General features: G+C 59.2%; 122 protein-coding genes (2 of these 122 cut by a window edge). 55 read left to right on the top strand and 67 right to left on the bottom strand.

Annotated elements, in window-relative coordinates:
• Positions 1 to 194: the 3' end of a DUF1217 domain-containing protein gene (locus GAO09_RS16510; protein WP_153355102.1), read on the top strand. Its footprint begins 2,176 nt before the window's first position; the window shows 194 of its 2,370 coding nt (coding positions 2,177–2,370); its start codon lies beyond the left edge, outside the window; the stop codon is at positions 192 to 194.
• 31 nt (positions 195 to 225) lie between these two features.
• Here GAO09_RS16510 and GAO09_RS16505 read toward each other — a convergent pair whose 3' ends face one another.
• On the bottom strand, positions 226 to 1,671 hold the full coding sequence (locus GAO09_RS16505) for an FAD-binding oxidoreductase (RefSeq protein ID WP_235938223.1): 1,446 nt from the start codon (positions 1,669 to 1,671) through the stop codon (positions 226 to 228).
• Between the two features lie 33 nt (positions 1,672 to 1,704).
• Positions 1,705 to 2,685, bottom strand: coding sequence for an L-threonylcarbamoyladenylate synthase (locus tag GAO09_RS16500; RefSeq protein WP_153355101.1), 981 nt, complete (start codon positions 2,683 to 2,685; stop codon positions 1,705 to 1,707).
• Positions 2,686 to 2,800: 115 nt separating this feature from the next.
• Between GAO09_RS16500 and GAO09_RS16495 the strand changes: the two genes are divergently transcribed.
• The gene (locus GAO09_RS16495) at positions 2,801 to 3,175 is read left to right on the top strand and encodes a hypothetical protein (protein ID WP_153355100.1); all 375 of its coding nucleotides are present in this window, start codon (positions 2,801 to 2,803) and stop codon (positions 3,173 to 3,175) included.
• 37 nt (positions 3,176 to 3,212) lie between these two features.
• Here the strand turns inward: GAO09_RS16495 and GAO09_RS16490 are convergent, their stop codons facing one another.
• Positions 3,213 to 3,821: a DUF6656 family protein gene (locus GAO09_RS16490; protein ID WP_324185429.1), complete on the bottom strand. Its 609-nt coding sequence runs from the start codon at positions 3,819 to 3,821 to the stop codon at positions 3,213 to 3,215.
• A 330-nt stretch (positions 3,822 to 4,151) separates the two neighbouring features.
• Between GAO09_RS16490 and GAO09_RS16485 the strand changes: the two genes are divergently transcribed.
• Both GAO09_RS16485 and GAO09_RS16480 read left to right on the top strand, forming a co-directional pair.
• Positions 4,152 to 5,396, top strand: coding sequence for an aromatic ring-hydroxylating oxygenase subunit alpha (locus GAO09_RS16485; protein ID WP_153355099.1), 1,245 nt, complete (start codon positions 4,152 to 4,154; stop codon positions 5,394 to 5,396).
• A gap of 40 nt (positions 5,397 to 5,436) precedes the next feature.
• The gene (locus tag GAO09_RS16480) at positions 5,437 to 6,528 is read left to right on the top strand and encodes an FAD-binding oxidoreductase (protein WP_153355226.1); all 1,092 of its coding nucleotides are present in this window, start codon (positions 5,437 to 5,439) and stop codon (positions 6,526 to 6,528) included.
• Positions 6,529 to 6,616: 88 nt separating this feature from the next.
• Here GAO09_RS16480 and GAO09_RS16475 read toward each other — a convergent pair whose 3' ends face one another.
• On the bottom strand, positions 6,617 to 7,348 hold the full coding sequence (locus GAO09_RS16475; RefSeq protein WP_153355098.1) for a DUF695 domain-containing protein: 732 nt from the start codon (positions 7,346 to 7,348) through the stop codon (positions 6,617 to 6,619).
• 293 nt (positions 7,349 to 7,641) lie between these two features.
• Here GAO09_RS16475 and GAO09_RS16470 point away from each other — a divergent pair, with 293 nt between their 5' ends.
• Both GAO09_RS16470 and GAO09_RS16465 read left to right on the top strand, forming a co-directional pair.
• The gene (locus GAO09_RS16470; RefSeq protein ID WP_153355097.1) at positions 7,642 to 8,130 is read left to right on the top strand and encodes a BA14K family protein; all 489 of its coding nucleotides are present in this window, start codon (positions 7,642 to 7,644) and stop codon (positions 8,128 to 8,130) included.
• Positions 8,131 to 8,327: 197 nt separating this feature from the next.
• Positions 8,328 to 8,858, top strand: a complete 531-nt coding sequence (locus GAO09_RS16465; RefSeq protein WP_153355096.1) for a BA14K family protein — start codon at positions 8,328 to 8,330, stop codon at positions 8,856 to 8,858.
• Positions 8,859 to 8,918: 60 nt separating this feature from the next.
• On the opposite strand, the gene GAO09_RS16460 is transcribed toward GAO09_RS16465, so the two are convergent.
• The 3 genes from GAO09_RS16460 to GAO09_RS16450 form a co-directional block, all read right to left on the bottom strand.
• Positions 8,919 to 9,920, bottom strand: coding sequence for a transporter (locus GAO09_RS16460; protein WP_153355095.1), 1,002 nt, complete (start codon positions 9,918 to 9,920; stop codon positions 8,919 to 8,921).
• Between the two features lie 81 nt (positions 9,921 to 10,001).
• Entirely contained in the window at positions 10,002 to 10,940 is a 939-nt protein-coding gene (locus GAO09_RS16455; RefSeq protein WP_153355094.1) for a DMT family transporter, read from the bottom strand.
• Positions 10,937 to 11,527: a TetR/AcrR family transcriptional regulator gene (locus tag GAO09_RS16450; protein WP_153355093.1), complete on the bottom strand. Its 591-nt coding sequence runs from the start codon at positions 11,525 to 11,527 to the stop codon at positions 10,937 to 10,939. The genes GAO09_RS16455 and GAO09_RS16450 overlap by 4 nt, the downstream gene beginning before the upstream one ends.
• A 108-nt stretch (positions 11,528 to 11,635) precedes the next feature.
• Here GAO09_RS16450 and GAO09_RS16445 point away from each other — a divergent pair, with 108 nt between their 5' ends.
• Together GAO09_RS16445 and GAO09_RS16440 are read left to right on the top strand one after the other, a co-directional pair.
• A complete protein-coding gene (locus GAO09_RS16445) occupies positions 11,636 to 12,289 on the top strand; it encodes a DUF2161 domain-containing phosphodiesterase (protein ID WP_153355092.1) in 654 nt (217 codons plus the stop codon).
• Positions 12,290 to 12,441: 152 nt separating this feature from the next.
• The gene (locus tag GAO09_RS16440) at positions 12,442 to 13,011 is read left to right on the top strand and encodes a hypothetical protein (RefSeq protein ID WP_153355091.1); all 570 of its coding nucleotides are present in this window, start codon (positions 12,442 to 12,444) and stop codon (positions 13,009 to 13,011) included.
• A 62-nt stretch (positions 13,012 to 13,073) separates the two neighbouring features.
• On the opposite strand, the gene GAO09_RS16435 is transcribed toward GAO09_RS16440, so the two are convergent.
• Positions 13,074 to 13,466: a winged helix-turn-helix transcriptional regulator gene (locus tag GAO09_RS16435; RefSeq protein ID WP_235938221.1), complete on the bottom strand. Its 393-nt coding sequence runs from the start codon at positions 13,464 to 13,466 to the stop codon at positions 13,074 to 13,076.
• A gap of 141 nt (positions 13,467 to 13,607) precedes the next feature.
• Here GAO09_RS16435 and GAO09_RS16430 point away from each other — a divergent pair, with 141 nt between their 5' ends.
• From GAO09_RS16430 to GAO09_RS16410, 5 genes are all read left to right on the top strand, one after another.
• Positions 13,608 to 14,597: a zinc-dependent alcohol dehydrogenase family protein gene (locus GAO09_RS16430; RefSeq protein ID WP_153355090.1), complete on the top strand. Its 990-nt coding sequence runs from the start codon at positions 13,608 to 13,610 to the stop codon at positions 14,595 to 14,597.
• 242 nt (positions 14,598 to 14,839) lie between these two features.
• On the top strand, positions 14,840 to 16,318 hold the full coding sequence (locus tag GAO09_RS16425) for an MDR family MFS transporter (protein ID WP_153355089.1): 1,479 nt from the start codon (positions 14,840 to 14,842) through the stop codon (positions 16,316 to 16,318).
• Between the two features lie 71 nt (positions 16,319 to 16,389).
• A complete protein-coding gene (locus GAO09_RS16420; RefSeq protein WP_153355088.1) occupies positions 16,390 to 16,863 on the top strand; it encodes a tetratricopeptide repeat protein in 474 nt (157 codons plus the stop codon).
• Positions 16,864 to 16,908: 45 nt separating this feature from the next.
• The gene (locus GAO09_RS16415; RefSeq protein WP_153355087.1) at positions 16,909 to 17,730 is read left to right on the top strand and encodes a hypothetical protein; all 822 of its coding nucleotides are present in this window, start codon (positions 16,909 to 16,911) and stop codon (positions 17,728 to 17,730) included.
• Between the two features lie 108 nt (positions 17,731 to 17,838).
• Positions 17,839 to 18,474, top strand: coding sequence for a DUF4240 domain-containing protein (locus GAO09_RS16410; RefSeq protein ID WP_153355086.1), 636 nt, complete (start codon positions 17,839 to 17,841; stop codon positions 18,472 to 18,474).
• A gap of 69 nt (positions 18,475 to 18,543) precedes the next feature.
• On the opposite strand, the gene GAO09_RS16405 is transcribed toward GAO09_RS16410, so the two are convergent.
• From GAO09_RS16405 to GAO09_RS16395, 3 genes are all read right to left on the bottom strand, one after another.
• A complete protein-coding gene (locus tag GAO09_RS16405; RefSeq protein ID WP_153355085.1) occupies positions 18,544 to 18,837 on the bottom strand; it encodes a hypothetical protein in 294 nt (97 codons plus the stop codon).
• Between the two features lie 139 nt (positions 18,838 to 18,976).
• Positions 18,977 to 19,165: a helix-turn-helix transcriptional regulator gene (locus tag GAO09_RS16400; protein ID WP_153355084.1), complete on the bottom strand. Its 189-nt coding sequence runs from the start codon at positions 19,163 to 19,165 to the stop codon at positions 18,977 to 18,979.
• Positions 19,162 to 19,539 (bottom strand): hypothetical protein, encoded by a 378-nt coding sequence (locus tag GAO09_RS16395; protein WP_153355083.1) that lies wholly within the window; start codon positions 19,537 to 19,539, stop codon positions 19,162 to 19,164. The genes GAO09_RS16400 and GAO09_RS16395 overlap by 4 nt, the downstream gene beginning before the upstream one ends.
• 194 nt (positions 19,540 to 19,733) lie before the next feature.
• Here GAO09_RS16395 and GAO09_RS16390 point away from each other — a divergent pair, with 194 nt between their 5' ends.
• From GAO09_RS16390 to GAO09_RS16375, 4 genes are all read left to right on the top strand, one after another.
• Positions 19,734 to 20,564 carry a DUF4886 domain-containing protein gene (locus GAO09_RS16390; RefSeq protein WP_153355082.1) on the top strand — a complete coding sequence of 277 codons (831 nt, stop codon included), beginning with the start codon at positions 19,734 to 19,736 and terminating at the stop codon, positions 20,562 to 20,564.
• Positions 20,565 to 20,704: 140 nt separating this feature from the next.
• Positions 20,705 to 21,865, top strand: a complete 1,161-nt coding sequence (locus GAO09_RS16385; RefSeq protein WP_153355081.1) for an acyltransferase family protein — start codon at positions 20,705 to 20,707, stop codon at positions 21,863 to 21,865.
• 334 nt (positions 21,866 to 22,199) lie between these two features.
• Positions 22,200 to 23,981, top strand: a complete 1,782-nt coding sequence (locus tag GAO09_RS16380; RefSeq protein ID WP_153355080.1) for an acyl-CoA dehydrogenase — start codon at positions 22,200 to 22,202, stop codon at positions 23,979 to 23,981.
• 159 nt (positions 23,982 to 24,140) lie between these two features.
• On the top strand, positions 24,141 to 24,896 hold the full coding sequence (locus GAO09_RS16375) for a crotonase/enoyl-CoA hydratase family protein (RefSeq protein WP_153355079.1): 756 nt from the start codon (positions 24,141 to 24,143) through the stop codon (positions 24,894 to 24,896).
• Between the two features lie 16 nt (positions 24,897 to 24,912).
• On the opposite strand, the gene GAO09_RS16370 is transcribed toward GAO09_RS16375, so the two are convergent.
• From GAO09_RS16370 to GAO09_RS16360, 3 genes are all read right to left on the bottom strand, one after another.
• The gene (locus tag GAO09_RS16370; protein WP_153355078.1) at positions 24,913 to 26,499 is read right to left on the bottom strand and encodes a peroxidase family protein; all 1,587 of its coding nucleotides are present in this window, start codon (positions 26,497 to 26,499) and stop codon (positions 24,913 to 24,915) included.
• Positions 26,500 to 26,647: 148 nt separating this feature from the next.
• On the bottom strand, positions 26,648 to 27,892 hold the full coding sequence (locus GAO09_RS16365; protein WP_153355077.1) for a class I SAM-dependent RNA methyltransferase: 1,245 nt from the start codon (positions 27,890 to 27,892) through the stop codon (positions 26,648 to 26,650).
• The gene (locus GAO09_RS16360) at positions 27,889 to 28,728 is read right to left on the bottom strand and encodes a TlyA family RNA methyltransferase (protein WP_153355076.1); all 840 of its coding nucleotides are present in this window, start codon (positions 28,726 to 28,728) and stop codon (positions 27,889 to 27,891) included. Before GAO09_RS16360 ends, GAO09_RS16365 begins: the two co-directional genes overlap by 4 nt.
• A 174-nt stretch (positions 28,729 to 28,902) precedes the next feature.
• On the opposite strand from GAO09_RS16360, the gene GAO09_RS16355 reads away from it, so the two are divergent.
• The 3 genes from GAO09_RS16355 (at position 28,903) to GAO09_RS16345 (ending at position 32,787) form a co-directional block, all read left to right on the top strand.
• The gene (locus tag GAO09_RS16355) at positions 28,903 to 30,888 is read left to right on the top strand and encodes a methyl-accepting chemotaxis protein (RefSeq protein WP_153355075.1); all 1,986 of its coding nucleotides are present in this window, start codon (positions 28,903 to 28,905) and stop codon (positions 30,886 to 30,888) included.
• A gap of 304 nt (positions 30,889 to 31,192) precedes the next feature.
• On the top strand, positions 31,193 to 32,209 hold the full coding sequence (locus tag GAO09_RS16350) for a DUF4424 domain-containing protein (protein WP_410768873.1): 1,017 nt from the start codon (positions 31,193 to 31,195) through the stop codon (positions 32,207 to 32,209).
• A complete protein-coding gene (locus tag GAO09_RS16345) occupies positions 32,209 to 32,787 on the top strand; it encodes an SMI1/KNR4 family protein (RefSeq protein ID WP_153355074.1) in 579 nt (192 codons plus the stop codon). The genes GAO09_RS16350 and GAO09_RS16345 overlap by 1 nt, the downstream gene beginning before the upstream one ends.
• On the opposite strand, the gene GAO09_RS16340 is transcribed toward GAO09_RS16345, so the two are convergent.
• From GAO09_RS16340 to GAO09_RS16300, 9 genes are all read right to left on the bottom strand, one after another.
• On the bottom strand, positions 32,772 to 33,656 hold the full coding sequence (locus GAO09_RS16340; RefSeq protein WP_153355073.1) for a hypothetical protein: 885 nt from the start codon (positions 33,654 to 33,656) through the stop codon (positions 32,772 to 32,774). The two genes, GAO09_RS16345 and GAO09_RS16340, sit on opposite strands and share 16 nt — an antisense overlap.
• Before the next feature lie 66 nt (positions 33,657 to 33,722).
• Complete coding sequence (gene dxs, locus GAO09_RS16335; RefSeq protein WP_153355072.1) at positions 33,723 to 35,642, bottom strand: 1-deoxy-D-xylulose-5-phosphate synthase; 1,920 nt, start codon at positions 35,640 to 35,642, stop codon at positions 33,723 to 33,725.
• Positions 35,643 to 35,750: 108 nt separating this feature from the next.
• Positions 35,751 to 36,668, bottom strand: coding sequence for a pirin family protein (locus tag GAO09_RS16330; protein ID WP_153355071.1), 918 nt, complete (start codon positions 36,666 to 36,668; stop codon positions 35,751 to 35,753).
• Positions 36,669 to 36,773: 105 nt separating this feature from the next.
• On the bottom strand, positions 36,774 to 37,883 hold the full coding sequence (locus tag GAO09_RS16325; RefSeq protein WP_153355070.1) for a hypothetical protein: 1,110 nt from the start codon (positions 37,881 to 37,883) through the stop codon (positions 36,774 to 36,776).
• Between the two features lie 142 nt (positions 37,884 to 38,025).
• Entirely contained in the window at positions 38,026 to 38,280 is a 255-nt protein-coding gene (locus tag GAO09_RS16320) for an exodeoxyribonuclease VII small subunit (RefSeq protein ID WP_153355069.1), read from the bottom strand.
• A 1-nt stretch (position 38,281) separates the two neighbouring features.
• Positions 38,282 to 39,217, bottom strand: a complete 936-nt coding sequence (locus tag GAO09_RS16315) for a histone deacetylase family protein (protein WP_153355068.1) — start codon at positions 39,215 to 39,217, stop codon at positions 38,282 to 38,284.
• A gap of 176 nt (positions 39,218 to 39,393) precedes the next feature.
• On the bottom strand, positions 39,394 to 39,957 hold the full coding sequence (locus tag GAO09_RS16310; protein WP_153355067.1) for a biotin transporter BioY: 564 nt from the start codon (positions 39,955 to 39,957) through the stop codon (positions 39,394 to 39,396).
• A 36-nt stretch (positions 39,958 to 39,993) separates the two neighbouring features.
• A complete protein-coding gene (locus GAO09_RS16305; RefSeq protein ID WP_153355066.1) occupies positions 39,994 to 40,590 on the bottom strand; it encodes a CbiQ family ECF transporter T component in 597 nt (198 codons plus the stop codon).
• Complete coding sequence (locus tag GAO09_RS16300) at positions 40,587 to 41,267, bottom strand: energy-coupling factor ABC transporter ATP-binding protein (RefSeq protein ID WP_153355065.1); 681 nt, start codon at positions 41,265 to 41,267, stop codon at positions 40,587 to 40,589. Before GAO09_RS16300 ends, GAO09_RS16305 begins: the two co-directional genes overlap by 4 nt.
• A 109-nt stretch (positions 41,268 to 41,376) precedes the next feature.
• Between GAO09_RS16300 and GAO09_RS16295 the strand changes: the two genes are divergently transcribed.
• Positions 41,377 to 42,570, top strand: coding sequence for a winged helix-turn-helix domain-containing protein (locus tag GAO09_RS16295; RefSeq protein WP_153355064.1), 1,194 nt, complete (start codon positions 41,377 to 41,379; stop codon positions 42,568 to 42,570).
• Positions 42,571 to 42,582: 12 nt separating this feature from the next.
• On the opposite strand, the gene GAO09_RS16290 is transcribed toward GAO09_RS16295, so the two are convergent.
• The 5 genes from GAO09_RS16290 to GAO09_RS16270 form a co-directional block, all read right to left on the bottom strand.
• Positions 42,583 to 42,897, bottom strand: coding sequence for a BrnA antitoxin family protein (locus GAO09_RS16290; protein ID WP_153355063.1), 315 nt, complete (start codon positions 42,895 to 42,897; stop codon positions 42,583 to 42,585).
• Entirely contained in the window at positions 42,894 to 43,142 is a 249-nt protein-coding gene (locus GAO09_RS16285) for a BrnT family toxin (protein WP_153355062.1), read from the bottom strand. Before GAO09_RS16285 ends, GAO09_RS16290 begins: the two co-directional genes overlap by 4 nt.
• A gap of 83 nt (positions 43,143 to 43,225) precedes the next feature.
• Entirely contained in the window at positions 43,226 to 43,429 is a 204-nt protein-coding gene (locus tag GAO09_RS16280) for a hypothetical protein (RefSeq protein ID WP_153355061.1), read from the bottom strand.
• A gap of 123 nt (positions 43,430 to 43,552) precedes the next feature.
• The gene (gene aroC, locus GAO09_RS16275) at positions 43,553 to 44,650 is read right to left on the bottom strand and encodes a chorismate synthase (protein WP_153355060.1); all 1,098 of its coding nucleotides are present in this window, start codon (positions 44,648 to 44,650) and stop codon (positions 43,553 to 43,555) included.
• An 82-nt stretch (positions 44,651 to 44,732) separates the two neighbouring features.
• Positions 44,733 to 47,849, bottom strand: coding sequence for a bifunctional diguanylate cyclase/phosphodiesterase (locus GAO09_RS16270; protein ID WP_153355059.1), 3,117 nt, complete (start codon positions 47,847 to 47,849; stop codon positions 44,733 to 44,735).
• 326 nt (positions 47,850 to 48,175) lie between these two features.
• Here GAO09_RS16270 and GAO09_RS16265 point away from each other — a divergent pair, with 326 nt between their 5' ends.
• Positions 48,176 to 48,436 (top strand): DUF1344 domain-containing protein, encoded by a 261-nt coding sequence (locus GAO09_RS16265; protein ID WP_153355058.1) that lies wholly within the window; start codon positions 48,176 to 48,178, stop codon positions 48,434 to 48,436.
• Between the two features lie 87 nt (positions 48,437 to 48,523).
• On the opposite strand, the gene GAO09_RS16260 is transcribed toward GAO09_RS16265, so the two are convergent.
• A complete protein-coding gene (locus tag GAO09_RS16260) occupies positions 48,524 to 49,423 on the bottom strand; it encodes an NmrA/HSCARG family protein (RefSeq protein ID WP_153355057.1) in 900 nt (299 codons plus the stop codon).
• Positions 49,424 to 49,514: 91 nt separating this feature from the next.
• On the opposite strand from GAO09_RS16260, the gene GAO09_RS16255 reads away from it, so the two are divergent.
• Entirely contained in the window at positions 49,515 to 49,925 is a 411-nt protein-coding gene (locus tag GAO09_RS16255; protein WP_153355056.1) for a winged helix-turn-helix transcriptional regulator, read from the top strand.
• 134 nt (positions 49,926 to 50,059) lie between these two features.
• On the opposite strand, the gene GAO09_RS16250 is transcribed toward GAO09_RS16255, so the two are convergent.
• Together GAO09_RS16250 and GAO09_RS16245 are read right to left on the bottom strand one after the other, a co-directional pair.
• The gene (locus GAO09_RS16250) at positions 50,060 to 50,689 is read right to left on the bottom strand and encodes a hypothetical protein (RefSeq protein ID WP_153355223.1); all 630 of its coding nucleotides are present in this window, start codon (positions 50,687 to 50,689) and stop codon (positions 50,060 to 50,062) included.
• Between the two features lie 593 nt (positions 50,690 to 51,282).
• The gene (locus tag GAO09_RS16245) at positions 51,283 to 51,624 is read right to left on the bottom strand and encodes a hypothetical protein (protein ID WP_153355055.1); all 342 of its coding nucleotides are present in this window, start codon (positions 51,622 to 51,624) and stop codon (positions 51,283 to 51,285) included.
• 159 nt (positions 51,625 to 51,783) lie between these two features.
• Between GAO09_RS16245 and GAO09_RS30560 the strand changes: the two genes are divergently transcribed.
• The 3 genes from GAO09_RS30560 to GAO09_RS16235 all read left to right on the top strand — a co-directional run bounded on the left by GAO09_RS30560 (position 51,784) and on the right by GAO09_RS16235 (position 53,246).
• Positions 51,784 to 52,011, top strand: coding sequence for a PF20097 family protein (locus GAO09_RS30560; protein ID WP_420796165.1), 228 nt, complete (start codon positions 51,784 to 51,786; stop codon positions 52,009 to 52,011).
• Between the two features lie 180 nt (positions 52,012 to 52,191).
• Positions 52,192 to 52,608 (top strand): hypothetical protein, encoded by a 417-nt coding sequence (locus tag GAO09_RS16240; RefSeq protein WP_153355054.1) that lies wholly within the window; start codon positions 52,192 to 52,194, stop codon positions 52,606 to 52,608.
• 149 nt (positions 52,609 to 52,757) lie between these two features.
• Positions 52,758 to 53,246, top strand: a complete 489-nt coding sequence (locus GAO09_RS16235) for a hypothetical protein (protein WP_153355053.1) — start codon at positions 52,758 to 52,760, stop codon at positions 53,244 to 53,246.
• 84 nt (positions 53,247 to 53,330) lie between these two features.
• Here GAO09_RS16235 and GAO09_RS16230 read toward each other — a convergent pair whose 3' ends face one another.
• Both GAO09_RS16230 and GAO09_RS16225 read right to left on the bottom strand, forming a co-directional pair.
• Positions 53,331 to 53,729, bottom strand: coding sequence for a hypothetical protein (locus GAO09_RS16230; protein ID WP_209018736.1), 399 nt, complete (start codon positions 53,727 to 53,729; stop codon positions 53,331 to 53,333).
• A gap of 200 nt (positions 53,730 to 53,929) precedes the next feature.
• A complete protein-coding gene (locus GAO09_RS16225; RefSeq protein WP_153355051.1) occupies positions 53,930 to 54,466 on the bottom strand; it encodes a TetR/AcrR family transcriptional regulator in 537 nt (178 codons plus the stop codon).
• A 47-nt stretch (positions 54,467 to 54,513) separates the two neighbouring features.
• Here GAO09_RS16225 and GAO09_RS16220 point away from each other — a divergent pair, with 47 nt between their 5' ends.
• On the top strand, positions 54,514 to 54,978 hold the full coding sequence (locus GAO09_RS16220; RefSeq protein ID WP_209018735.1) for a PACE efflux transporter: 465 nt from the start codon (positions 54,514 to 54,516) through the stop codon (positions 54,976 to 54,978).
• Positions 54,979 to 55,139: 161 nt separating this feature from the next.
• Here the strand turns inward: GAO09_RS16220 and GAO09_RS16215 are convergent, their stop codons facing one another.
• Positions 55,140 to 56,534: a dipeptidase gene (locus tag GAO09_RS16215; protein ID WP_153355050.1), complete on the bottom strand. Its 1,395-nt coding sequence runs from the start codon at positions 56,532 to 56,534 to the stop codon at positions 55,140 to 55,142.
• A gap of 3 nt (positions 56,535 to 56,537) precedes the next feature.
• A complete protein-coding gene (yddG, locus tag GAO09_RS16210; RefSeq protein WP_153355049.1) occupies positions 56,538 to 57,458 on the bottom strand; it encodes an aromatic amino acid DMT transporter YddG in 921 nt (306 codons plus the stop codon).
• A gap of 366 nt (positions 57,459 to 57,824) precedes the next feature.
• Between yddG and GAO09_RS16205 the strand changes: the two genes are divergently transcribed.
• From GAO09_RS16205 to GAO09_RS16190, 4 genes are all read left to right on the top strand, one after another.
• Positions 57,825 to 58,064, top strand: coding sequence for a hypothetical protein (locus tag GAO09_RS16205; RefSeq protein WP_153355048.1), 240 nt, complete (start codon positions 57,825 to 57,827; stop codon positions 58,062 to 58,064).
• Positions 58,065 to 58,242: 178 nt separating this feature from the next.
• Positions 58,243 to 58,581 carry a hypothetical protein gene (locus tag GAO09_RS16200; RefSeq protein ID WP_153355047.1) on the top strand — a complete coding sequence of 113 codons (339 nt, stop codon included), beginning with the start codon at positions 58,243 to 58,245 and terminating at the stop codon, positions 58,579 to 58,581.
• Between the two features lie 262 nt (positions 58,582 to 58,843).
• Entirely contained in the window at positions 58,844 to 59,185 is a 342-nt protein-coding gene (locus tag GAO09_RS16195) for a MarR family winged helix-turn-helix transcriptional regulator (RefSeq protein ID WP_235938216.1), read from the top strand.
• Positions 59,186 to 59,239: 54 nt separating this feature from the next.
• Positions 59,240 to 59,986 carry an SDR family oxidoreductase gene (locus tag GAO09_RS16190; RefSeq protein WP_153355045.1) on the top strand — a complete coding sequence of 249 codons (747 nt, stop codon included), beginning with the start codon at positions 59,240 to 59,242 and terminating at the stop codon, positions 59,984 to 59,986.
• A gap of 141 nt (positions 59,987 to 60,127) precedes the next feature.
• Here GAO09_RS16190 and GAO09_RS16185 read toward each other — a convergent pair whose 3' ends face one another.
• The 4 genes from GAO09_RS16185 to GAO09_RS16170 all read right to left on the bottom strand — a co-directional run bounded on the left by GAO09_RS16185 (position 60,128) and on the right by GAO09_RS16170 (position 64,181).
• Complete coding sequence (locus tag GAO09_RS16185) at positions 60,128 to 61,375, bottom strand: GAF domain-containing sensor histidine kinase (RefSeq protein WP_153355044.1); 1,248 nt, start codon at positions 61,373 to 61,375, stop codon at positions 60,128 to 60,130.
• A 259-nt stretch (positions 61,376 to 61,634) separates the two neighbouring features.
• Positions 61,635 to 62,138 (bottom strand): DUF2199 domain-containing protein, encoded by a 504-nt coding sequence (locus GAO09_RS16180; RefSeq protein WP_153355043.1) that lies wholly within the window; start codon positions 62,136 to 62,138, stop codon positions 61,635 to 61,637.
• Positions 62,139 to 62,278: 140 nt separating this feature from the next.
• Positions 62,279 to 63,466 (bottom strand): PAS domain-containing sensor histidine kinase, encoded by a 1,188-nt coding sequence (locus GAO09_RS16175; protein WP_324185432.1) that lies wholly within the window; start codon positions 63,464 to 63,466, stop codon positions 62,279 to 62,281.
• A complete protein-coding gene (locus GAO09_RS16170) occupies positions 63,393 to 64,181 on the bottom strand; it encodes an alpha/beta fold hydrolase (protein WP_324185433.1) in 789 nt (262 codons plus the stop codon). Before GAO09_RS16170 ends, GAO09_RS16175 begins: the two co-directional genes overlap by 74 nt.
• A gap of 413 nt (positions 64,182 to 64,594) precedes the next feature.
• On the opposite strand from GAO09_RS16170, the gene GAO09_RS16165 reads away from it, so the two are divergent.
• From GAO09_RS16165 to GAO09_RS16155, 3 genes are all read left to right on the top strand, one after another.
• Complete coding sequence (locus GAO09_RS16165) at positions 64,595 to 65,536, top strand: hypothetical protein (RefSeq protein ID WP_153355042.1); 942 nt, start codon at positions 64,595 to 64,597, stop codon at positions 65,534 to 65,536.
• Between the two features lie 38 nt (positions 65,537 to 65,574).
• On the top strand, positions 65,575 to 66,063 hold the full coding sequence (gene comJ, locus GAO09_RS16160) for a competence protein ComJ (protein WP_209018734.1): 489 nt from the start codon (positions 65,575 to 65,577) through the stop codon (positions 66,061 to 66,063).
• Positions 66,064 to 67,105: 1,042 nt separating this feature from the next.
• Entirely contained in the window at positions 67,106 to 68,611 is a 1,506-nt protein-coding gene (locus tag GAO09_RS16155; protein ID WP_153355040.1) for a hypothetical protein, read from the top strand.
• Positions 68,612 to 68,824: 213 nt separating this feature from the next.
• On the opposite strand, the gene GAO09_RS16150 is transcribed toward GAO09_RS16155, so the two are convergent.
• From GAO09_RS16150 to GAO09_RS16135, 4 genes are all read right to left on the bottom strand, one after another.
• Positions 68,825 to 69,415, bottom strand: a complete 591-nt coding sequence (locus GAO09_RS16150; protein ID WP_153355039.1) for a histidine phosphatase family protein — start codon at positions 69,413 to 69,415, stop codon at positions 68,825 to 68,827.
• 23 nt (positions 69,416 to 69,438) lie between these two features.
• Positions 69,439 to 70,257, bottom strand: a complete 819-nt coding sequence (fabI, locus tag GAO09_RS16145; protein ID WP_153355038.1) for an enoyl-ACP reductase FabI — start codon at positions 70,255 to 70,257, stop codon at positions 69,439 to 69,441.
• Positions 70,258 to 70,408: 151 nt separating this feature from the next.
• Positions 70,409 to 71,659, bottom strand: a complete 1,251-nt coding sequence (locus tag GAO09_RS16140) for a DnaJ C-terminal domain-containing protein (RefSeq protein WP_153355219.1) — start codon at positions 71,657 to 71,659, stop codon at positions 70,409 to 70,411.
• A 236-nt stretch (positions 71,660 to 71,895) separates the two neighbouring features.
• Entirely contained in the window at positions 71,896 to 72,342 is a 447-nt protein-coding gene (locus GAO09_RS16135; RefSeq protein ID WP_235938214.1) for an RT0821/Lpp0805 family surface protein, read from the bottom strand.
• A 61-nt stretch (positions 72,343 to 72,403) separates the two neighbouring features.
• Here GAO09_RS16135 and pdxH point away from each other — a divergent pair, with 61 nt between their 5' ends.
• Positions 72,404 to 73,024, top strand: coding sequence for a pyridoxamine 5'-phosphate oxidase (gene pdxH / locus GAO09_RS16130; protein WP_153355036.1), 621 nt, complete (start codon positions 72,404 to 72,406; stop codon positions 73,022 to 73,024).
• Between the two features lie 216 nt (positions 73,025 to 73,240).
• On the opposite strand, the gene GAO09_RS16125 is transcribed toward pdxH, so the two are convergent.
• The 7 genes from GAO09_RS16125 to GAO09_RS30095 all read right to left on the bottom strand — a co-directional run bounded on the left by GAO09_RS16125 (position 73,241) and on the right by GAO09_RS30095 (position 77,749).
• Positions 73,241 to 74,356: a polysaccharide deacetylase family protein gene (locus GAO09_RS16125; RefSeq protein WP_153355035.1), complete on the bottom strand. Its 1,116-nt coding sequence runs from the start codon at positions 74,354 to 74,356 to the stop codon at positions 73,241 to 73,243.
• A 495-nt stretch (positions 74,357 to 74,851) separates the two neighbouring features.
• Positions 74,852 to 75,007, bottom strand: a complete 156-nt coding sequence (locus GAO09_RS29670; protein WP_209018733.1) for a hypothetical protein — start codon at positions 75,005 to 75,007, stop codon at positions 74,852 to 74,854.
• A 99-nt stretch (positions 75,008 to 75,106) separates the two neighbouring features.
• Positions 75,107 to 75,340 carry a hypothetical protein gene (locus GAO09_RS16115; RefSeq protein ID WP_153355034.1) on the bottom strand — a complete coding sequence of 78 codons (234 nt, stop codon included), beginning with the start codon at positions 75,338 to 75,340 and terminating at the stop codon, positions 75,107 to 75,109.
• A gap of 19 nt (positions 75,341 to 75,359) precedes the next feature.
• Positions 75,360 to 75,752 (bottom strand): DUF7674 family protein, encoded by a 393-nt coding sequence (locus tag GAO09_RS16110; RefSeq protein ID WP_153355033.1) that lies wholly within the window; start codon positions 75,750 to 75,752, stop codon positions 75,360 to 75,362.
• 45 nt (positions 75,753 to 75,797) lie between these two features.
• Positions 75,798 to 76,229, bottom strand: coding sequence for an ABZJ_00895 family protein (locus tag GAO09_RS16105; protein ID WP_153355032.1), 432 nt, complete (start codon positions 76,227 to 76,229; stop codon positions 75,798 to 75,800).
• A 141-nt stretch (positions 76,230 to 76,370) separates the two neighbouring features.
• Positions 76,371 to 77,117 (bottom strand): sulfite exporter TauE/SafE family protein, encoded by a 747-nt coding sequence (locus tag GAO09_RS16100; RefSeq protein WP_324185449.1) that lies wholly within the window; start codon positions 77,115 to 77,117, stop codon positions 76,371 to 76,373.
• Positions 77,021 to 77,749: a hypothetical protein gene (locus GAO09_RS30095; protein WP_235938206.1), complete on the bottom strand. Its 729-nt coding sequence runs from the start codon at positions 77,747 to 77,749 to the stop codon at positions 77,021 to 77,023. The genes GAO09_RS16100 and GAO09_RS30095 overlap by 97 nt, the downstream gene beginning before the upstream one ends.
• Positions 77,750 to 78,030: 281 nt before the next feature.
• Here GAO09_RS30095 and GAO09_RS16095 point away from each other — a divergent pair, with 281 nt between their 5' ends.
• Positions 78,031 to 78,954 carry a hypothetical protein gene (locus GAO09_RS16095; protein ID WP_153355030.1) on the top strand — a complete coding sequence of 308 codons (924 nt, stop codon included), beginning with the start codon at positions 78,031 to 78,033 and terminating at the stop codon, positions 78,952 to 78,954.
• A gap of 16 nt (positions 78,955 to 78,970) precedes the next feature.
• On the opposite strand, the gene GAO09_RS16090 is transcribed toward GAO09_RS16095, so the two are convergent.
• From GAO09_RS16090 to GAO09_RS16075, 4 genes are all read right to left on the bottom strand, one after another.
• Complete coding sequence (locus GAO09_RS16090) at positions 78,971 to 79,462, bottom strand: GNAT family N-acetyltransferase (RefSeq protein WP_153355029.1); 492 nt, start codon at positions 79,460 to 79,462, stop codon at positions 78,971 to 78,973.
• Between the two features lie 10 nt (positions 79,463 to 79,472).
• Positions 79,473 to 80,888, bottom strand: a complete 1,416-nt coding sequence (gene tldD / locus GAO09_RS16085; RefSeq protein ID WP_153355028.1) for a metalloprotease TldD — start codon at positions 80,886 to 80,888, stop codon at positions 79,473 to 79,475.
• Between the two features lie 528 nt (positions 80,889 to 81,416).
• Positions 81,417 to 81,917 carry a YcxB family protein gene (locus GAO09_RS16080; RefSeq protein WP_153355027.1) on the bottom strand — a complete coding sequence of 167 codons (501 nt, stop codon included), beginning with the start codon at positions 81,915 to 81,917 and terminating at the stop codon, positions 81,417 to 81,419.
• The gene (locus GAO09_RS16075; RefSeq protein ID WP_153355026.1) at positions 81,917 to 82,495 is read right to left on the bottom strand and encodes an invasion associated locus B family protein; all 579 of its coding nucleotides are present in this window, start codon (positions 82,493 to 82,495) and stop codon (positions 81,917 to 81,919) included. Before GAO09_RS16075 ends, GAO09_RS16080 begins: the two co-directional genes overlap by 1 nt.
• A 321-nt stretch (positions 82,496 to 82,816) precedes the next feature.
• Between GAO09_RS16075 and coxB the strand changes: the two genes are divergently transcribed.
• The 12 genes from coxB (at position 82,817) to rnhA (ending at position 93,650) form a co-directional block, all read left to right on the top strand.
• Positions 82,817 to 83,698 (top strand): cytochrome c oxidase subunit II, encoded by an 882-nt coding sequence (gene coxB / locus GAO09_RS16070; protein WP_153355218.1) that lies wholly within the window; start codon positions 82,817 to 82,819, stop codon positions 83,696 to 83,698.
• 14 nt (positions 83,699 to 83,712) lie between these two features.
• On the top strand, positions 83,713 to 85,428 hold the full coding sequence (gene ctaD, locus GAO09_RS16065) for a cytochrome c oxidase subunit I (RefSeq protein WP_153355025.1): 1,716 nt from the start codon (positions 83,713 to 83,715) through the stop codon (positions 85,426 to 85,428).
• Between the two features lie 78 nt (positions 85,429 to 85,506).
• Entirely contained in the window at positions 85,507 to 86,463 is a 957-nt protein-coding gene (gene cyoE / locus GAO09_RS16060) for a heme o synthase (protein ID WP_153355024.1), read from the top strand.
• Entirely contained in the window at positions 86,460 to 86,600 is a 141-nt protein-coding gene (locus GAO09_RS16055) for a hypothetical protein (protein WP_153355023.1), read from the top strand. Before cyoE ends, GAO09_RS16055 begins: the two co-directional genes overlap by 4 nt.
• A gap of 96 nt (positions 86,601 to 86,696) precedes the next feature.
• The gene (locus tag GAO09_RS16050; protein ID WP_153355217.1) at positions 86,697 to 87,272 is read left to right on the top strand and encodes a cytochrome c oxidase assembly protein; all 576 of its coding nucleotides are present in this window, start codon (positions 86,697 to 86,699) and stop codon (positions 87,270 to 87,272) included.
• 49 nt (positions 87,273 to 87,321) lie between these two features.
• Positions 87,322 to 88,197 (top strand): cytochrome c oxidase subunit 3, encoded by an 876-nt coding sequence (locus GAO09_RS16045; RefSeq protein WP_153355022.1) that lies wholly within the window; start codon positions 87,322 to 87,324, stop codon positions 88,195 to 88,197.
• A gap of 171 nt (positions 88,198 to 88,368) precedes the next feature.
• Entirely contained in the window at positions 88,369 to 89,403 is a 1,035-nt protein-coding gene (locus GAO09_RS16040; protein WP_153355021.1) for a glycosyltransferase family 4 protein, read from the top strand.
• Between the two features lie 154 nt (positions 89,404 to 89,557).
• Positions 89,558 to 90,052: a L,D-transpeptidase family protein gene (locus GAO09_RS16035; protein WP_153355020.1), complete on the top strand. Its 495-nt coding sequence runs from the start codon at positions 89,558 to 89,560 to the stop codon at positions 90,050 to 90,052.
• 29 nt (positions 90,053 to 90,081) lie between these two features.
• Positions 90,082 to 90,867: an SURF1 family protein gene (locus GAO09_RS16030; RefSeq protein ID WP_153355019.1), complete on the top strand. Its 786-nt coding sequence runs from the start codon at positions 90,082 to 90,084 to the stop codon at positions 90,865 to 90,867.
• A gap of 134 nt (positions 90,868 to 91,001) precedes the next feature.
• Positions 91,002 to 92,054, top strand: a complete 1,053-nt coding sequence (gene ispH / locus GAO09_RS16025; RefSeq protein WP_153355018.1) for a 4-hydroxy-3-methylbut-2-enyl diphosphate reductase — start codon at positions 91,002 to 91,004, stop codon at positions 92,052 to 92,054.
• Between the two features lie 157 nt (positions 92,055 to 92,211).
• Positions 92,212 to 93,186 carry a homoserine kinase gene (locus GAO09_RS16020; protein WP_153355017.1) on the top strand — a complete coding sequence of 325 codons (975 nt, stop codon included), beginning with the start codon at positions 92,212 to 92,214 and terminating at the stop codon, positions 93,184 to 93,186.
• Positions 93,183 to 93,650: a ribonuclease HI gene (gene rnhA / locus GAO09_RS16015; RefSeq protein WP_153355016.1), complete on the top strand. Its 468-nt coding sequence runs from the start codon at positions 93,183 to 93,185 to the stop codon at positions 93,648 to 93,650. Before GAO09_RS16020 ends, rnhA begins: the two co-directional genes overlap by 4 nt.
• Positions 93,651 to 93,959: 309 nt before the next feature.
• On the opposite strand, the gene GAO09_RS16010 is transcribed toward rnhA, so the two are convergent.
• The 3 genes from GAO09_RS16010 to GAO09_RS16000 form a co-directional block, all read right to left on the bottom strand.
• Positions 93,960 to 95,036 (bottom strand): NAD(P)-dependent alcohol dehydrogenase, encoded by a 1,077-nt coding sequence (locus GAO09_RS16010; protein WP_153355015.1) that lies wholly within the window; start codon positions 95,034 to 95,036, stop codon positions 93,960 to 93,962.
• A 191-nt stretch (positions 95,037 to 95,227) separates the two neighbouring features.
• Positions 95,228 to 96,223 (bottom strand): peptidoglycan-binding domain-containing protein, encoded by a 996-nt coding sequence (locus GAO09_RS16005; RefSeq protein WP_153355014.1) that lies wholly within the window; start codon positions 96,221 to 96,223, stop codon positions 95,228 to 95,230.
• 88 nt (positions 96,224 to 96,311) lie between these two features.
• Positions 96,312 to 96,674, bottom strand: coding sequence for a hypothetical protein (locus tag GAO09_RS16000; RefSeq protein ID WP_153355013.1), 363 nt, complete (start codon positions 96,672 to 96,674; stop codon positions 96,312 to 96,314).
• A gap of 203 nt (positions 96,675 to 96,877) precedes the next feature.
• On the opposite strand from GAO09_RS16000, the gene GAO09_RS15995 reads away from it, so the two are divergent.
• Complete coding sequence (locus GAO09_RS15995) at positions 96,878 to 97,186, top strand: Dabb family protein (protein WP_153355012.1); 309 nt, start codon at positions 96,878 to 96,880, stop codon at positions 97,184 to 97,186.
• A 46-nt stretch (positions 97,187 to 97,232) separates the two neighbouring features.
• On the opposite strand, the gene GAO09_RS15990 is transcribed toward GAO09_RS15995, so the two are convergent.
• Together GAO09_RS15990 and GAO09_RS15985 are read right to left on the bottom strand one after the other, a co-directional pair.
• On the bottom strand, positions 97,233 to 97,718 hold the full coding sequence (locus GAO09_RS15990; protein ID WP_153355011.1) for a peroxiredoxin: 486 nt from the start codon (positions 97,716 to 97,718) through the stop codon (positions 97,233 to 97,235).
• A 208-nt stretch (positions 97,719 to 97,926) separates the two neighbouring features.
• Positions 97,927 to 98,799 carry a protein-disulfide reductase DsbD domain-containing protein gene (locus GAO09_RS15985; RefSeq protein ID WP_153355010.1) on the bottom strand — a complete coding sequence of 291 codons (873 nt, stop codon included), beginning with the start codon at positions 98,797 to 98,799 and terminating at the stop codon, positions 97,927 to 97,929.
• A gap of 164 nt (positions 98,800 to 98,963) precedes the next feature.
• On the opposite strand from GAO09_RS15985, the gene GAO09_RS15980 reads away from it, so the two are divergent.
• The 3 genes from GAO09_RS15980 to GAO09_RS15970 all read left to right on the top strand — a co-directional run bounded on the left by GAO09_RS15980 (position 98,964) and on the right by GAO09_RS15970 (position 101,043).
• On the top strand, positions 98,964 to 99,569 hold the full coding sequence (locus tag GAO09_RS15980; RefSeq protein WP_153355009.1) for a YqgE/AlgH family protein: 606 nt from the start codon (positions 98,964 to 98,966) through the stop codon (positions 99,567 to 99,569).
• A gap of 117 nt (positions 99,570 to 99,686) precedes the next feature.
• Positions 99,687 to 99,878, top strand: a complete 192-nt coding sequence (locus GAO09_RS15975; protein ID WP_153355008.1) for a CsbD family protein — start codon at positions 99,687 to 99,689, stop codon at positions 99,876 to 99,878.
• A gap of 100 nt (positions 99,879 to 99,978) precedes the next feature.
• Positions 99,979 to 101,043: a zinc-binding metallopeptidase family protein gene (locus tag GAO09_RS15970; RefSeq protein WP_153355007.1), complete on the top strand. Its 1,065-nt coding sequence runs from the start codon at positions 99,979 to 99,981 to the stop codon at positions 101,041 to 101,043.
• 118 nt (positions 101,044 to 101,161) lie between these two features.
• Here GAO09_RS15970 and GAO09_RS15965 read toward each other — a convergent pair whose 3' ends face one another.
• The 4 genes from GAO09_RS15965 to GAO09_RS15950 form a co-directional block, all read right to left on the bottom strand.
• Entirely contained in the window at positions 101,162 to 101,443 is a 282-nt protein-coding gene (locus GAO09_RS15965; RefSeq protein WP_153355006.1) for a DUF4242 domain-containing protein, read from the bottom strand.
• A gap of 231 nt (positions 101,444 to 101,674) precedes the next feature.
• A complete protein-coding gene (locus tag GAO09_RS15960; RefSeq protein ID WP_153355005.1) occupies positions 101,675 to 102,163 on the bottom strand; it encodes a lipase family protein in 489 nt (162 codons plus the stop codon).
• A gap of 53 nt (positions 102,164 to 102,216) precedes the next feature.
• Positions 102,217 to 102,597 (bottom strand): hypothetical protein, encoded by a 381-nt coding sequence (locus GAO09_RS15955; protein ID WP_153355004.1) that lies wholly within the window; start codon positions 102,595 to 102,597, stop codon positions 102,217 to 102,219.
• Between the two features lie 136 nt (positions 102,598 to 102,733).
• Positions 102,734 to 102,967, bottom strand: a complete 234-nt coding sequence (locus GAO09_RS15950) for a hypothetical protein (RefSeq protein WP_324185450.1) — start codon at positions 102,965 to 102,967, stop codon at positions 102,734 to 102,736.
• Between the two features lie 242 nt (positions 102,968 to 103,209).
• Here GAO09_RS15950 and GAO09_RS15945 point away from each other — a divergent pair, with 242 nt between their 5' ends.
• From GAO09_RS15945 to GAO09_RS15935, 3 genes are all read left to right on the top strand, one after another.
• On the top strand, positions 103,210 to 103,614 hold the full coding sequence (locus tag GAO09_RS15945; RefSeq protein ID WP_153355003.1) for a hypothetical protein: 405 nt from the start codon (positions 103,210 to 103,212) through the stop codon (positions 103,612 to 103,614).
• A 34-nt stretch (positions 103,615 to 103,648) separates the two neighbouring features.
• A complete protein-coding gene (locus GAO09_RS15940; protein WP_209018732.1) occupies positions 103,649 to 103,981 on the top strand; it encodes a hypothetical protein in 333 nt (110 codons plus the stop codon).
• A 69-nt stretch (positions 103,982 to 104,050) separates the two neighbouring features.
• The gene (locus GAO09_RS15935; protein ID WP_153355001.1) at positions 104,051 to 104,431 is read left to right on the top strand and encodes a hypothetical protein; all 381 of its coding nucleotides are present in this window, start codon (positions 104,051 to 104,053) and stop codon (positions 104,429 to 104,431) included.
• Positions 104,432 to 104,446: 15 nt separating this feature from the next.
• Here the strand turns inward: GAO09_RS15935 and GAO09_RS15930 are convergent, their stop codons facing one another.
• The 4 genes from GAO09_RS15930 to thrC form a co-directional block, all read right to left on the bottom strand.
• A complete protein-coding gene (locus GAO09_RS15930) occupies positions 104,447 to 107,344 on the bottom strand; it encodes an EAL domain-containing protein (RefSeq protein ID WP_153355000.1) in 2,898 nt (965 codons plus the stop codon).
• Positions 107,341 to 107,970, bottom strand: a complete 630-nt coding sequence (locus tag GAO09_RS15925) for a GNAT family N-acetyltransferase (RefSeq protein ID WP_153354999.1) — start codon at positions 107,968 to 107,970, stop codon at positions 107,341 to 107,343. The genes GAO09_RS15930 and GAO09_RS15925 overlap by 4 nt, the downstream gene beginning before the upstream one ends.
• 85 nt (positions 107,971 to 108,055) lie before the next feature.
• Entirely contained in the window at positions 108,056 to 109,354 is a 1,299-nt protein-coding gene (locus tag GAO09_RS15920) for a M16 family metallopeptidase (protein ID WP_153354998.1), read from the bottom strand.
• Positions 109,355 to 109,381: 27 nt separating this feature from the next.
• Positions 109,382 to 110,513, bottom strand: partial view of a threonine synthase gene (gene thrC / locus GAO09_RS15915; RefSeq protein ID WP_153354997.1) — the 3' portion only. 275 nt of this gene lie beyond the right edge of the window; the window shows 1,132 of its 1,407 coding nt (coding positions 276–1,407); the start codon falls outside the window, past its right edge — the gene reads right to left on this strand; its stop codon occupies positions 109,382 to 109,384.

Here is a 110,513-nt window from a genome sequence, read left to right as displayed (position 1 = left end):
TCGTCAAGAAATACATGAACCTGGAAGATCTGAAAGACCCGGAAAAAGTTCAGAAGGTCATCAACAAGTTCACCGCGCTTTACGATCTGGAAAACAGCAACGCATCCTCCTCCGCGCTGAGCATTCTCACGGGCAATATGTCCGGCGCGGGTATCAGCGCCGACCTGCTTTCGGCTATCAGCCAATATCGGTAACAGGGCTGGCCGCTAGTCGGCTGTGCCGGCCCTATGCCCTGATCACCTTGTCCGGGTTCATGATGCCGGCAGGATCGAAGGCATGTTTGATGCGACGCATCAGGTCCATTTCGATATCCGAGCGGATCGCGGCAAGCTCGTCGCGCTTCAGCTGGCCGATCCCGTGTTCGGCGGAAATGGAGCCGCCCGCTTTCAGGACCAGACCATGGACGATCTCGTTCACCTCGTGCCAGCGGGCAAGGAATTCCGCCTTGTCGGCGCCCACCGGCTGCGAGATGTTGTAATGGATATTGCCGTCTCCCAGATGCCCGAAGGCGCAAACGCGGGCGCCGGGTACGGCCGCCAGCACAGCCTGTTCGGCTTCCGCCATGAAGGCCGGGATCTTTGAGATCGGCACGGAAATGTCGTGCTTGATCGAGCCGCCCTCCGGCTTCTGTGAGGCCGACATGCTTTCGCGCATGTGCCACAGGGCCTGAGCCTGCGCCACCGACGAGGCAATCACCGCATCCTGCACCAGACCGGCCTCGAAACCCTGCTCCAGCAGGGCATGCACCATCGTCTCGGCGGTTTCAGCAGAATCCGACGTGGAAATGTCGATCAGCGCGTACCACGGGTGCGGGCTTTCGAGCGGATCGCGCACGCCGTCGATATGTTTTGTGGTGAACTCCACACCGATGCGCGGCATCAGTTCGAAACCGGTCAGCGCCGGCCCGCACAGGCTCGATGCCTTTTCGAACAGTTTGAGCGCATCCTCGGTGGAATTGAGGCCGGCAAAGGCCACCTGATGACCGACGGGGCGTGGGAAAAGTTTGAGGACTGCACAGGTGATGACGCCGAGCGTGCCTTCCGCACCGATGAACAGGTCGCGCAGATCATAGCCGGTATTGTCCTTTTTCAGCCGTCGCAGGCCGTCCCAGATCTCGCCGGTCGGCAGCACCACTTCAAGGCCGAGGCAAAGCTGGCGCATGTTGCCATAGGCAAGCACCGCCACGCCGCCGGCATTGGTGGAAAGATTGCCGCCGATACGGCACGACCCTTCCGAACCGAGCGACAACGGAAACAGCCGGTTGACCTCTTCCGCGGCGCGCTGCACTTCGGCAAGGATCACGCCGGCATCGCAGACCAGCACGTTCGCCACCGGATCGATATCGCGGATGCGGTTCATGCGTTCCAGCGAAAGAATGATGTCCGCCTTTCCCGCACGCGGCGTCTGTCCGCCAACCAGACCGGTATTGCCGGTCTGCGGCACGATTGCCGTGCCGGTCTCGCTGGCAAGTTTCATGATCGCCGCGACTTCCTGCGTCGAGCCGGGCTTCAGCAGCATCGGCGAGGTGCCGCGATAAAGGCCACGGTCTTCCGTCACGCGCAGGGCGAGATCGGCCTCATCGCGAAGCGCATTGTCGGGTCCGACGATGGCGGCAAAGCGGTCGAGCAGCGCGGTGTCGATCACCATTGCATCGGTCTGCGGAACATCCATCGGCATTTCTCCCAGAGGCTTGTGTCTTGTGTTTTATTCGCGAGGGGCGGCGGCGCGCACCAGCCGGTCGTTGATCGCTTCGCCGAGCCCATGTTGCGGAATGGCGGTCACGGCAATGCGGTCCGCGCCGGTGGCATCGGCTCTTTTCAGATAATCGAAAAGGTTGGCGGCGGCTTCTGCAAGGTCGCCGCTCGGGCTGAGGTCGAACACGGCCTTTGCCTTGTCGATGCCCTCGACGGCAACGCCGCCCAGCCGGATCAGCGCTTCGCCCGGTTCCACATGGATTGCGTCCAGACGCACGGCAGCCCCCGGCGCATAATGCGATGCCAGCATGCCCGGCGCCTCGATGATCGCCGCCGGTCCTTCGCGGCGCTCGACCGTCAGGCCGGTGGCAGCCTCGATATCCTCGACCGAAAGCCCGCCCGGCCGCAATAGCCGGATCGTTCCGTCCTCGACGCGCAAAATGGTGGATTCGACACCGACCGGCGCCGATCCGCCGTCGATGATCAGGGGAAGCTTTTCACCAAGATCGTCGGCGACGTGACGCGCACTGGTCGGGCTGATCTTTCCCGACGTGTTGGCGCTTGGCGCGGCCAGCGGCCTGTCCAGTGCGGCAATCAGATCAGCCGTAAAGCCTTTTGGAACGCGAATGCCCACGCTATCGAGACCCGCCGTTGCCAGCGGATGGATGCTGCGCCCGTCTTCCTTCAGCGGCAGGATCAGCGTCAGCGGTCCCGGCCAGAATTTTTCCGCCAGCTTTCTGGAGATCGGATCGAATTTCGCATGCCGCTCTGCCATCGCAAGATCCGACATATGGCAGATCAGCGGGTTGAAACGCGGCCGGCCCTTGGTCTCGTAGATACGGGTAATCGCTGCCGGATTGGTGGCGTCGGCTGCAAGCCCATAGACGGTTTCGGTGGGGATGGCAACCGGCTGCCCATCCTTGAGGATAGCCACAGCAGCGTCGATTGCCGCCTGCTTTTGCCCGATGCCGTCGATGATCTCAGCTGTCATGCACACGCTGTAGCGCGCGGCAGGGGGAGGGGCAATATTTTTTGCATTTGAAAACCGCCAGCTCGAACGAGCGCACGCATTGTCGGTGCCCCATACTTCGTCCAGACTGCAGGCCATGACCAATCCCCGAGACGCATCTGCCATTCTGTTCTGGACAAACGAAACCGATCCATCCCTGGCCGAGCCTGACAGTGCCCGGCGGCTATCGGACAGAAGCCGGAATCAGCGCGTCGTTCGGGTGATTGCCCGCAAGGATGGCTGGGCAGATATCCGCTTCGGCAGTGAAAAATTCAGTGTCAGCGAGACCTGTCTGACCGTCATCGAACCGCTGCAGATGGATGTCGGCGATACGGTGGCGTTTTCCGCTGGCCATGGCACCATTCGCGACATCCTCTGGCATTTCAAGGATGGCGTGCCGAACTATTATCTCGAACAGAGCGGAAAGAAACTGTCGAAACGTTATCTTACGGCCGATCTTGTCCGCGTTTGACTGCGGTCACGATCATCCCGGTCTTGAGTAGGGCGTTTTACATCTTCTGCAAAATCGCGCGAAACGCACTGTCAGGCGCGCCCAGCATCAGCACGTTTCGCAGCGCATCATGCGGATTGCTGGTTTGGAACAGCACGCCATTGCCTCGAATGCCGCGGTTGATGCGCATCTTTGCAGCCCCCGGCTCACCTTCGATGGCGACAGCAAAATACATGCGGCGTCTTTCGGCATTGATATGCTCGAAAAACTGCTCGCTCTCGCCAAGCTCGGCAAAAAAATTGCAGATGTAGAACGACCAGCTGACCGAGCGCTGCGCCATATAGGTGCTGGCCGCCGTCACATGGCAGTAACCGAGATGCGGCCGTTCCGGAAACGTGCGGTGAAACAGCACTTTCGGAAACTGGATGTCGTGGTGAAAGGCGTTCAGCCGTTCATGCGTGGTTTCGCCGGCGGTCTCCAGCTTCTTGCCGGTGCGTGTCGCCACTTCCTCATAGGTGAGGTAACGGCGCTCCTGCGGAAACCAGTCGTCGCGATGGCGCGAGATGCGGCCGGTGCGCAAAAATTCGGAATGCGCGGCCGGCTTGATCCGTGGCGCTACCGGGCGCCAGGCGCTGGCATCGTAATATCTGAGCTTGGGGCTTTCCACAGCGGTGCCACTCCGTTGATTGCGTGCAGATTAGCAATCGTTTGTTAACGGGGTGTTTCCACGATTTTATGTTTGTTAATAGCCTGTTTGCGCCAAAGCGGGATGGTCAGGCAGCGCGTGTGTTGCTGTAGCGGACTGATATCTAAGAGCAAAACCCGACATGTCGCTTTTGTGTCAGGCATGCGTTTTGTCGTCAATGCCGAAGAGCATGTCGCAATGTCGCTCTGCCGATGAAACCCGCTCGCGCTATAACGGTCTCATGTTCAGGTAAAAGCCGGCTTGGGGTGCGGATGGCGCACCCGGTCCAACCCACGATTTGAGGAGTGGAACATGGATATTCGCAATGACGTTCTGCGACAGCTGAAAAATCATCGTCCGGGCTACAGCCTGGAACAGCCGTTTTATATCGACAAGGATTACTTCCAGCTCGATATGGAAACCATCTGGTACCGCGACTGGCTGTTTGTCGGCCATGATTGCGAAATCCCCAAGGCCGGCAATTATTTCACGCTGCAGATCGGCGATTACCCCGTCGTCATCGTGCGCGGCAAGGACAAGCTGATCCGCGCCTTCCACAATACCTGTCGCCACCGTGGCCACCGCGTCTGCACGCAGGAACGCGGCGCATCGGCAAAGCTCGTCTGTCCCTATCACCAGTGGACCTACGATCTCGACGGTTCGCTGGTGTTTGCCCGCCAGATGGACGAGAGTTTCGACAAGTCCAAGTTCGGCATGAAACACGTGCATTGCGAAACCGTCGGCGGTTACGTGTTCATCTGCCTTGCCAACGAGGCCCCGGATTTCGCACCCGTTCGCGAAAAGATCGAGCCTTACATGGCGCCGCATCGCCTTTGGGAAGCCAAGGTCGCGCACCAGAACACCATTGTCGAAAAGGGCAACTGGAAGCTCGTCTGGGAAAACAATCGCGAGTGCTACCACTGCGCCGCCAACCACCCGGAACTCTGCCGCACCTACCCGGAAGCGCCAAGCGCCACCGGCGTGCAGGGTGCCGCCGACGATCCGGTGATTTCCGAACACTGGGCGCGCTGCGAAGCCGCCAACCTGCCGAGCAAGTTCGATATGCACCCGGACGGCCAGTTCCGCGTTGCCCGGATGCCGCTGATCGAGGATGCCGAAAGTTACACGATGGACGGCAAGCGCGCCGTGCGCCGTGCGCTGTCGGATGACGTGACGATCTCGCATATCGGCACCATGCTTCTGTTCCACTACCCGACGACGTGGAACCACATGCTGGTCGACCACACGATTTCCTTCCGCGTGCTGCCGATCAGCGCCGAGGAAACCCAGGTCACCACCAAATGGCTGGTGCACAAGGATGCGGTGGAAGGCGTCGATTACGATATCGAACAACTCACCCACGTCTGGAACATGACCAACGACCAGGACCGCCAGATCGTCGAGGAAAACGCCTTCGGCATCCGCTCGCCGGCCTATGAACCGGGGCCGTATTCCGAACTGCATGAGGGCGGCGTCATGCAGTTCGTCGAGTGGTACACGAAATTCATGGTGGACCGCCTGCAGGGCGATCAGGCCAAACTTTCGGCCGTTGCCTGAACCATCCAGAACACCAGTGCTTGAACCTTCAATTCGTGAGATGAACATGGCGGCAGCTTATCCGCACCTCGACGAGATGCAGCCATGGAATGCAAGGCTGCAGCTTCTGGAATGCATTTCCGTCACGCCGGAAACGGCTGATGTGATGACGTTTATCTTCAAGCCGGAAAAACCGGGCTGGTTCCGCTACGTGCCGGGCCAGTTCGTGACGCTGGAACTGCCAGTCGGCCCGAACGGCGTGAAGGAACCGACGATGCGGACCTACACGCTGTCGTCCAGCCCCTCGCGTCCCTTCACCGTCGCCGTCACGGTGAAGGCGCAGAAGGACAGTATCGGCACCCGCTGGATGTTCGAGAACCTCAAGCCGGGCATGAAAATCCGTGCACTGGGGCCGCTGGGCGACTTCTCCTACGTCAAACATCCGGGTCAAAAGTATCTGTTTATCTCGGCAGGCTCCGGCATCACGCCAATGATGTCGATGACCAGAGATTTGAACGATCGCGCGCCATCGAGCGATGTCGTTTTCATCAACTGCTCGCGCACCCCCGCCGACATCATTTTTCGACGCGAGCTGGAAGACCTTGCCCGTCACATGCCAAAACTGACGCTCGGGCTGATCGTCGAAAACTCGCCGCGTCATGACGCCTGGGTCGGCTTGCAGGGCATTATCGACCGGGCCAAGATCACCATGTTCGCGTCCGATTTCATGGAGCGCACGGTGTTCTGCTGCGGCCCGGAACCGTTCATGACGGCGGTGCGCGGCCTGCTCGAAAGCCTCGGCTTCGACATGAAAAACTACCATCAGGAAAGTTTTGCGCCGGCCCTTCCGTCAATCGAGGAACTGCCCTCGACGGCGGCGGAAGGCGAGGTGCTCGCCAATGTCGCCTTCACCATGTCGGGCAAGGAATTCCCCTGCCAGCCGGGCCAGACGGTTTTAATGACGGCGCGCGCCAATGGCGTACGCATCGGCGCCGCCTGCGAATCCGGCCTTTGCGGCACCTGCCGGGTGTTGCTGGTGTCGGGCGAGGTGGACATGAACCACAATGGCGGCATTTTGGATGACGAGATCGAGGAAGGGTATATTTTGGCCTGCTGCTCGCGGCCGAAGGGGGATGTGGCTGTGGAGGCGTAAGGGAGCAGGCTGCACGATCTCAATTGCGTAGGTGGCAGCTCTGGCGCAGGCCCCGCTAGGTAAATGCTGCCGGGCCAGTTGCGGTCATTCAGTTCACAATCGTGCAACCCCAACCATCATACTCGCCGCCATTCTGTCGGGCATTGTTGAGGAGGTCGATCGTGACATCATCAATTTGATCGGGCCTATCGACCTTGTCGAATGCGATCTTGAACGTATCGTCGCCAGCATCGGTTGTTTCAGAAATCGCATAGCCCTCCAGTGTGAGGTGTCGAGCGAATGCGTCTCGTCCATCCGGTGTAACGAATACCGCAAAATGATCAATCTTTCGGGGGATATCGATTTGATCGTCATGGTCTAGCAGTTGGTTGACAACGTCACGGTTACCCATCCGCTGAAAATCCGCTGGCGAAGGGTAGAGGAACTGCCAGTAGGTGGACCAATCCTCATCGACTCGTTCTCCCGTCTGAAAAGCATAGTCGGGCCAATTTGCCATGATTTCCCGAAGAGTATCTTCGATGGAATGATCTCGGGTATAAAAATAAAAGTCCCGATTTCCGCTGGACGTGTTTCGACCAACGTAGATGGATTGGTCGCTGAGCTTGATTTGTTGGGCAACCCGATCTTCTATTTCAACAAGAGTATCAAATTCCTCTTGGCTGGAAAGCCCGTCAGGTCGCGGATTATTCATCCTGACCCGCAAATATGCCATGTTGGGGAACGAAGCCAGTGGAGCATCTTTGGCGATCCCAAGATCAACAAAAATCGAAGCTGGTTCATTGTCTACACGCAAAGCGTAGAAATTCCACAGGTCTGACACTTACATCTCCCGGTTCGGATCAATTCACAATAGCGAGGCATCCGGCACTTGCAATGCCGGTCAGGTCACAGCGTTGAGGTGACTTGCGCACTGACATTCTCAATGGGAACCAGTGGCGCGCCCCTGCCATCACGTAATAATTTGTGGCACCCGCTACCGAACTTGGCGAACCCTTCGTCCTCACCAGGCCTTTACCAACATTCATCTTTCGTGATGCCGCCTTGGGAACCCGAAGGCGGCATCATACGTTTCCAGTCCGATAATTCGAAAAGAATGATTTTGAGGAAACATCTATGATGAACGTCCGCAAGCGCATCGCGACAGTTGCCGTCGCCTTTACCGTCACGCTCACCGGCCTTGTCCCGGCCCAGGCTTTCCAGATGCCGGCACCCGTTGCCGCGCAGACCAGCACCGCCGCTCCGGTGACCGATGTGCAGTATCGCCCTTGGGAACGCCGCGCCGAGCGCCGTTGGGATCGTCGTGCGGAACGTCGTTTTGACCGCCGTGAGCGCCGCTTCGAGCGTAATGGCTATTACAACGGCCACCGCGGTTACCGCGAACGCCGTTCGGGCTATCGTTACCACAATGGTTACTGGTTCCCGTTGGCAGCGTTCGCCACCGGTGCAATCATCGGCGGCGCCATCAATCAGGGCAGCCCGCGCGTCAGCTCGTCTTCGGCCCACGTTCGTTGGTGCGAGCAGCGTTACCGCAGCTATCGCGCTTCGGATAACACCTATGTGCCACGCGCCGGCGTACGCGCCGTCTGCAATTCGCCTTACTGATCCTTGTCCCTTTGGGTCAGTAGGCAGCACGGCATGATGTCGTGACAACATGGCCCGGCAGGAGCATGATGCTCCGCCGGGCTGTCTCGTTGGGCACGACGTTTTGCGGCATGCAATTCGTTAATGCGCGGTTCAGGCAAACTTGCGCACATTCGGCAGCAACAAAAAATTCGACCAATCAGTGAATGGAGAAAGTCATGACCATGCTGATGAAGACTGTTTCGATTGTCGGGATGGCGACTGCTATGCTGGCCACGTCGATTGCGCCGAGCGCGGCCATGCCGATCGCCCCCGCAGCCTCATCTGTTCAGGCGCAACCGGCCGATGGCGGCAATGTCGTGCAGGTCCAGTATTATCGTGACCGTGGTGGTTATCGCGACGGCTGGTATGGCGGCCATCGCGGTTACCGCGATTATCGCCCGCGCCACCGTTATCATGACGGCTACTGGTATCCGCTGGCGGCCTTCGGTGCCGGCGCCATCATCGGCGGTGCGCTTGCCGCCCCGACCTATGACGAGCCGCGTTATGTCGAGCCGGTGCCGCAATATTACGAGCCGGCGCCGCGTTACGTCGCACCGCCGCCGCGCCGTTACGCAGCACCCGCCGGTGACATCAACCCGCAGCATACCGACTGGTGTTTCGCCCGGTATCGGTCCTACGACGCCTACTCCAACACGTTCCAGCCGAATTACGGCCCGCGCAAGCAGTGCTATTCGCCGTATTTCTAAAGCGACAGGCCAGCCTGTTTCCAGCCCGTCCGGATCAATCCGGGCGGGTTTTCTTTTGCCTCAAAGTATCCGCGCCCGCCGCAATACGAACCATGCAATCGCAATAGACAGCGCGATGAAGATGATGGCGAAGGTCGTGCCTGTCTCGCCGTGTTCGAACGGCATGCCTGACGTGTTCATGCCAAAGAAACCCGTTACCAGCGAGGGCGGCAGCAGGAAGGCGGTCATCAGCGACAGGATGTAGAGGTGGCGGTTGGTTTCCGAACTCTGCTTGGAATCGATTTCTTCATGCAGCAGCCGCGCGCGGTCCTGCAGCGCATAGACATCGTGATCCACCGCCTCCAGCCGGCTGGTTAGCCGTGCCGCGACATCATCAAACCCGAGCGGCATGTCGTCATCATCGGCGGCTGCCGCCCGCCGCATCAGGGCAAGCACGGTGCGCAAATGCCGGTGCAGCCGCACCACGGTTCTGCGCACCGGCGCCAGCCTCCGGCGTTCGTCGCGCTGCGCGCTGTCGTAGACGATATCCTCGATATGGTTCAGCTCTTCCGTCAGCTCCAGAACCAGCGTGATCAGCGTGCGCTGGAATTCGGCAACGATGGTTTCAAAAACGTCGATCGGCCGGCGATACCGTCCGGCATTCTTTTCCACCGCGGCCCGCACCCGGTCAATCGAGCGCAAGGGCTGCAGCCGTGTGGTGATGATCAGCTTTTCGGTGACGACAAAATGCAGCCAGCCGATATCGCGGGTCTCGCTGTCGAACTCGCGCTGGAAATCAACCAGCGTGCCGTAAACCATCTGCTCGTCGAGCGTGATCGAGGCATGCGTGTCATGGGTGGTCAGCGCCGAAACCACATCCGGCGGCAGGTCCTGAAAACCGTCGAGAAAGGCCGGCACACGCTGGTCGGCGAGGTTGAGGTGCAGCCACAAAAACCCGCCATCGTCTTCCACGGCAAGCTCTGCCCGCGTCGCTTCCGTCGCCAGCCGGGTACAAGGTCTTTTGTCAGGGTGAAACCGATAGGCCCAGACGAGGCCGGGAATGGCGGGGGTGAGAAGCGTCATGAGCAGTGTCCGGGCTTTGAGAGGCGCACTGCCTGTTAGACGCTGTTCGTGACATCTGTTGCAACAGGTTTTTCCGAAACGCTAAACGCGCTCCGCTGAAGCCCGCATGCCTGGAACGCGAAATCTTATCGGAGCCGTGATGACGACAAGGCAGAAAATGATCAGCACCACGCCGAGCCAACCGAGCGCCGGCAGGCGTTCACCGAGAATGATGACGGCCAGCATTGCCGCCACGACGGGTTCCAGCAGCGTGATTGTCGTCGCCATGCTGGCCGGAATGCGGGCAAGCCCCATGCCGAACGCGATATAACCGAGAAACATCGGCACCGATGCCATGTAGATGCCAACGGCGGCATTGTTCCAGGAGGCAAGGAATGGTCCGCCGGTCATGAACAGAACCGGCATCAGCAGCAGCCCGCCGACGCCGAACGTGGCGCCCATCGCGGCCCTCGACCGGATGCCGCGCAACATCAGCCCGCGCGCCGTAAAAGAATAGAGCGCATAGGTAAGGCCGCCCAGAAGGCCGAGCGCGATGCCCAGAATGGTGGCGTTGCCGGTGAGGATGGTGTCCGTATGCGAGCCTTCCGCCACACAGAGAAGCACCATGCCCACCAGCCCGATCAGCGCCCCGACAAGCCAGCGTTTCGACAGTTGCGCGCCATCGAAAACCTTTTCGATCAGTGCCGAAAGAAGCGGCGCCGAACCGATTGTGACGACCGTGCCGATGGTGACGCCGGCCAGCCGCATCGAGCCGTAAAAGGCAAGCGGATAGATCGCCACTGCCACGCCACCAACGACCAGCAGCAACCAGAACCGTTTCAGCTCCGCCGCTGCCCGGCCTATGGATTTCAGCGCGATCGCCGCCTGCAAAAGCCCGCCAATGCCCATGGCCGCAGCCCCGATCGCCGCGGCACTCACATCCGGCGCGAAGGCGGCTGCCGTGCCGGTCGTGCCCCAGACGAGCGAGGCAAACAGAACGCCGGCCACGCCGATGCGGAATTCGTTGTTGGTCGTGGTCATAATCTGTCCAGCATGTCGGAGGTTATCGCGCGGGCTTCGAGCACAAGCGTGCCGTTGCCCTCCAGCCCGGCGCGGGTAATCGCGCCTTCGAGGAGAAAGGCAAGCTGGCGGGCAAGCGCTTTTGCCCGCGCTGCGTCACCGTTCAAAAGTTCGGTCAGGTGCGTGGCGATCAGTCCCTCCACTTCTTCCTTGTGACGGCGCACGGCATCGCGGCCGATATCGCCCACCGTCAGTTCGGCGGCGGCATTGAGCAGCCCGCATCCGCGAAAACCGCGCTCATAGGCAAATTCGGCATGGTCCTGATAGGCATCGAATACCGCGAGCACCTTGTCCTTCGGTGTGCCGGCGGTGGCGAGGCGGCTCTGGTAAAACGCCAGCAATTCGGCGTGGCGTATGGTCAGATACTGGTGCACCAGATCCGCCTTGGAGGCAAAATTGTTGTAGAGGCTTTTCTTCGCCACGCCGGCACGGGCGATGATGGCGTCGATGCCGGTACCGGCTATGCCGTTTTCATAAAACAGCACCGCGGCCGCCTTAAGCAGTTTTTCACGCGCTGTTTCGTGTGCTGCAGGATCGATCTGGTCCATGGTGATCTCGGGAGTAGGTAGACTGGTCTACCTACTGTGTTCACAAAGGTCAATCTCTTCCCAGAATCATGATATGCGGGGCAAACTGCAAAAAGACATCAGGCCCGCATGGAAACCACGCTCTACCTCCCCGTCAAAACCTTTCTCGAAGCCGCCGGCTACACGGTGAAGGGGGAGATCGGCGGCTGCGATCTGGTGGGCTTGTCAGAGGGCGATCCAACGGTCGTGGTGATCTGCGAACTGAAACTCACCTTCAATCTCGAACTCATCCTGCAGGCGGTGGATCGCGCTGCCGTTTCCGATGAGGTGTGGATCGCCGCCCGCATCTCGGCCAAGGGCAGGGGGCGCGAAAGCGACAAGCGGTATCGTGATCTCTGCCGGCGGCTCGGCATCGGCATGCTCGGTGTGTCGGATCAGGGTGAGGTCAGCGTGCTGGTCTCCTCGGTGTCACCCATGCCGCGCACCAACCCGAAACGCCGCACACGGCTGGTGAAGGAACACAAGAAGCGCGTCGGCGACCCGGCGCTTGGTGGCTCGACAAAAGTGCCGATCATGACCGCCTATCGCCAGCAGGCGATCGCGATTGCTACGGCGCTCGTGGATGGCCCGCTTCGCCCGCGCGACCTGAAGGACACCGCGCCCAATGCCGGGGCGATGCTGCGCAACAATTATTACGGCTGGTTCGAGAAAGTCGAAAAAGGCGTTTATGCTCTGAGTGTTACCGGCCGCACCGCAATTGCAGCCCTGCCGGTCAAGGACTGATAACCAAGCCCGCAGACACAGCGTTGCTGTGCCTCTCCATCCATGCATAACGCGAACCGCGACGAGGGTAGGGCGTCGCAGACTTTTGGTTCGCATGCCGCAACCGGTCTAGGCCGGCCTTGCGGATGATTGCATTTCGAGTGGGGCATGAATTGAGCATTTCCAATATCTTTCTGAAGGTCGCGATCGTCGTCGCCGGCCTGACGCTTCTGGCCGGCTGCCAGACGCGTGATCCGCGTCTGGTCGAGGCGCTGAACGGCGCCAACGTCACCTCCGTCCGCGTCGAGGCAACACCGGACGTGTCCACCGGTCTTCCCATGCTGAACGGCATCACGCCGGAAGCGCAGGCGGCGATGATCGTGCGCGCGCTGGAGGCTGACGCCAGTGCAAAACTGAAGGGCCTGCCGGGTGGCCCCAAGGCTGCGCGTCTTGTCATCACGCTGCAACAGGCGGATCTCGCGTCGGCGCCGGGCCGCGTTCTGGGCGGCACGGATAGCTATATTACCGGCACCGTGCGCCTAGAAAATGTTGCCGATGGCAGCGTGATCGCCCAAAATCCACGGATCGTCGGCTCCGACCACGGCGTGAAGGGCAGCGGCAATGTCGGCTTCTTCGTGGCCATGGCCATCAATGCCGTTGCCACCAAGGATCAGAATGCGCTGGCCCAGAAACTGGCGGCATCCTTCACGCTCGAAATCCGCAAGTGGCTGACGGGCAAGTAAGAGAGTCAATAAGAGACAAGAACGGCGCACCCTGAAGCAGGGTGCGCCGGTTGAGAAAAAGGTCAGGCTGCCGGTGGCGTGGTCGGCACATCGAAATCCAGATGATCATCGCGCGCGACCAGATTGCGCCGAGTCAGCCAGCCATGGCCCCAGTCGCGCAGGCCAAGCAGGATCGGCGCCAGCGTGCGGCCTTCCTCGGTGATTGAATATTCCACTTTGGGCGGAATGACGGCAAACACCTTACGCTCCACCAGCCCGTCTTCCTCGAGCTCGCGCAGCTGCTTGATCAGCAGGCGCTGAGAGCAATCGCCCAGCTCCCGTTTCAGTGCATTGAAGCGCAATGTGCCGCGCAGCAGGTGATAGAGGATCATGCCTTTCCACTTGCCGCTGATCAGGTTGAGCGCCGCATACATCGTGCAGCCGGGCACGATGTCATAATTCAGATCCTTGTTCATGCCGGTCTCGCTTACAGTATACTTTTGAGCAGTATGTGCTTTCGAATACCGTATTTTCATTTTCGCGGCTACTCGCCAGATGTTTGCGACCGGACGCGTTCTCCCAAAACGCGTGACGGAAACATGCAAGGAGAATGAAGCATGACCAGAACTGTCCGTTTCCATGAATATGGCGAGGTCGACGTGCTGCGGTTCGATGATATCGAACTGGCCGCACCCGCCGCCGACGAAGTGCAGATCGATGTGCGCGCCATCGGCCTCAACCGCGCCGAAGTGATGTTCCGCCGTCACGCCTATCTGCAGGAAGCCGAATTTCCCTCAAGGCTCGGTTATGAAGCGGCCGGCACGGTGAAAGCGCTCGGCGGCCAGGTCGACGGCTTTGCCGAGGGTGATGCCGTCAGTGTCATCCCGACGCTGGATATGGCGCGCTGGGGCACCTATGGCGAAGTCATCAACGTGCCGGCCCGCCATGTCGTCAAACATCCGGCAAACCTGTCCTTCGAACAGGCGGCTGCATCATGGATGATGTATGTCACCGCATGGGGCGCGCTGATCGAGCAGGCAAAGCTGTCGTCGGGCGAATTCGTCATCGTGTCGGCGGCATCGAGCAGCGTCGGCACCGCCGCGTTCCAGATCGCCCGCAGCGTCGGCGCGACCGTCATTGCCACCACCCGCACAGGCGCCAAGGCGGAAGCCCTGCGCAAAGCAGGCGCGCATCACGTCATCGCCACCGGGGAAGAGGATCTGGCTGCCCGCGTGGCCGAAATCACCGGGGGCAAGGGCGCGCGTGTCGTGCTCGATCCGATCGGCGGGCCGGCGATTGCGCAATTGGCGCAATGCATGGCGGTGGGCGGTATCCTGCTGGAATATGGCGCGCTCAGCGCCGATGAAGGCTCGTTTCCGCAATTTGCCGTTCTCGGCAAAAGCCTGACGCTGAAAGGTTACCTCTATACCGAGATCGTTTCCGACGATGCCATTCTCGAACGGGCGAAAATTTTCATCAACGATGGCCTGCGCTCCGGCTCGCTTGATCCGCTGATCTCCCGCACCTTTGCCTTTGAAGACATCCGCGAGGCGACCCGCTTTCTCGAAAGCAACGAACAGATCGGCAAGATCGTCGTGACGCTCTGATCTGATGGCGCCCGCCGGTTCTCCGGCGGGCCTCATTGCGGCATGTGCTCGGGGCTGAAAACCGACGCTGCGGAAAAGACGGCTAGCAAATTGATGCAAAGCCAACAAATGTGACCGGCGAGCGACTAAGCGTACTTGACGTTTGCTTTTTCCGGTCCCTAGATCGTTTTTACACTGACGGCCTGCTGACCGCCGAATTTCACTCCATTCGCGCCGTATTGCAGGTGCTCCGGAACATCAGAATGACAGGTAAGAGCTCCCACCGCGGGCTCATCGTTGCGGCCGTCATGGCCTCGATGGCGATGATTTCAATCGAGGCGACGATCGTTTCCACGGCCATGCCGCAGATCGCAGCCCAGCTCGGCCAGCTCAATCTCTACAGCTGGGTGTTTTCTTCCTTCCTGCTCACCCAGACCGCCACCACGGTCGTGTTCGGAAAGCTGTCGGACATTTATGGCCGCAAGCCCATCCTGCTGTTCGGCATCGCCGTCTTCCTGATCTCGTCCATTCTCTGCGGCTTAGCATGGTCCATGCCGTCGATGATTGCCTTTCGCCTGTTGCAGGGCATTGGTGCCGGTGCAGTGCAGCCGGTGGCGATGACCATTGTCGGCGATCTGTTTCCCGGCAAGCAGCGCGGCAAGGTGCAGGGTTATCTCGCCAGCGTCTGGGCGATCTCGGCCGTCATCGGCCCGCTTGCCGGCAGCGTCATCATCCATAACCTGCCGTGGGCCTGGGTTTTCTGGATCAACATTCCAGTCGGCATCATCGCCGCTGCCGGTTTTGTTCTGTTCCTGCATGAGGAAAAGCAGACGCACCGCGTCTCCGTCGATGTGCTCGGCGCAATCCTGTTTGCCGTATCGATCTCGGCGCTGATGCTGGCGCTGACCGAGATGGAAGGTGCGACCTCCTCCTACGCCGTCATCGCCATCGTGATCTTCCTCGTCACCCTCGTCGCCTTCCTCTGGCAGGAAAGACGTGCGTCCGCGCCCATGGTGGCGCCGGATCTGTGGCTGCGCCGGCCAATCGCGGTCTCCAACATCGCCGTTTTCTTCGCGGCCATGGCCATCATGGGCCTCACCACTTTCCTGCCCATGTATGTGCAGACGGTGCTGGATCGTTCTCCGCTGGTGGCCGGTTTTGCGCTGACCGCACTTCTGGTCGGCTGGCCCTGCGGTGCCACCTTCGCATCACGCATGTTCCCACGTCTGGGCCTGCGGCCGATCATGCTCGCCGCCAGCCTGATCATCCCGCTCGGCGCTTTTCTGCTCGTGCTGCTCAACCCGCAAAGTTCGCCGGTTCAGGCCGGTGCCGGGTCGCTGCTGATGGGTATCGGCATGGGCCTCCTCAACATTTGTGCGCTCGTGATCACCCAGGAAAGCGTCGGCTGGTCGCAGCGTGGCAGCGCCACGGCCTCCAACGTGTTTTCGCGCAATCTCGGCAGCACGCTCGGCGCATCCATTCTCGGTGCCGTGCTGGGTTATGGCCTGGCGCATACCAGTGGCGCGGGATCGGTGACGCCGGAACAGCTGCGCGGTCTGCTGGACGGCACGGGTGCGGCCATGGCCTCGGGCGATGCGGTGCGTTTGTCGCTGCAATCGGCGCTGCACAGCAGTTTTGTCTCGATGTTCATCATCACGCTCATCATCATTCCGGTCTGCCTGTTCGTGCCCAAACAGATGACGCATGGCCAGGAAGCAGCAGAGGCCGAAGCCGCGCGCTGACGCAAAGACTTGCCGTCACCTCAAAAGCTTATAGGTTGCGCCCCGAAAGACAGTGATACCGGGGGCAGGCGATGGCACAGGAACTCGACGACGACATCAACGCGCGCATTGAAGCGCTGGCCGAAGAAGCCGACGCGCTGGCGGAGACGGAAGATTTCGAGGGTGCGCTCGACAAATACTGGGATGCGTTCGAGCTTCTGCCGGAGCCGAAAACGCAGTGGCAGCAGGGCACATGGTTGCTGTCCGCTATCGGCGAGGCCAATTTTTTCCAGAGCGATTTTGCCGCCGGCCTGGAAAATCTCAGCTCCGCCATGCATTACCCCGATGCGATCGGCAATCCGTTCCTGCATCTGCGGCTCGGCCAATGCCAGTTCGAACTGGGCAATCTCGACCGCGCCGCCGATGAGCTGATGCGCGCCTATATGGCCGAAGGCGCGGAGATTTTTGCGGAGGAAGATCCGAAATATCTGGCCTTTCTGACGACAAGGGCGGAGGGCGTGGATGTGGCGGGGGCGAAGAAGAGGCCGTTCTGGAAGGTTTGGTGAGGGAGCTGCCCGCGCCTGTGATTTCAGTAAATTAAGGTGGGTCGATTGAACCTGAAAACCGTTTTTCTTGCCTTCCTTGTATCTGTGCTTCTGGCCCTGCTGGCCGCATCGTTTCTGCTGCCCTATCCCGATACCATGCGGCATGATCTCGCCAATCGCCTCATACCGCCGGGGGCAGACCATATTTTCGGAACCGACGCGCTTGGCCGTGATCTCTTCTCGCGGTTTGTCATCGGCGGCCGGTTCACGATCCTCGCTGCGCTGGCGACCGCGCTGCTTGCTGCGGTCGCGGGGCTGCTGCTTACCACTGCAGCGAAAGCGGCGCCGAAAACGATCGGCCGTCTGGTCGTCGCGCTGGCCTATGGTGCGTTTGCCGTGCCGTCCTTCCTGTTGTCGCCGCGCTGGCAAAGCCGGGCGCTGATGTCGGCGCTGACCCTTGTCGGCCTGTTGCCCATGCTGATTATTGCGTTGTCCGCGATGTCGCTTGGCGGCTTCTTCGGATGGCCAGGCGTTTTCATTTCAGGGCCACTCTGGGGGATCGGCGTCGCTCACGTGTTGTTGCGTGGCACTTGGGGCGATGGGGATGATGCGCTTGCTGATAGCGCAAACCGGCGCCGTTGCGCTGCCGCCTTGGTCCCGGCGATTTTTACATGGTCCGCCTGGGTGCAGTTCGCGCTTGATTACCTTGGGCTTGGCGCACAGGCGCCTGTGCCGAGCTGGGGTGGCCTGTTGCTTGTTGCCGACAATGCCTCTGCGGCCATCTATCTCGCCTGTTTTTCCGGACTTCTCGCCATTGCGATTGTTGGTCTGGGTGTCAGCGCAGTGATCGCCCGGCCGGTAACCCTCGCGAGCGTGGCAGGCGGTTGATGTGGAACTCATCGTCATCGCGCCTATCTTCCCACCGTAACAGTGCGTTTTCAAAAAAACATACATTCGCCGGTCATTCGCGGCGACCGACAATGAGATCAGGACGTGATGAGACGCTCTTTCATTTCAGGCATTCTGGGCCTTTTGGGGCTGAGCAAGGCTGCGGCAGGGCAATCGCCCGCATCCGGGCCATCGTCCGCCATCATGAGCCTCGCTCCGGTGCGACGGCTTGCCGATGCCGAGGCGCGGGACTGGTTCTGGCAGATTGTCGATGCGTCTTCTGATAAGGATGAGGAGGCGCAGATCGCAAGGTTTCGCGGCACGCTGGATAAGCTGTCGGATCAGGATCTCGTCGATTTCATCAGCCTGTATTGGGCTGTCGATAGAGAACTCTATACAATGCGCCTATGGGCTGCCGCCTATCTGATCAATGGCGGGGCGAGCGATGACGGCTTTACCGATTTTCGTGCCTGGCTGATTGCACGGGGGCGCCTGATAACAGAGCGCGCACTGGCCGATCCCGACAGTCTCGCCGAACTTGGCGTCGAGTCCGACAGCGCGACATTCGAACTGTTCGGCTATGTCATGTACGGCGCCTTCAAGGCTCGTTCAGGCGACGCCAATCCCGCATTCCGAAACGATGCGGTTGCCCGGGAAGCGGAGGCGCCCGACTGGAAGTTCGACTTTGATGATGAAGCGCAGATGCGGCGGCGCCTGCCAAAACTGTCTGCACTGTATCTGTAACAGAGGTTCGCGCGCTGTCGGATTTGCAGTGGCGGGCCGAACAAGCTGTTCGGGAAGGTCCAACCGCGCTCACCCCTCCAGCGCATGCCTTTCGACACGCGCATCCAGCGCGTCTGTCGCCGCCTGCAGAAACGCGGTCCGGCGGCAGTCGGCTATGGCTGGTGTTCTCGGCCGAAGGTCGTCGCGGATGTTTTCCATGAACCCTCGATGATCAAAGGCGTCCGAAGCGATATTCACCTCGACCTCATCCAGATAATGCGAAATCAGCGGCTGGAGTGCGAGGTTCCGGTCCTTCTCGTATCTGAGTGCCATCTCGCGGCCGAGTTTGACCATTTGCACATAGGGGCCAAGTTTGGCACTCATCGAAATCTCCTTGCCTGTCGTTATTGCGGCCGGTTGCTTTCAAAGAACGCCGGCCGGTCGCATTTGTTTCTCATGTCGCACCGGATCAAGGGCCTGTCGTTCACGGATGGCGGTCGATCGATAACGGTTACGACAACGGTCACGCCTCGAAAATCTCCTCGATCGCCTTTTCCATCACCCGTGCAATGACGAAGGCGAGCGGCAGGCTTGGGTCGTAACGCTCGTTTTCGATGGCGTTGACGGTCTGGCGCGAGACACCGAGCCGCGTGGCAAGCTCGCCTTGCGACCAGCCCTTTTCGAGCCGCAGTTCCTTCACGCGGTTTTTCATCGGAAACGTCGGCCGCTGAGAAGGCTGCCGATGATCCAGAGCACTGCCATCAGTGGCCAGACGTAAAACATCGACAGTTTCGGATAACCGACATTTTCCAGAAAGCCGTAGCTGAAGGTGAAGAGTGCGGTGCCGGCAAAGGCAAGCGACAACGCCTCCAGCTGGATGCGGCGCTGCAATTCGTCCGAGGCGCGCAACTGCCGCATGACGGCGATCGCCACGCCAAGCGCGGGCAGCATGGGGATGAGCGAAATGACGGTCGCCCAGCCACCCGTCACCGTACCGCCGCCCAGAAGCAGGACCGAGCCGATCAATACAACGACATAAGCGGTCATGCTTGCGCCGAATTCCACCAGGAACCGTGCCTTGTTCATGAAAAAACCTCCTGTAAAGTCTGCTTTACATATGCCGGCGGCGTGAGAAGTGTCAAGCATGCTTTACACTTAGGCGTCGGTGAACGGGAGGCAGCAGGCAGGACCGGAACAAATCCGCGCGATTGCCGCAACCCATCCTTTACATATTAGCTTTTACAAATTGTCGGACCGATTATCTTTTGCGAGGTCCTGGATTGTTTCAAGTCAGCCGAACCGGTGTTCTGGCCGCCATTCTGGTCGGTACCCTCTTTCTTCTCCCGCCGTTCAATACATTGCCGGGCAAGGGAAAAGAGTTTCTCGAAGATCTGTTTGACGGCAGGCCGGAACAGACGGCGCTTTTTCTGGGAAACAGCCGGACATTTTATCACGACATGCCGCACATGGTGCGACTGATCGCCGATTCTGCCGGTTATGCTGAAAAGCTGCACATCACCATGGAGGCAAAGCCGAGCATCAGCCTTGCCAGCCATCTGGAAAATCCGAAGACCCGTGCATTGATTGCGCAGCGCTGGGATCATGTCGTCCTGCAGGTGCTGAGCAGCGAACAATACAGTGCTGAAACTGCCGGTCAGGCATGGGATGTCGCAGCCAACCTGATCCGCGATATCAAGGCCAATGGTGCAAGGCCCGCCATGTTCGTGACCTGGCGTTATACCGACCGGTGCAGCGACAATGCGGGCATGCCGGCATCGGCAGCAGGCCTGTCACCCGCCGGTTATCCCAACATGCATGTGAACATCCAGCAGCAGCATGCCCGGCTTGCCGCCCTGACCGGCGTCGATCTTGTCAATGTCGGCCTCGTCTGGGAGGCCTTGCTGGCACAGCCGATCGATTTCACTCTCTACAACGATTGCAACCATCCCTCCATCCACGGAAGTTATCTCGCAGCGCTGATGTTCTATGCCTATTTTTCCGGTCGCGACGTGACGGACGTCAGCTATACGCCGAATGGCGTTTCTCCGGAGGATGCCGCCATGCTGCGCGCGGCTGTTTCCCGCTATCTGGCGTCAAAATCAGCCTCCTGAGGGCCGGTCACGCTTCACGTTACGCCACACTTGCCGGACCGGCGTGCAATTTTCGCACGCGATTGCTCGAATTCAAGCAGTTCCGTTAACGTGATGGAAATCGCCTTCTGGTTGTATTTCGCCAAACGGGGCTTGGGGTCATGTCAGCGAATACGCAGAATGCGCGACGGCACGATATCGATGCGTTGCGGGTAATGAGTTTTGGGACGGTCATCATTTATCATGCGAGTCTTCTATACGGGACGAGGAACTGGCTGCTCAATTCGGACGAACCGAACCGGCTGGTCGATCTCATCCATATCGGCTCCCATCCCTGGCGGATGAGCCTTTTGTTCTTCATTTCTGGATTGGTCACGGCATCGCTCCTGAACAGGAGGTCCGTCGACGACATCCGCAGATCGCGCACGCGGCAGTTGATATTGCCGTTCCTGTTCGGCGTTCTTGTCGTTGTGCCACCGCAGGCCTATTTCTCGACGCTGCGCGTATCGCCGGACCTGTCCTATTGGGATTTCCTGAAGACCTATTTGGTATCCCAACTGACACTTCAGCACATGTGGTTTCTGGTCTATCTGTGGATCTATGTGTTCATCTGGTCGATCGCATTGTCCCGGCTGCAGGGGCGCTGGCCAAAAATATCTGCGGGCTTCGCGGCCCTGCTCAGGGGGCCGAACCTGTTTCTGGTGCCGATCCTGTTTCTGTCTATTCTCAGAATCTGGCTTTATCCGGCGTTTGGCGAGACACAGGACATTACCAGGGATGTCTATGCGCATTGCCTGTATCTTTCGATGTTCCTGGCTGGTGCGCTGCTGATGAACCAGCCAGCCTTCTGGCAGGAGATCGATCGCTGGAGGTGGGTCAGTTTCTCGCTTGCCCTGTCATCTTTCCTCGTCCTCGCGATTGTCTTTATCGCTGTGCCGCGTGAGCACTTGTCGGAGGTGCTGATTGCCGCACTGCGCGTCCTGCGGTCAACGTTTCAATGGTGTACCATTATCGCGCTGCTGGCCTTCGCCGCGCGATTTGCCAACCGGCCCAACCCGGTGGTGAAGTATCTCAACCGGTCCATCATGACCTATTACGTCATGCACCAGACCGTCATCATCATTGTCGCCTATTATTTCGCCGAGGCGGGCATGCTTGATCTCTGGTCGTTTGTCCCTATCGTGCTTCTCACGGCGCTGATCTGCGCGCTCCTTGCCGAAATGAAGAAGTTCGCTTCTGTTGCGGCCGGGATTGTCGTTTCAAAACTCGCCCCCCTGAGGGGAATGCCGTCAAAGCCGCCGTCATCTGAGGCGATCGGCTAGGCGTATGCGCTATCGCAATGGCGGCGAGGCACGGCTTGGCGACCGCGTGCGCATCAACGATGTTCAGAGCGTGGTGGTAGTGTCGGTGCATCGAACCCGATAAGGATCTTGAATTCCTATCGCGCGGGACCGTCTGGCACCGCCGCCCGCGACGCTCCGACATATTGGCGGCCTTCCGCCAAGGGCGCAACATTCCTTGCATGGCCCGCTGCCGCAATCGGTTTGCGCGCCATCCCCGCATTGACATTTACTTTGACGTTTACGTAAAAAGCATGTCGGGAGAAGACACGCGGCAGTTCGGGCGGCCGCGTGGCGACAAGAGGAGTGTTTTCGGATGTACAAGGCGCCGGTCGAAGAGATTGCTTTCACGCTCAACCATGTCGCCGGTCTCGGGGCCGCGCTGGAAGAGGGGAGGCTGGGCGATTTGAGCGGCGATCTGGTCGACGCCATCCTGGCGGAAGCGGGCCGTTTTGCCGGCGAGGAAATTGCGCCGCTGGGCGAAAGTGGAGACCGCGAAGGCGCGCGCCTCGTCGATGGCAAGGTGATCACCCCGAAAGGCTGGCCGGCGCTTTACAAGGCATGGTGCGAAGGTGGCTGGAACGGCCTGACCGGTCCGCAAGATTTTGGCGGGCAGGCTTTGCCGCACATGCTCAATGTTGCGGCGCTGGAAATGTGGAATGCCGCCTCCATGGCGTTTGCGCTTGCCCCGACACTCACCATGGGTGCCATCGAGGCCGTGTCGAAACATGGTAGCGACGAGCTCAAACAGACATTTCTGGAAAAGATGGTGTCGGGCGAATGGACCGGCACGATGAATTTGACCGAGCCGCATGCCGGCTCCGATCTCGGCGTGCTGAAAAGCCGGGCAGAGCGGGTGGGCGATGGCGCTTACCGCATCTTTGGCCAGAAGATTTTCATCACCTGGGGCGAGCATGATGCCGCCGACAATATCATCCATCTCGTGCTCGCCCGCCTGCCGGATGCGCCGGCCGGCACGCGCGGCATCTCGCTCTTTCTGGTTCCGAAATTTCTGGTGAATGCGGATGGTTCGCCCGGCGAGCGCAACGACGTGTTCTGCCATTCGATCGAGCACAAGCTTGGCATCCACGGCTCGCCCACCTGCACGATGATCTTTGGCGATGGCAAGTTCGGCGCGGAAAAAGGCGCGCTGGGTTATCTGGTCGGCGAGGAGAATAAGGGGCTGGCCTGCATGTTCACGATGATGAACAATGCTCGTCTCGCCGTCGGCATTCAGGGCGTGGCGATTGCCGAAGCCGCAACACAAAAGGCGGTCGCCTACGCAAAAGAGCGCACGCAGGGCAAGGCGCCGGGCTGGCAGGGAAGCGGCATGTCGCCGATCATCGAACACCCCGACATTGCTCGCACGCTGCTCACCATGAAGGCGCTGACGCAGGGCTCGCGCGCCATTTGTTACGCCTGCGCTCATGCCATCGATCTTTCGCATGTTACGGAAGGCGAGGAAGCGAAGGCATGGGCGGAACGTGCCGCATTGCTGACGCCGATTGCCAAATCCTTTTCCACCGATGCCGGTGTCGATGTCGCATCGATGGGCATTCAGGTGCATGGCGGCATGGGTTTCATCGAGGAAACCGGGGCTGCCCGTTACCTGCGTGATGCCCGCATCGCGCCGATCTACGAGGGCACCAACGGTATTCAGGCGATTGATCTCGTAACGCGCAAACTGCCGCTGTCGGATGGGGCTGCTGTGCGTGGTTTTATCGGCGAGTTGAGGGGCGTGGCGGAAAAGCTCGCCGCGTCCAACGATGCGGCTTTCGGTACCTCTGCAGAACGGCTGTCGGCGGCGATTGCCGATCTCGAAGCGGCGACCGACTGGCTGCTGGAAACGCTGGCTGCGGGTCGTCAGGCCGAGGCGCTGGCGGGTGCGACGCCCTATCAGCGGCTGTTCGGGCTGACGCTCACGGGCGCGTATCTCGCCACCGGCGCACTGGCTGCTGCCAGTGACGGCGCGGGTGAAAAGCGCGTGGCACTTTGCCGGTTTGCTGCGGAAAACCTGCTGGCCGAAACGGCGGCGTTGAAGGATGCCGTGGTTGGCGGGGCGGCGAGCCTTGAGGCGGCGCGGGTAGTGTTGGGGTAGCTGGCCCTTTGCTCGGTTTTGCTTGTGGGGTGAGAGGCTGCGCCCAGCCGATCTCCCCCTCAAGGGGGAGATCGTTGGGAGCAAGCCGCACTGTCTCGATTCCATTGTCATCCACCGCAGCGTCCGTACCACATCACCACCCCGGAGGAGGCCCCACCCATGACCGACCATATCCTGATTGAGCGCCCGCAAATGGCACCCGGCGTCCTCGTCATCCGCTTCAATCGGCCCGAGAAAAAAAACGCCATCACCTCGGCCATGTACCAGACGATGACGGCGGCCCTCTCGGAGGCAAACGCTGATCCGACCATTCGCGCCGTCGCCTTTCTCGGCACCGAAGGCTGCTTTTCCGCCGGCAACGACATGGGCGATTTCCTGACCTACGCCATGTCCGGTTCAAAAGAGCCGCCGGCCGGCGCCATTTTCATCAAGGCCCTGGCATTGTGCAAAAAGCCGATGGTCTCGGGCGTCGATGGCCTGGCAATCGGCATCGGCACGACGCTTAACATGCATTGCGACATGACTGTCGCCTCCGCCCGCAGCCTGTTCAAGACGCCGTTTGTCGATCTGGCACTGGTGCCGGAAGCCGCCTCCAGCCTTATCGCGCCAAAGATCATGGGTCATCAGCGCGCCTTTGCCATGCTGGTCGCCGGCCAAGGTTTTTCGGGGGAGGCTGCTTTGGCCGCCGGTCTGGTGTGGAAGGTGGTGGCGCCGGATGTGGTGGAAGCCGAAACCTTGGCTCTGGCCACAACGCTTGCAGCCAAACCACCGCAGGCGCTCAAAATCGCCCGCGAACTGGTGCGCGGCCCCCGTGAAGAGGTGTTGGCCCGTATCGACGAGGAGCTTGTTCACTTCACCGCACAGCTGAAAAGCCCCGAAGCGCGAGCTGCGTTCGAGGCTTTCATGAAGCGGTGACGGGCCGCCGCTCGATTTATTGCGGCACCGGGCCTACCGGATGCGTTTCACCGACAAAGCGCACGAGATCAGCCATGGTGAAGTGACCGGGGATCTTGCTGGGCAGTTCCGGCTTCCAGTCGGATCGCTGCCACAGAAAGGATTCGTGGTCGCCATGGACCATGCCGAGAAAAGTTTCGGCAACGATGGTGGATGCCATCGGCCCAAGCCGCTCACCCTTGTGATAATGCTGCGCTTCCTTCAGCACGTAATACCAAAGCGGTGTTTCTTCCCCGAAATTCTGCTCCACCGCTACCTTGCCGTCCGGTCCGGCGCCGATCTGCTTGGCCGTGAGCGGTGTCAGGCCCATGGCGCGACAGATGGCCTGGCCGGACGGAAGGCCGATCTGCACCCCGCGCCGCAGATTGCGAAAGGCAAGGTTGAATTCGCGCGCGGCAACTGAATTGTCACCAGGCCCGCCGGGCAGTGTATGCAGTTCCTTGGTGATGAACGGATCGAGGCGACGGCTGAAATTGAGCGCGAAATTCGCCTCCTTCTCGGCCTGCGGCGTTTCGAGGTCGTAGAAACGTCGCCAGTCGATAACCCAGTTGGAGGGGAGGGTCGGGAAACCCTGTCCCAGTTCTCCGTCTATCCGACCTGATTTGCCGGTGAAAAGGAAAAGGAGGTTGAGCGTTCCATTCGCCAATGCTCCGGGCATGGGGTTGAAAATGCGGTTGTGGCTGTATGTTTCGCGCACCATCGAGTGGCCGAGCCGGTAACAGGCCGCCGCAAATTCCGCGGGCATGTAGGGCCGCTGTCTGAACCTGTAGAAACGCCGTCCTTCCGCCTTGATCTTCCAGATCAGGCCCGGCTCCGTCAGGCGTTCGACGAAATCGAACAGCACGATCCACTGGTAATGCCAGGTGACGATACGGCGTGCTTCCTTGAAAAGGGCGATGCCTGTCAGGTCTGGCCGGTTGGCGGCCAGCCGGTCGAAAACCTTGTTGTGAAATTTCAGCATCAGCAGATGCGTCTGCGCCACCGCCAGATTTTCGTCGTTGCGTTCATCGAAGATCAGCGCGTGTCCGACCTGATTGCGTGGCAGGTCATTGTCCAGCGCGGGCACGGTGATGGGCGGTTCCGGTTTGCGAGGCGGCTGCACATCGGCGGATTCCGATGCGTGCCCGATCAGCAGCTTGCCGATGGTCTGCAGCGTGTCGGGATGGCGCTGGTAGAGATAGGGATGGATGCCGGGACCGTCGCCATAAAGCGAATCCAGATCGAGGGCGGGTGTGCGAAAGTTCGTCGTTGCCTTGGGGTCCGCCATCTGCTGATCCAGAGGCGTGGTGTCCAGAGTGATGTCGTGATCGATGAACTGGCCGAGATAGGTATATCCCGCCGGGATATTGTGATTGTCGCCTTTCGGATCCGGCTCGTCGCCATCAAGCGGTGCGTCAAGCATCGCCTTGGCCAGTGCCGCCAGCGCATCGTCGCTTGCCGACAGTGGCACGAGATGGGGAAACATGACCCCGAATTTTCCGGGGTCACCGATACCGTCGAAGGAATGTAATGTCTCAGGCTTCATTCCGCGGACACCGTGTCCGTGCTGCGCTATCTCTGCCATGACTTCCCCCTTACCACAGCGGCGACAAGTCATTTGCCGCCATCAGCTGCAAAGAGGGTAAATATACCTGCCGCGGTATATTTGGTAAATACGATAAACCGTCAATTTATGGGGTATTGCTTTCCGACGGTTTAGTGTTGCCGGCGCATTACTTCGTCAGCAACGCCACCGTTTCCACATGTGTCGACCACAGGAACTGGTCGATCGGCGTTACCGACTTGATACGGTAACCGGCATCCACCAGCAGCTTGAGATCACGCGCCAAGGTCAGCGGATTACAGCTGACGGCGGCGATTGTCTTCACATTGGCGCGCACCAGTTCGGCCACCTGTGCTTCCGCACCCGCACGCGGCGGATCGAACACGACGGCATCGTAATGTTTCAGTTCCAGCGGGATCATCGGCCGGCGGAACAGGTCGCGTTTTTCCACCGTCACCGGCTTCAACCCCTGCGTATTACGGGCAGCGTGATCCAGTGCCTTGATCGCCTTGTCGTCACCTTCGACGGCATGCACCTTGGTGGTCTTGGCGATGCGGAAGGTGAACGTGCCGGCGCCGGCAAACAGGTCGAGCACCTTTTTCGACTTGCCGACATGCTTTGCAACGATCTCGGACATCACCTCTTCGGCGCTCTTGGTGGCCTGCACAAAGGCACCCGGCGGCGGCGAAACGCGCACGCCGGAAAACTCGATGATCGGCTTTTGCGGTTCGATCAGGATCTCGCCATTGACGGAGACGCGGGCAATGCCCTTCAGCGTCAGCACGGTTTCGATGGCCGCGCGGCGCTGTTTGTCCTCCAGCTTCTTCAAGCCTTCGGCGGCGATATCCAGCCCCGAAAGGGTTTCGAGAACGGAGATACGGAAGGTATCGGCACCGATGGCAAGCGCGCGGCCGATCGTGCGGATCATCTCCAGCCGCGCCACGATGCCGGGCGCGGCGATGGGACATTCCACGATCGAAACGATGTGGTGGGTTTCCTCACGGTTGAAGCCGAGCAGAAACTCCTTTTCCGTGTTGCGGGCGGAAAACACCGTGCGCCGACGCTCACCTGGTTTTGCCGGAATGGTCTCCGCCACCTCGGGTGTCAAACCCTTGGATTTCAGCGCATCGACAACCAGCTGGCGCTTGAAGGCGAGATAGGGCGCTTCCGCCAGATGCTGCAGCGAACAGCCGCCACAGGCATCGCTGTCCGGGCCAAAATGCCGACAGGCCGGCTCGATACGATCCGGCGACGGCGCGCCGGTGGACATGACGGTGCCGTGGTCGCCATTGCGGGCGATTGCCAGCGTTTCACCCGGCAGCGCATAAGGCACGTAAACCGGCCCGTCCTCGCCATTGGCGATGCCGTGTCCCTGTGCGCCGATGCGGTTGATGGTGACGGTGACCGTGCTCATTGGTCGTCATCCTCGTCCAGCTGATCGGCGTCGAAATCGTCGCCGTCTTCGTCCCTGTCGCGATGCTGATAAGGCTCCGCATCCTCGGGCTTCTTGCCCGCCAGCAGAAATTCCTTGTTGCCGTCGCCGCCATCGATGGGCGAGGGGATGAGGCCGAGGCTTTCCCATTGCATGTCTTCGACCAGCCAGCGTTCCAGCTCGGCGGCCACATCCGGCGCCGTTTCCGGTTCCTTCAGAAGGCCGGCCTTGCTGATCGCATCGCGGCCCGCCTCGAACTGCGGCTTGACCAGAAGCACGCAGAGCGCGCCGGGTTCAGCCTGTTCCAGGGCCGGCACAAGCGCCAGTTTCAGCGAGATGAACGAAACGTCCGACACGATGAAGGTGATCGGCCGGTCTTCGTAATCGTCCGGCTCCATATAACGGGCGTTCAGGCCTTCGATATTGGTGACGCGCTCGTCGTCGATCAGGCGCTGGTGCATCTGGCCGTGGCCGACATCGATCGAGGTCACGTGCTCGGCGCCGCGCATGATCAGCACTTCGGTAAAGCCGCCGGTGGAGGCGCCGATATCGAGGCATTCATGGCCGGTCGGATCGAGCTTGAAGTGGTCGAGGCCAGCAACAAGTTTCAGCGCCGCGCGAGACACATAATCCTGCGCGGGGTCGTCGATGGTGACGGTGACGTCGGGCTTGAAGGTCAGGCTCGGCTTGGTGACGGTGCGGCCGTTGACGGTGACGGTGCCACGGCTGATCGCGTCGCGTGCACGCGCGCGGCTTGCCACGAGATTGAGCGAGACCAGAAGCTGGTCGAGACGTTGGGGTTCGGTGGATTTGGACATGGGCCTGTCAATGACGTTTGTCGGGCATTTGCGCAAGTCATACATGGCAACACGTCCATGACAAATGTTTACCCGCGACGATCTGGCTGATGGCAACGCAATCTTAAAGATCATGGTGCTTTGTCTCGTTAAGCACAATTCGAGCAAGTATCCGTTTTTTCGCGAGCGCGACCCATGTTGAAAAACCTGTCCATCAGCAAGAAGATCATCGTCACTTTCATGGCGGTCATGTCTGCCTGTTTCTTTGCCACCGCCGGGGTTTACTGGCAGGTGCTGAAGTCGAATGCTGCCGCAGACGAGCAGGTTTCTGCGCAGGCGATCGTGGTCGGGGTCGATACCGCCGTCGAAGCCATGCTGGAACAGGTGGTTTACCAGCGCGATTACCTGCTGGGTGGCGCGGAAGCTTCCGCGACGGCGGCACTTTCCAGCCGCGCGAAGATGACGAAGGCTCTGGAAGAGACCCGCGCCGCCGCTTCCGGTCGCGCCGATCTTCTCGCCTCCATTGATACGCTTGATACGTCTGCCAAGGCAGTCAACACACAGTTGATCGATCCGCAGCTTGCAGCGCGCAAGGCCGGCCAGCAGGTGGCGCGTGGCGAAGGCGAAAAGTCTCTCGATGGCTTTCGCACTGCTGCCGGTGCGCTCAAGCAGCGGGCCATGACCCTTTCCACCAGCCTGACGGCTGCCCAGCACACCGCCGCCACCAACATTCTGTGGACGCTCGTCATCGCCGGCGGCATTGCCGGTGTTCTGGCGCTTGGCCTGATCTGGGCGCTGTGCAACGCCATCGTCAACCCGATCGTCGGCATGACGAAAACCATGACGGCACTGGCCGGCGGCAATAACGATATCGATGTGCCGGCGCTCGACCGGGGCGACGAAGTCGGCCGCATGGCGCAGGCGGTTGCCGTGTTCAAGCATGCGGCCATCGAAAAGCAGCGCCTGGAGCGCGACAGCGATCTGACCCGCGCCCGTGCCGAAACCGAGCGCCGCGTCAACGATGAACAGAAGGCGCATGATGCCGCCGATATCGAATTCGCCATCGATGGCCTTGCAACCGGTCTTTCCAAGCTGGCTGAAGGCGATGTCGCCTACCGCATCAATGAAAGCTTTGTCGGCCGTCTCGATCGCCTGCGCACCGATTTCAATACCGCGCTTGGCACGCTGCAGACGACGCTGACCATGGTCGGCGATAATGCCTCGGCCATCCACGCCAATGCCGACCAGATCCGTTCGGCAACCGACGATCTGGCCAAGCGCACCGAACAGCAGGCCGCCGCCGTCGAGCAGACCGCCGCTGCCGTCGAACAGGTAACGACCACCGTCAAGGATGCCGCCGCCCGCGCCGAAGATGTCGGCCAGCGTGTGGAGCGCACCCGCACCGGTGCCGAAAAATCCGGCGACGTCGTGCGCCGCGCCGTCTCGGCCATGGAAGGCATTTCGCATTCCAGCCACGAGATCAGCAACATTATCGGCGTGATCGACGAGATTGCCTTCCAGACCAATCTTCTGGCCCTCAACGCCGGCGTCGAAGCCGCGCGTGCGGGCGAGGCGGGCAAGGGCTTTGCCGTGGTGGCGCAGGAAGTGCGTGAGCTGGCGCAGCGTTCCGCCAATGCCGCCAAGGACATCAAGACGCTGATCACCACCTCCACGACCCAGGTGGATGCCGGCGTGTCGCTTGTGGGCGAAACCGGCCGTGCGCTGGAAGCCATCGTCGAGGAAGTGCGCGAGATCAACGAGCACGTCCGTGCCATCGTGGTTTCCACCCGTGAACAGGCAACGGGCCTGCAGGAAATCAACAATGCGGTCGGCACGATGGACCGCAACACCCAGCAGAACGCCGCCATGGTGGACCAGCAGACCAAGACCAGCCACACGCTGGCCAGCGAAGCCAATACGCTCAACGAGTTGCTAAAGCAGTTCAACCTCGGTGGTGACCGCAATTTCATGGGCAGCCGTTCGGGCTTCATCATCCCGCCGACCCCGACCGCTGCCGCCCCGCAATTCGCGCCGCTCAGCCGCCCGGTCAAGGCCCCAAAGATCCGCATGGCTGCCGAGGAAAAACCACGTCGCTCTCCGGCCGCAGCGCTGCATAACCAGCTGGCGCGGGCATTCGAGCCGGCACCTTCGGCAGCGAAGGACAATTGGGAAGAGTTTTGAGGCTGTTGGGCTGATGGTTTCGCCCTGAGCTTGATGGCAAAGGTTGAAAACCTCACCACCGTCATCCTCGGGCCTGTCCCGAGGATCTGCAGCGGCTAGATACCATTGGCGTGGTTAGATCCTAGGGACAAGCCCTAGGATGAAGAACTCAATGATTGCCAGGGTTTCCAGAAGTCTGGGGGGGCGGGACCATTGGTTCCGCCCTTTCTGTTTTGGGGGAGGGCATTTCCCCATCTCAACCTTTCCCGCTTCCGCGCGTCACATCCGCCACCTATGATGCGTGAACAACGGCGGAGAGAGACGGATGAGACGATCGAAAAACCCGGCACGGTCCATGGTGCTGGCCCTTGCCATCTGCGGCGCAACGACGACCGCAGCTCTCGCCAATGACACCACGGCAGAACTGAAGACCGGTGGCCTTGCCTATGTCCAGACCTCCGATATCGCCATGGAGGAGGAAGACCTGTTTCTGTCGCGTCAGGAAGTCCGCGTCGATTATCTTTTCCGCAATCTCGGGCAGGCCGACATCGAAAGCGTCGTCGCCTTCCCGATGCCGGATATCGTCGGCGGTTCGGAAAGCGACATGGCCTATGGTGATGCCGAGAGTGACAATTTTCTCGGCTTCTCGGTGGTGCAGGATGGCAAGGCCATCACGCCGCAATTGCAGCAGCGCGTCACGGCGCTCGGCATCGATCATACGCAGGCGCTGAAGGAGGCCGGCGTGCCACTGTTGCCCTATAGCGAAAAGACCGCGGCGGCGCTCCAGAAACTCTCACCCGAAACAAAAGCCGACTGGGCGGCCAAGGGCCTGCTGCGTATCGACGGATATGCCGGCGGTAACGACAACCCGGAGGTGACGCCGGTCTGGACACTGACCTCGGCCTATTGGTGGAAAACGAAGTTTCCGGCCGGAAAACCGGTCAAGGTTGCTCACCGCTACTCCCCGAGTGTCGGCGGCACGGTGGCGATGAGTTTTATTCAGGACGGCAAGCCGGCCTATTCCTACGAGGATTACGCCAGACGTTACTGCATCGATGCCGATTTCATGAAGACGGCAGCCAAGCTCGAAACGGCCGCCGCCAAATCCACCGGCCCGCATTACACCGAGCAATGGCTTTCCTACATCCTCACGACAGGCGGCAACTGGGCCGGCCCGATCAAGCGCTTTCGCCTGACCATCGACAAGGGGAATGCGAAGGATTTTGTCAGCTTCTGCGGCAAGGGCGTGAAGAAGGTGGGTCCGACGACGTTCGTGATGGAAGCGCAGGATTTTACGCCGGAGCGGGAGATGGATGTGCTGTTTCTGGTGGCGGGGGAGTGATGCCGACCTATGATCTTGCCAGCCTTTTCGAGCAATCTTCCGTGACGCGAACGGCCACGGACGAGGAGATCGCCGAGGCGGAACGGCAGATCGGGGCGCTGCCCGAATGCTACAAGCGTTTCGCGGCTACCTTCGGCTACGGCACCACAAACAACCTCTTCATCATCGAAATGCCCTTCGGCATGGACGCGAATAGTGGTCTGATCGCGCGGGGCGATATGCTGCGCGATCAGGTTCGCTGGCTCGTGGATGGCCATTGCGAGGATGGTTTGGAGATCGGCGAGGAAGACTGCCTCGAACCCTATGACGAGGAAAGCCGCGATGTTGCGGCCTTCGTCGATCGGCTGCAGTTCTTTGGAAAAAGCGTGAACGGCGAATATCTCTGCTGGCGGGCAACCGACGACGGCATGTTTCGCTTCCACGTCATCGACCGGGCCTGCCTGTCGATCCGATACGGGGGCGCTAGCCTGATCGACTTCATTCGTGCAAGCCAGACGGATGCGGTCAAGACGATGCTGGGGATGGGGTATGAGAGGTTGCCGAGGACGTTTGAGGGTGCATATCAAAGTCTGTCATAATTGCTGGTAATCTTGGGGCGATCACGACCCGCCACGAAAACTCCAACCGCACTGTGTGATGCCACACATTCAACCATCTCACCTCCTGCGATGCGGCTGAGATCGACATGATCAAAGGAAAATTGATCGCAGCATGTACCCACCGATATTGCAGTTTGGTTTTGCAAGAATCTGCTTCGCCGAAACCGCATTGCACTAAACAGGTTGCCAACCTGAAGTAGGTCATCATTCACAGCAACATGAGCATCTGACTTGGTGTGAAAAGCGGAAGAGATATGGATCTTTTGGTCATCAAGCGTGAAAGCCAAGCCTGTGGATCCGTCTGGCATGGAATATGTGAAGCGGTTGGAAATTACCGTGAAATCGCCGAGTTGTGCTGATCGAGCTACAAACTCATTTTCCTTGATTGCGCAAATAAGATTGCCTGTTTTGTCGCGAAAATGGCCGGATATTAAAAGCGGCTCTAAATCGTTATCCGTCTTCGTAAGCGTAAGAATGGGCTCGTCGTCAACCATGATCGAGTTATTGGATGCCGTGATAACGTTAGAGCCCCAGATAGTGAGAAAATCGTCTCGGATCAGTTCTAACTTGAAACGCGTTTCGCTATCGAGCGAACTTCTGTGCCGCTTAGCATCTAAAATTCGCTCTGCCGATAATATGCGGGCAGTCTTCTGCCTATGGTGCTTGTCGCATAGAAGAACGATGTCATCGGGGTCGTGTTCTTCTGCTACATTGAATTCGGTTTTTAGGTGGTCGTAGTCGTAGGGGATTGATCCACACACGACACAACCATAACCACAAGCTTTTCGGACAAGCTTCTTCGTTGGTTCAGGAATATGTCTGCTAAGGCCTTGTCTGTTTTGAGTCACATTGCCCCCGCGTCTAGCGGGAGGCTATAGAAAAACAGAGATGAAGCAACAACGCTGGGGGCAACGTCACCCCGCAGCGCCAACCCCAACCACCGGTTTCCCCAGCGCCCGGAACACCGTGCTCACAATCCCCGCGCGATCCAGCCCCGCCTTGGCATACATTGCATCCGGGCTTGCCTGTTCCATCCACACATCCGGCAGAACCAGCGAGCGGATTTTCAGGCCGTTGTCGAGCAGGCCTTCGCCGCTCATGAACTGCAGAACATGGCTGCCGAAACCGCCGACAGCGCCTTCCTCGATGGTGATCAGCACCTCGTGATGACGGGCCAGCTGGCGGATCAGGTCGTGGTCCAGCGGTTTTGCAAAACGCGCATCGGCAACCGTCGTCGAAAGACCGGCAGCGTCGAGATCTTCCGCAGCCAGCAGACAGTCCTTGAGCCGTGTACCAAACGAGAGGAGGGCGACTTTTGAGCCTTCCTTAACGATGCGGCCCTTGCCGATCTGCAGGATTTCGCCGCGTGCCGGCATTTCCACGCCTACGCCTTCGCCGCGCGGATACCGGAAGGAAATCGGGCCATCGTCATAGGCGGCGGCGGTGCGCACCATATGCTTCAGTTCCGCCTCGTCGGAAGCGGCCATCACCACCATGCCCGGCAGGGTGGCAAGGAATGTGGTGTCGAACGAACCGGCATGGGTCGGGCCATCGGCACCGACAAAACCGGCACGGTCGATCGGGAAACGCACCGGCAGGCCTTGAATGGCGACGTCATGCACGACCTGGTCGTAACCGCGCTGCAGGAAGGTCGAATAGATGGCGCAGAAGGGTTTGAACCCTTCCGTTGCAAGACCAGCTGCAAAGGTCACGGCATGCTGTTCGGCAATGCCGACGTCAAACGTACGGGTCGGAAACGCTTCCAGCATTTTGCCGAGCCCCGTGCCATCCGGCATGGCGGCGGTGATGCCGACGATCTTTTCGTCGAAACCGGCTTCCTGCACCAGCGCTTCACCAAACACGCTTGTGTAGCTCGGCGCATTCGGCTTGGCCTTGGCCTGCGCGCCGGTGATGACGTCGAACTTGTTGACGCCGTGGTATTTGTCGGCGGCGGCTTCGGCGGGCGGATAACCCTTGCCCTTCTGCGTCACCACATGGATCAGCACGGGGCCCTGCGCATGGTCGCGCACATTGCGCAGCACCGGCAGAAGATGTTCGAACGAATGGCCGTCGATCGGGCCGATATGGTAAAAACCCATTTCCTCGAACATGGTGCCGCCGGTCACGTAACCGCGTGCATGTTCGACGGCGCGGGTAATGGCGCGGTCGATCGATTTGCCGAGATAACCGGTCAGCTTTTTGCCCACTTCGCGCATGCCCATATAGGTGCGGCCGGAGGCAAGGCGGGCCAGATAGGCGCTCATGGCGCCGGTCGGCGGCGCGATCGACATGTCGTTGTCGTTGAGGATGACGATCAGCCGCGCATCGAGCGCACCGGCATTGTTGAGCGCTTCGTACGCCATGCCGGCCGACATCGAGCCGTCGCCGATGATCGAGATGACATTGCGCTTCGAACCGGCAAGCTCGGACGCGACGGCCATGCCGAGGCCGGCGGAAATCGAGGTGGAGGAATGGGCGGCGCCAAACGGGTCGTATTCGCTTTCGGCGCGGCGGGTGAAGCCTGAAAGCCCGTCTTCCTGGCGCAGCGTGCGGATGCGGTCCCGGCGGCCGGTCAGGATCTTGTGGGGGTAACACTGGTGGCCGACGTCAAAAATCAGGCGGTCGTCGGGTGTGTTGAAAACCTTGTGAATGGCAATCGTCAGTTCCACGACACCGAGACCCGCGCCCAGATGCCCGCCGGTCTTCGACACGGCATCAATCATCTCGTCGCGTACTTCGCGCGCCACTTGCGGCAGGTCGCGATCCTCGACGTTTCGCAGGTCGGCCGGCAGATTGATCTTGTCGAGCAACGGGGTGTCTGGTTTTGCTGTCAAGGAATCCGGCCTTTTCTCATGCAGTCTGTGGTTGTCGCAATCCAGCAAAGATGCGCTGGAAACCGCCTTTTTCAAGTCGAGTGCCACAGCTTCTATCGGAATTCGTGCTCAGGGCAAAGGCACAAACTCTTCCTCATCCCCCGGCACGATGTCGAAACGGCCGGTGCGCCACTCTTCCTTGGCCTGCTCGATCCGCTCCTTGGAAGAGGAAACGAAATTCCACCAGACGTAGCGGCGCGAGGTCATCGCCGCCCCGCCGAACAGCATGATGTGACAGCCGGTAGTGCCCGCTTCCAGCGTGATTTCGTCACCGGCGCGGAAGGCAAGCAGCTGATCGGCGGCAAAACGGTCGCCTGAAATGATCAGTTCGCCGGAGAGAATGTAGATCGCCCGTTCCTCATGTGCGGCGGAGAAGGGGAATTTTTTGCCCGGCTCAAGAGCAAGATCAACGTAGAGCGTATCGGTGAAGGTGGAGACGGGGGAGGAAATCCCGTCCAGCGCGCCGATCACCACCCGGCCGGATGCACCCTGCCAGTCGATAACCGGCATGTTTTCCCGCGCCGTATGGGCAAACACCGGGTCGATCTCTTCCTTGTCATCCGGCAAAGCCAGCCATGTCTGCAACCCGGACATCGCAAGCGGATGTCCACGCAGATTTTCCGGCGTGCGTTCGGAGTGCACGATACCGCGCCCCGCCGTCATCAGGTTGATGTCGCCAGGCTTGATGACGAGTTCGGTGCCGAGACTGTCGCGATGTTTGATCTCGCCATCGAACAGATAGGTGACGGTGGAAAGCCCGATATGCGGATGCGGCTTGACGTCGAGCGCCTCGTCGGCCCGCAGCACCGCTGGTCCCATGCGGTCGAAAAAGATGAAAGGCCCGACGAGGCGGCGCTGACGGGTGGGCAAGGCACGCCGTACGGAAAAACCGCCGATATCGCTGGAGCGCGGAATGATCAGGTTTTCGATCGCATCACAGGCAAAGGCATCGCCGGGGGCGGGATCGGTGCCGGGGAAAAAGGACATGGGGCCGGTCTCCATCTGGTGGTGGAGGAAATCTAGTGCGTTTCCCAGCCAAACGACAGTCGCGCCGCGCGCAACACACTGTTCCCTGAAGCGGCCCGCTTCACATTACTCGAACCGGTTGCCGATCATCGGGCTCCACTGTTCGCCGACAAAACCGTTCAGCAGCACGTCGCCTCGGGTGACGGCGGCGAGAATATCTGCGTCGCGGCTGTGCACCATGCTGGAGGCGGTGTTGGTAAAGCCGATGCGTCGGCCGAGCATGGCTTCCATCAACCAGGCTTCCGTGCGGCCGATCACGGCAGCCGCGCCTTTGTCGGCGGCATTGGTAATCAGCGCATCGAGAACCACGCCTTCCACACCCGGTGCGGCAAGCACCTGCAGCACCCGCGCCGTCGATCCCTTTTTCAGGTGGTAGAGAAAACAGCCGATCTCCGTGCCGTGCTGATCCGTGACCGCGCCGAAATGGGGCGTGCCGAATAGCCGCTTTTCCATCGCCTGCCGGGAAAGGGTGGTGATGTCTTCACAATCCCAGCGTGGCTGAAGCGCAAAGCGACGGGACAATGCGAGGAAAAGCGCGGCAAATTTTTCGGCACCGATATCCGTGGTCGCCGCGCCCTTGGCCGCGTTTTGCGCACCATGGGCAAACCAGCGTGGCCGGTTGGGGTGAATACGCCGGCGCAGCATGTCATCAGCCGCACCCGCCACTGGTGCCAGCAATCCAAAGGGCCGAAAACGTTGCGTGACCTGATCCGCAAGCCACTGGGTGGGGCGGATGATGCGCAGCCAGTTGAGGCTATGGCTTGGCAGCGGCGTGCAGCCCAGTCGCTGGCCGAGCGTGCGGGAAATGTCGCTTGTCGTATCGGCGAAAGAAAAATCCTGCGGTCCGGCCAGGGCCGCTTTCAGAAGCTTGGGGCCGATCAACGAATGACCGGCACCCTTGTCGGCCATGATGGTGCCGAACAGGGCACCGTTGACCGCGCGGCCGCCGATCTGCATCGGCAGGCGATGCCGGCTGATGAAGCCGGAAATTCCGGCTTTGCTTTCGTGCACAAGGCTCGGCAGGCTGTCGTGAACGAGTGGATGGTCGACATACAGCGTGCGCAGACAGGCGACGAAAGCATCGGATGGGGCGGCGTCTGTTCGCCTGAACGCTTTTTGAAAAAGCCCGGCCACCGCCGGAATATCCGCCGCTGCCAAGGCACGTATCTGACCCATGAAACCGCCACGCCCCCCGGCGCATAAACCCATCAATATTCAGGGGACGGATTAGGCGTAGGCGATGAAAACCGGTTCAAGATATTGGATGGCATTTGAGCGGTCTGCCCTTTTGCGGGTCAGGCAAAAGGTCACAAGGCCGTTATTCGCCGTCGAGCGGCTCCACGCCCTGCGGTTTGCCGGCGCGGTCGAGGCGGATCTTTTCGATGCGGTTTTCGGCGGCCGAAAGCAGCTTTTCGCAATGTTTCTTCAGGGCTTCGCCACGCTCGTAAATGGCGATGGATTCGTCCAGCGCCACATCGCCGCGTTCCAGACGGGCCACGATGCTTTCGAGTTCGGCGACAGCCTTCTCGAAGGAATAGGTGCTGACATCGTTGATCTCGACCTGGTCCGACATTTTAGCCCTTCATCAATCTGCTGATATGCAGGCCCGCCGATTCGGCCAGCCCTTCCAGATCATAACCACCTTCAAGCAGGCTGACGACCCGGTTGCCGGCATATTTGCCGGCGATCTCCATCAGCCGCCCCGTCGCCCAGTCGAAATCGTTGCCGACAAGGTTGATCTGCGCCAGCGGATCACGGTGGTGCGCATCGAAACCGGCCGAGATCAAAAGAAAATCGGGGCGAAAGTTTTCGAGTGCCGGCAGCACGCGGGATTTGAAGGCCTCGCGAAAATGTTCGCTGCCGTCATTGGTGGCAAGTGGCGCGTTGACGATGTTGTTCTTCGTGCCGGTTTCGTCGCGGGCACCGGTAAACGGGTAAAGCGGCATCTGGTGGGTGGAGCAGAACAGGATGGACGGATCGTCCCAAAAAATGTCCTGAGTACCGTTGCCGTGATGCACGTCCCAATCGACGATGGCGACCCGTTCGGCACCGTAAACCTTTTGCGCATGGCGGGCGGCGATCGCCACGTTGTTGAACAGGCAGAAGCCCATGGCCTTGGATTTTTCGGCATGGTGGCCGGGCGGACGGGCGGCGACAAAGGCATTGTCGACCTTGCCGGTCATCACATCATCGACGGCGGCCATTGCACCGCCGATGCCGGTCAATGCTGCCTGAAGGCTTTTGGGGCTGAGATAGGTGTCGGATTCCAGCTGGAAAATCGCGCCGTCTTCCTCCGGCACCTGCCGCATGACGGAGAAGAGATGGTCTTCCGGATGCGCCAGCAGCACCGCGTCCTCATTGGCCTGCGGCGCCGGTTTCCGGTCGAGATCGGCAAAATACGGGTGTTCGAGCGCAATCGCCAGCGAGCGCAGCCGGTCGGCGCGCTCCGGGTGTCCGGGCGGGGTGTTGTGCTCTAGAAAGATCTCGTGTTCGTAAAGGCGCGTGGTCATGGCGGGCCTCATTCTCCTTGGTGCCCGGTGATGGGCAATCGCCAAATGGCGCGGGGGCAGGCGCTTTTCAAGCTTGGGAAAATACCCCGTCCTATTTGGGAGGCAAGGGTGCTAAGGCCTCCCAACAATCTCCTCCTCAAGGGGGAGATCGGCGGGAGGCGTGACCTAAACCCCAATCACGCGCGTTGCGGCAACAACGGATACCCCACCATCACGGCGCGGCCGGCAAAGGCTGCAATCAGCGCCTTCAGCACATCACCCGGAACGAAGGCGAGCGTGCCCATGAAGGCGGCAGGCAGGCCGAGGCCGGTGACGAAGGCAAGCCACAGCACGCCGCAGAGATGGCAGGCGAACACACCGCCGGCCACGGCCGCGACGAAGAAATACGAGCCCTGCACGAGGCCGGTCTGGCGTGCCGTCACAAGACGCTCGGACATATAACCGGTGACGAAAGCGGCAACGATATAACCATAAAGATAACCGGAGGGCGGCGCCATGAACACGCCGAGGCCACCGCGACCACCCGAAAGCACCGGCAGGCCGATGGCGGCGAGCAGCATGAACAGTGCGACCGTCAGCGTGCCGCGTTTTGCACCCAGAACCACGCCAGCCAGCATGACGCCGAGCGACTGCGCATGCACCGGCACCGGAATGAAGCCGAGATTGACGGGCGGGATCAGGCCCAGCGCGACAATGATGGCGGCAAACAGGGCGACAAGAACGAGGTCTCTGGTACTCATGGCGGTAGATATCCCTAAAAACGTGGGGGCAAATTGCTAGCGAATGCCGCGCGCGTCAATGGCGGCGGCGATTTCATCGGCATTCTTCAGTGTGTGGATCATCAGCGGCACGATCAGCGTCACCGGCCGCACCTTCAACCCACGCGCCCGGTGTGCGTCGCGGATGGAGCGATACCGCAACGCCACTTCCGGCACGAAGCGGATGACGAGACCGACGGAAAGCCCGATATCGGCGGCCCGCACCAGTCCGATCCGCTCGAACGGCATGGCCGCCCAGGTGATCGTGTCGATGAATGCGCCGATCGTGGTGGTGGCGGTGATCGCCGCCGCCGCCAGCATCAGTGCGGTCAGGCGAAACAGGATGACAAGCGCCTCGACCGGCGGCTGAAACAGGAGGGCAAACAGCGTGACGGCGGCAATGGTGATGAAGGCGGGTCGCAGGCGGACAAGGCCGGTGCTCCAACCGATGCCGGTGGAGGCATAAGCAAGCGCGGCGACAAAGGCCGCAACGCCCAGAACCACCGGATTGTTGGCCATGAACAGCAACAGGCTGAACGCGGTCAGTCCGCCCAGTTTTGCCTTGGTCGGCAGCCGGTGCAGCAGGCTTTGTCCGTCAAGGTAAAGCGTGTTCATGCGCCGGCCAGCGTTCTGTATTGGGCGATCACATCATTCGGTTTTCCGTCGCCGATCAGTTTGCCGCCTGAAAACAGCAGCACCCGATCAAAGCCTTCGACCAGCGCCAGATCATGGCTGATGACGATCAGGTTTTCGTCCATTCCCGCCATGGTGCGTTCCACCAGATTGCGGTTTTTCAGGTCCAGCTGGTTGGTCGGTTCATCGAGAATGAGGATTTTGGGTTCGGTCACCAGAACCGAGGCAAAGGCGGAAAGCTGCAATTCTCCGCCGGACAGTTCGTGCGTGCGGCGATCGGCCAGATGCGGAATGCCGAACCGGGCAAGCACGGCCGAAACGGCCGCCTCAATCTCTGCGGCGGAAAGCTTTTTTCGCTTCAGCCCGAGCGCGATATCTTCCTTCAATATCGGCAGGATGATCTGGTTCTGCGGGTTCTGAAAAATGAAACCGGCTTCGGCGCGAACCGCTTCCGCGTCCTTCACCGTATCGAAACCGTTGACGACAACTTTTCCCGAAGACGGTATCACCAGTCCCTTGATCAGCCGCGCAAACGTCGTCTTGCCGGAACCGTTCAGCCCAATCACGCCGATACGCCGCTCGGTGAGCGTCACGGTCAGCGGTTCGAGCGCGGTGCGGCCCTCGTAGCGCACGCTGGCCTCTTCGAAATGGATGTCCAAGCCGGTCCCTCAATTCTGTCCGGCTCTATAAACTCTATCGGGATTGAGGGGAATGCGGAACGAAAAAAGAACATTGCAACCGGCGCGGCAAAAACATAGTCTCTTTTCCATGGCTATACTGATCTCGAATGAACAGGCACGGCGCATTTTTCTGGAGCGGCAGGGCCTGTGCGCCGCGCCCAACCGGGCACTCGACAAGGCGGGGCTATTGTCCCTGATCCAGGCGATCGGCTTCGTGCAGGTGGACAGTATCGCCACCGTCGAACGCGCCCATCACATGATCCTGTTTTCGCGCAACCAGACTTATCGGCGCGATCATCTGACCACGCTGCTGGAAAAGGATGGCGCGCTTTTCGAGCACTGGACGCATGATGCCTCCATTCTGCCGTCCGAATTTTTTCGCTACTGGAAACACCGCTTTCGCCGTCGCGAACCGTATCTGGCCGAACGCTGGAAAAAATGGCAGGGCGAAAACTACGATTCCGCCTTCGAGGACACGTTTCGGCATATCGAGGAAAACGGCGCGATCATGTCGCGTGACATGAAGGCCGAGGATCACAAATCCGGCGGCTGGTGGAACTGGCATCCCAACAAGACGGCGCTCGAATATTACTGGCATATCGGCAAGCTCTCGATCGCCGGCCGCCGCAATTTTCAAAAGATCTACGACCTCACCGAACGCGTGCTGCCGTTGCATCACCACGAACCGGAAGTGACGGAAGAGGTGTTTCTGGACTGGGCCTGCCGCAGTGCGCTGACACGTCTGGGGTTTGCCACATCCGGTGAAATCGCCGCCTTCTGGGATCTGGTAACGCCGCTTGAGGCAAAGCTCTGGGTCGAAACCCATCGCGACGAATTGGTTGAAATCCTCATCAGTCCCGCAAATGGCGGCCGCCCTCGCCCATCCTTCGCTTTCGCCGGTTTTCCTGAAAATCTCGGCGACATTACCGAGCCGCCCAACCGTATCCGTGTTCTCAGCCCTTTCGATCCGCTTTTGCGGGATCGTGACAGGGCCGAGCGGTTATTCAACTTCAACTATCGTATCGAAATCTTTGTACCCGAGCCTAAGCGCATCTACGGCTATTACGTGTTTCCGCTGATGGAAGGCGACCGCATGATCGGCCGTATCGACATGAAGGCCGACCGCAAGGCCGGTACGCTGGATGTCAAACGCCTGTGGCTGGAACCGGGCGTGCGCGCGTCAGCGGGACGTCTGGAAAGGCTGGAAGCGGAACTGGTGCGCATGGCGCGGTTCGCTGGTGTGGAGAGCGTGCGGTTTCTGGATGGATGGCGCGGGGAGTAATCACCGCCGGGCTTACAAACCCGCCGCCTTGCGCAGTTCGGCCGCCATGGTGGCGCGCCAGTCCTTGCCGCCGGCCTTGTATTTCTCCAGCACATCGGGATCGAGCCGCAGCGTAACCGCCACCTTTGGCGCCTCGACACGTGGGCGGCCACGGGCGGCAATCTCTTTTTCCATTTTGGCGGCAAGCTCGGGAAAGACTTCGCGGAAGGGGCGCATGTTCGCCAGTTCTTCCTTGGTCAGCGGCGGAGAATCGACGGCGTCCCATTCTTCCTTGGTGTAGCCACGACCGGGCTGAAATTCCTTGAGCGTCTTTCGCTTCAATGTCATCCGATCACATCCCTTTCGTCCCGTCTGGCCGGCCGCATGGAAATGACCGAGATCGCTTCCGAACCGAGCGCCAGAAATATTACGACGATGGTTCCATCCTTGAGGCGACCGACGGCTTTCGATCGGCCTTCTTTCGCCGGGCTGGTGACAGCCAGAATGAAAAATTCAAGATCAAGATCGGCGAAGTCCAAGCCGTGTTTAAGAAGGTTGAGTTGCCGCTTCCGCTCGTCCCAGACAATCCGCATTATTCGTACACGAAAAATCGCCCCCCAGCAACGAGCAACGATCTCTCATGTCCGCGTGCTCCGCAATCCTGCGGATCAAGGGGTCATTTCACTTTGGTCTTCTTGGCTTGAGGCCGGCGCATCGCGTCGAGCGAACGAAAGAACTCCGGCGGCAGCACTTCGCGGGCAGGGCGCATGCGGGCCAATTCCTCGTCGGTCAGTTCGGGGCTGTCGACGGCATCCCAATCTGCCTTCTTGTAGCCGCGACCCGGTTGAAATTCCTTCAGTGTCGGATGTCTGTCCTTCATGGCAGGCGTTTCCTTTCCTTCGGGCTGGCGTAGTGGAGACCGAAAACGAAAAATCGCCGCCCCACAAAGAGCGACGATCCATCATGTCCAGCACTGCAGCAATCCTCAAAACCGAGGGTAAACTCAGTCCAGCCGTCCGGTCTGCCCGCGATCGCGCAAGTAATGGTCGGCGATCGCGCAGGCGACCATGGCCTCGCCGATCGGCACGGCGCGAATGCCGACGCACGGATCGTGGCGACCCTTGGTGCGCACGTCGACATTCTTGCCGTCGGCATCGATCGACTGGCGTTCGGTCAGGATCGAGGAGGTCGGCTTGATGGCGAAACGCGCCACCAGCGGCTGGCCGGTCGAAATGCCGCCGAGAATGCCACCCGCGTGGTTGGAAAGGAAAAGCGGCTCGCCGTCATTGCCCATGCGCATCTGGTCGGCGTTTTCCTCGCCGGTCAGTTCGGCTGAGGCAAAACCGTCGCCGATCTCGACGCCCTTGACGGCGTTGATCGACATCAGCAGCGAGGCGATATCCTGATCAAGCTTGGCATAGATCGGGGCGCCAAGACCCGCCGGCACACCTTCGGCCACCACTTCGACCACCGCGCCGATCGAGGAGCCTGCCTTGCGGATGCCGTCGAGATAGTCCTCCCACACAGGCACCATCTCCGGGTCGGGGCAGAAGAACGGGTTTTCGTTCACCTGTGCCCAGTCCCAGTTGGCGCGGTTGATTTTATGCTTGCCGATCTGCACCAACGCGCCGCGCACGATCACACCCGGCACGACCAGACGGGCAATGCCGCCGGCCGCCACACGCGCCGCCGTTTCGCGGGCCGAGGAACGGCCACCGCCGCGATAGTCGCGGATTCCGTATTTAGTGTCATAGGTATAATCGGCGTGTCCCGGACGATACTGGCGGGCGATCTCGCCGTAATCCTTGGAGCGCTGGTCGGTGTTTTCGATCAGCATGGAAATCGGCGTGCCGGTCGAGATCATCGTCTCGCCGTCGGCATCGAACATCACGCCAGAAAGCACTTTTACCTCGTCGGCCTCGCGCCGCTGCGTCACGAAACGCGACTGGCCGGGCTTGCGCTTGTCCAGCCACTGCTGCAGGTCGGCCAGCGTGAAGCGCAGGCCGGGAGGGCAGCCGTCGACGACGCAGCCGAGCGCGGGCCCGTGGCTTTCGCCCCAGGTGGTGACACGGAAAAGATGACCGAAGGAATTATGCGACATGGGACCCCGCTAAAGCGCGGGATCCGTTCCCGCAGAAAAGCGGGTTTGTCTTAGTGTAAAACCACTGCCGGGGGAAAGCCTTTTATGCCGCCGTGCCGTTCGCCTGTTTGTCGACCAAGTTCCAGCCGCGTGCCGCTGCCTCGTTGAAGGCGTCGAAGGGCAGGGGGCGGGCGAAGGCATAACCCTGCAACAGGTCGCAGCCCAGTTCGCGCAGCATGGCGGCATGGGCCATGCTTTCCACGCCTTCCGCCACCGTTTCCACGCCGAGCGAGCGGGCGATATCGATGATCGAGCGCACCAGCGTGCGTTCCTGCGGCGAGTTGAGGATCGGCATGACCAGTTGGCGGTCGATCTTCAGGCGTTTCGGCTTCAGCTTCAAAAGGCTGACGATGGACGTGTGACCAGTGCCGAAATCATCGATCTCGATATCGATGCCGAGAGCCTTGATACGTTCGAGGTTGGAGGTCGCCGCATCCTCGCTTTCGTCGAGGAAGATCGATTCCACCAGCTCGAAGGAAATCTGGCCGGGCGTGATGGCGAGCGTCTTCAGCGTATCGATCAGCGCATCGTCATGCAGGCGCCTGGACGATACGTTGACGGAAACCTTTGGCACGTCGAGACCAAGTGCCGCCCAGCGCATCTTGTCCTTCAGCACGCTCTGCAACACGATCTGGTCAAGCGTGGCGGTGACATTCAACTCGTCGGCGATTTTCAGGAACCGGTCGGGTGCCAGAATGCCGTGCTGGGGGTGTTTCCAGCGCACCAGGGCCTCGGCACCGGTCAGCTTCATGGTGCGGGCATCGAATTGCGGCTGGTACCAGGCGACGAACTCGTCGTTTTCGATGCCGGCCAGAACCTCGTCGGCGGTGCGCTTGTGGCTGATGATTTCCGCCTGCAGGTTCTGGGTGAAGAACTCGAAGCGGTTCCGCCCTTGAGCCTTGGCGCGGTAAAGCGCGATGTCGGCATTCACCAGCATGCGCCTTGCATCGATATTGCGGCCGGTCGCCTGAGCGATGCCGATCGAAACGCCGAAACGGCAGGAAAAGCCCTCGAATTCCACCGGCTGGCGGATTTCGGCGATAATGCGGTTGGACAGCGCTGCCGTATGCGCGGTGCTGCAATCGTCCTTGACCAGAATGACGAATTCGTCGCCGCCGATACGGGCGACAAGATCACCGGGATTGACGCTGCGCAGGAGAATGCGGGCGGTATGCACCAGCATGGCGTCACCGGCGGCATGGCCGAGCGTATCGTTGATCTGCTTGAAACGGTCGAGATCGAGATGCAGGATCGACAGCTTCTGCCGTTCGCTCTCGCTTGCACGCGACAGTTCGTCGAGTGCGAGATCGAGGCTGCGGCGGTTGGCGAGCATGGTCAAAGGGTCGTGCAGCGAATTGTGCTCGATCCTGTTCTTGGCCATCTGCAATTCGATATTTTTCGCATCCGCTTCCTGCTTGGCTGCGCGCAGCTGCTCGGTCAGGATGGCGTCGTCGGTCACGTCGAAGGCAAGGCCGATCACCTTGCGGCGGCCATCGCGGCCGATATGAAGTTTGCCGACCGAGCGCACATAACGGATGCTGCCATCCGGTTGTGGCACGCGCACGACCAGCGGCTCATCGCTACCCTTGCCGAAATGCGCGGAAATGCGGCGTGCCTCGGCGCGGTCTTCGGGATGGATGGTTTCGATCCACTGTTCGGCGGTCACGTTGCGTTCGGAATAGGGCAGGCCGTGCAACTGATAAAGCCGCGCATCCCAATGTTCGATACGGCTGTCGGGCAGGGATTCCCAGATGCCGCAACGGTAGGATTCGAGCGCCATGCCCAGCTTGGCTGTCAGCTCTTCCAGCTGCTGTTCGCGGCTGTAAAGCTCGTCCAGAGCCAGTTCCAGCTCGGCATTCTTGATGTCGCTGTCTTCCTTGGCGGCACGCAGCGACTGGTTCAACGTCATGTCGGCGGAGACATCCCAGACGATGCCGGCCACACGCTGGCTTCCATCCGGGTTGCGGTAGGCGGCACCGGCCGAACGCAGATGGCGCAGACTGCCATCGGCCGTCATGACGCGGTAGTTGACGGAGGAGGCAACATTGACGCAGGCGCAGGCGAAGAAATAGGCTTCCACCGACGGCCGGTCTTCCGGGTGGATGGCGGCCAGCCATTCCTCAAGTCGGTTGTCGCCGTCGCTTGCCGTTGCGCCATGCAGGCTGGAGGCGCGGGCATCCCAGAACATCTCGTCGGTAAATTCCCACACGCCCATGCTGGAAGCTTCCATCGCCAGCGCAAACCGCTGCGACAGCTGCATCAGCGTGCCTTCGCGCAGGCGAAGTGCTGCAATATTGCGGTTGCGCTCGCCGATCAGCAGGCTGGCGATGAAGACCGGGATGATCATCGCAAGCCCGGCCAGCAGCAATTGCAGCCGGAACGCGGCCTGATTGTCGGGAATGCCGTTCCAGCCCGCCTTCGGCATGGCCTGCAATTCCCACTGCCCATCGGCAACATCGATCGTGTGGGAGAGCGGCTCATCCATAGACGTGCCGAAGAAGGTGGCATTGTCGGGCCGGGTCACATCCCTGATCGCCACTTTCAGCCAGCTGAGATCGATCATCGGCTTGGCATCGGGCTTGCGCGGCAGAAGCGAAATGCCGGCACTGTCGAACAGGTAGAGCTTGTCGATGACAACGGCGATGGCGCCCCACTTGCCATCGGCCCCACCCGGATTGGCGACCGGCATCAGGAGAACGACGGCGCGCGAGCGATCGCTGGTCAGAACGACCGGCTTTTCGATATCCCTATAGGCGCGGATTGCTTCGGCCAGTGTCGCCGTGCCATTGCCGCGCAGCACGACATTGCCTGCCACCTGTTCGGAAGAGCGGATGAAGACGCGGTCGAGTTCGAAATCCGGCGCCGTGACGATACCGGCAAAATGTTCATTGCGGTCGAGATACCGCGCGGCATCGGCGCGGAAGAGATCGGCATTGGCGCCCTTGTCGGTAACGAAGGCATGCGCCAGATTGTCGGTCGTATCGAGATCGGTTTGCAGGCGCGCTGCCATGCGCACGCCCAGAAGCGTCGAGACGCGCTCGGTCGTATGGCGCAGCTGCTCGCGAAAATTCGATGTGTTGCGATAATCGACAGCAATGCCGACGATGATCACGGCACCGGTAATGGCCAGCGCCGCAGCCAGTGCCGCGCGCCTGCTCATCAGTTTGCTGCCGAAATGGCGATGTGCCGAAACGCGAGCCACCAAGCTTTATTCACCCTTACGCACTACCCGGATCCTGGCTTGACCATATTCGCGCAAGGTTAATCTAGGATTGAAGAATATAGCCTGATTGCCGGTCGTGATATGTTGTGGATCGTGATGCGTGGGGGCTTGCCAGGATTTCGGCGGAAACCCTTGAATCACAGTTAATTTTCCAGTCATCATTAAGTCTAAAAATGTCACGATCCCGAGCAAATTCCGCCACAATCAGGAGGCTATCTGTGTACAAGTCAAAGTCACCGAACCGCTCCCTTAGGGCTCACACAATGCGCATCCTCATCGCCGCACTTCTGGCAACGGCCAGCATCCTCTCTCCCATCAACGGCTGGGCGCAGAGTGTCGATGTGGAAGCGACCATCAAGACGGTGGATGTGAGCAAGCTTTCCCTGACGCTGGATGACGGTAAGACCTACAAGGTGCCGGAGGAATTCAACTTCGATGGCCTGACGGCCGGCGTCAAGGTCGTGGTGTTCTACACCGTCGTTGACGGCAACCGCGTGGTCGACGATCTGGAAATCGTGCAGTAAAGCCATCGCGGTTTTCTGACGTTCTGCACGGGCCCCAAACCGAACCGGTTGTGGGGCCTTTCTGTCTCTTGGCTGCGGTGGTGGTTATCAACCCGGTTTCGTCTTGCTGTCGATCGCCAGGGCATGGTCCAGTGCCTTGCGGCCGTTGCCGCCAAGCCAGTCGCGCAAGGACCGCATTTCGGGATTGAGCCGCCGCAGGGAAAAGAGATCGGCATGCTGCGAAAGCGGTCCGTCCTCCATGCTTTTCGCCATCTCTGCCAGATCCGTATTGGCGGCAAGACTATCGTCGGTGAAGCGTGAATAGGTAATCGGCCGTCCGGCGGCTTCGGTAAAATCGGCACCCATCTGATCGCCTGTCAATGTGTCGCTGGCAATCTTCAGTACCGTGCCCGCAAAGCCGGATCTGTCGGCAAAAATGGCGGCAACAAATTTGCCGATATCCTCAACGGCGATCAGTTGCATCTTCTGATCCGGCCGCACCAGCGAAATCAGCCTGCCTTCCTCCAGCCCAAACCCTGGCCGCACCAGCATGTCCATAAAAATCATCGGTCGGACGATGGTGGCTGTAAGCGGCAATGTTCGGATATGCGCCTCGATCCGCGGCTTGGCATCGAAACGCGGCACGCCGGTCAGCTTGTCCCCGGCGCTTGCGCCGGACGAATAAACGAAATGTTCTATCCCGGCATCCGCCGCCATGTCGGCCATGGACATTCCATGGCGTACCTCATCCTCAGTGCTGAGATTGGCAGGCATGACGCTGAAGACGCCATGGGCACCTTCCATGGCCGAGCGGATGATGCCGCTATCCCCGAGTGATGCCCGCACCAGTTCGGCTCCGGCATCCGCGAGATCAGCAGCAGCCGTTGCGTCTGCATCACGCACGATGGCGCGCACGGGCCACTGCGCTTTCATCAATGCGGCTGCCACCGATCCGCCCTGCCGGCCGGTGGCGCCAAAAACGAGAATGGGACGTTTGTCATTCGGCATCGAAAAACCCTCATGTTGGAACGAGGGTTCTCCATATATACTGCCTGAAAACCGACGGAAGACGGCACATTTTTCAGCCTCAGGCACAAGGATGATACGCTTGAACCGGCCAACCGATCAGAGCCCGCAGGTCGCGCATCAAAAGGGCCGGGATTTCACGCCCTATCCCGACAACGGTATTTGCGCGCGACTGGGTGACAAATGGACGGTGCTGGTGATCTGGCAGCTGTCACGGGCGCCAACGGGCAGATTGCGTTTTTCCGCGCTGAAGAATGGCCTTGATGGCATTACCCAGCGCATGCTGACCCTGACGCTGCGCAATCTGGAGCGCGACGGTCTCGTGCTGCGCCATTATTTTCCGGAGGTGCCGCCGCGTGTCGAATACGAACTGACCGACATGGGGGCGGGCATCATCAAGGCGCTGGAGGGGGTCAATGTCTGGGTCAGGGACAATCTGGCCGACGTGGAAAAATCCCGCCGCGCTTATGATGGACGCACTTAACAACGGGCGTAGGCAGGGCGCATCCTCATGGCCGCAGGTCTGTGCTGCAATCGGTCAGCGGCGTCTTTTCGGACGGAATGCAGTCGGCAGGCAGATGCGAGCAATATGATGAGATCGGTTGTTGAACACGACGTCTAGCGAAGAAGCCCGTCGACGTCGAATTCTTCCCAGCCTCGCAGTTCCGGTATCGCCTCATCCGGTTCACGGGCCGATTTTTTCGAGGCTTTTTTCGCCTTTTTGAGCGATCGCGTCAGTTTCGCCTGATAGGCGGCCCGGCGTCTTTTTTCCGCCTTCGCCTCGATATCCTCTTCCCGCCATTCATCAACGACACCCCGGTCGAGAAGGTCCTCCACGACCTTGAGGTCGAAGACATGAAAGGTTATGCGCCGGGCCCGGCCGTTCAGCCTGACTGTCCTCGTCCCCGCGCTGGGTAGTCGCCCATCTTCGAGCCATCGATGACGCTCGCTGGTCTTGATCGTCAGGATATCCTCGATTTCGCGGGGAATGACGGGCAATGTTTCAGCCTCCGCCATCGTCCTGGAGATGATGGCGACCGCCGCGGAGAAGGTGGCCTTTTCGCCGGCAGGCATCGCAAGTATGAGGTCGCTGCCTTCAAGGACGACCGACTTTTTCGAGGTTGCCGGAAGCCTTGCCTGGATTTCCTGCAAAATCCCCTTTGCGCGAACGGACGATCCCAAGGTGGCCGTTGGCGACAGCGTCCAGGTTTTGAGCAATTCGATATCGGTTTTGGCGATCTTCGGCATTGCGCTCAGATGGGGTTTGCCGGCCTTGAGGTCAACAATATCATTGGCAGGCGAGGCGGGCGATGCCGATGGGACTATGGTTTTCCGATGTGGATTTGCGCGAAGTGCGGTCATGATACCCACGCGTTGTGTGGGCCACCAAAGTCGCATTTTCTGCCAATAACGGTAGTGTATAGACTATCGATCTCGAAGCAATCGAGACCCTGCCCAAATAATGAGTGAAATCACGAGAAGAGGTAGATACACGATGGCGTAGATATAGGCCGGGTACCAGGCGATAATTTCTTGTGCCTCGCATGCCGATGGAGAGCAGTTGGCTATGCCATACAGCAGCAGAACAACGAAAACTCCAGTTGCTATCAGCAAAATTATTCCGAAGAACTTCAACATTCCGATGCCTGCAAATTCAGCGGTGATTATGAACGCGATGTAAGCAGATTTCCTGCGAGATAAAAGGCCCGCATCAAGCATTGCGTTTGTCTCACTGAGCCACGTGTGATGACGGTAATGCGCCAGAAACGTCATGCTCGAGCGGGTGATGACGATCGCTTTAGCCCTTTTCGCGCTATGTTCCAGCGCTACCAACTCGTCGGTTAGTCGCCGGAAACGGAAGAGCGACCGAATGATGGTTCATACTGCTCCAAAAGTTGAGAAACTTGTTCGAGGTTCTGCTGGAAAGTCGAGTTCGCCGTTCTGTCTTTTTCCGGGTTCCCGCTCCATACGTGGAATTCGTAAATACCGGGTGGGTTTCTCACAAACGACCACCAGGCGTGACCGACGGATGCGATGCGCTGCTCAGGGGCAATTGAGTCGTCGCGTATTTCGGCAATCAACCCTTCAATGAAGCGGGCTGAGCCATCTCGCGCCTGATGTAAGGTCTGCCATATGGCGATGAGGTTCTGGTCAAGTTGGTTTGCGGTCGTGCCGAAATTCATCACCTGCTCCAAGGAGTACCTTCGATCAGTATCATCGTTTGGTAGCTGGCAATACGAGACTTGACCCTTGGACGGTGAAGCAATCTATGAACCTCTTGGATGTAGAAACGCTCGGCAACACGCGGCCGGCGTGGGGCCGCAACTCACCTTTAGAAGGTTATGGACATGCTCCATCGATGCAGCAAATGCGACTCGGACATGGAGGAGGGCTTTTTGCTCGAAAAAGGAGACAGCGGCGTCTTGTCCCCTCAGGCCTGGGTTACCGGAAAACCGGAGAAGAGCTTTTTTTCCGGCGTGAGCATCAAGGGCAAGCAAATGTATGACGTAAAGACGTTTCGATGTAATGCATGCGGTTACCTCGAGTCATACGCATTAGGTGTTCAATAGGTCCCCGCCTTAAGCCAATAACGGGTTTGGACGAGCCGCCTTATGCACCGCCCCAACATCGATAGGGTAGGTAGTGAGCGCTTCGCGCCGGAAGCGGGCTTTGCGAGAGCCTGACAATCAAATGCCCAAGCCAGTCCGGTCTTGAAGTGAGTATTTAAAATGAAGTGGCTAAGGTGGATAATGTCGAAAGCTGGAACTGGGACGTCGCTCCCAACTCTTGCTGACGATAGAGGCTGGTGGGTTGTTGAGAGCCTGAAGATCAATAACAGAAGCCAGGAGCAGTTTCGCGTTTTCGAGGCAACCAGTGGCAGAACAGAAGAGGAAGCCGTTCTGCATGCAAATACTTCTGACGAACTGCTCGATGCCCAATTGATGGGTTCAGCAATTCGGCGAGGAGAGATTGTCGATCATTTCGAGTGGCAGCCGGTTAGTGACCTGATAAAACGCCTCTCCATAAAACGGGTCACTACCGAAGAAGAAATTTCTTCCTTGGACCCTATGCTTCTCGACATGTTGCGGGAGCATGAGTTTTTCCTGTCGGACATCGAGGAAAATTCTGCAACCGTCATTGGGGGCGGCACTTACCAGGTTTTATGAAACTGAATACAGCGACCATTCGATAGGTCGTCGGGGGGAGCTAAACTGCATGCGGCCGGTCTCCGTATTCTGCTTCGCGCCGGGAAGTGGTCACTACCTTGCCTGTCTGTCCTTTTCCGGTCAGTTTCCGAAAGACGACGTGAGGAAATATGCATAGCGATCTGATCGAGGAGCTTCAGGCTCTGACAGAAAGGCTTTGGGCCAGGGCAGGCCTTGGCGACTGCGTGCAGATCGCCAGAGAGCGTCACGACGATGGTTCTCCGCATATCGAAGTCGTGGCTGGTCGCTACGACATTGTGGTGAGGGAAAGAGGACGTGAGCTTCAGCGAATAGCGGGACTTTCCCTTTCCGACACGGCGAGATGGTTCTTGTTCGGTATGGCCGTGGCGCACGCTCAATCGGCAGAGCTGGGAAGTAGAAGCGCCCCCAAAAATGCTCCTGCGCTTGCCTCCGGCATCCAGGACGATGGCTATTCTCGTTGGAACTGGATGGCACCAACAGTCGACACAATGAGCCGAATCTCGTCTGATCTCGGTGACTGGACGCTTCAGGAATTCCGGAGGGTACTAAGCCGCACTCCGCTTGCAGAGCACGAAAAACGGAATGCGCGATATCCGTTGCTGCCAGCGCCCGAATGACTTTATTGGGCCGTCGCAAGACGGAACGGCCCATCGGTGGAGTGGCTACCAGCCAGGGGCCGAAAGCTGCTTGCGGCAATACCTTCAGATGGACTGATCGAAGGCATCTGCCTCACTTTGAGTAGCGAAGGTGAATGTGACGAGTTCACTGTCATCCTCCTGTCGGATACCAATTGCGGTCACGATCAAGCGGGCGATCTCGTCCTGCGCTTCGCTTCCCGACCGGGATGACTTCACCGCTTTTTCGATCGCCCCTGCAAAGACTTCGCTGATGACACCGAGGCGCATATTGTGTTTCATGATGATATCCCGGTCCTCGATGATCGCTGCCTGTTCAGCTTTCGGGATTGCGGCATTGTCCATCGCGCTGATCGTGGCATTCGTCGCGAGCTTGATCGGACCTTCTTCAAGCCACCGGTTCACCATCTGATTGAACTGACGCATACGCGCAGCGGGGATTGTTTTCTGGACAGTGATCGACATCTTCGTTCCTTTGTAGGCTTGCATGCACACCGATACGCGCTCCCTGTGTAGGGACCGGCTATCGCAATCATCAAGAACTTGCGCGAGCAGGGTGTATGAGGTCGAGCAACGAGCTTCAATCTATTTGTGTGAAAGGTCGGCTCGCGGAGAAAGGCGGTCAGGTGTAAAAACGACAATGTCGGGCGGCAATCGCCCTCATTTCAATCGACTGCACTTTCAATATCCCGAAAGATTGAAGCCCATTTATCATCATCGATTTCCATGCCGACAAGGTTGCGCAGCAGGAATGCGCCTTCCGCCGCCAGATAGGCAACGCGCTGCTTGCGGCTAGACAGATCATCCGCTTCCAGATCGTTGAGGCGAACCCGATACCAGTCTTTCATCACCGTGCTCGCGTTGCCTGTACTGGCCAGAATAGCCAGCAAAGCAGATACGGTCCTTCCAGCGGATTCATTTTCAGTTTGAGTTGCACGAAGGTGTGCTTTCAGCCGCGAGATGGGCCGGACATCGGTGCCAAGAAAGGTCTGATAGTGCTCGGCCTCACGCTTCATCGAACGGGAAAGCAGCGCTTCGATCAGTGCTTCGCGTGAGCCGAATGCCGTCTGCACACTTGCCTTCGAAAGGGACGCGGCATCCGCGAGTGCCCCAAAGGACAGTGCAGCAGCACCATCCCGGGCAACAATATGCTCGGCAAAATCCAGAAGCTTCTCCCGGTCGATCGATCGCGGCCTAACCATGCATGACCTCTTGCAATTGTTTTAATACGACCGTATGTAAATGAGTGTTGGCAGGCAGCAAGGCTTGCATTCGCAGTGGATCAAAAGAAATGTGTCTCTCCCCAGTAGCTCGCCGGATCACCTATGTAATCCTCTTCGAAGCGTTTGCGATCGCCCTCGCAACAGTTCTACTTACTGCGTTGAGCGGCGGCAACGCGCATGGCTCGCTTCCGGTCGCAGCCGCCAGCTCTCTCGCTGCTGTTATATGGAACTTCATATACAACACACTATTCGAACGCTGGGAGCAGGCCCGCAATATCCAGACCCGGACATTTGCTCTGCGGATAGCGCACACGATTGGCTTTGAGGGCGGATTGGTTGCCATCCTCATCCCGCTATTCATGTGGTGGTATGAAGTCGGGCCGATCGATGCGCTGAAGATGGAAGTCGCCTTGCTTGTGTTCTTCCTGGTGTTCACTTTCGTATTTACCTGGGCCTTCGACCGATTGGTGCCCATCACGCACAGGAACTGACTTCTGAACTGCAGGCCGTGGAAAACACCGGCTCGATCATGTCTGCTGACCGCTTTGTGCCGACAGCAGACTTCGACGGCTTTGCGCCAAAAGCGGTCATCCGCATTTCTCAGTGGGGATGCCGCAGCTGTTGACCTCTGGCATCATCTTCTGATGTGTTGTTACCTCGACTGTCTAATGGCGACCCGCTCCAAGAGCAGCCCGTAGGCAAGCTTGCTTCGCTCGAATGCCTCGAGCCTAAAAAACTCGTCTGGAGCATGAAGGTTTTCATCGGCGTGAGCGAAACCGAACATCGTCGCGTGCACGCCCGTCGCCTGCTTCAACGTCGTCATGACGGAGATCGAACCGCCCAACCTCGTGCGATAGGGCGCTTTGCCATATATCTCTTCCAGCACCTCTGCGGCGATCTCGGTGGATTCATGTCCCTTCGGGACAAGAAACGGCTCACCCCAACTACTGGTACGTTTAACTTCGGCAACGAGACCGACCGGGCAATGTGTCTCTACATGACGCCGGATTTTATCAAGGATTTCACCGGGCTCCTGTGCAGCCACAAGGCGACATGTCAGCTTTGCTTTCGCCTCAGCGGGAAGAACGGTCTTTCCTCCATCGCCTTGCCAGCCGGAGGTGAGGCCATTCACATCGATCGTCGGCCGCGCCCATAGCCGCTCGCGTGTGCTGTACCCGGGCTCTCCGGCAGTATCTCGGGCACCTGTCTCGGCGAGGTAACCACTCTCATCGTAAGGGATGCGCGCGATCTCGGTGCGATCGTCTTCCGACAGTGGAATGACACGCTCATAGAATCCCTCTACGGTCACCAGCCCTTCGGCGGATTTCATGGACGCAAGCAATTGCGCCAGCCCCATAGCGGGGTTCGCAATGCCGCCGCCATGAAGACCAGAATGCTGGTCCGAGACTGGGCCTCGCAGGATGATTTCGAAGGCGACTATGCCTTTAAGAGCTTCAACAAGTTGCGGTTGATCGGGAGCCCACTGCAGTCCATCTGCTGAGAAGATCATGTCACATGCGAACCGATCCGCATGCTGCTGAACAAATTTTGGCATATCGGGCGAGCCGATTTCCTCTTGGCCTTCGAACAGGAACTTGACGTTGACAGGCAGTCGGCCTTCCGTCCTGAGCATGGCTTCGACCGCTAGAATGGGCGCGAGCATATTGCCTTTGTCGTCGGTCGCGCCACGACCGTAGATACGACCGTCTCTTAGCTCAGGTTCAAACGGCGGAGTTGTCCAAAGCTCCAGAGGTTCGGCTGGCTGCACATCGAAATGACCGTAGATCAGCACAGTGGGTTTATCAGCCCCCGCATTCATCCACGAGCCGTAGACGACGGGATGGGCATCGGTCTCAAGGACTTCGACAGAATCGACCCCAGCAACTCGCAGACGATCTGCAACCCAAACTGCGGCACGGCGTACTTCGGGAAGACTATCGGCCTGCGCAGAGACTGAAGGAATTCGGATAAATTCCAAAAGCTCCTCAATCGCCTGCTGTTGCTGTCCATGCAGGTATGCTTGCCACTTCGATGGGTTGTTGAGCATGGGTCAGTCTCCTGTAGCAAATTGCGTTTGGGGCTTTTGACGAGTTGCCCACCAGCAGATCGTTGATCCAATACAGATCATCAACGCCCCCTGCCAGAAGCTCCACGACAAAGAAGTTTGGAGAACAAATGCCGCAAGACCTGCCGCGAGGACAGGGGTGAAGTAGGAGGCACTTGCCAGCACGGAGACATTGCCGTGTAGGATGCCAAAGTTCCACGCGGCATATCCTAGCCCCATCGCCGCGGACGTGATGATCAGCAGGCCGATAGGTACAGAGTCCGCAACGAGCGTGATATCCCGCGTGAACCCGAGCTTGATCCATAAAACAGCAGCAGTCGCGCCGAAGAATAGCACCACTCCATTATGACCGTTTGCGATGCGAGGTGTCACAAGGCAATAGGCTGCCCACACCACCGCGCCGGCGAGTGAAAGTCCAAAACTTAACGGGTTGTCGAACAAGCTCGCGGTGACGTTGGTGATTAAGTTACCCCCGTCTCCGCCAAGCACGGTAGCGATTCCGACCAATGAACATCCAAGCCCCAGATAAATCCATCGGCTGGCGCGCTGTTGCCTGAGCAGAACCGCGCCGATGACCGTGAAAGTCGGCCAAAGGTAGTTGACCATGGCCACTTCCACAGCCTGTTGTGGACTTGTGGAGTAACTGATCGATAAGGCCATGCAAATCTCGTAGGAGACAAAAAGCAAGCCGCCCCAAAGCAGATACGCACGCGGGATGTGCCTCGAACGCTTAACGCCGAACAAAGCGATCAAGATGGCGGTGGCGATCGTGTAGACCAGCGCTGGCCCGCCCGTCGCCCCGAAACTTTGGCTGATACTTTTGAGGAGGCCGACAACCGAACTCCAAAGAACGATCGCTGTGAGCCCTGCAAAGGTTGCTCTAACTTGGTTGGCATTGTTGGCCAAATCTGCATCATTTCATATCGGGCGCGTCGGATCACAAGATTTCCAAATGCGCGCTTTGTTCGTCATGTTTTCGCTAGGCTTGGATGAGCGATGGTTTGTTGCCCGATATACCGGACTTCCCTACCCAGAGAGCGTGCCTTCACTATCTTAGGATTGACGCGACGGATACGATCTATTTTGGCGAAACGTGCATCTTCTATAAAGCGGAGGTGTATGACCGCTTCGGGCCGACTGCCGTCTTCCACTTCGCGCCAACAGCAGTCATTCCGTGCGACGCAGCGCGGAGCTCTCATTATTGGAAAATCTTAGGTTGTAGCATCGACACTGGATCCCAATATTCTATCCGTCTACCACGAGGGAACTATCATGTTGGTTGTAGATTTTGTTCTTGAAGTCATTGGATACACGACTGCGCGGATATTGCTCCCAATCATCTCTCTAGGAAACGTGCGAGTTGAACAGGTTTCATCGAACGAGACGGATTTCAACTGGGCAGGGTTCAAGCGTGGCGAAAACGGTGGCTTTATGTGCCAAGCCCCAATGGCTGGGTGGATCGGATTGATCCCTTGGACAGTTCTTTTCGTTACATTGTTTGCAATCGCATGATCAAAGAAAGTCCGCTTTGGGCCGACTTCCGACTGCCGACTGCCGACTGACGTCTTCCGCTTCGCGCTGAGTTGCCCCCAATTGCGGATATTCAGTCGTGCACCTCAAGGTAATTCCTCTGATGCTTTAGGCGCGATACGTGTAAGCTAGTGATCATCGAAGAGTAGTGAGCTGGCCCATGCCCCGTTTCCTCGCGGTTTACACTATGAAGCAGGAGGATTTCGCATCTTTTCGAAGCCTGCCCAAATCCGAGCAGGACGCCATCGATACACTCGGCGTCAAACAATGGGCGGAGTGGCTGGAAACAAACGCCGCGTATATCGTTGATCATGGCGGCATGGTGGGGAAGACAACACGCATCACCAAAACCGGAATTGCTGACGCTGCAAATCCCATCTGCGGATATCTAGTGGTCGAGGCTGAAACCGCAGAGGCCGCTGCGGCGATTTTCCAGGATCATCCCCATATCACCGTCTTTCCCGGCGATGGCGTGGATATCATGCCGTTGGTGACCTGACTTCATGGGGGCTGCGCCGATAAGGACAATGCCCAGGCGGCGGATGACCGCGCGTGGCCGATTGCGGACTTCCGCTGTGCACCAATTGCAACCGTCGCGAAAATCCACAGAGTACCTATTCTAGTTCGCGCGGCTTACGTCCTTTGAGCGGAAATGCTTAATACCAGGAATGACAGAACCTACGCCCGAACAAATCGAAAAACTCGCTATCGCCTTCGAGCGCTTTACCCGCCGTTTCAAGGTCGCGGAGGCAGCGGCGGTCATGCAAAACGCGCTCAATGCCCTCGACATTCAGGCGCTCCTTTTCATCGATGACCATCCCGAGTGTAACCTCGGGGATGTTGCCCGGCACCTTCAGGTGGCGCTGACGACGATGTCGTCTTCGGCCGACCGGCTGGTACGTCGCGACATGATTGAACGGCATCGGCCAGAGGCGAACCGCAGGTCGGTCGCCCTGACGATCACGAACAAGGGGAGCCAAGCGGTTGCAGGCTATGTCGATGGATATCGAGCCTCCTGCAAAGCAATGCTTCAGGCTCTCGATCCCGTTGACCAAACCGAATTCCTGCGGCTAACCCAGCAGATTTCAGAATACGACGATTGAATATTACGAACTTCGTAGTATGTCTCTGCCATCGAAACGATCAGGGACCCCATCATGATCCAGACATCGCCCATCGCACTCGTCACCGGAGCAAACAAGGGCATCGGCCTCGCCATCGCGCGGCAGCTTGGCACAGCCGGACACACGGTCTGGCTGGGTTGCCGGGACATTTCACGGTGTGAGGTGGCAGCGCGCGAGCTGCGCGACAGGGGGATCGACGCGCATGCCGTGCTGCTCGATGTTACTGACGGTGCGAGCGTTTCCAACGCCGCCAACACCATCGAGAGCGAAGTGGGCCGTCTCGACGTTCTGGTCAACAACGCCGGGCTCATGTTCGGTCCGCCGCCCTCGCTTGCCGAGGAGTCCATCGACGAGATGCAGCGGATGTTCGACACCAACGTATTCGGGGTGATGCGTGTCACTCAAGCCTTCTTGCCATTGCTGCGCAAATCGAAGGCTGCCCGGATCGTGATGATGAGCAGCGGTCTGAGTTCGTTGACGGATGCTCTGGACATGCGCAGCGAAACATGGACTGTCGGTTTCGGCGGATACTGCGCTTCCAAGACTGCGCTGAACATGTTGACCGTCAAGCTCGCGAAGGAGCTGGATCGCTACGGGATCAAGGTGAACGCGGTAGACCCGGGCCTGACATCGACCGACATGACGGGCAACGGACCGGGTCATTCGCCTGAAGAAGGTGCGCGTCCTGCCGTTGCACTTGCAACGACTCACGCATATGGGCCCACGGCAGGGTTCTACGCTTGCGCTCCCTCTGGCGAGCTTGTGCTAAAAAGTTGGTGACACGCGTCCTGCGATGATCAGATGCGGAGCCGACCGGAGTTCCGCATCTCAATGTCTCCTTCGTGCCGAAAGGCGACAACGGCAACAATGCGCCAAAAGCGGTTTTGGATCAGACAACCTGCCATTCTGGAATTTAGCCGATTAGTGCGAAGACCCATCCCCCAACACGTTTAATGTGAAGCGAGTTTCCGTATCGTCAGACATGACTTCCAATGTTCCGCCATGCGCTCTTGCGATTTCCGAGGCGATAAACAGACCTAGCCCAAGTCCTTGAAGGCTGGAACGGCCTTCCCCACGCTGAAACGGTTGGAATAGGCGTTCTAATGTTTCTCGAGGAATTTGCGCCCCTCCATTCGAAACGGATAGTGTAAATCCTTGTTCGCTGGTGGCGGCTTTCACGCGGATAGGCTGATCTTCCGCCCCATGGGTAATCGCGTTGCCCAGTAGATTAGAAAGAAGTTGGCCGAGCCGCGCGTGATCGCCATCAAAAGAGTGATCGAGATCGAAGATTCTTTCGATTTTGCGATTAGGCCATGCCGAGCTGATTTCATCGATCACCGTAGCAATGATCGTCTCGGGGGATTTGTTTTCCTTGGTGAGGGTCAGTCCGCCACCAAGGCGACCACGGGCAAAATCCATAACGTTTTCAATCAGTCCGCTCATACGCTGAACGCTTGCCGTCATCATGAGCAGGATCGTTTTCGATTTTTCGTCCTCTGTCCGCCTGAGGAGCAAGCTTGTTCCGCCGCTGATAGCAGCAAGAGGATTTCGCAAGTCATGGCCTAAAACTGCGATGAATTGTTCTCGCAGTTCCGAGGCAGTGCGCTCGTCCATAAGCTCGTTTTGCGCTAGAGCCAGTTCGTCTTGCGAGGCTTCCCGTTTTTCTCTTTCGTCCGCTAGATTCTGCTGGGATGAAAGCATTTTCGACCTTGCGTCGATATGCACGGCGATTAGTTCGGCAAAGAGTTTGAACATGCCTACGGTTTCCGGCGTGTTCAATTTCATCAGTCGCGGATCGATAGCGCAAAGCGTTCCGAAAAAACTCCCATCAGCCAGAATGATAGGCATCGAGATGTAGCTTTGAAAGCCGTACATCGCGGGCGTATGGTGGCCACAAAATGCCGCATCTTCGGCAACATGATCGATGACCACAGCGTCACGGCTGTCACGTATCTCGTTGCAGATGGTGGTTTCTATGCGTAGTTCGCCGCCCGGTTTCAGTCCGAAATCGATGTTGTCGAGCACTTCGCAGGCGATCCATCTATCGTTGGTAACACGCGCGACAGCAGCGAAGCCCATGCCCGTTGCTCTACAAACCACATCGAGAATTGAAGGCACCGCCGGAATCTGGCGGATGACATCTACAAAATTTTCCTGTTCTAAACTCATATCCCTAAAGCCAAGTCTGTCCTGTACCTCCTTTAGCAGAGGAATTATTCGCGTGCGAGACGCCTGATTTTCTCAAATCCAAATCAGATAATATTGAATTGTGGAATGGGAGGTCTTTGAGGCCCTGTGGCTGAAGGCGGTGCAGTAATCCCGATTCCTGCAGTTTTTGCTGCCGGCAGTCAGGTTCGTTTCATGTCCGCGTCGGGCCGAATGCTGACGTGTTAACACCCGCGTACTATTGCCCACTTGGCGCGTCCAGTCAGTTAGCTGCCTCGATAGAAGCTATGATCTCAAGGTGCCGAGTATGGTCCATTCCCCGGCGCTGCTCCTCCGCAAGTTGGCTATCATCCTCGCTGGTGAGGCAGATGGTGGGGCGCTTAGACGCGGTTCCAAAATTGATTAGAACACCTTTGCCCAGGGACTGCGGATAACCGGGAATTTCGTTCGCCAGAAGACCCCTATGTGCAGGCTCTGCTGAACCGTCCACTTCGTAAAGGTCCAGATATCGCTCGAAGGTAGGCCAATCGACCTCCGCCCATACTCCCCAGCCGAACGCACCAGAGCAATCAGAAAATGGTACGCGCAGAACGCATCGCATGAAAAATCTTTCGCCCAACTGGCAAAGATCGCTGTCGAATTTTGCTTTTTGCGATCTCTCTGCCTCAGGAATGCTCCACACATCATCAGGAAGTTTGTAGGCACGATCGGTGATCAATCCCTCATGTCGGATGCCACATACCGAACAAATGAAGTGGTCTCTCATATTCCCCCCTGCACGCGAGCAACTGTTATGGCATCGGCTTGCTTGACGAACAATGACCGCTTCGGGCAAAAAACGGTCTTCCGCCTATCGCCGATTGCAGAGATCGGCATTCACTTTGGATCAAAAGGGTGACGCTGCTATCAGCGCGGCATCTCAAAGATGAAACGCGTTTCGTTCTCTGTGGATGTCACGGTCAAGGTGCCGCCATGCGCTTTTGCGATCTCATGCGCAATGTAAAGGCCAAGACCTAGACCCTCTCTGTACCCTCCGGACTGGCCGCGAACGAACGGGTCGAATAATTTGGTCAGTGCGTCTTGCGCGATGGGCGATCCACCGTTCGCCACCCAAAGTCGGAACTCTCCGCTTGTCGTTGTCTCTGCATGCACGCGTATGGGCTGGGCAGGGTCGCCATGCGAAAGCGCATTTCCAAGCAAATTGGAGGCAATCTGCCCGATTTTCGAAACATCGCATCGCACCGGATGCGTGATCGCATAGGACGTCTGCACCTGATGGTCCGGGCTCGACGCTCTCAGTTCCTGCACGACCTGATCGATCAGCGGTTCAAGCGATTCATGCGTCTGCAGATCGAGGCCGATGCCACTGCCAAGGCGAGCGCGCGCGAAATCCAGAACGTTATCGATGAGCCCGGACATCCTGAGCACACTGCCCTGCATCAACCCGATAACCTGCCGTCCACGGTCGCTGAGAGTTTCTTTGGCCAGCATGCGCGTGGCTGCCGACATAGACCCAAGCGGATTTCGAAGGTCATGGCCGAGGACGGCAATGAATTGCTCCCTGAGTTCACCATGGGCTTGTTGTTGCCTCAAGCCCTGTTCGGCATCATCGCGGGCGCTGAGAAGTTCACGTTCATAGAGGCGGCGTTCGCCCGCCTGAAGGAAAGCAATGCGCGTCATGTGTGGAAGCCCGGACGGATCGGCGACCATGGAGGCGCCCATGATGACCGGGATTGCTGTTCCATCGCTTCGCTTGAGGTCGAGGGTGACTTCGCTGATCGTCCGTTGAAGCCGAAGGAGCGGCGCGAGGTTGGTCTCGTAAAGTATCCGTCCGGACATGCCGAAGATGTCTCGCAGGCGTTTGCCGTCAATGCCACCTATAGGATAGCCCAGCAGGTCGGTAAGCCAAGTGTTCGCCCGTAGGATGATGCCGTCGGCGCTCACCAGCAAATGGCCGCAAGGCGCGTCGTCGAATAGTTGCTTGTAATCTACGTCCAATTTCTGTCCCGTTATCCGGTCTTCAGCCAAAATCTTTGATTGCCCTGGTAACCTCGGCTGGAGCGCTAAGGTTGGGGCAATGGCCTGTGGCGTCAAGAAGAACGAGCGTGCTGCCGTCGATATTCTGCCTGACATATTCGCCGACATTCTCCCCCGCGATGATGTCGTCGCGGCATTGGAGGATCAGCGTCCGCGCCGTGACTTTCGGCAGGTCGGCCCGGTTGTCGGAGGTGAAGGTCGCGCGGGCGAACTCATGTGCGATCCGCGGATCGGTGCGGCAGAAACTCTGAGTAAGCTCCTGGCCGAGTTCAGGCCGCTCCTGGTTTCCCATGATGGTCGGTGCCATGGCGGCCGACCATGCAAGCGGATTGTCGGCGAAGGATGCGAGCAACTCCTCGATGTCGGAAGCACCAAAGCCGCCGACATAGTCCCCATCGTCTATGTAACGCGGCGACGGACCGACCATGATCAGCGTGTCGAAGATTTCCGGCGCTTTGAGAGACGCAAGAACGCCGATCATGGCGCTCACTGAATGTCCCACGAATATCCCGTTTTGGATGCCAAGTTCGCGAGCGATTTCGACGATATCCGATGCATAGCCATCGAGGGATGCGTATTTTTCGCTGTCATATGCGTCGAGATCGGAGCCGCCTGCACCGACATGGTCCATGGAGACGACCTTGAAAGTCTTTTCGAAATGCGGGGCGACGAACCGCCACATCGCCTGATCGCAGCCAAATCCGTGCGCGAAAAGTATGGTGCGACTACCCGAGCCGGATACCTTGACGTTGTTTCTACTGAGCGACGACACTGTGCTTTCCAACAAGAGGTTTCTCGCCACCTCTTGCCCGACGGATGGAAAGTGTTGGCACCTTATGTCACCTCGATGCGGTCGTCTACTTACAGCCGCGTGTCCGCGAGAGCATGAATACTGACTGTAAGATTTCTAATGACCGGTTTGGGCCGGTAGGCGTCTTCCCGGTACGCGCTAATAGGAGACATTGCGGGCTTCCCGAAACTCCCTAGTCTGCGATGTCGCAAAAGTAAGGAAAACACGTGTCGCTCCAACTGGGACTTTTGCGAAAAGACGAGAGCCTGACTTGTTCCGAAGCGGAAACCCGGCGTAGACCAGATCCGGCCTTCTGCGACTTTCGCGCATCCTGCCGATATGCCAGAAAGGCTTTTCGGTCGAAGCGCAAGCGTGGTTGGAAGTGAGGTCAGGTGATGAGCCGGATACGTTTCCGCAGTGGATATGCCAAATATTCGGATCTGGCGATGTTCCTTGCCTACGTCGGGGAAAGCGATCCATTCGATTCGCCGACCAAGATCATCGTCCTCGACGATGCCCGGTCCGAGGCGGAATGGGGGCTGGAGGATTTCAACGACGTTTTCGTCGATGTCTGCAGCTTCCGCTCTGAAGCGATGGATCGGCCGGCCTTCGTCTGCATTTCGGAAGAGGGAAAGGTCTGGTTTCACCTCGAGAATCGCGTCATCGAGGATATCCCCGATGCTGGTCTCTCCAAGCCGACATCGCTGAAGCTCGGATATGTCGGCGGTATCCGCCAACTCGGCGGAGAGCTATACGCCTACGGTTATGCTGGCCAGATCTACCGGCGTACAGCGCCGGCGACATGGGAGCATTTCGACCAGGGGATCGTAGGCGCGCCCGGCGATGACTACGATATAACCGGCATGTGCTTGTCCGGCGGAATGTTCTATGCCGTTACCAGAATGGGGGGTGAGGGTCGTATCTATTCCCGCGCTTCCTACAATGGCGATATGTGGATGACCGCGTTCAACCCTTCGGGCGAATGGCTGAATGCAATCGAAGCGGATCAGGATGGAACCGTTTGGGTATGCGGCCGAAATGGCGCCCTGCTTAGGGGCAATGCCACAACCGGCTTCACGCAGGCAGGCGATCTCGAATGCGACGAGGAATTCCTCTCCGTCGCGCTGTTTCGCGGACAGGTCTGGCTGAGTTCGGCGACCTCACTATATAATTCGTCGGAGGGTCGCCTGTCCAAGGTCGACACTGGCCTATTGCCCGGCATCCGCGGCGCTCATCGCCTGCAGGTGGTGGACGATGTGCTCTGGTCGTTCGGATATGACGAGGTGCTTCGCTACAACGGGGATAGATGGATGCGCTTCGCGTGTCCTTGTGCATAGTCGGGTGGATTTGGAGAAATCTACCAGTTGGAGGTAGAGTGGCTGAGAAATTTCGACTTTTTGTTAGCAACCAGCAAGTCGCGGTATTCGACCCCGATGTCGATAGTCCCTTCAACGAATGGCGGCCGCGCCACGTTTCGCAAGGGTTCTCCTGGCGTGCCAAGAGCGTCTCTTTCCGTGTGCCTGATGGTGATATGTGTCTTGTGGAAGTGCTTCAGGGTACTGACCCAACGACACTTCTCGGCGAGCCTCGAAGGACGATCATGGCGCCCTTCGAGGTTGGCAAAGGAAGCTTGACTGTCGTTGGCTCAATCACTGAAGAGATAAACATTTCGGTGCCAAACGGTGTAAAATATCAGCTATTATTCGATCTGCTGCCGGCCGGCGTTGATGATGACCAGCCCTATGACTGCGCCGTCCGACTAAGATTCGTTAAACACGATGACCCCGTCTTCGAGATTTGCAAAGCGGATGATGCCATGGACACATCGTTGCCGATTGATCTGGAAGCCCAACCGGCCTCGTGATCGATCGCCGTTCCCCAAATCTCGTCGATAAGCCCTGTCGCAAAAGTCACAGCTTTGCGCTCGATTTTTGCGACAACCGATGACCGCTTTGGGCCGACGGCGGTCTTCCGCTTGGCGCCGAAGCAGCGACACCTCTTTCCAAGTGCATGCTTTACCCACACCATCGGCGATGAGGTTCATTATGCTTTCAATGACGTTCGGGCGTTGACGGGCGAGGGGGTGGGAAATGGACATTTGCCCGTGGAAGGCTCGACCTGCTGAGCGCTTGTGACGGGCTGTCATGATCTGCGTCAACATGGCCGATATTGCATTCGGCAATTTTGGGATAGGGCTGTCACGATAGACAAGTGTCAATTAACAGCCTGGAAATATCGACATGACGAATTGGGTAGACTGGTTCCCCTTGGTCTTCTTTCCGCTCAAGATTATCGTGCTCGGCACCGGCATGTATTTTGCCATCAAGTGGCACCGCGATCAGGCAAACAAGGAAAAATAGCGAGGCCGGCGGGCTGCCCCAGGACAACCAGACTGGAAAAACGGCAGTGTATATCGGCGCCCATAGGGGCGAAAGCAAAGTGGCCAGAAGCCTACGCAGCATGAGACAATCCTGAATTGGCGAGCATGACTTAGTAAGCATGACTTGGCTGCCGACGATAAAGCGCACCTCTGGATGATTCCGTAGTCTCAGTGCCTGCAATCTTGCGGTCAGGTCGGTCTGGGGCGCAGCCAGCGCGTTTGGCCAAGGCCGCCGCCTCACGCGATCCGCTTTTCATTGCGTTTGATCGCAAAGATCCGGTTTGCGAGACCGGTGTAAAGGCGGCGCTTGCCGGCCGCACTTGCACCGACAAAGGAAGGAGAGGTTTTTGCCACCCTGTCTCCGTCGCGAGGCTGCAGGATGGCGGGTGACCCAAAACAGCCATTCACACAGGTGCGTGGTTGGTGAGGTAACGAAAATGCTACCTTGAGTAGAAAATCACTTACAGCTGTGTCGATTTCTTGCTAAACAACCTCCGGTAGATTTTCTCTCATTTTGGAGGTTCCAATGTCTGCAAAGATGTTGATTCTATCGTCTGCCATTCTCGCCTTAAGCGGCACTGCGCATGCTCAGTATAACCCGGCTGCGAGCTGTTCCATCGGGCCTGCAGAATTTCAAGGCTGGTTTGCAAACAACAAAATCAGCAAGGATGGCCCGATCGTTTTCGCCAACAGCCTGGCATTCCCCCAGAACAATACCAAATGCGACTTCTATAAATGGGGTCAGCAGATGTTTCTCTGGCTGACATCCCCATCCGGCAGCGGGATCACGATAACATCTCCGCAAATCTATAACGTCAACTTCAACACACAGGGACAAGGCATCTATATCCAGGGCGACGACACCGGATTTTTGAGAAGCGACAAATCCGGCGAGATGACCGCGTTTCGCTCGACCGTCAATAACATGGTGGTGAAAGGTCTGGTGGCCGAGAATATTCAGCCGGGGGGCCAGGCCGGTGGCAACGATGCGCTCATGTCGCTGAACGGCTCGCTTGTCTATTATGCCGTTCATGCCAATGACGTTTATGCATGGTTCAACACCGCCGTTATCAATGGCGCTTTGCCGGAAACCTCGGAATTCCCGAATTCCGCGGCTGATCTGAATGCGCTGCTGACCTACGTGGCCAGCAAAGGTGCCTCCTTAAAAGACGCCGATGCGCTGACGATGGAGATCAAGACGTCCTGGATCGATGCCGCGAAAGTCAATGGCAGCGTGACGGACTATGTCACCATTACCGCCGATGTACCCAATTACCAGGGTGATGTAGGCGCAGCCAAATGGACAATCGGTACGCCTGCCACTGTCACCAAACAGCTTGCATTGGTCGGCATGCATGTCGTTGGAACGGTCCAGGGGCACCCGGAAATGGTCTGGGCAACCTTCGAACACAAATCAAATGCACCGAACAATACCTACTATCTGTCGTTTATGCCGCCGCTCAACCAGCCGATTGAACCACCGGCCATTCCTTTTCCCTATAACTCTGCCGGTCAGTGGAATTTCATGCAGCCCAACGGCTCGCAGGATGGGGCGCTGGTGCCGCAAATGACAGTCGACGGCGATGGCAACGTCGTCGCAACCGCGGGAAACGTCGTTGGTCCGAACAACAGCTACCGTGTGAACCCGTGGGGGAGTTTGCCTGAGCCCGCGTCAGCCAACAACAACACGCAGATTTTCACGTTGAATGCCAATATCGACTACATGCTCGCCAATACGCCAACCGGAAAGGACGTTCGCTCCAACTATATTCAGATTGGATCGGTGTGGACCCGCAACGGCTCGATACCTGCCGAACCGACCGACAAAAGTCAGCAGGTCGGCTCCTTGTTTCTCGCCAATACGACGATGGAAACCTACCATCAGAAACTAGGGCCAGACATAAAGCCGGCACATCAGAATGGCTGTTTTGGCTGTCATAATCTGGCTCCGACGCAGGGAAGTCCTACTCCGCCTCCAACATCGACCAGTCATCTGTTCTCGACGGACAACGTGCCCCTTGTCGGAAAATAGAGTGCTCTATTCGCTTGTTGTGGCAAGTCTCTCCCGAAGGTGCTGGCCTCGTTCGGGAGAGATGCCGTCGCCGAAAGCGGAAATTCGACCAATGCGGGACGGGGATCGCACCTTATCGGTCCTGAGCGTTAGCCGGTTGAGCTTGTAGAGGCCGATAGCGATCATGGCAGCCGAAGGCCGTCAGTCTGCTGCCCTGGCGTGCCTTACGCACACTCAAATCCAGCTGATCTGCTCCAGTTCCCGGTTGATCAGCAGGATCCGGTCCTGCGGGATCGGGATGCTCGCGGCATCATCCTCCGGCATATCGCCGACAAGACGAAACAGCGTGCGGATAACGCCGCCGTGGCAGACGCAGACGGTCGGCTGCGTCACCGATTGCAGCCATGCGCCAACCCGCCATGAGAGGATTTCATAACTTTCCGCGTCGTCGCCGGGGGGAATGAAACCCCATTTTTCGGCCTTGCGGGCGGCAAGCCGTTCCGGCTCGCTCTGGCGCACTTCTTTCAGCGTAAACCCTTCCCAGTCTCCGAAGGAAAGTTCGCGAAGGCGCTCGTCGGTGCGGTAGTCCTTGGGGGGCAGGCCCATGGCCTTGCGAGCCAGTTCCATGGTCTCGCGCGTGCGGGCCATCGGGCTCGACACGAAGTCGAATTCGGCGACCCGATCATCGATCAGGCCGCTGAGTTCCTCGCCGTTGGCGGTCGCCTGTGAGCGACCATAATCATTGAGATCGATATCCTTCTGGCCCTGAAGCCGGCCCTCGGCGTTCCAGTCGGTCTGGCCGTGGCGAATGACATAAATCAGCAATGCGGCATGCCTTTATAAAGTAGTCAGTCCTTGATGACCGAGATGTCAGGCGCGTCGACCGCCTTCATGCCGATCGTGTGGTAGCCGCTGTCGGCGTGATGCACTTCGCCGGTCACGGAGCGCGACAGGTCGGAGAGCATGTAGAGGCCGACATCACCGACTTCCTCGATGGTGACGGTGCGGCGCAGCGGTGCGTTATATTCGTTCCACTTGAGAATATAGCGGAAATCGCCGATGCCGGATGCGGCCAGCGTCTTGATCGGGCCGGCTGAAATGGCGTTGACGCGGATGTTCTTCGGGCCGAGGTCGACAGCGAGATACTTGACGCTGGCTTCGAGTGCTGCCTTGGCAACGCCCATGACGTTGTAGTTCGGCATGACCTTTTCGGCACCGTAATAGGTGAGGGTCAGCATCGAGCCGCCATCGGTCATCAGCTTTTCGGCGCGGCGTGCGATCGAGGTGAAGGAATAGACCGAGATCTGCATCGTCTTGGCAAAATTGTCGGCAGAGGTATCGACGTAACGGCCGGTCAGCTCGTCCTTGTCGGAAAAGCCGATGGCGTGAACGATGAAGTCGATCTTGCCCCACTTCTTCTCGACATTGGCGAAGACTTCGTCGATCGAAGCTTCGTCGGTCACGTCACAGTGGCCGGCCATGAAGGCGCCGATTTCGGTGGCCAGCGGCTCGACGCGCTTCTTCAGCGCATCACCCTGCCAGGTCAGAGCGATCTCGCCGCCCTGTGCGTGAATGGCCTTGGCAATGCCCCATGCGATCGAGCGGTTATTGGCGACGCCGAAGATGACGCCGCGTTTGCCTGCCATGAGGCCGGTAGCCTGAACCATGAATAGTCCCCTGAACTGCAATGGCGGATACCCGCCCAAATAGTCTTTTGCCTATGGCATAGGCGGACCGGTGGTTCAAGCTTGCGGCAGATCATCTCCTGTTAGAGACCGTAACAAAGGGTGCGCAACGAGGAAAACCGTTGCAAAAGCTTCATACATACAGGCCGTGGCGCATGTGTTTCATCAGGTCGGTCACCTTCTCGTCCGGCTTTTCCCACAGGACAACCCGTAATTCTACCACCAGCGCACCGCGTCCGCCGGCGCCATCGGCAAGGCCGAGGCCGTCAAGCGAAATGCTGCGGTCCGAGCCCGACCATGCCGGCACCGTGACCGGCACTTTTCCACCCGGCGTTTCCACTTCCGTCTCGGTGCCGAGCACGGCATCTTCCAGTGAAATGGCTAAAACGGTGTGGAGATCGAACCCTTCCAGACGGAAACGCTCGTGTCGGGCGACACGCACGGTGACGACCAGATCGCCACGGGCGATGGGGGAGGGCATCTTGATGCCCTGTCCCTTCATGCGCACGACATGGCCATCGGTCATGCCGGCTTCGAGCGGCAGGCGTACGTCACGTTCGTCTGCAAGGTGCATCGGCACGGTATTCTGGGCGATCAGGTCGTCGAGCGTGACGATCACTTCCGCCGTCAGGTCCGGTGCTTTTTCCGGGGCCACGCCACGCCAGCGGCGAACTAGGGCTGCTACCAGTTCGACTGCCTGCATGGGTAGCGGCGGCCTTGGCGCGGTGTCTGTCTTTGTATCGGTTTTGGCATCGGTTCTAGCAGCGTTGTCATCTGCGGTTTCCGTCGCATCGCTGGTGCTGCCGGTATTCTGTTCAGGCCTTGCCTCCGCCTTGGCTTGCGCCTGCTGTTGTGCCTGTGCCTGCTGCTGGGCCTTTGCCCTGGCCTGCGTAGCCGCCTTTTCGCGGGCGGCATCGGCGGCCTCGTCGCCGGAGCCGAAAATGCGCTCGATCATGTCCTCGGCATCTTCGCCGGCGGACTGTGTCTGGGCCTGAGCCTGAGATTGAGACTGGGCCTGAGATTGTGCCTTCGCCTGGGTCTGGCTCTGGTTCTGGGCGCGCTGCGCATTGGCGCGCGCCAGTTCCTCCATCACCTTTTCGGCGTTGGCACGGGCTGCCTTGGCGCGTTCTTCCGCCTGACGGGCGGATTCGCGCTGCTGCATGATGGTCTGGTGCATGTCGGCGGCCTTGTCGTAGCGGCGGCGTTTGTCCGGATCTTTCAACACGTCGTAGGCCTGCCCGACTTCGGCAAAACGGCCGGTCGCGCTCGGATCATCGAGGTTATGGTCCGGATGGACGGATTTCGCCTTCGTCCGCCATGCGGCCTTGATTTCGTCGGCGTCCGCGTTGCGTTTCACGCCGAGGACTGAATAGGGATCGCGCATCTTGCACCACCGGTTACGCTTGGGCGGCGGGTCCGCGATCATTCTGGACCCCCGAGACAGGAAACTCTTGCAGGGCGCCGTCGGTTCCTCATGTCCGGTCAGGCGTCTGCGTAATGGCAAGACGCTACCAGAGGAACCTCTAAAGAGAGGTTGAAAATCAAGGTAAACGGCAACCGTTCTAAAAGGTTACCGGAAGACGTTATTGTATCGGGAGAAGGTATTTTTACCGGCGGATTTTACTGACGGTCGAAGGCGGTCAGCATCCAGTCTCCGGAATTGGTCATGCAGGTCTGACCGTTAAATTGCGCAATACCTTCAAAGGAATGGCGCGTGGTGATAAAGTCACGGCAGACATGACCCTGATTGCGGCCTTCGCGAATGGAGGACACAACGCCGGCGCTGCCGGTCGAGGTATTGGCCCAGGGAAGCGGCGACATCGAAACCTTGGTCAGGTCGGCCGAGGATACGGCGTTCTGTACGGTGACTTCGTCGGACATGGTGGTCGGGTTGCGCTTGGCCTGTATTGTGCCCGTCGACATGCGATCAACCTTGTCGCCACCGAACAGGTCGAGCGAGCTGGTGCATCCCGAAAGGGTGGCAATCACGGCTGCGATAGCGAAACCTCTTGCCGCAAACGCGCGCGTCTGGCTTGTGCGGCTCTCTGTCTTTGCTATCAATGCCAACTTGCGTCCACTTCGAAACTGTTTCGGATGCACTTCATATATCGGGAGCATTTTCGTCAATATGACAGAAGTTGAGTTAACATCCGGTGACTTCACCGAGGAAAATGAACCATTTTCGCTCTTCGGCGCTTGGTTAAAGGATGCCACGGCTTCCGAGATCAACGATCCGAACGCCGTTGCGGTTGCAACAGTGGACGAATCGGGTCTGCCGAATGTGCGCATGGTTCTGTTGAAGGGTTATGACGAACGAGGTTTCGTCTTCTACACGAATTTCGAAAGCCAGAAAGGGCGTGAACTTCTCGGCCAAAAAAAGGCGGCCATGGTGTTTCACTGGAAATCGCTGCGCCGGCAGGTGCGTCTGCGCGGTGAAGTGGAGGTCGTGACCGATCAGGAAGCCGACGAATATTATGCGACGCGCCCACGCGGCAGCCGCATCGGCGCCTGGGCCTCAAAACAGTCGCGGCCGCTGGAAGGCCGGTTCGCGCTGGAAAAGTCGGTGGCCGAATATACCGCCCGTTATGCCATCGGCGAAATCCCGCGTCCGCCGCACTGGTCGGGTTTCCGCATAAAGCCGGTCTCTATCGAATTCTGGCACGACCGCCCCTTCAGGCTTCACGACCGCGTGGAATTCCGCCGCGACGCGCCCGAGGGTGATTGGCAAAAGGTGCGGATGTATCCGTGATGGGTGCGCTCTGCCGGTTTTGACCGGCTGGGCTTTTACCCCTCACCAAGCGCGGCCGGTAAGCGTCTTTTCCTCTCCCGCAAGCGGAGAGGAAAAGAAGTGGCGGACCTATCTCTCCTTTTGCGGGAGAGATCACGACCTCAACATGCGAGCTCCGGCCAGGTGTTGGAAATCGCCAGTAGGGGCTGATTTGCGCAGAGTGCGGGCAGGTGGGTATCACCCCACGACTTCCCCCGCCGGGCTCAGTTTCCCGTCTCCGGCAATGCGCGGTTTTGCCGAAAGCGCGAAGGGCAGGCCGGAAGCGAGAGCCGAAACATACCGCGGCACCTGATAATAACCGTTGAGCGAAATGCGCGGCAGCGCCGTCATGCGGTCACGCAAGGCCTCGCCGATCGTGCCCGGCCGCGTGGTGACAGCGAGATCGAAACCCAGTTCCCGCGCCAGATCCTTGTCGCGTTCGGAAACGGCATTGGCGGTGCCATAAGGATAGGCAAACGTTTTCGGACGGGTGCCGAACGTCGCCTCCATCCAATCGCGACAGGCAAGCATTTCCTGCCGAGCCTCCTGTCCGTCCAGTTGCGCGATCGAGCGGTGGCTGACCGTGTGGGCGCCAAGTGAAGCCAGCGGGTGTTGTGAAAGCGCCCGCAATTCTTCCACATCCATGGTCAATTGCGCGGTCATCGCCAGGGCATCGATGCCGTAACGGGCGGCCAGCGCATCAATGGCCGCCACCTGTTCTGTTTCGGGGCCTGAAGCGATGAAACGCGAGAAATGGTCGAATGCGTCGAGCTTGTCGGTGCCGGTTTCGAGCGGAAGCGTGATCTCGCCCGCACCGAAGTCGAACCGGATTTCGGCCATTACGTTCAAGAGAGCGGCCAGCGTTTCCCACCACATGCCGTGGGTGCGTGTCGCAAATCCCTTGGCAACGAAAACGGTGAAGGGCACGCCATGGCGCTCGAACACCGGCAGGGCGTATTCGACATTGTCGCGATAACCGTCATCCAGCGTGAAGGCGGCGAAAGGTTTTGTGCTGGCGGAACCCGGCAGTTTCATCCGCGCCGCGACATCGCAGAGCGACAGGAATTCATAACCATCGGCCTTCAACCGGCGGATGGCGCCATCGAGAAATTCGGGCGTGACATCGAGATGGGCATTCGGTTCGGCCGGGTGCCCCTCAGGGGGCCGCACATGATGCAGCGTGAAGATGGCACCGCAGCCACGCGCCGAGGGCATGATTTTGGCGCGCGCAGCGATAGCGGCGGCTTCAAGGCCGCCCAAGATCAGCGCGCGCTTGACGCTTCGGCGCCAGACTGCGTCAAACCTCCCCGTCATCGCGATTTTGCCACCCCGGATGTGATCATTTGAGGGAAACTAGCGCGGTTGTCTTAAGCGTTGTTAAAGAATGGTAGGCGGGGTTTTGGGGGAGGGTGATGTGCAGGCGAGATGTTGCACCCTTCCAGCTTCAACAAGGCGACTGGTCTCGATATATCAGGACACAGGCAATGAAATTGTTGATCAGGATCGACAGATAAACGGCTGTGGATCCCGGAAACTCGATGCCAAGCAGATACAGGACCAGAAACGTACAGGCCAGCAGGAACGAGCATGTGAGATACAACCGCTTCAAGGCAGCAGATTCTGCTGGATTTCAATCGTCTGTATCGACAGTTGAAGCGCTTTGCGGACTGTCGGACAGGTGTATTTCTCTCGATCGATCAATAAAAGCTCACTCCTTGATCAGTGGCTGGTCTCCGAAATCACCGTCCTGCCACCCATGAAAGCCCATGCACATCCCGTCGCCCTGTGCCATCAGGTCCACGGATTGTGTCACTTCGTCCTCGCATCCAGTCTTTCATCGATATTTTCGCGGGCATGATTGCGAATATCTTCGAACAGGATGAAGCCTGCAGCGTGCTGGAGCCAGAGATCGCGCGCCCGACCTGCCGGTGGCGGGGACGCAAGGTGATGATCCGAAATGGCCACGCCAAACTTTCCTGAATGTTCTTTGATCTGAGTGGTGGGCCAAGTGGATGCGCATTGCCACCCGCTTGAAGCGGCAATATCTACCTTGATAACATCTGCCTAACTCTCCGCTTCCGAGGCGACAAACTCGAGATCCTCATCGGGTTCGATACAGAGGATCAGGCCTATGCCCGCAAGGTCCACCATGATGCCCTCACCGTAATCCGCCCAATCCTCGCGAGGGAAACATTCGGAAAACTCGTCCGTATCGATGGAAAAGACGACAATGCCGTCTCTTCCGCCAAGCCTGACCCGATCGCCGAGCCTCGCCAGTCTGCCGTCCGGATAAAACATCGTCGATCTCCCTGTGGCATCACGATCGTTTCGATCTCGGTCTGTGCTCGCGGCAGGCCGCTTCAAGATCCGCGATTGTCTTTTCATCCGAATGATAGGCCATCAGCACCCGCCATGCTTGCACGTCCTGCGCTTTCATTATTTCGGGCAAGCGCGCCCGTATGCTTTTGTCCTCGGCAAGATGCTCAATGAAAGCATTGGCGACGGCGGTGGTGATGTCACGGTTTGCCGAAGCCATGCAGTCGCGGGCGTGATCCATGATCCGCCTGGCCTTGTCCATCTCGCCGGCTTTCACGACCGTTTCGAAATGCAGATGCAGTTCGATCCATGCCGCCATGGGCGACCATGCGCGCTCCAGGCAATCACGCAGGTCCGGCGCGGCTTCGATGGCCTTGCGGCGCCATGCACTCATGATCGGCTCCGTACCGGATTGCGTCGAGGGCGGTTCGGCAGCGGTTTACGCCGCCTTTTTCATTGCCTGGCGGAATGTCACCCAGAAGCTGAGGCGAACGATGAGGATCTGGATCACGGCAATGACCGCAAAAACGATCACCATGGTCAGGCCGGCGCCGCCCAGTTCGCTCCACAGGCGATCGTCGCCCGACAGGCCGAGAATGGCCAGCGTGGACGAAAGGATGGTGGCGATGACGCCGCACATCACCGAATGGCTCCAGGCGCGGCCGCTCGTCGGTGCTGCCTTTTCGCGCGAAAACCATAGATTGGCCGCCACGCCGCCGGCCGCAAAAACTACGATCAGGCCCATGGCCGGATTGTTGAAGGGCAGGAATGTGACAACAAGAACAAGAAGAACGATCAGTGCCAGAAATGTCGCGGTAAAAATACCCAGTATGAATGGTGTGGAGGCCGGGCGTGCATCTGCATTCTGCATGAAATTTCCCTTCATGGAAAACATTAGAACTCTTGTAACGAACGCAGATGTTGTGATGTTGCTGTCGGATCATCCGCATTGGTAATGGAATTCCAATTTGCAGAAATTTTGTGCACTCGCAATACATGGTCGCGATGTGTTTTACCGCCATGCATCGAACAACGGCAGGCCGATCAGCCCGGCCATGGCGATCAATCCGAAACAGATCCGCCGGAATGTCGTTTCGCTGGCAATACCGAAAAGATGCGAGCCGAGATAAAGCCCCGCCCCATAACCGGGGGCGATGACGGCGGCGAGGAGTACGACTTCAAGCGTCAGGATGCCGCTGACGATATAGGATGTGGCGGAAATCACCGTAGCCAGCGCAAAATAGACGACCAGATTGGCGCGCACCGTCTGCGGCGGGATCGCCCCGCCCAGCCAGTAGGCGACGACGGGCGGGCCGGACATCTGTGCCGCACCACCGAACAGCCCGGCCAGCCAGCCGACCCCAATCGTCAGCGGCACTTTTGGGCGGCCATGGTATCGCCAGCCGGACATCAGGAAGGCGAGCAAAAGCAGAACCACGATGGAAATGATCCAGCGCAAGGTGATCGGCGAGGCCAGCGCCAGAAGGGCAGTGCCGAGCGGCACGCCGAAAAGCGCGCCGATCAACATCGTGCCGACTTCGCGACGATTGGCCCTCTTCCAGCCTGCCGGCACCATGCCGAGCGTCATCGTGCCGTCGATCAGAAGCAGCAGCGCCGAGGCGATTTTCGGGCTCATCGCGGCACCGGCGAGCGGCACAAAGATCAGCGCGCCGCCAAAGCCGGAAAAACCGCGTGCAAGGCCTGCAACCGTGGCGGCGGCAAAAACGAAGGCGACCTGCGACCAGTTCTGACCGGGCAGCCAGGCATTGAGCGTGTCGAGAAGGTTTTCGAGGGACATGGTGGGCGGGTCGCTGCGGTGGGGGAAGGTGCAGAAGGTGGCGGGATTTTGGGGAGGCTGTCAAGCCGCAACCGGTCCGTTAATGCGGCTGGCCGTACCAGGGATGATCTGCCGTCGGCAGGTATGGCCAGTCCGTCGGTTTTTTTCGGCATTGAGCGTTTTGCCGCTTTCACTTCGTCGGTGGTCAGGAAGATGCCAAAGAGGTCGTTTCCGCCATTCAGCGCATAAAGCTGCGTGCCCGTATCCTTCAACTGATCGTTGACGATCTTGAAGAGCACGCAAGTGGCAATGCCCCAGCTCTGGTATTCGTCGTTGGGCATCTCGGGGCCATAGATCGGATAATTCGTGCCGGCGACCCTCACCGAATAGCGGGGCGCATCCGGATCGATGATCTCGGACAGATCGGCAGGCGATTGCACATAACTCTGCAGCTGCCGGCGAATTTTGCCATAGGCCTCGGCAATGCCGGTCTCAGCAAGTTCCTCCGCATCGAGATGAATGGCCCGACCGTAGTCGAGCCCCGTCACCGGTCCGGCGGCGGCAAAGACGGGCAGGAGGCCAACGAAAAGGCGGCGGAGGACGGCGGTTATCATGTGGCGGGTTTCCGGGATGAGGGTGGACGGGCAGCGGGCTTGACTGCGAGGTGCTCCAGGTGGCGGACTTTTTGGCGATGTGTCAAACGGCGGGTTTTGATGGGGATCGCTACAAATTGTGTATTGCTGCGGCTGTCGAAGGTTGTGCCATTCGTCCCCGAAAAATACCCTAAATGCGAGGTCCGATGCAAAAATCAGGCGTCGGTCATTGTCGTGGACGCAAATCGCTCCAATCTCCCGCGCAGCGGCGGTTAAGTTCGCCTTGCCCTGGAGATTGCATGTTGTCCGTATCCCGCGTCCTGTTCGCCGCCTCTTGTCTTTTTGCTCCACTGGCCGCCATCGCGCAGGAGCACCCTGCCGCTATTGAGCCCGCGACCGTCACGGATTGCGAAAGCTTCTTGAAGAGTTGGGGTTTTTTCATCGAGTTGACGAAGGGCGGCAAGATTGAGCCAATCGATGGCGGCTGCCATGGTACACATCTGTACTTTGTCTTAAATCCGAGCATGCGCTGGCTTTTCGAAGACATGCGTGTCACCGGGACGGACCTGTTCCTGTCCGCAACGGAGAATCGCCTGCCGGACGCGTTGGAGGCGACAGCAACAGGCATGCGTTTTTCGCAAACTGTCTCTTCTCCAAATCTCTCCTATCAACTGCGCGCCCTGCAGCGAACCAACGATATCCATCTGTCCTATCGGTGGGATCGACATAGCCGTGATCTGCTGCTGCACGATTTTAGTTGGGTCAACCGGCAATTCGGTTCGTTTTCCCTGAGCGGTGCAATGTCAAATCTCAGCGAGTTGCCGCCGCTTAAGGGAAAACGTGCGCAAGGCAGTGATCAGGCGACGATCAAAAATGTCTCTGCTCGCCTCGAAAGCCATGGGTTGTTCGAGATTCTGGTCGTACAGGCTCTCATCTCGAAACTGCCTTGGGATGAGGAGCCGCAGCCTTTGGTTGAGCGATATCAGCTGTCTGCCAAGGCCTCCATCGATGCATTGCCGGAAGCTGTTGCCAGTGCAGATAGCAAGGCTGCACTGAAAACATTTGTCGCGAGCTTTCCACATCCGGCGGGTCTTTATGAATTGAATGCCGAAACCCAGCCGCAAGTGAGCATCGCCGAACTTGCAAAAGCCAAGGATCCGGCGGCGCTGATGGAGCTTTTCAACCGGATCAGGATTTCGGTAACCCACAAGCGGCCGCAGGAATAACTCGTCAGGGTTCGGGTCAGTTCACCCCACGCCGGTAAAACCGCGTATCCACCTTCATGAACAGAAACGCTTCCGGCAGCTCCGCCTTCTCCACCTGCACAAAGCCGTGCTTTTCATAAAACCGGTGTGCGGCCAGGAATTTTTCGGTCGTGCCGAGAAAGATTTCACTTAGGCCCGCCGCTTGGGCATGGGTAAATAGCCGCTCCAGCAATTTTGCCGCCGTCCCATGTTCACGACCGCGCGCTTCCGCCGCCACGAACATCTTGCGCAGCGTGGCTTGATCATTGCCGATGTCTTTCAAGCCGATGGTGCCGACGATGACGCCATCCTGTTCCGCCACCCAGAACCCGCCTTTGCCGGTCTGGTAGAAGTCGGGAATGACGGCGAGGTCCGGCTGGTCTTGCGCCGTGATGGAAAAGCCGAATTCTTCGCGCTGGATCGGCAGGATGACGGAAACGACACCGTCCGCATCCCGTGGTTCGTAAGGGCGGACGGTGATCTCGCTCATCAAGAAATCCTCAGGCCTTGGTGCCGCCGACAGTGATCTGATCCATGCGCAGATGCGGCTGGCCGACGCCGACCGGCACCCACTGGCCGCCCTTGCCGCAATTGCCGACGCCGGTATCGAGCTTGCTGTCGTTGCCGACCATGGAAATGCGCTTCATCGCATCCGGGCCATTGCCGATCAGCATGGCGCCCTTGACCGGCGCGCCGAGCTTGCCGTTTTCGATCATGTAGGCCTCGGTGCAGCCGAACACGAATTTGCCCGAGGTGATATCCACCTGACCACCGCCGAATGACACGGCATAGATGCCCTTCTTGACCGACGCGATGATCTCTTCCGGGGTTTTGTCGCCTGACAGCATGTAGGTATTGGTCATGCGCGGCATCGGAATATGGGCATAACCCTGACGACGGCCGTTGCCGGTCGGCTTCATGCCCATCAGGCGTGCGTTCTGGCGGTCCTGCATGTAACCGACCAGACGGCCGTTTTCGATCAGCACGTTATAGGCGGATGGCGTGCCTTCGTCATCGACGGTGATCGAGCCGCGACGGTTGTCGATCGTGCCGTCATCGACGACGGTGACGCCGGGCGCGGCCACCATCTCGCCAAGCAGACCGGCGAAAGCCGAGGTTTTCTTGCGGTTGAAATCGCCTTCCAGACCGTGGCCGACAGCCTCATGCAGCATCACGCCCGGCCAGCCATTGCCAAGCACGATATCCATCGTGCCGGCCGGCGCATCGATCGCCTCGAGGTTGACCAGCGCCTGACGCAGCGCATCGTCGGCACCGCTCTTCCAGTTGCCTTCGCGTACGAACTCGCCAAAACCGACGCGACCACCAGTGCCAAATGAACCGCTTTCCTGCCGATCGCCTTCACCGACGACAACGGAAATGTTGATGCGGGTCATCGGGCGCACGTCCTGCACGCGGTGGCCATCGGCGCGCAGAATATCGACCACCTGCCAGGAAGCGGCGATCGAGGCGGAGACCTGCCGCACCTTCGGGTCCTTGTCGCGCAGATAGGCGTCGATTTCGGCCAGCAGCTTTGCCTTGGCCTCAAAGCTCGGTTCGCCGATCGGGTTTTCGTCGCCGTAATATTTCTTGTTGGTCCGCTGCGGGGCAGCCGCGTAGGAGCCGGAATAACCGGAGGTGACGGCGCGCACGGCATCCGCCGCACGCTTCAGCGCCGCTTCCGACATGTCGCCCGAATGGGCATAACCGACGGCTTCACCGGCCACGGCGCGCAGGCCAAAACCCTGATCGGTATTGAATGAACCACCTTTCAGTCGACCATTGTCGAAGGCCAGCGATTCCGCCTGCGCATGTTCGAGGTAAAGCTCGCCATCATCGGCGCCGGAAAGAGACTGCGACAGGATCTCGCGCAATCTGGTTTCATCGACGTCGAACAGGTTGAGAAGGTCGGTGTTCATGCATGCTCCTTGGCGGCTTGTCGCGCCTTCCGGTTCGGATGAGGGGCAAATCGCTGCGTCCAAACCGAAATATATCAGGAATCCGATGTAGGACCGTCATCGAACTGACGCAAGCCTTGCCTTGGATTCCCGTCGGTCGGCAAGGCGCACAACCCCCTCCGCAGTCATCCTCGTCCGCCGTGGTCATCCTCACCCACCGTGGTCATCCTCGGGCTTGACCCGAGGATCCATGCGGCACCCATGGAGGGCCTGGTTGTGGATCCTCGGGTCAAGCCCGAGGATGACCAGGAGAGGGAAACGAGCATGACTACGGAGAGCGAGGAAGCCGGAGAGAGAGGAGGCCGGAGGAAGAGGAGGCCGGAGAGAGAGGAAGCCGGAGGAAGAGGAGGGCGATGATGATGAGAATGATGGCGGAGAGCGGGGAGGCGGATGCCCAAGGAGAACGAATTGAGGATGACGAAGCAGCGTTTCATCGCAGAGCAAGCCTCAAGCCTCAAGCCTCAAGCCTCAAGCCTCAAGCCTCAAGCCTTACCCTTGCGCCACCACCATCTGCGCCGCACGCGCCCGCAAATGCGCCTGCACCACGTCCGGCATGCCATCCTTCGGAAACGTGTCGAACACGGTCGTATCGGTGAAGACCATGAAGGCGGCCGGCAGTTCCCAGATCTCGGTCACATCGCGCCACAGCATCTGGCCTTCGCCGATATCCGAAACCACGGCAATACCATCGGCATCCACCGTCACATCCGCCGTGCGGCGGTTGCGCTTCAGCGTGCGGGTGATCAGCATGCGCCGGAAAATGAGAACGCAGATGAAGGGGGCGATGGCGAGCAAAATCAGCACGGCGGCAAACACGTCATTGCCGCCCGCTCCAAAAAGATAGACGGAAAACGCCGCCATCAGCGCCGCCATCACCCACATCATCCGCTGTTCGGCAAAGGCCCGCCGCTGGATGAAGGCGCGAACGGCGTCTTTCAGGACGCCGTCGTCATAGGTGAGGGTAAAGCGCTGGGTCTCGAAAGAGGCCATCAGGGCAGGGCGTCGTAGCCGGGGCCAAAGCCGGTCAGTTCGATCGGAATACCGACGCGGTCCTGATCGACGCTTTCACGCAAAGCGAACACGGCGCTCTTGCCAGCGCGCAGAATGCGCATCAGCTCGTCGTCGATCTCCACCTCGACATAACAGCCCTCGTTGAAGCAACGGGTAAAGTAGGCCCGGCCGATATTGTTGTTGTCGACGTAAAGCTCCATGCCGTCCTTCAGGAGCACGCCGAGCGGCGCGAGGATGCGGAGAATTTTTGACTTGTTGTCGGCGGTCTTCAGCACGACGACGGACAGGCCCACTTCCGGGCGGTCATCGGCGATGACGTTCTGCATCAATGCACATTGTTCGGTAGCGGCACCCGCCGGCTTGTCGCAGAGGACGGACCATGCGCCGTGGCTGCCGCGCACGTTTCCGGGCTGCTGCGGCGTGGTGGCCTCGGCCCGCGGCTGCTTTTCGTTCGAGGTCGGCGGTGCCAGCTGCGCGGATGCCGAAAAGGCAAAGCCGGTGGCAAGCACTGCGACGCAGGCGGACAGAAGACGGTGGCGGATTAGGCGAAGCGCCATGAAAACCTCAAGATATCGAATCACGGCGTCATTGTCGTCGCCGAACCCAGGAATGAAAAGCCTCACAGCCTCTTTCCAGCCGAGTGCGGCGAAAGTGGGACTGCGGGCTTCAAGCGGACCGTGCCTGCTCTACCGGGGATAGGCCGTTGCCGCAAGGGTTTGAAACTGCGCGCAAAGATTGTGTGTGGGCGGGCTAAAATGCCGCAGTGCAGGGCAGGAGCGCATATTGCGACAAACCGCAAATTATGATTGAACCGAGGTGTGTAGCAGGGAAAACTGCATTGAGATTTGAGCCGGATCAAAATGTAAGGGAGGTGCATGATGATTTCTAGGGCTTTTGCGGGGGTCGGTGCGCTGATCTGTCTGCCCTTGGCGACCGTGGCCGTCGCCGACCAACCAAAACCCTGGCAACTGGATCTCCAGGAGCCGGTGACGCCGATCATGCATCAGATCAAGTGGTTCAATCACTACTCGCTCTGGTTTATCGTGCCGATCACGCTGTTCGTGCTGGCGCTGCTGATCGTCGTGGCGGTGAAATTTCACGCCGCGAAAAATCCGGTTGCCTCGCGCACCAGTCACAATACCGCGATCGAAATCGTCTGGACCGTCGCTCCGGTGCTGATCCTGCTGTTTCTCGCCATTCCCTCGTTCAATCTTTTGAACGCGCAGCTGACGATTCCGCAAAATCCGGACATCACGCTCAAGGCAACGGCCACCCAGTGGCAGTGGAATTATGAATATGAAGGCGGCGACAATCCGCTCGCCTTCGACAGCTACATGCTGAAGGAACCCGATCGTGCGGCAGCCGGCAAGGAAGACATGAAAGTCTATCCACGCCTTCTCGCCGTCGACAATGAAGTGGTGCTGCCGGTTAATAAGACCGTTCGCGTATTGGTGACGGCGGCGCCGACCGATGTCATCCACGCCTTTGCCATGCCCGCCTTCGGCGTCAAGATCGACGCCGTTCCCGGCCGCCTGAACGAAACATGGTTCAAACCTGAAAAGGAAGGCCTTTATTACGGCCAGTGTTCCGAGCTTTGCGGCAAGGACCACGCCTTCATGCCGATCGCCATCCGCGTCGTGTCGCAAGACAAATACGACACCTGGAAGGCTGCCGCCGCGGGAGATCTTCCCGGCGCCAACAAGGCATTGATGGCCGCAACCGATGTGACCGATGCATCCGTTGCAGTGGCTTCGAAGTAAGGGGAGGGACAATCATGGCCGGACATAACGATCATTCACATGATCACGCGCATTCTGATCATGGGCACGCTCATGATCATGGGCATTCGCACGACGATCACCCACATCATCATCACAAGCCGTCCTTCTTCACGCGCTGGTTCCTGTCGACCAACCACAAGGATATCGGCACGCTCTACCTGATCTTCGCGATCATGGCGGGCATTATCGGCGGCCTGATGTCGGTCGCCATGCGTATGGAGCTGCAGGAACCGGGCATCCAGATCTTTCACGGTCTGGCGGCGATGGTTTACGGTTTCGAAGGCGATGCCGCACTCGATGGCGGCAAGCACATGTTCAACGTGTTTACGACAGCGCACGCGCTGATCATGATCTTCTTCATGGTCATGCCGGCGATGATCGGCGGTTTCGCCAACTGGATGATCCCGATCATGATCGGTGCGCCGGACATGGCGTTCCCGCGTCTCAACAACATCTCGTTCTGGCTGATCGTGCCGGCCTTCCTTCTCTTGATGCTGTCGATGTTCGTCGAAGGCCCGGCAGGCGCTTATGGCGCAGGCGGCGGCTGGACCATGTATCCGCCGCTCGCAAGTTCCGGCCAGCCGGGACCGGCGGTCGATCTGGCGATCTTTGCGCTGCACGTGGCCGGTGCCTCGTCCATTCTGGGTGCCATCAACTTCATCACCACGATCTTGAACATGCGCGCACCGGGCATGACCATCCACAAGATGCCGCTGTTCGCATGGGCCGTTCTGGTCACGGCCTTCCTGCTGCTTCTGTCGCTGCCGGTTCTGGCGGGTGGCATCACCATGCTTCTGACCGACCGCAACTTTGGCACCAGCTTCTTTTCGCCGGAAGGCGGCGGTGATCCGATCCTTTACCAGCACCTGTTCTGGTTCTTTGGTCATCCGGAAGTCTATATCCTGATCCTGCCCGGTTTCGGCATTATCAGCCACATCATCTCCACCTTCTCCAAGAAGCCGGTTTTCGGTTATCTCGGCATGGCCTATGCCATGGTGGCGATCGGTGCGGTCGGCTTCATCGTCTGGGCCCACCACATGTATACGGTCGGCCTGTCACTGGATGCGCAGCGTTACTTCGTGTTCGCCACGATGGTTATCGCCGTGCCGACAGGGGTCAAAATCTTCTCGTGGATCGCGACGATGTGGGGTGGCTCGATCACCTTCGCGACGCCGATGGTCTGGGCGATCGGCTTCATCTTCCTGTTCACCGTCGGTGGCGTTACCGGCGTGCAGCTGGCCAATGCCGGCCTCGACCGCTCGCTGCACGATACCTATTACGTCGTCGCGCACTTCCATTACGTGCTGTCGCTCGGCGCCGTCTTCGCAATCTTCGCGGGCTGGTATTACTGGTTCCCGAAAATGACCGGCTACATGTATAACGAGTTCGTCGGAAAACTGCATTTCTGGGTGATGTTCATCGGTGTGAACCTTGTGTTCTTCCCGCAGCATTTCCTCGGTCTTGCTGGCATGCCGCGTCGTTATATCGACTACCCGGATGCGTTCGCAGGCTGGAACTATGTCTCCTCCGTCGGCTCCTACATTTCATTTGTGGGTGTACTGATCTTCCTCTTCGGCGTATGGGAAGCCTTCGCAAGGAAGCGCGTCGCGGGTGATAACCCGTGGGGAGAGGGCGCAACCACGCTGGAATGGCAGCTGTCTTCACCGCCGCCGGTCCACCAGTGGGAACAGCTGCCGCGCATCAGGTAAGCACACGACAATAAATGGGGGGAGGCAGCGCAGTGATTGCGCCGCCTTCGCCATACGATACGAGAACAGGACCACCGCATGACAGTCATTCAGGATCACGACACATTCGGCACCGAACAGGGCTCTGGCCTGTCGGAAGCCAATGCGCGCGATTTTTTCGAACTCCTGAAGCCGCGCGTCATGTCGCTGGTCGTGTTCACCGGTTTTGTCGGCATGGTTCTGGCACCGGGCCATATCAACCCGATCCTCGGCGCCATCGCCATTCTCTGTATCGCCGTCGGTGCTGGAGCATCCGGCGCCCTCAACATGTGGTATGACGCCGATATCGACAAGGTGATGACCCGCACCGCCAAACGCCCGATCCCGGATGGCCGCGTGCAGCCGCGCGAAGCCTTGGCTTTCGGCTTGACGCTGTCGGTGTTTTCCGTTGTGATCCTTGGCCTTGCCGTCAACTGGTTTGCCGCCGGACTTCTGGCCTTCACCATCTTCTTCTACGCCGTCGTCTACACGATGTGGCTGAAGCGCTCGACGCCGCAGAACATCGTTATCGGCGGTGCGGCCGGCGCATTCCCGCCCATGCTGGGCTGGGCCTGCGTCACCGGCGGCATCTCGCTCGACAGCACCATCCTGTTCATGATCACCTTCCTGTGGACCCCGCCGCATTTTTGGGCGCTCGCCCTCTTCAAGATGCGTGATTACGGTTCTGTCGGCATTCCGATGATGCCGAATGTCGTTGGCGAACGTTCCACCAAGCGCCAGATGTTCGTCTATACGCTGCTGACCATGGCGGTCGCGGTGGCACCGGCCTTCACCGGTCTTGCCAGCATCGGCTACGGCATCTTTGCCTTCGTGCTGAGCGCCATCTTCACCTTCTACTCCATCCTCGTGCTGCGCATGCCGGATGGCGATGAAAAGATGGTGCCGGCGAAAAAGATGTTCTTCTATTCCATCTTCTATCTGTTCGCCGTTTTCAGCGCGCTTCTGGCCGATCACTGGCTGGCCGGCGTCTGGGGTATGTTGGGAGTGAATGGATGATCGAAACGGTCAAGGTCACCGAGGCCCAGAAGAAATCCAGGCGAGGGCGCAATGTGGCGCTCGGTCTGGTTCTCGCCGGGCTGGTGGTGCTGTTCTATATCGTCACGCTGATCAAGATCGGTGGCGCCGCAAACTGACGGGAGGCAGGATTGACGGAGGAGACAGGGAGGAGAGAGCCGGGTTCGCCATCTGATGGCGGGGTTTCGGCTGGCCTGAAAACGCCCGCAAAGCGTATGAGCAATGGCTCGATCATGGCCTCCTGCTTCATCTTTGCCTTTGGCATGGTCGGTGCGGCCTATGCATCCGTGCCGCTTTACCGGCTGTTCTGCCAGGTGACCGGCTATAACGGCACCACCCAGCGCGTCGAACAATATTCCACCCGCATTCTCGACCAGACAATCCGTGTCACCTTCGACGCCAACACATCGAACGGTCTCAACTGGGATTTTCGCCCGGTCGATCGTTCGATCGAGCCAAGGCTCGGCGAGACGGTTCAGATTTCCTACAAGGCGACCAATCGTTCACCCTATGAGGTGACGGGCACGGCCGTGTTCAACGTCACGCCGATGGAAGCAGGCGCCTATTTCAACAAGGTGCAATGTTTCTGCTTTACCGAAACGACGCTGAAGCCGGGTGAAACGCTGGACATGCCGGTGGTCTTCTTTGTCGATCCGGATCTGGCGACCGCCGAAGAGACAAAACATATTCGCACGATCACGCTGTCCTACACATTCTATCCGAGCACGCCGGCGGCAAAGCCCGTTGCGGCACTGCCGGAGAAGAACGTGACGGACGGCAAGAAACTGTAAGAGGGTCCGCTTTCGGGCGGTTAGAGGTTCAGGTCAGGGGAGTGACGACATGGCCGATACGCATCAGAAGAATCACGATTACCATATCATAGACCCGAGCCCCTGGCCGTTTCTGGCCTCGATCGGCGCCTTTGTCCTCACCTTTGGCGGCGTCGGTTACATGCGGTATCTGCATGGCAGCGAGTTCAAGCTTTTTGGACTGAATTTTGCCACGCCATGGCTGTTCTTTATCGGCCTCGCCATCGTTCTTTACACCATGGTCGGCTGGTGGGCGGATACGATCAAGGAAGGCCGCGAAGGTCATCATACCCGCGTCGTGTCGCTGCATCTTCGTTACGGCATGATCATGTTCATCGCTTCGGAAGTGATGTTCTTCGTGGCGTGGTTCTGGGCTTTCTTCGACGCCAGCCTTTACCCGCATGAAGCCATTCAGGCCTCGCGTCTGGAATTCACCGGCGGGCAATGGCCACCCAAGGGCATCGAGGTTTTGGATCCCTGGCACCTGCCGATCTACAACACCGTCATCCTGCTGCTTTCCGGCACCTGCGTCACCTGGGCGCACCACGCGCTTCTGCATGGCGACCGCAAGGGCCTGATCAACGGTCTGGCATTGACCGTGCTGCTAGGCGTGCTGTTCTCCTTCGTGCAGGCTTACGAATACGCGCACGCGCCGTTCGACTTCAAGAATTCGATCTATGGCGCGACCTTCTTCATGTCGACCGGCTTCCACGGTTTCCATGTTTTTGTCGGCACAATCTTCCTTCTGGTCTGCCTCGTCCGCGCCATCCGCGGCGGGTTTACCCCGGAAAAACATTTCGGCTTCGAAGCGGCTGCCTGGTACTGGCACTTCGTCGACGTCGTCTGGCTGTTCCTGTTCTTCGCAATCTATATCTGGGGCGATTGGGGCGCGCCGCTGGCGCATTAGCCGGCTGGTGAAGACCGAACAGGAAACAGGGAAGGCGGGTGTTGGGAGGCGCCCGCCTTTTCTCTTTTTGACGAGTTTGTTGGGACAACATGGCTGGACGCATCATCGCTGGACGCATCATCGCGCCGGGTGACATGATTTGCGCCTCAGCAATTCGACATAGAACCCGCCATGACGATCCATCATTTCTACAGCACCGATTACGAACAGAGGACCGGCGGCTGGATCTATAACCGTCACCTGATCGATTGGCTCGACCGCAATCTGGGCGGTGTGCGTGAGATGACGGTGCCGATGTGTTTCCCGACGCCCGATGTGGCGGCGCTGGGAGAGATCGCGACGTTGTTCGATGGCATCGAGCCGGGCTCGGTTCTGGTGATGGACCACATCTACGGCTGCATGCTTTTGCCGATCCTGCGCAACCGAACATTCACATTGGTGCTGATCTATCATCACTCGATGACGGAAGAGCGGGGCGCGGGGGATGCCGTCACGCGGGGCGACACCACCGAACAATCCGCACTGCAACTGGCCGACGCCATCATCGTCACCTCGGATGAAAGCCGCGATTACGTCACCGGCCATTACGGCATCGACGAGCGAAAAATCATCACCGGCAGACCGGGTAACGACCCCGCACCGCAAAGTCCAATCCATGATGGCGGCCCATGGCGCATGCTGTCCGTCGGTGCCGTCATTCCTCGCAAACGTTACGAGTTTCTGGTCGAGGTTTTGGCCAAGGTTGAGCGATCCGACTGGTCCCTCACCATCGCCGGTAATACCGAGCGTTACCCCGATTACGTTGCGTCACTGCAAGATCTCATCAAGGCCCGCAGCCTCGCCAGCCACATCACGCTCGCGGGCGAACTGACCGCACCGGCATTAAACGCGCTCTGGGCCAAGACACACCTCTACATCGCCTCGTCCCTCTACGAAGGGTATGGCATGGCGATATCCGAAGCGATCTGCCGCGGCGTGCCCGTCATCTCCACGCCCTCCGGCGCGGTCGCCAGCTGGGCGGGGCAAGCAGCAACGCTGGTCGATGCCAATGATGTTAGCGAAATGGCGCGGCAGATCACGACTGTCCTGGACGATCAGGCCACCTATGAAGCGGCGCGAGAAAAGGCCGTACGTTTTGCGGATGCGCTGCCATCGTGGGAGGCAAATATGGCGCCGGTGGGGGAGGCGTGGAGGCGGTTGGTGTGAGCCATGATCATAGCAACCCGTTAGCACACTTGACTGGGGGACAAGTGGTCGTCGGTGTGCGCCGTTGATAATCCTGCCCACCCCGCCATCCGCCCGCCTTTTTCCTCTGAAATCGGTCTCCTTACCCGAGCCCGAAACAGGAGAGATGTCACGCATGCACCGGCCCTTCCACTGGCTTGCCCTGGCACTGCTCGTCTTCTTCTCAGCGGGCACCGCCGCCGCCCAATCCGTCTCCCATGTGCTGGTCAACAAGTCCGAGCGCCGCATGCAGATCATGGATGGCGAGACGGTGGTCAAAACCTATTCCATTGCGCTGGGTGGTTCGCCTGAAGGCCACAAGCAGAAGGAAGGCGATGAGCGCACGCCCGAAGGCACGTATACGCTCGATTGGCGCAATCCCGGCAGCGGTTATCACCGCTCCATCCATGTCTCCTATCCCAACGAAGCCGACACGGCACGCGCGGCCGCAGCCGGGGAAGATCCCGGCGGCATGATCATGATCCATGGCCAACGCAATTATCTCGGCTGGCTTTCGCCGCTTACCCAGTGGTTCGACTGGACCAATGGCTGTATCGCCGTTTCCAATGCGGAAATGGACGAGATCTGGGATCTCGTGAAAAACGGCACGCCCATCGAGATCAGGCCGTGATAGAACCTCCTCGGGAAGAGGAGAGCGGAATGAGCGAGCAGGTCAATGGTTCTGTTGTGAACGCGCAGGCGCAGGCAGGTCTGTCCCGCGCATCGTCGCGTGGCCGCACCACCCTTACCGCCAGCCTCGTTCTCGTCTGTCTCGCCATCCTTCTTTCGCTCGGCACATGGCAGGTGGAGCGCCTGCATTGGAAGGAAGGGCTGATCGCAAAGATCGCCGAGCGCCGGGATGCGACGCCTGTACAATTGACCGATATCGAGGCCGCGCAGGCGACGGGCGGCGACATCGAGTTTCTCCGCGTAACAATCTCCGGCACTTTCGATCATACGAAGGAACGGCATTTTTTCGCCACCCATCAGGGCCAGACCGGCTTTTATGTCTATACGCCGCTGACGCTGGAGGATGGCCGCACACTGCTCGTCAACCGCGGTTTCATTCCATACGAGCTGAAGGAACCGGCGAAACGCGAACAAGGACAGGTCATAGGCGAGGTGACGCTCACCGGTTATGCCCGCGCAAAACTTGGCAAAAAACCGTCATCGCTGGTGCCGGATAACGATCTTCCCAAAAACATCTTTTACTGGAAAGACATCGCCGCGATGACGACGAGTGCCGGGCTCGATCCGGCCCGCGTTCTGCCCTTCTTCGTTGATGTGGATGCGAGGTTAAAAAATCCGGGCGGCTTTCCGGTGGGTGGCGTCACGCAGTTCGATCTGCCCAACAATCACCTGCAATATGCCGTTACATGGTACGGGCTGGCGCTTGCACTGGCCGGTGTCGTCGCGGCCATGTGGTTGAAGCGCCGCCGCACATAGTCGCTATGAGCTTGCGTTTTGCCAGTTCCGGCAAATTTTGTTTGGCGCATTTGGTGCGTCTCGCCTATATGAGACCGCAAGAGGCCCTCTATCGCGGCTTGGCCCTTTAGGCCCGCCCCTTCGTGTGGAACGGAATGAATATTCAGGTGACTGAACAGGCCGATGCCCGGCCAATTGACGCAAAACCCGAACTGACGATCCGCCTGTGCGGCCCGCGTGGTTTCTGCGCCGGTGTCGATCGCGCCATCCAGATCGTCGTTCTGGCGCTGAAGGCCTATGGCGCGCCGGTCTATGTCCGCCACGAGATCGTTCATAACCGTTATGTCGTCGAAGGCCTGGAAGCCAAGGGCGCGATCTTTGTCGAGGAATTGAACGAGATTCCCGCCGAACATCGCCAGCAGCCGGTCGTCTTTTCCGCCCATGGCGTACCGAAATCGGTGCCGGAAGACGCACAGTCGCGCAATCTCTTTTATCTCGATGCCACATGCCCGCTGGTGTCCAAGGTTCACAAGCAGGCGATGCGTCATCAGCGTCTTGGCCGCCATGTCATCCTCATCGGCCATGCCGGCCACCCGGAAGTGATCGGCACGATGGGGCAATTGCCGGAGGGGACTGTCTCGCTGGTCGAAACCATCGCGGATGCCGATGTCTATGTGCCGATCGACCCGGACAATCTCGGTTACGTGACCCAGACGACCCTGTCGGTGGATGATACGGCCGGTGTGATCGCCCGTCTTCAGGAGCGGTTTCCGAACCTGACGGCGCCGTCGGCTGACAGTATCTGTTATGCCACCACCAACCGCCAGGAAGCGGTGAAGCAGGCGGCGGATGGCTGCGACCTGTTCATCACCGTCGGTGCGCCGAATTCCTCCAATTCCAAGCGGCTGGTCGAGGTTGCGCTCAGGGCAGGGGCCAAACGCTCCATGCTGGTGCAGCGCGCCTCCGAACTGAACTGGGACGAGATCGGCACCATCCGCACGCTCGGCATCTCCGCCGGTGCATCGGCCCCGGAAGTGATCGTCGACGAAATCATCGAGGCTTTTCGCGCCCGGTTCGATGCAAAGGTGGAGCTGGCTATCACCACGGAAGAGACCGAAAATTTCCTTGTTAATCGCGAACTGCGCGAAGTGCCGCTGACTCAGGAAGATATGGCCTGGGTGAACGGCGAACGGCCGCTTTCGGTGTGAGGCGGCTGTCCTGCAAGTGCTTGCGCATCTTGCGGATAGGTCCCTTTGCCCGGATATCTGGTTATACGGCCAGATATCCGGTGGCGTTCATCACCAAACGGATTAAAAAATCCCGGCAGACGATTCTGCCCTTAACGCGACACCCTGAGAGTTTCCCTTGGCCGTCTATACTGACATCACCGAAATCGACCTGAAGCAGTTCCTCAGCCAATATGACGTCGGCGAGCTGACCTCTTACAAGGGCATTGCCGAGGGTGTCGAAAACACCAATTTCCTGCTGCACACGACAAAGGATCCGCTGATCCTGACGCTCTATGAAAAGCGCGTCGAAAAATCCGACCTGCCGTTTTTCCTAGGGCTGATGCAGCATCTGGCCGATCGTGGCCTCAACTGCCCTTTGCCTTTGCCGCGTAACGACGGCGAATTGCTGGGCGAACTGTCGGGCCGTCCGGCGGCGCTGATTTCCTTCCTTGAAGGCATGTGGCTGCGCAAGCCGGAAGCAAAACATTGCCGTGAAGTCGGTGCGGCGCTGGCAAAGATGCACATTGCCGGAGAAGGTTTCGAGATCAAGCGGCCGAATGCGCTGTCACTGGAAGGCTGGGTGTCGCTCTGGCAGAAATCCGCTGACCGTGCGGATGAAGTCGAGACCGGATTGCAGGACGAGATTGCCGGCGAACTGGATTTCCTCACCACCCACTGGCCGAAAAACCTGCCCGCTGGCGTCATCCATGCCGATCTGTTTCAGGACAATGTGTTTTTCCTCGGCGACACGCTGTCGGGCCTGATCGATTTCTATTTCGCCTGCAACGACATGCTGGCTTATGACGTGTCGATCTGCCTCAACGCCTGGTGTTTCGAGAAGGACGGCGCCTACAATGTCACCAAGGGCAAGGCGCTTTTGGAAGGATACCAATCTGTGCGGCCACTCAGTGCAGATGAACTTGCCGCCCTGCCTGTCCTTGCACGCGGTTCGGCACTGCGGTTTTTCCTCACCCGGCTTTACGACTGGCTGACGACGCCGGAAGGTGCGCTGGTGGTGAAAAAGGATCCGCTCGAGTATCTGAAGAAATTGCGTTTCCATGCGCATGTGGAAAGCGTTGCGGATTATGGCATTTCGGGAGAGCCGGCATGAAACAGGTCGAGATTTTCACCGACGGCGCCTGCTCGGGCAATCCCGGCCCCGGCGGCTGGGGCGCCATTCTGCGGTATGGCGAAACCACCAAGGAACTGAACGGCGGCGAGGCGGAAACCACCAATAACCGCATGGAGCTTCTGGCGGCGATTTCGGCGCTGGATGCGCTGAAAAGCGAATGCGAGGTCGATCTTTATACCGACAGCAAATATGTCATGGACGGTATTTCGAAATGGATCTTTGGCTGGAAAAAGAACGGCTGGAAAACCGCCGACAAGAAGCCGGTCAAGAATGGTGAACTGTGGCAGCGGCTCGATGTCGCCAACCAGCGTCACAAGGTGAAATGGCACTGGGTCAAGGGCCATGCCGGCCATCCGGAAAACGAACGTGCCGATGAACTGGCGCGTCTGGGCATGGCGCCGTTCAAGAAATCCACATTCGGCCGTTCGCTGCTCGTCAAGTAACCACAAAAAAACATCGGCCCGGGGAATGCAGCCGGGCCGATGTTATGCGGGACGTTACGGTTTCGGCGTGTCGTCCCACCTCCTCCCGTATCCCGGCATTCAAATCCTCTTGCGCAAAGCCATGCAGCGGCTTTACGCCTGTGGAATGTTTGCCTGCGCGCACCCCATCGATGCGCGCAGGCACCCGGCCTTCGCCGCTTCGGTCGGCCATTGCAGCACCCTGCGCCAGCGGGCGCGGAAAGCCGCTCTAACAGCCTAGAGCCGGGCATCGTCCTTTCCGAAAACCGGGACCGGTTTCCGGGCGATACGCTACGGCGTGATCGCCACCTTCAACACGCCGTCACGCTGATTGGCGAAGAGGTCATAAGCCTCCTCGATCTGATCGAGCTTGAAGCGGTGGGTGACGAGACCGGACAGGTCGACGCGGCCGGAAGAAATGACATCCTGCATGCGGCGCATGCGTTCCTTGCCGCCGGGGCAAAGGGTGGTGCGGATGGATTTGTCGCCGAGCCCCGCGGAAAAGGCGTCGAGCGGAATGGTAAGGTCCGAGGAATAGACGCCGAGGCTGGAAAGCACGCCGCCCGGCCGCAGCACCCGCAAGGCTGCCTCGAAGGTGGTCTGGGTGCCGAGCGCCTCGATCGCCACATCGACGCCGCGCCCGTCGGTAATGCGCATGATCGCATCCACCGGGTTTTCCGCCCGGTAATCCACCACCACATCGGCGCCCATGCGTCTGGCCATGTCCAGCCGCGCCGGAAATGTGTCGACGGCAATGATTTTCGTCGCGCCCATCAGTTTTGCGCCGGCCGTGGCGCAGAGCCCGATCGGGCCTTGCGCGAAGACCGCCACGCAGTCACCGATCCTGATCTGCCCCGTTTCGGCGCCGGACAGGCCGGTGGACATGATGTCCGGGCACATCAGCACCTGTTCATCGGTGACGCCCTCATCGATCGGCGCCAGATTGGCCATGGCATCCGGCACGCAGAGATATTCGGCCTGCGCGCCATCGATCGTGTTGCCGAACCGCCAGCCGCCCATCGCCTTGAAACCGTGTTTGGTGCCCGCGCCATCCTGCGCGCCACAGCCGCACAGGCAGGCCGTGCTCCAGCCGGAGGGCGTGATCGCACCGGCAATCACCCGCTGACCTTCTTTCAGCCCCTTCACACCGGAGCCGAGCTTTTCGATGATGCCGACCGGCTCGTGGCCGATGGTCAGGCCCTTGGCGACGGGGTATTCGCCCTTCAGGATATGGACATCGGTGCCGCAGATGGTGGTGGTGGTGATCCTGATCAGCGCATCGAGCGGGCCGATCTCCGGAATAGGCTTCTCATCAAGGACGATGCGTCCTTTCTCGACGAATATCGCCGCCTTCATCTTCTGAGCCATGCCGAGTCCTCCCTCTCGTATGTCTTGTCGATGGCCCAGAGTGGACAGGGATGGAGAGCGGCTCAAGGTTGCATTTTGTCGCAGGTTACCGCTAAATTTCGCCTATAGGTGACAATCGTCAATTCCGTCGACATGCGGAAAGGCCGGCGGTTTGCCCACCGGCCTTTCGATTTTTGATCTTGCGTTTCCTGTCAGCGATGGTGGCGGAACGGGCGACCATGGCCGCGATAATAACGCGGGCCGTGGTGGCGATGGCGGTTGCTCATGGCGGCACCACCAATCACACCGGCTGCAAGGCCCAGCACGCCGAGCGCGATGGCCGCATCGGCGGCGCTGTTGTCATTGACGCGGCCGACCAGTTCGTCACCTGCGGCAGGACGGGCACGCTGGCGCACCTGCGCTGGGCGGGGTTTCGGCTGGGCGGCAAGCCAGCTCTGGTAAGGCTGTTCGGAATCCGTGCGCAGTCGTGCCAGCTGGTCATAGGACAGGTAACCGGTGGTCGGCGCATCGACAAAACCCTGCCATTGCATGATCGCGCTGCGGCTTTTTGCGCCCAATGCGCCATCGGCGCCCCCGGTTGAAAAACCGAGCGAGGTCAGGCGGCCCTGAACCTCGCGACGGGTGGCCTTCTGGCCCAGAAGCACCGCTTCGGTTTCCGGCGTGCCGAGCTGGAAGGCGGGCATCGGCGGCGCGGCCATCTCGACCGGTGCTGATACTGCCTCGACGACCGGTGTTTCGCTGGCGGCCAGCTTGACGATGCGCGCCTTGGCAATGGCTGCGAATTTTCCGGCCGGATAGGCGGTGAGATAGCTATTATATTCATCGACCGTATTACCGCTGGAGGCGGCCTGCCACAGGGCAAATTCCTGCTCCCAGCCATCGTTGGCGGCGGGCGCAGCGGCAGGGGCGGCAACCGTCGCGGCTATGGATGTGGCGGGAGCAACGGGTGTCGCCATTTCAGCCGCAGCAGGTGCCGAAGGTGTTTGCGGCGCAGCTGCTGCGCTTGCGGCCGCCGGTGCCTGGCTTTCAGCCGGCGTTTGCGCCGCCGTGACCGGAGCCGGAGCCGTGCTGTCGGTTGACGCTGGAACAGGTGCCACCGGTGGTGTCTGTGCGAAAACCTGACCGGTGACCAGCGAGAAGCTGACCACGCTTGCCATCAGGAATTTTGCGCGATGTATCTTGCCCATAACCCTATACCCTTATGGATGATGATCGATATGTCTGGAAAAAGCGGCACCTCCAGCCCGAAGGCGGCCGCCGAAGAGGAATGGCTGATCAGTCGCCGATCACGCCGTAGTAACCGTTGAGGTCGAGGCCGCAGGCAGAAATCGGCAGGCCCTTCATGTAGAGGCCGCTGTCCGGCGTCTGCCGCAGGACGAGGTGGATGCCTTTGCGGATTTCACCGTAAAGCCCTTCCGGCGCCGGCTGCAGCCGACCGGAAATCACGCAGCGCTTCTTGGCATAATCCATCCTGTCGGCGACCACGATCGCTACCTGAGCGCGATCGGTAATCTCGATGGCGCATTGCACGCGGTCATCATTGGCGCATCGGCCGGAATAATCGCCTGAAAGGTCGGTCGCATGCGCCACCGGAGCGCAGAAAAGAAGGGCAGCAAGCCCACTGATGCCATAACGCATTCACATCGCTTTCGAAATTCCGAAATTGCCGATGCCCCGGTTTAGCCATAATCGCCTTAAAGACGCCATAATGTACGCGGTAAACGCGCATTGAAGTGTTCTGGGTATATCTCCCCTCGCAGCGATATCATTCGGTGCGATCCCTTACAGACGCATGTTTTCGCACCTATCTATCCTGCACATAATCGTTGGGAGAGTTACACATGATCCTGCATACAGTTCTCATCCGCTTCAAATCCTCGGTTTCCGCGGAGGATAAAAAGGCGATCTTCGAAGCGATCGTTTCGCTGAAGGAAAAGCTGTCCGGCATCACCGAGGTCAAATACGGACCAAATGTCTCGCCGGAAGGGCTCGGCGGCGGTTTTGCCGATGCGCTGGTGGTGACATTTGAAAACGTCGAAGCACGCGATGCCTATCTCGTCCATGCCGATCATGTCGTGGTCGGCGAAAAGATCGTGGCGTCGGCCGAGGGCGGGCTGGCGGGGCTGCTGGTATTCGATCTGGAGATATGAAAAAGGGCGCCGTGAGCGCCCTTTGCCGTGTCGAGGAAAACCAGCCTTACAGCCGTTCCAGCATCGCCTGCGCGCTGGAAACGGTGGCCTGGCCGGGGCTTTCCTCGATGTCGAGCGATTTGACCACGCCGTCTTCCACCAGCATCGAATAACGCTTGGAGCGCACGCCGAGGCCACCGCCGGACAGGTCGATGTCGAGGCCGATCGCCTTGGTGAAGGCAGCGTCGAAATCGGCGAGGAAGTGGATCTTTCCGAGTCCGCCCGACTGTTGCGCCCAGGCGCCCATCACATGCCAGTCGTTGACGGCCACGACGGCGATGTCATCAATACCCTTGGCGACAAGCGCCTCGTGGTTTTCGAGATAACCCGGCAGGTGGTTGAGCGTGCAGGTGGGCGTGAAAGCACCTGGCACTGCAAACAGCACGACACGCTTGCCGGCAAACAGGTCCTGGGTGTTGACCTCGACCGGACCATCCGCCGTTTTTTCCTTGAAGGTTGCCTGCGGCAGCTTTTGGCCAATCGCAATCGTCATGCACGTCTCCTCATACCAGGCATGTCGCGCAAAAATGCCCAGCGGTTTTGCGAAAACGACATGCCAAAACAACAACCTAAAGCGCTGGAAGCAATCCCGAGGATCGCGACAAGCTTTGCCCCATTCCTGACAATCGTCAGGTTGGGCGACTATAGGTGGCGTAGGGATCAAGGCAAGGGGGAGAGCCGGATCAAAAGAGGTATCGCCGTCAATCGAAGGCCAGCGACGTCTCCATTGCGCGCGTGCCGGCAATCACCAGAATGTCCCAGCGTTTGCCCTTCATGTCATATTTGACCGGCAGTTTTTCGATCGGCATCTCGACCAGATAACTGTCGCCGTCACGCGTGCCGGATTGCTCGTCGAACAGGACATAACCCTCAGGTCCCGTCACCAGAACCTGCGGTTTGCTTTTTGTGTCCTGCGGCAGGCGCAGCGCCAGTTTCAGCACCTTGTCGGCATTGGTCAGCGAATAGTGGGTGACGGCGAAATCCATCGAAGGCGGATCGGGCAGGAAGGCGCCGGCCTTCTGCAGGATCATGAATTCCTCCGGCGGCGTCATGTCTTCCGGCTTGAGGTTCAAAACGAAATCCGCCTGGAAGGGAATGCAGATATCGCGACACAGGCCGATGAAGCCCGACAGCGTGACCGGCTTCGGCTCTTTCGGATCGCTCACCGTCAGATCGAAGGGCAGCGTCACCGGTTTGTCGTAACCGATGTCCAGAAGCTTGCCGTCGCCGACCCGTTTGGGCACGGGATAGGACAATTCTTCGATGGTTGCCGCACCGCCTTCGGCCACCGACAGTTTTGGCGGAATGCCGGCTTCACCGGGTTCGCGCCAATAGGTGATCCAGCCGGGTTTTGGCTCGATTTCCAGCCCGCCGCGCACATGCCCGCTGGCATCAGGCGGCAGCGTGACAATGCGCATGCGCCCGCCTTCGTTCTGCGCCCAGGGCGTGGTTTCGGCCACGGCGAGGCAGGGCAGGCACAACGCGGCGCCAAGACAAAGACCGGCGGTAACAAGGACAGCGGCCAATGGCCGGACACGATGATCGGTATCAGAATAGGGCAGGGTGATGCGCATGTTTAGGCAAGTATTGCATCTCTCCGGCATGAGCCAGTCAACAACCGAAAAAACGTAATCATTTTCGGTTGATTGACAGAGGGACGTGCCCCATGTTGCTCTTGGGGGAACGCAAACCGAGGCTGTTCGCCGGCACAGCCGGTTGGCAGCAGGCTGGAGGCACGATGGCATTTTCCACCCTTGCAGACAAACGTGAACGCGGCTTTCTCGATGGCCAGTTCCTGATTGCCATGCCGGGCATGGAGGATGGGAATTTTGCCCGTTCGGTCGTGTATATCTGCGCGCATTCGGCGGATGGCGCCATGGGCTTCATCATCAACCGTTCGCAGCAGATTTCCTTTGTCGATGTGCTGCTGCATCTGAAGATGCTGGACGAGCACGACGCCATTCTTCTGCCGGAAAAGACCCGTTCTTTCCCGATCCTCTCGGGTGGACCGGTGGAGACGGGACGCGGCTTCGTGCTGCATTCGGACGATTTCACCGGCGATAGCAGCATTCCGATCAGCGACGACATCTCGCTCACCGCAACGCTCGACGTGGTCAGAGCGATCAGCGAGGATCGCGGCCCGTCTCGCGCCACGATGATGCTCGGTTACGCCGGCTGGGGTGCCGGTCAGCTGGAAGCGGAAATCGCCGGCAATGGCTGGCTCAATTGCCCGGCAACCGAGGACATGATCTTCGACCATTGCCTTGAGGACAAATACGAGCGTGCGCTCGCCACCATGGGCATCAGTGCCGCCATGCTGTCCACCGATGCCGGGCATGCCTGAAATCGACGGTTGATTTTTAAAGTCCCGTTTTGCAACGCGGAACAAAAGCCAAAGCAGTTCGTTCTTTCTGCAGACACGATGCAAAGAATAAAGCATCGGTAACCAAGGAGAACGACAATGGGAAGCACCTCGGACAAAATGGCCGGTAAGGGTAACGAAGTCGCCGGCAAGGTTAAGCAGGCTGCTGGCAATGTAACCGACAACGATTCCCTGCGCGCCAAGGGCGCCGCACAGGAAGCCAAGGGCCATGCACAGCAGGCCAAGGGCAAGGCCAAGGAAGGCCTGAAGGACATCGTCGACCGCGCCTGATCGCGACCGACGCGTATAGAGTTTCGAAAACCTGTTTCGGTATCCGCCGGGGCAGGTTTTCTGTATCCGCCTTTCCTTCTCTCCATTTCCGGAAAATCCCATGCGTCTTTTCGACTGTGATCACTGCGGCCAGCCGATCCATTTCGACAATCGCGCTTGCGTCAATTGCGGCCACCGTCTCGGTTTCGTGCCCGAGCAACTGAGCATGCATGCGCTGACGGAAGATATGGAGGAGGGAGGCTGGCAACTGGTTTCCGATCCGCTCACCCGTGTGATGTTCTGCACCAATGCGGATAACGACATCTGCAACTGGACGGTGCCGGCCGGTAGCGGTGAGACGTTTTGCCAGGCCTGCCGTCACAACCGGCTCGTGCCGGACGCTTCGACCGAAGAAGGCTTGCTGCAATGGCGGCGTATCAGCCAGGCGCAACGGCACCTGTTCTATTCGCTTTTGAAATGGAACCTGCCGCGCACGACCCGAACGGAAGATCCCGACGGCGGATTGGTGTTCGATTTTCTGGTCGATGAATTGCAGCCGGACGGCACGGTGGTGGCGCCGCTGACCGGCCACGAGGACGGACTGATCGCCATCCGTGCGGCGGAGGCCGACGATGCCACCCGCGAAAAGATCAGGGTCGCGATGGACGAACCCTATCGCACCATGCTCGGCCATTTCCGCCACGAGGTGGGCCATTACATGTGGGACAAGCTGGTGCGCGACCGCGAGCGGCTGGACCCGTTCCGCCTCGCTTTCGGCGATGAACGGCAGGATTATTCGGAAGCCCTGAAGCGCAATTACGAGCAAGGCCCGCCGGCCAACTGGCAGGAGGATTTCATCAGCACCTATGCCAGCTCCCACCCCTGGGAGGATTTTGCCGAAAGCTTCGCCCATTACCTGCATATCGTCGACACGCTGGAAACGGCACGCGCGTTCGGCATGGTGGTGGAACCGCGCGGCCACGAGGAAATGGCAGCGGAAGTGGCGTTCAATCCCTATTTCGCGCAGGATGCCGAACAGCTGGTATCGGCCTGGATTCCGTTCAGCGTGGCGCTCAACGCCTTGCACCGCTCACTGGGCGTGCCGGATCTCTATCCGTTCATTCTGGGGCCGACCGTGGTGGCCAAGCTGGAATTCATCCACGGGCTGGTGCATCAGCGGCATTGAGCGCTGGTCGCCACGCGCGACTGCCGGGCGTGAGCCCGGCCGATCCAGCCTCCCGTGTGGGGGAAATTGTTTGCGCCAAGCCGGGCCGCATCGTCTTACGACAGATGCATTCGTGCCGCTAACGGGCAGGCGCCCCCGTCTCTGGCCCGATCACAGCAGAGATCTCAGTGATCCTGTTCGCCGGAAATCCACCAATTTCGGCATGGCGCTTGATGTCCTCGGCGCTTGGCGCTTCGTGGACGCAGTATATCTTGTCTCCAGCCACATAGCTGGTGATCCATTTATATGGCACGTCCAGTCCCGCAACGACCTCGTTGGATTTTGCGGAAATCTGGCAGAGATCATCGGACGACAATTTGTCGGCGCCCGGAATGTCTCGCTCTATGATGAAGGTTGGCATGACCGGCTCCTCTCCGTTTCTACCAGCCACATCAAGCGCCAGAAGTGACAGAGAGTCAAATTTTAGGGATACATCAATTGGGCGGATGGATCGCGTAGCAAGGGGCACACACCGACATGGTGATGGACCTGTGCGGTAACGCGGAGGCTCTATTTCGCCGATGAAGCCGAACAGCTGCTACCGCTCTGGATCCCGTTCATCCGGGTGCGACCGTGATGGCCAAGCTGGGATTTATCCGCCGTCTGGTGCATCAGCGGCGCTAATCGGGCTTGGCTCATCGATCTGATGGAACGATCCGGTTTGCAGGAAGCGGATCACCGCTGCCTGCACAACCGGGTTTTGCGGCATGAACGTGTGTGACACCGGCAGGATAAGCTGCTCTTTCATGCCTGCCATCCTTGTGCTTTCGACAGAAACCTTGCCGTCATTGGGGCGCCGCATGATCATCGAGCTGACCGGATCGATGGTCCGTGTGCCGGCGATGATGCCGAGTTCGTAATCACAGATATCGCCGATTTCGGGCAACGGTACACGGCCGGTGATCAGTTCCTGCCCGGCCGGACCGTAAAACCAGCGATAGGCGGCATTGCGCGCCAGAAAATCCGCGACCTCGCTGCCGTGATTGGGCGTGCCGAGCATGACGACGCGGCCCAATGTTTTAGGGCGATGCCGGTGCAGGAAGGATCGTGTGATGAGGCCGCCCATGGAATGCGGGACCATGTGTACGGCGCATTCATCATGCCAGCATGCGGGCAACGGCCGCGTCCGGAAAATTATCTGCTTTCTTTCGGAAGGGCGTAGATCGCGGTCAGCAGCGAACTGACGGCGCCAGAAGCGAAGATGACGGCTGGTTTCATGTCAAGCGGAACGAGGTGGCTCCACATCAGCGCGGTGAGGCCGCCAGCCAGACCTGTTATCGCGATGTGCTTGAAACATCTGTGCAATTCGAAGCAGGCATAGATGATGGAAAGGATAAGGGCCGGAACGCCATATAATATCAGGCCAAGGATGGCGGATGCGATTACCAGCCCCAATGTGCCGAAGACACCATCGGTGACGGCCGTGTTTTCGGCGGAAGAGAAAATCCCCATCGCGGCCAGATAGAGGGACAGGAAAATACCGGGCAAGACAGGCGCCAGCGTGAAAAAGATCACGGTTTTCTTGAAGGGATACACCGTCTGTTCGCGCCTTGCCTCGATAGCTTGCCTTGAGAGGTCGTGCGGATACGACCGGGTCCCGATGCGTGGGGTCAGATGCGGCAGCAGTTTCAACGCGGCCGCTCTGGCTTTGTTAAGCCGAAAATTTCACCGTCACGCCGCGCTGGCGAAAATAGGCCTGCATCAGCTTGCGGCCGGAGCGGTTGCTATGTGCGAGCTTTGCCGGATCGAAGACGGCTTCCTTCTGGCCTTCACGGCCAAGCGCTGCCTTGAGGGCGGCGATATGCAGATCGATATCGAGATTGTCGGCATTGATCGACTGGTAGATTTGGTCTGTTGCTTCCGCGACGGTCTTTTCGCTCACGATGATGCTCCTGTTGTTATGCCTGCGGCGTCTACCACGTTTTTCGGTCTGAGCGTATTGTGGGGAAATTGGCTGAGGTCAATGGGGGAGGGGATTAGAAGCGTCGAGAGGGATGTTGGTCACATTGCCTGGCCGCCCGCGTCTGAAGAAATTTTTCGATCCGGTGGGCTGGCTTTCGCGGCCTGTCGGCACGAGGTATAGGCCGGGCAAGACAGCTTTATTCTGAGACAGGCAACGGGACAGATATGGCAGGCAGTCGCAAGATTGATCCTCGACGCGGGATCAGCCCGGAAGGATCCGCTATCCGCGTCGATGCATCCGGTTTTTCGCTCGTCACATCCCAGGAACCTATCTTCCGTGTGGAATGGAGCAGCGTGTCCCAGATCGTCGGATATACGCGGTTTCGCTCGATGAAACCGGAACTGTGCCTCGCATTTGCGGGCTCTCGCCCCAATGACCAAGTGGTTGTCCATGATACCCTACAGGGTTGGGATGCGCTGTGTTCCGCCATGTTGCAGGTGTTTGCGCAGGCAGATCGTGATTGGCACCTGAGGGCGGCCCATGATGTCGAAAACCTCGATTCCTATTTGCCCGTTGCAGCCGTTGTGCCCAATTTCACGGTAAATCCCACAATTGTCTGGAGCCGGTGAGACCGTTATCCTCAGGAGCGTTTCTCTGAGCGAAATGCTCCTGTTCCCGTCACCCGTCATGGCCATGAAAAGCTATTATCTCGAAGACCTAGATGATGATGTTGCGGCCAGAGCGGCTCTGACGGAAATGCTGCCGCGGCAGTCTAAGCCATGGGTTCTGTTTAATGCTGCCGGAGATGATGCCATCGCTTGTTTCAATGTCGACGGAGGCAGTGAATTCGATCTGACCACAGGCCCATTTGTGATCTCAGCCGACATCAGCGGCCGGCACTATCATGAGGACGCGGTGGTTCTCGATCTGCTGCGCCGGCTCAGGCAAAAACTCGGTGGTACGATCCGTAACGACGATGGTAGGGTGGTTACGTGAGCCCACCCTCATGTCGGTCCGCTGCCCACCAGATTTCAAAGGTAAGCTTGCAAGCCGAGGACATTGTCAATGCAGCACTCGGATGATGACCGTCTTGTAACCGTCGCGATCGGTTACGGTTTTGCCGAAACGGCCACCACGGCCGCCTATCTTGAGGCTCACGGCGTGCCCGTTACGACCCTGCCATACCATCTGGCCTCGATATCATGGGATATGGTGGTAGCCCTCAAGGGCATGGAAATCCGGGTTCCCGCAAGGCTGGCGGGGGCAGCCTGTGTCCTGCTTGCTGAAATTGCACGGCCGAATGTGCCGGATGGCAGCACAACGGGTTGGGCCCAATGGGGCAGGCGGATCGCATTGGTGCTGATCTTCCTGATCACCTATGTGCCGCCGCCGCCAAGGGGCGTATTTTATCTTTCCCGAGCGGAGGTCGTCGGATCTCATCCGTGAGACCCGTTTTTCCAATCAAGCCCGTTTCGTCAGCGGAAACCGTTCCTTCAGCAACCTCTGCACCGAAGCCGCGTCCATTGGCGGGCCAAACAGGTAGCTCTGGCCGTAATGGCAGCCCATTTTCACCAGGTCGGCGGCATCGTCGTCGGTTTCGACGCCCTCGGCCACCACCACCATTTCCAGCGAACGCGCCATGGCGATCACCGAGCGCAACAGCAGCGCCCGCTTTTCCGCCGCACCAGCCACCAGCGCCTTGTCGAGCTTGATCGTGTCGAACGGGAATTGCGTGAGGTACGCGAGCGAAGAATGGCCCGTGCCAAAATCGTCGAGGGCGAGGCTGATGCCGGTTTCCTTGAGCTTGTTCAGCACGAGGCGGGCCTGTTCCGGGTTTTCCATCATGACCGACTCGGTTAGTTCCAGCTTGAACCGGCTCGGGGCGCAGTGGGTTTTCGCCAGGATCGAACGCACGTCGTTGCACAGATCGTTGTTGATCAGCTGCGCGCTCGACAGGTTGACCGACATGAAGATCGGCAGGTCGCCGGTCTGGGTTTCCCAGTCCTTCAGGTCGTTAGCGGAACGGTCGAGCGCGAACAGACCGAGCGGGCCGATCAGGTCCGACATTTCGGCGATCGGGATGAATTCGCTCGGCGGAATGGTGCCGCGTTTGGGGTGTTCCCAGCGCATGAGAGACTCAAAACCGGCGATCTCGCCATTGTCCAGCCGGATGATCGGCTGGTAGGCCATGGTCAGTTCCTTGCGGTCCAGCGCGCGGCGCAGGTCGGTTTCCAGAAGCAGACGGTCTGTGCCTGTCGAGCGGAAGGCCGGGCGGAAGGGTTCGACGCGGTTGCCGCCGGCACGCTTCGCCCGGTACATGGCAAGCTCGGCGTCGCTGAGCAGCCCTTGCGCGTTTTCCTGCTGGTCCACCCATGACGCCAGACCGATCGAGGCGGTGAGGATGATTTCGCGGTGGGCAAAGTTGATCGGCACCATGATCGCCTTCGACACGGCATCGGCAAAATCCGCCACCTTGGCCGGGTCGCGTTCGGACACCAGGATCAGGCCGAACTCGTCGCCGGAAAGGCGGGCCAGCGTATCCTGCGGTTTCAGGAGACGGCGCAGGCGGCGGGTCAGCGCGATCAGAATATTGTCGCCGGCGGCGATGCCTAGACTGTCGTTCACCTGCTTGTAACGGTCGATATCGATCGACAGCACGGTCGGGCGCACGCCGTCGCTCGAAGCGGCGATGGTCAGCACCGATTGCAGGCGGTCGAGAAACACCTGACGGTTCGGCAGGCCGGTCAGGTTGTCATGCATGGCATCCTGCAGCAGCCGCTCGACCGAGTTTTTCTGTTCGGTGACATCAACGACGGTGCCGACGCAGCGGATGATCTCGCCATTCGAGCCGAGAACCGGCCGGGCGCGAATTTGCAGCCAGTGGAAATGGCCGTCTTCGGCGCGTATGCGGAATTCGTGGTTGAGGCGGCCGCGGCGGTGTTCCAGCAACACGTCGAGCGTTGCCTTGAAGCGGTCGCGGTCATCCGGGTGCAGGCGCGGGATCCAGTTGCGCACCGGGCCGTGCATGGTGCCCGACGAAAGGCCGAGCTGCTGCGAAATGTCCGGCGTGGTGATGACACGGTCACGCGCCACGTCCCAGTCCCAGACGGTATCGCCGGAACCGGTCAGCGCCAGCGACTGCCGTTCCAGGTCGGAGAACAGACCCTGCTGGTAGGCACCGCCGGCAAAGGCGTGCTGCATGACCGTGAAGCCGATGAGGAGGACGATGAGGACAAGGCCGCCGCCGAGTGCCGGCTGGATGATATCGTTATCGAGACGTCCCGTCACCGTCAGCCAGCCGCCGAACAGCCAGACCAGCAGGATCGCCCAGGTTGGCACCAGCAGGATGGCGCGGTCAAAACGGTTGAGGCCGAGATAGATGATCAGCAGGATGCCGGCCGTGCCGGTCAGCGCGAAGGACAGGCGGGCAATGCCGGATGCGATCGACGGATCGTAGATGGCGACACCAAACAGCAGGCCGAGACCAATAATCCAGGCGAAGGTCGCGTAACCGAGATGCACGTGCCAGCGATTGAGGTTGAGATAGGTGAACAGGAAGATGACCAGTGAGGAGGCGAGCGCCACTTCCGCGCCGGCGCGCCATATTCGCTGGTCGCTTGATGTCACCAATATCAGCTTTTCGAGGAAGCCGAAGTCGATGCAGACATAAGCGAGAACCGCCCATGCAAGCGCCGCTGCGGCCGGCAGCATGGATGTGCCCTTGACCACGAAAAGGATGGTCAGGAACACGGCCAGCAGGCCGGCAATGCCGAGCACGATGCCCTTGTAGAGCGTGAACGAGTTGATCGAATCCTTGTAGGCATCCGGCTGCCAGAGATAGATCTGCGGCAGTTGCGGCGTCGAAAGTTCGGCCACGAAGGTGATGACGGCGCCGGGGTTCAGCGTGATGCGAAACACGTCGGCATCCGGGCTGGCGATACGGTCGAGCGCAAAGCCTTCAGATGGCGTGATGGAGATGATGCGCTGCGAGCCAAGATCGGGCCAGAACAGCTGTGATTTGGCGAGACGGAAATGCGGTGCGACGATGACGCGCTCCAGCTGTTCGTCGGTGACGTTGGCGAGCGCAAACACCGCCCAATCGCCCTGGTGGGCGTCGGAGGAGGCACGCACCTCGATACGGCGGCGGATACCGTCGGTGCCGGCGGCGGTCGATACCTGAAAGGCCTCGCCCTGGTTGGCATAGATTTCGGTGGTCGGCGTCAGGTCGAGCGCGGTGTCGTCACGCGACAGTTTTACCGGTTCGGCGGCAAACACGGACGTCGAAATGAAGGCGGTGACAATGAGGACCAGCGCCGCCGCGATGCGCTGCATGGTCGATATGGAGGCAGTGTTGGTCATGGTGTAAGCGTATTCCCGAATTCCGTCTTTCCGAACTCGGGCGTCTCGCCCGCCAGTCGTGAGAACATCAGGTGGTCACGCCACTCGCCGTTTATCTTCAGGTATTTTCGCAACAGACCTTCCCGTTCGAAACCGGCCTTCTCGAGAAGACGCACGCTTTTCCAGTTCTCCGGAATACAGGCTGCCTCGATACGGTGCAACTGAAGACCGCTGTGGATGTAGGGTACTGCGAGCTTGAGTGCGGCGAACATATGGCCATTGCCGGCATATTTTTCGCCCATCCAGTAACCGATCATGCAGCTTTGCGCCGCTCCCCGGCGGATCAGCCCGATCGTCAGCCCGCCCATCAGCGCCATGTCCTGCCGTCGAAACAGGAAAAACGGCACGGCAATACCCGATGAGAATTCCTGTGTATTGCGCTGCACACGCAGCCGAAAGGCGCTTTCGGTCAGCTCGTCAGCCCGCCATGTCGGCTCCCACGGCTGCAGGAAGGCGCGGCTGTCATCGCGTGCCGCATGCCATTGGCGGTAATCGGCAAAACGCGGCAGGCGCAACAGGTGGTGATCGCCGTAAAGCTCCGGCGTCTCCGGCTGTCGCGACAAAAACCGAAACACCGATCTCGTCATATCATGCGCACTCCGCCCGCCTTGCAGGTGGACATCGGCGGGAAGGCGTTGGCCGGAGCATGGGGCATGCACCGGCCGGGCCGGATCAGCCGGTGGCCTGTTGTGTCTTGATCTGCGGCGCCGAAAGCGCCGAGGTGATGTCTTCGAACGGCGCCAGTGTTTCCACCGGGCCGATGGCGGACAATGTCGGAACCGTATCGAAAAACAGACGTCCGGCAAGATCGGTCAGGCGCTGGGTGGTGATGCCTTCCAGGCGCTCCATCATTTCGCCGCTCGGGATCGGGCGACCGTAGAGCAGCATCTGGCGGGCAAGCTGGCCGGCACGGGCGCCGGGGCTTTCCTGGCCCATCAGAAGCTGGGCGCGGATCTGCGCACGGGCGCGGTCGATTTCCACCTGATGCATGATTTCGGACGACTTGCGCAACTCATCCAGAATGACCGGAACCAGCTGCGGCAGATCGTTCGCGCCTGTCGCGGCATGGATGCCAAAAATGCCGGTATCGGAAAAACCCCAATGGAAGGCATAGACAGAGTAACAGAGGCCGCGATGCTCACGCACCTCCTGGAACAGGCGCGAGGACATGCCGCCACCCAGGATGTTGGCGAGGATCTGCGAGCAATAGAAGTCCCGCATGTGGTAGGCCTTGCCCTCGAAACCGAGCAGCACCTGCGTATCCATCAGGTCGCGGGTGAGGCGCACGTCGCCGCCGATATATTTGGCGGCTTCCATGACCGGCGGTGCCGAAGGCGTCTGCGGCAGCGAAGCGAAACGCTGTTCCACCTGTTTGACGAAGACGTCGTGATCGACGGCGCCGGCTGCGACCACGAACATGCGGTCGGTGGTGTAATTGCGCGAAAGGTAGCCGCGAATATTGTCGGGCGTGAATGCCAGCACCGTTTCCGGTGTGCCGAGAATGGGGCGGCCGAGCGTCTGGCCGCGATAGGCGACTTCGGAAAACTGGTCGAAGACGATATCGTCGGGCGTATCGTTGGCCGCGCCGATTTCCTGCAGGATGACATTCTTCTCGCGCTGCAGCTCTTCTTCCTCGAAGGCGCTTTCGGTCAGGATGTCGGCAAGGATATCGACGGCCAGCGGCACGTGATCCTTCAGGACGCGGGCGTAATAGGATGTCGTTTCGGTCGAGGTGGCAGCGTTCAGTTCGCCGCCGACATTCTCGATTTCCTCGGCGATGTCGCGCGCACTGCGGCGCGCGGTGCCCTTGAAGGCCATGTGCTCAAGAAGGTGGGCAATGCCATGCTCATCTTCCATCTCGTTGCGCGAGCCGGATTTGATCCAGACGCCCAGTGCAACGCTTTCCAGATGCGGCATGTTTTCGGTGACGACGGTCAACCCGGACGCGAGCCGGGTGATATTAACATTCATTCTGTATCTCCGGCGTTTGTCGATCCCTTACGAGGTTGCCCGCGCATGTTTGCCGATGAAGCTTTCGACGGCTTTCAGGTCGGCATCCAAGAGATCGAAACGCTCCTCCCGTGTCATTAGATCAGCAAGCCATAGTGGAAGGGCTGGGGAAATTCCGCAAGCGCTTTCTACTGCAGCCGGGAACTTGGCCGGGTGCGCGGTCGACAGCGTCACCATTGGAACGCCGGGTTTTGCAAATTTTTTCGCTGCAAAAACAGCGGTCGCGGTATGTGGATCGATCAGGTAACCGGTCTCCGCCAGCGTCTCCTTGATGGTCGCAGCAACTTGGCGTTCGGTGGCGCGGGCAGCGCGGAACTCGCGGCGGATCGTTTTCAGCGCTTCCGCCTGGATCTCGAACGAACCGGACTGTTTCAGGCTCGCCATGGCATTACGCACGGTGCCTGAATCACGGCCATAGGCTTCGAACAGAAGACGTTCGAAATTGGACGAGATCTGGATATCCATCGACGGCGAGGTGGTGGCGTGCACGCCCTTCATCTCGTAACGACCGGTCTTCAGCGTGCGGGCCAAAATGTCGTTGTCATTGGTGGAGATGGCCAGACGCTCGATCGGCAGGCCCATCTTCTTGGCGACGTAACCCGCAAAGATATCGCCGAAATTGCCGGTCGGCACCGTGAACGAGACTTTGCGATCAGGTGCGCCGAGCGAGAGGGCGGAGGTGAAATAATAGACCACCTGCGCCATGATGCGCGCCCAGTTGATCGAGTTGACACCCGACAGACCGACCTTTTCGCGGAAGGAAACGTCGTTGAACATCTCTTTGACGAGGTTCTGGCAGTCGTCGAAATTGCCCTTCACGGCAACGGCGTAAACATTCGATGCACCCGAAGAGGTCATCTGGCGCTGCTGCACCGGCGACACTTTTCCGTGCGGGAAAAGGATGAAGACGTCGGTGCGCTCGCGGCCGGCAAAGGCGTCGATGGCGGCACCGCCGGTATCGCCCGAAGTGGCGCCGACGATGGTGGCGCGTTCGCCGCGCTCGGCCAGAACATGGTCCATCAGGCGGGCGAGCAGCTGCATCGCCACGTCCTTGAAGGCCAGCGTCGTGCCGTGGAAAAGCTCCAGCACAAAATCGTTCGGGCCGGTCTGCACCAGCGGC

The organism is Endobacterium cereale (genome assembly GCF_009617585.1).
Lineage (GTDB): Bacteria > Pseudomonadota > Alphaproteobacteria > Rhizobiales > Rhizobiaceae > Neorhizobium > Neorhizobium cereale.
The sequence above is the reverse complement of the archived record's forward strand: the minus strand, read 5'-3'. Positions and strand labels throughout refer to the sequence as shown.

Bases quoted from the DNA above. Each gene is read 5' to 3' on its own strand.
- GAO09_RS15935 (WP_153355001.1), top strand. From the start codon at position 104,051: ATGCAGCACTCGGATGATGACCGTCTTGTAACCGTCGCGATCGGTTAC.
- GAO09_RS15965 (WP_153355006.1), bottom strand. From the start codon at position 101,443: ATGCCAACCTTCATCATAGAGCGAGACATTCCGGGCGCCGACAAATTG.
- GAO09_RS16180 (WP_153355043.1), bottom strand. From the start codon at position 62,138: ATGAGAGACCACTTCATTTGTTCGGTATGTGGCATCCGACATGAGGGA.
- GAO09_RS16365 (WP_153355077.1), bottom strand. From the start codon at position 27,892: ATGAGCACGGTCACCGTCACCATCAACCGCATCGGCGCACAGGGACAC.
- GAO09_RS16425 (WP_153355089.1), top strand. From the start codon at position 14,840: ATGACAGGTAAGAGCTCCCACCGCGGGCTCATCGTTGCGGCCGTCATG.
- GAO09_RS16165 (WP_153355042.1), top strand. From the start codon at position 64,595: ATGAGCCGGATACGTTTCCGCAGTGGATATGCCAAATATTCGGATCTG.
- GAO09_RS16305 (WP_153355066.1), bottom strand. From the start codon at position 40,590: ATGAACACGCTTTACCTTGACGGACAAAGCCTGCTGCACCGGCTGCCG.
- ctaD (WP_153355025.1), top strand. From the start codon at position 83,713: ATGGCCGGACATAACGATCATTCACATGATCACGCGCATTCTGATCAT.
- GAO09_RS16480 (WP_153355226.1), top strand. From the start codon at position 5,437: ATGAACATGGCGGCAGCTTATCCGCACCTCGACGAGATGCAGCCATGG.
- GAO09_RS16315 (WP_153355068.1), bottom strand. From the start codon at position 39,217: ATGACCACGCGCCTTTACGAACACGAGATCTTTCTAGAGCACAACACC.
- GAO09_RS16435 (WP_235938221.1), bottom strand. From the start codon at position 13,466: ATGAACAAGGATCTGAATTATGACATCGTGCCCGGCTGCACGATGTAT.
- GAO09_RS16295 (WP_153355064.1), top strand. From the start codon at position 41,377: ATGGCTATACTGATCTCGAATGAACAGGCACGGCGCATTTTTCTGGAG.
- aroC (WP_153355060.1), bottom strand. From the start codon at position 44,650: ATGTCGCATAATTCCTTCGGTCATCTTTTCCGTGTCACCACCTGGGGC.
- GAO09_RS15930 (WP_153355000.1), bottom strand. From the start codon at position 107,344: ATGACCAACACTGCCTCCATATCGACCATGCAGCGCATCGCGGCGGCG.
- GAO09_RS15985 (WP_153355010.1), bottom strand. From the start codon at position 98,799: ATGCGCATCACCCTGCCCTATTCTGATACCGATCATCGTGTCCGGCCA.
- GAO09_RS16330 (WP_153355071.1), bottom strand. From the start codon at position 36,668: ATGTCCTTTTTCCCCGGCACCGATCCCGCCCCCGGCGATGCCTTTGCC.
- GAO09_RS16055 (WP_153355023.1), top strand. From the start codon at position 86,460: ATGATCGAAACGGTCAAGGTCACCGAGGCCCAGAAGAAATCCAGGCGA.
- GAO09_RS16105 (WP_153355032.1), bottom strand. From the start codon at position 76,229: ATGCAGAATGCAGATGCACGCCCGGCCTCCACACCATTCATACTGGGT.
- GAO09_RS16380 (WP_153355080.1), top strand. From the start codon at position 22,200: ATGTACAAGGCGCCGGTCGAAGAGATTGCTTTCACGCTCAACCATGTC.
- GAO09_RS16075 (WP_153355026.1), bottom strand. From the start codon at position 82,495: ATGGCGCTTCGCCTAATCCGCCACCGTCTTCTGTCCGCCTGCGTCGCA.
- GAO09_RS16250 (WP_153355223.1), bottom strand. From the start codon at position 50,689: ATGCCGAAGATCGCCAAAACCGATATCGAATTGCTCAAAACCTGGACG.
- GAO09_RS16005 (WP_153355014.1), bottom strand. From the start codon at position 96,223: ATGGGCAAGATACATCGCGCAAAATTCCTGATGGCAAGCGTGGTCAGC.
- GAO09_RS16195 (WP_235938216.1), top strand. From the start codon at position 58,844: ATGCAAAACGCGCTCAATGCCCTCGACATTCAGGCGCTCCTTTTCATC.
- GAO09_RS16185 (WP_153355044.1), bottom strand. From the start codon at position 61,375: ATGAGTTTAGAACAGGAAAATTTTGTAGATGTCATCCGCCAGATTCCG.
- GAO09_RS16450 (WP_153355093.1), bottom strand. From the start codon at position 11,527: ATGGACCAGATCGATCCTGCAGCACACGAAACAGCGCGTGAAAAACTG.
- coxB (WP_153355218.1), top strand. From the start codon at position 82,817: ATGATTTCTAGGGCTTTTGCGGGGGTCGGTGCGCTGATCTGTCTGCCC.
- GAO09_RS16285 (WP_153355062.1), bottom strand. From the start codon at position 43,142: ATGCGGATTGTCTGGGACGAGCGGAAGCGGCAACTCAACCTTCTTAAA.
- GAO09_RS16260 (WP_153355057.1), bottom strand. From the start codon at position 49,423: ATGCCGAATGACAAACGTCCCATTCTCGTTTTTGGCGCCACCGGCCGG.
- GAO09_RS16460 (WP_153355095.1), bottom strand. From the start codon at position 9,920: ATGACGCTTCTCACCCCCGCCATTCCCGGCCTCGTCTGGGCCTATCGG.
- GAO09_RS16445 (WP_153355092.1), top strand. From the start codon at position 11,636: ATGGAAACCACGCTCTACCTCCCCGTCAAAACCTTTCTCGAAGCCGCC.
- GAO09_RS16270 (WP_153355059.1), bottom strand. From the start codon at position 47,849: ATGAGCAGGCGCGCGGCACTGGCTGCGGCGCTGGCCATTACCGGTGCC.
- ispH (WP_153355018.1), top strand. From the start codon at position 91,002: ATGAATATTCAGGTGACTGAACAGGCCGATGCCCGGCCAATTGACGCA.
- GAO09_RS16040 (WP_153355021.1), top strand. From the start codon at position 88,369: ATGACGATCCATCATTTCTACAGCACCGATTACGAACAGAGGACCGGC.
- GAO09_RS16265 (WP_153355058.1), top strand. From the start codon at position 48,176: ATGCGCATCCTCATCGCCGCACTTCTGGCAACGGCCAGCATCCTCTCT.
- GAO09_RS16455 (WP_153355094.1), bottom strand. From the start codon at position 10,940: ATGACCACGACCAACAACGAATTCCGCATCGGCGTGGCCGGCGTTCTG.
- GAO09_RS16375 (WP_153355079.1), top strand. From the start codon at position 24,141: ATGACCGACCATATCCTGATTGAGCGCCCGCAAATGGCACCCGGCGTC.
- GAO09_RS15990 (WP_153355011.1), bottom strand. From the start codon at position 97,718: ATGACGATTGCGATTGGCCAAAAGCTGCCGCAGGCAACCTTCAAGGAA.
- GAO09_RS16245 (WP_153355055.1), bottom strand. From the start codon at position 51,624: ATGAATTTCGGCACGACCGCAAACCAACTTGACCAGAACCTCATCGCC.
- GAO09_RS15945 (WP_153355003.1), top strand. From the start codon at position 103,210: ATGGCAGGCAGTCGCAAGATTGATCCTCGACGCGGGATCAGCCCGGAA.
- GAO09_RS16240 (WP_153355054.1), top strand. From the start codon at position 52,192: ATGTCGAAAGCTGGAACTGGGACGTCGCTCCCAACTCTTGCTGACGAT.
- GAO09_RS16225 (WP_153355051.1), bottom strand. From the start codon at position 54,466: ATGGTTAGGCCGCGATCGATCGACCGGGAGAAGCTTCTGGATTTTGCC.
- GAO09_RS16290 (WP_153355063.1), bottom strand. From the start codon at position 42,897: ATGACATTGAAGCGAAAGACGCTCAAGGAATTTCAGCCCGGTCGTGGC.
- GAO09_RS16090 (WP_153355029.1), bottom strand. From the start codon at position 79,462: ATGAGCGAGATCACCGTCCGCCCTTACGAACCACGGGATGCGGACGGT.
- GAO09_RS16035 (WP_153355020.1), top strand. From the start codon at position 89,558: ATGCACCGGCCCTTCCACTGGCTTGCCCTGGCACTGCTCGTCTTCTTC.
- GAO09_RS16495 (WP_153355100.1), top strand. From the start codon at position 2,801: ATGACCAATCCCCGAGACGCATCTGCCATTCTGTTCTGGACAAACGAA.
- cyoE (WP_153355024.1), top strand. From the start codon at position 85,507: ATGACAGTCATTCAGGATCACGACACATTCGGCACCGAACAGGGCTCT.
- GAO09_RS16500 (WP_153355101.1), bottom strand. From the start codon at position 2,685: ATGACAGCTGAGATCATCGACGGCATCGGGCAAAAGCAGGCGGCAATC.
- GAO09_RS16485 (WP_153355099.1), top strand. From the start codon at position 4,152: ATGGATATTCGCAATGACGTTCTGCGACAGCTGAAAAATCATCGTCCG.
- GAO09_RS16355 (WP_153355075.1), top strand. From the start codon at position 28,903: ATGTTGAAAAACCTGTCCATCAGCAAGAAGATCATCGTCACTTTCATG.
- tldD (WP_153355028.1), bottom strand. From the start codon at position 80,888: ATGAACACCGACCTTCTCAACCTGTTCGACGTCGATGAAACCAGATTG.
- GAO09_RS16465 (WP_153355096.1), top strand. From the start codon at position 8,328: ATGACCATGCTGATGAAGACTGTTTCGATTGTCGGGATGGCGACTGCT.
- GAO09_RS16140 (WP_153355219.1), bottom strand. From the start codon at position 71,659: ATGCGCGATCCCTATTCAGTCCTCGGCGTGAAACGCAACGCGGACGCC.
- GAO09_RS16420 (WP_153355088.1), top strand. From the start codon at position 16,390: ATGGCACAGGAACTCGACGACGACATCAACGCGCGCATTGAAGCGCTG.
- fabI (WP_153355038.1), bottom strand. From the start codon at position 70,257: ATGGTTCAGGCTACCGGCCTCATGGCAGGCAAACGCGGCGTCATCTTC.
- GAO09_RS16010 (WP_153355015.1), bottom strand. From the start codon at position 95,036: ATGGCTCAGAAGATGAAGGCGGCGATATTCGTCGAGAAAGGACGCATC.
- pdxH (WP_153355036.1), top strand. From the start codon at position 72,404: ATGACAGAAGTTGAGTTAACATCCGGTGACTTCACCGAGGAAAATGAA.
- GAO09_RS30560 (WP_420796165.1), top strand. From the start codon at position 51,784: ATGGACATGCTCCATCGATGCAGCAAATGCGACTCGGACATGGAGGAG.
- GAO09_RS16410 (WP_153355086.1), top strand. From the start codon at position 17,839: ATGAGACGCTCTTTCATTTCAGGCATTCTGGGCCTTTTGGGGCTGAGC.
- GAO09_RS15995 (WP_153355012.1), top strand. From the start codon at position 96,878: ATGATCCTGCATACAGTTCTCATCCGCTTCAAATCCTCGGTTTCCGCG.
- GAO09_RS15980 (WP_153355009.1), top strand. From the start codon at position 98,964: ATGGCATTTTCCACCCTTGCAGACAAACGTGAACGCGGCTTTCTCGAT.
- GAO09_RS16370 (WP_153355078.1), bottom strand. From the start codon at position 26,499: ATGGCAGAGATAGCGCAGCACGGACACGGTGTCCGCGGAATGAAGCCT.
- GAO09_RS16190 (WP_153355045.1), top strand. From the start codon at position 59,240: ATGATCCAGACATCGCCCATCGCACTCGTCACCGGAGCAAACAAGGGC.
- GAO09_RS16115 (WP_153355034.1), bottom strand. From the start codon at position 75,340: ATGTTTTATCCGGACGGCAGACTGGCGAGGCTCGGCGATCGGGTCAGG.
- GAO09_RS15975 (WP_153355008.1), top strand. From the start codon at position 99,687: ATGGGAAGCACCTCGGACAAAATGGCCGGTAAGGGTAACGAAGTCGCC.
- GAO09_RS16080 (WP_153355027.1), bottom strand. From the start codon at position 81,917: ATGGCCTCTTTCGAGACCCAGCGCTTTACCCTCACCTATGACGACGGC.
- GAO09_RS16000 (WP_153355013.1), bottom strand. From the start codon at position 96,674: ATGCGTTATGGCATCAGTGGGCTTGCTGCCCTTCTTTTCTGCGCTCCG.
- GAO09_RS16200 (WP_153355047.1), top strand. From the start codon at position 58,243: ATGCCCCGTTTCCTCGCGGTTTACACTATGAAGCAGGAGGATTTCGCA.
- GAO09_RS16385 (WP_153355081.1), top strand. From the start codon at position 20,705: ATGTCAGCGAATACGCAGAATGCGCGACGGCACGATATCGATGCGTTG.
- GAO09_RS16320 (WP_153355069.1), bottom strand. From the start codon at position 38,280: ATGTCGGACCAGGTCGAGATCAACGATGTCAGCACCTATTCCTTCGAG.
- GAO09_RS16310 (WP_153355067.1), bottom strand. From the start codon at position 39,957: ATGAGTACCAGAGACCTCGTTCTTGTCGCCCTGTTTGCCGCCATCATT.
- GAO09_RS30095 (WP_235938206.1), bottom strand. From the start codon at position 77,749: ATGATAACCGCCGTCCTCCGCCGCCTTTTCGTTGGCCTCCTGCCCGTC.
- GAO09_RS16215 (WP_153355050.1), bottom strand. From the start codon at position 56,534: ATGCTCAACAACCCATCGAAGTGGCAAGCATACCTGCATGGACAGCAA.
- GAO09_RS16235 (WP_153355053.1), top strand. From the start codon at position 52,758: ATGCATAGCGATCTGATCGAGGAGCTTCAGGCTCTGACAGAAAGGCTT.
- GAO09_RS16230 (WP_209018736.1), bottom strand. From the start codon at position 53,729: ATGTCGATCACTGTCCAGAAAACAATCCCCGCTGCGCGTATGCGTCAG.
- GAO09_RS15920 (WP_153354998.1), bottom strand. From the start codon at position 109,354: ATGAATGTTAATATCACCCGGCTCGCGTCCGGGTTGACCGTCGTCACC.
- GAO09_RS15970 (WP_153355007.1), top strand. From the start codon at position 99,979: ATGCGTCTTTTCGACTGTGATCACTGCGGCCAGCCGATCCATTTCGAC.
- GAO09_RS16045 (WP_153355022.1), top strand. From the start codon at position 87,322: ATGGCCGATACGCATCAGAAGAATCACGATTACCATATCATAGACCCG.
- rnhA (WP_153355016.1), top strand. From the start codon at position 93,183: ATGAAACAGGTCGAGATTTTCACCGACGGCGCCTGCTCGGGCAATCCC.
- GAO09_RS16110 (WP_153355033.1), bottom strand. From the start codon at position 75,752: ATGAGTGCATGGCGCCGCAAGGCCATCGAAGCCGCGCCGGACCTGCGT.
- GAO09_RS16280 (WP_153355061.1), bottom strand. From the start codon at position 43,429: ATGAAGGACAGACATCCGACACTGAAGGAATTTCAACCGGGTCGCGGC.
- GAO09_RS16360 (WP_153355076.1), bottom strand. From the start codon at position 28,728: ATGTCCAAATCCACCGAACCCCAACGTCTCGACCAGCTTCTGGTCTCG.
- GAO09_RS16125 (WP_153355035.1), bottom strand. From the start codon at position 74,356: ATGACGGGGAGGTTTGACGCAGTCTGGCGCCGAAGCGTCAAGCGCGCG.
- GAO09_RS16350 (WP_410768873.1), top strand. From the start codon at position 31,193: ATGAGACGATCGAAAAACCCGGCACGGTCCATGGTGCTGGCCCTTGCC.
- GAO09_RS15940 (WP_209018732.1), top strand. From the start codon at position 103,649: ATGCTCCTGTTCCCGTCACCCGTCATGGCCATGAAAAGCTATTATCTC.
- GAO09_RS16395 (WP_153355083.1), bottom strand. From the start codon at position 19,539: ATGAACAAGGCACGGTTCCTGGTGGAATTCGGCGCAAGCATGACCGCT.
- GAO09_RS16325 (WP_153355070.1), bottom strand. From the start codon at position 37,883: ATGGGTCAGATACGTGCCTTGGCAGCGGCGGATATTCCGGCGGTGGCC.
- GAO09_RS16345 (WP_153355074.1), top strand. From the start codon at position 32,209: ATGCCGACCTATGATCTTGCCAGCCTTTTCGAGCAATCTTCCGTGACG.
- GAO09_RS16030 (WP_153355019.1), top strand. From the start codon at position 90,082: ATGAGCGAGCAGGTCAATGGTTCTGTTGTGAACGCGCAGGCGCAGGCA.
- GAO09_RS15960 (WP_153355005.1), bottom strand. From the start codon at position 102,163: ATGGTCCCGCATTCCATGGGCGGCCTCATCACACGATCCTTCCTGCAC.
- GAO09_RS16255 (WP_153355056.1), top strand. From the start codon at position 49,515: ATGATACGCTTGAACCGGCCAACCGATCAGAGCCCGCAGGTCGCGCAT.
- GAO09_RS16155 (WP_153355040.1), top strand. From the start codon at position 67,106: ATGTCTGCAAAGATGTTGATTCTATCGTCTGCCATTCTCGCCTTAAGC.
- GAO09_RS15925 (WP_153354999.1), bottom strand. From the start codon at position 107,970: ATGACGAGATCGGTGTTTCGGTTTTTGTCGCGACAGCCGGAGACGCCG.
- GAO09_RS16400 (WP_153355084.1), bottom strand. From the start codon at position 19,165: ATGAAAAACCGCGTGAAGGAACTGCGGCTCGAAAAGGGCTGGTCGCAA.
- GAO09_RS16430 (WP_153355090.1), top strand. From the start codon at position 13,608: ATGACCAGAACTGTCCGTTTCCATGAATATGGCGAGGTCGACGTGCTG.
- GAO09_RS16505 (WP_235938223.1), bottom strand. From the start codon at position 1,671: ATGGATGTTCCGCAGACCGATGCAATGGTGATCGACACCGCGCTGCTC.
- GAO09_RS16205 (WP_153355048.1), top strand. From the start codon at position 57,825: ATGTTGGTTGTAGATTTTGTTCTTGAAGTCATTGGATACACGACTGCG.
- GAO09_RS16050 (WP_153355217.1), top strand. From the start codon at position 86,697: ATGAGCAATGGCTCGATCATGGCCTCCTGCTTCATCTTTGCCTTTGGC.
- GAO09_RS16470 (WP_153355097.1), top strand. From the start codon at position 7,642: ATGATGAACGTCCGCAAGCGCATCGCGACAGTTGCCGTCGCCTTTACC.
- GAO09_RS16405 (WP_153355085.1), bottom strand. From the start codon at position 18,837: ATGAGTGCCAAACTTGGCCCCTATGTGCAAATGGTCAAACTCGGCCGC.